Annotated in this window: 98 protein-coding genes, 2 pseudogenes and 2 riboswitches; of the genes and pseudogenes, 77 read left to right on the forward strand and 23 right to left on the reverse strand. The window is 40.6% G+C overall.

Translation table 11 applies throughout. The annotated features are described in order from the left end of the window. The 13 genes from D0466_RS20370 to spoIID form a co-directional block, all read left to right on the forward strand. On the forward strand, window positions 1-919 hold a 919-nt coding region (locus tag D0466_RS20370; RefSeq protein ID WP_117324349.1), incomplete at its 5' end, for an NADH-quinone oxidoreductase subunit C. Window positions 920-922: 3 nt separating this feature from the next. After that, complete coding sequence (locus tag D0466_RS20375; protein ID WP_117324350.1) at window positions 923-2023, forward strand: NADH-quinone oxidoreductase subunit D; 1101 nt, start codon at window positions 923-925, stop codon at window positions 2021-2023. Beyond that, window positions 2023-3030, forward strand: a complete 1008-nt coding sequence (gene nuoH, locus D0466_RS20380; RefSeq protein ID WP_117324351.1) for an NADH-quinone oxidoreductase subunit NuoH — start codon at window positions 2023-2025, stop codon at window positions 3028-3030. Before D0466_RS20375 ends, nuoH begins: the two co-directional genes overlap by 1 nt. A gap of 105 nt (window positions 3031-3135) precedes the next feature. Next, window positions 3136-3555 (forward strand): NADH-quinone oxidoreductase subunit NuoI, encoded by a 420-nt coding sequence (gene nuoI / locus D0466_RS20385; protein ID WP_117324352.1) that lies wholly within the window; start codon window positions 3136-3138, stop codon window positions 3553-3555. Further along, window positions 3552-4073, forward strand: coding sequence for an NADH-quinone oxidoreductase subunit J (locus D0466_RS20390; RefSeq protein ID WP_117324353.1), 522 nt, complete (start codon window positions 3552-3554; stop codon window positions 4071-4073). The genes nuoI and D0466_RS20390 overlap by 4 nt, the downstream gene beginning before the upstream one ends. Beyond that, a complete protein-coding gene (nuoK, locus tag D0466_RS20395; protein WP_117324354.1) occupies window positions 4070-4384 on the forward strand; it encodes an NADH-quinone oxidoreductase subunit NuoK in 315 nt (104 codons plus the stop codon). The genes D0466_RS20390 and nuoK overlap by 4 nt, the downstream gene beginning before the upstream one ends. A gap of 54 nt (window positions 4385-4438) precedes the next feature. Beyond that, window positions 4439-6310, forward strand: coding sequence for an NADH-quinone oxidoreductase subunit L (nuoL, locus tag D0466_RS20400; RefSeq protein ID WP_117324355.1), 1872 nt, complete (start codon window positions 4439-4441; stop codon window positions 6308-6310). Further along, window positions 6307-7827 carry an NADH-quinone oxidoreductase subunit M gene (locus D0466_RS20405; RefSeq protein WP_117324356.1) on the forward strand — a complete coding sequence of 507 codons (1521 nt, stop codon included), beginning with the start codon at window positions 6307-6309 and terminating at the stop codon, window positions 7825-7827. Before nuoL ends, D0466_RS20405 begins: the two co-directional genes overlap by 4 nt. 6 nt (window positions 7828-7833) lie before the next feature. Continuing rightward, window positions 7834-9357, forward strand: a complete 1524-nt coding sequence (gene nuoN, locus D0466_RS20410) for an NADH-quinone oxidoreductase subunit NuoN (RefSeq protein ID WP_117324357.1) — start codon at window positions 7834-7836, stop codon at window positions 9355-9357. A gap of 253 nt (window positions 9358-9610) precedes the next feature. Beyond that, window positions 9611-9853 carry a DUF1146 family protein gene (locus D0466_RS20420; protein ID WP_117324359.1) on the forward strand — a complete coding sequence of 81 codons (243 nt, stop codon included), beginning with the start codon at window positions 9611-9613 and terminating at the stop codon, window positions 9851-9853. A 188-nt stretch (window positions 9854-10041) separates the two neighbouring features. Continuing rightward, the gene (locus D0466_RS20425; protein WP_158555980.1) at window positions 10042-10791 is read left to right on the forward strand and encodes a YwmB family TATA-box binding protein; all 750 of its coding nucleotides are present in this window, start codon (window positions 10042-10044) and stop codon (window positions 10789-10791) included. A 32-nt stretch (window positions 10792-10823) separates the two neighbouring features. Then, the gene (gene murA, locus D0466_RS20430; protein WP_117324361.1) at window positions 10824-12131 is read left to right on the forward strand and encodes a UDP-N-acetylglucosamine 1-carboxyvinyltransferase; all 1308 of its coding nucleotides are present in this window, start codon (window positions 10824-10826) and stop codon (window positions 12129-12131) included. 313 nt (window positions 12132-12444) lie between these two features. Continuing rightward, window positions 12445-13479: a stage II sporulation protein D gene (gene spoIID / locus D0466_RS20435; RefSeq protein ID WP_233522768.1), complete on the forward strand. Its 1035-nt coding sequence runs from the start codon at window positions 12445-12447 to the stop codon at window positions 13477-13479. A 135-nt stretch (window positions 13480-13614) separates the two neighbouring features. Here spoIID and D0466_RS20440 read toward each other — a convergent pair whose 3' ends face one another. Next, on the reverse strand, window positions 13615-14034 hold the full coding sequence (locus D0466_RS20440; protein WP_117324363.1) for a VanZ family protein: 420 nt from the start codon (window positions 14032-14034) through the stop codon (window positions 13615-13617). Window positions 14035-14238: 204 nt separating this feature from the next. Between D0466_RS20440 and D0466_RS20445 the strand changes: the two genes are divergently transcribed. The 8 genes from D0466_RS20445 to D0466_RS20480 all read left to right on the forward strand — a co-directional run bounded on the left by D0466_RS20445 (window position 14239) and on the right by D0466_RS20480 (window position 21165). Next, complete coding sequence (locus tag D0466_RS20445; protein ID WP_117324439.1) at window positions 14239-15198, forward strand: M23 family metallopeptidase; 960 nt, start codon at window positions 14239-14241, stop codon at window positions 15196-15198. 498 nt (window positions 15199-15696) lie between these two features. Beyond that, on the forward strand, window positions 15697-15969 hold the full coding sequence (gene spoIIID, locus D0466_RS20450; RefSeq protein ID WP_117308857.1) for a sporulation transcriptional regulator SpoIIID: 273 nt from the start codon (window positions 15697-15699) through the stop codon (window positions 15967-15969). A gap of 401 nt (window positions 15970-16370) precedes the next feature. Next, entirely contained in the window at window positions 16371-17372 is a 1002-nt protein-coding gene (mreB, locus tag D0466_RS20455; protein ID WP_117324364.1) for a rod shape-determining protein, read from the forward strand. Between the two features lie 309 nt (window positions 17373-17681). Next, window positions 17682-18518, forward strand: a complete 837-nt coding sequence (locus D0466_RS20460; protein ID WP_117324365.1) for a flagellar hook-basal body protein — start codon at window positions 17682-17684, stop codon at window positions 18516-18518. Between the two features lie 32 nt (window positions 18519-18550). After that, window positions 18551-19396 carry a flagellar hook-basal body protein gene (locus D0466_RS20465; RefSeq protein ID WP_117324366.1) on the forward strand — a complete coding sequence of 282 codons (846 nt, stop codon included), beginning with the start codon at window positions 18551-18553 and terminating at the stop codon, window positions 19394-19396. A 119-nt stretch (window positions 19397-19515) separates the two neighbouring features. Next, window positions 19516-19776, forward strand: a complete 261-nt coding sequence (locus tag D0466_RS20470) for a DNA-directed RNA polymerase subunit beta (protein WP_117324367.1) — start codon at window positions 19516-19518, stop codon at window positions 19774-19776. Window positions 19777-19957: 181 nt separating this feature from the next. After that, window positions 19958-20383 carry a 3-hydroxyacyl-ACP dehydratase FabZ gene (gene fabZ / locus D0466_RS20475; RefSeq protein ID WP_117324368.1) on the forward strand — a complete coding sequence of 142 codons (426 nt, stop codon included), beginning with the start codon at window positions 19958-19960 and terminating at the stop codon, window positions 20381-20383. Between the two features lie 425 nt (window positions 20384-20808). Beyond that, the gene (locus D0466_RS20480) at window positions 20809-21165 is read left to right on the forward strand and encodes a hypothetical protein (RefSeq protein WP_117324369.1); all 357 of its coding nucleotides are present in this window, start codon (window positions 20809-20811) and stop codon (window positions 21163-21165) included. Window positions 21166-21370: 205 nt separating this feature from the next. On the opposite strand, the gene D0466_RS20485 is transcribed toward D0466_RS20480, so the two are convergent. Then, complete coding sequence (locus D0466_RS20485) at window positions 21371-21808, reverse strand: YwpF family protein (RefSeq protein WP_117324370.1); 438 nt, start codon at window positions 21806-21808, stop codon at window positions 21371-21373. Window positions 21809-22744: 936 nt separating this feature from the next. Here D0466_RS20485 and D0466_RS20490 point away from each other — a divergent pair. After that, window positions 22745-23215 (forward strand): Panacea domain-containing protein, encoded by a 471-nt coding sequence (locus D0466_RS20490; protein ID WP_117324371.1) that lies wholly within the window; start codon window positions 22745-22747, stop codon window positions 23213-23215. Between the two features lie 7 nt (window positions 23216-23222). Further along, window positions 23223-25193, forward strand: coding sequence for a hypothetical protein (locus tag D0466_RS20495; RefSeq protein WP_117324372.1), 1971 nt, complete (start codon window positions 23223-23225; stop codon window positions 25191-25193). Between the two features lie 288 nt (window positions 25194-25481). On the opposite strand, the gene D0466_RS23400 is transcribed toward D0466_RS20495, so the two are convergent. Further along, window positions 25482-25613 (reverse strand): hypothetical protein, encoded by a 132-nt coding sequence (locus D0466_RS23400; RefSeq protein ID WP_267897406.1) that lies wholly within the window; start codon window positions 25611-25613, stop codon window positions 25482-25484. Window positions 25614-25790: 177 nt separating this feature from the next. Here D0466_RS23400 and D0466_RS20500 point away from each other — a divergent pair, with 177 nt between their 5' ends. Beyond that, window positions 25791-29039 carry an Eco57I restriction-modification methylase domain-containing protein gene (locus D0466_RS20500; RefSeq protein ID WP_117324373.1) on the forward strand — a complete coding sequence of 1083 codons (3249 nt, stop codon included), beginning with the start codon at window positions 25791-25793 and terminating at the stop codon, window positions 29037-29039. 304 nt (window positions 29040-29343) lie between these two features. On the opposite strand, the pseudogene D0466_RS23405 reads toward D0466_RS20500, so the two are convergent. Continuing rightward, window positions 29344-30387 (reverse strand): annotated as a pseudogene (locus tag D0466_RS23405) (IS256 family transposase); the annotation flags it as partial. Window positions 30388-30454: 67 nt separating this feature from the next. Next, complete coding sequence (locus D0466_RS20510) at window positions 30455-30943, reverse strand: helix-turn-helix domain-containing protein (RefSeq protein ID WP_117324374.1); 489 nt, start codon at window positions 30941-30943, stop codon at window positions 30455-30457. Window positions 30944-31084: 141 nt separating this feature from the next. Here D0466_RS20510 and D0466_RS20515 point away from each other — a divergent pair, with 141 nt between their 5' ends. From D0466_RS20515 to nikC, 12 genes are all read left to right on the forward strand, one after another. Continuing rightward, window positions 31085-31834, forward strand: a complete 750-nt coding sequence (locus tag D0466_RS20515; protein WP_117324375.1) for a TnsA endonuclease N-terminal domain-containing protein — start codon at window positions 31085-31087, stop codon at window positions 31832-31834. Further along, on the forward strand, window positions 31824-33902 hold the full coding sequence (locus D0466_RS20520) for a Mu transposase C-terminal domain-containing protein (protein ID WP_117324376.1): 2079 nt from the start codon (window positions 31824-31826) through the stop codon (window positions 33900-33902). Before D0466_RS20515 ends, D0466_RS20520 begins: the two co-directional genes overlap by 11 nt. Then, the gene (locus tag D0466_RS20525; RefSeq protein ID WP_117324377.1) at window positions 33899-34768 is read left to right on the forward strand and encodes a TniB family NTP-binding protein; all 870 of its coding nucleotides are present in this window, start codon (window positions 33899-33901) and stop codon (window positions 34766-34768) included. Before D0466_RS20520 ends, D0466_RS20525 begins: the two co-directional genes overlap by 4 nt. Window positions 34769-34841: 73 nt before the next feature. Beyond that, complete coding sequence (locus tag D0466_RS20530; RefSeq protein ID WP_117324378.1) at window positions 34842-36155, forward strand: TniQ family protein; 1314 nt, start codon at window positions 34842-34844, stop codon at window positions 36153-36155. After that, on the forward strand, window positions 36152-38149 hold the full coding sequence (locus D0466_RS20535; RefSeq protein ID WP_117324379.1) for a TniQ family protein: 1998 nt from the start codon (window positions 36152-36154) through the stop codon (window positions 38147-38149). Before D0466_RS20530 ends, D0466_RS20535 begins: the two co-directional genes overlap by 4 nt. Window positions 38150-38259: 110 nt before the next feature. Beyond that, on the forward strand, window positions 38260-38616 hold the full coding sequence (gene ssb, locus D0466_RS20540) for a single-stranded DNA-binding protein (RefSeq protein ID WP_233522769.1): 357 nt from the start codon (window positions 38260-38262) through the stop codon (window positions 38614-38616). Window positions 38617-38646: 30 nt separating this feature from the next. Beyond that, window positions 38647-39012 carry a hypothetical protein gene (locus tag D0466_RS20545; RefSeq protein ID WP_117324381.1) on the forward strand — a complete coding sequence of 122 codons (366 nt, stop codon included), beginning with the start codon at window positions 38647-38649 and terminating at the stop codon, window positions 39010-39012. Between the two features lie 331 nt (window positions 39013-39343). Then, window positions 39344-40333, forward strand: coding sequence for an ABC transporter ATP-binding protein (locus D0466_RS20550; protein WP_117324382.1), 990 nt, complete (start codon window positions 39344-39346; stop codon window positions 40331-40333). Further along, window positions 40330-41298, forward strand: a complete 969-nt coding sequence (locus D0466_RS20555; protein ID WP_117324383.1) for an ABC transporter ATP-binding protein — start codon at window positions 40330-40332, stop codon at window positions 41296-41298. Before D0466_RS20550 ends, D0466_RS20555 begins: the two co-directional genes overlap by 4 nt. 58 nt (window positions 41299-41356) lie before the next feature. Then, entirely contained in the window at window positions 41357-42958 is a 1602-nt protein-coding gene (locus D0466_RS20560) for an ABC transporter substrate-binding protein (RefSeq protein ID WP_117324384.1), read from the forward strand. A gap of 87 nt (window positions 42959-43045) precedes the next feature. Next, complete coding sequence (locus tag D0466_RS20565; RefSeq protein WP_117324385.1) at window positions 43046-44050, forward strand: ABC transporter permease; 1005 nt, start codon at window positions 43046-43048, stop codon at window positions 44048-44050. 12 nt (window positions 44051-44062) lie between these two features. Continuing rightward, window positions 44063-44971: a nickel transporter permease gene (gene nikC, locus D0466_RS20570; RefSeq protein WP_117324386.1), complete on the forward strand. Its 909-nt coding sequence runs from the start codon at window positions 44063-44065 to the stop codon at window positions 44969-44971. Between the two features lie 314 nt (window positions 44972-45285). Here the strand turns inward: nikC and D0466_RS20575 are convergent, their stop codons facing one another. The 3 genes from D0466_RS20575 to D0466_RS20585 form a co-directional block, all read right to left on the reverse strand. Beyond that, entirely contained in the window at window positions 45286-48285 is a 3000-nt protein-coding gene (locus tag D0466_RS20575; protein ID WP_199484602.1) for a DEAD/DEAH box helicase, read from the reverse strand. Next, window positions 48278-49897, reverse strand: a complete 1620-nt coding sequence (locus tag D0466_RS20580; RefSeq protein ID WP_117324387.1) for an SWIM zinc finger family protein — start codon at window positions 49895-49897, stop codon at window positions 48278-48280. Before D0466_RS20580 ends, D0466_RS20575 begins: the two co-directional genes overlap by 8 nt. Window positions 49898-50233: 336 nt before the next feature. Then, a complete protein-coding gene (locus D0466_RS20585) occupies window positions 50234-51148 on the reverse strand; it encodes a helix-turn-helix domain-containing protein (RefSeq protein ID WP_117324388.1) in 915 nt (304 codons plus the stop codon). A 197-nt stretch (window positions 51149-51345) separates the two neighbouring features. Between D0466_RS20585 and D0466_RS23410 the strand changes: the two genes are divergently transcribed. From D0466_RS23410 to D0466_RS20610, 5 genes are all read left to right on the forward strand, one after another. Beyond that, window positions 51346-51474, forward strand: a complete 129-nt coding sequence (locus D0466_RS23410) for a hypothetical protein (RefSeq protein WP_267897407.1) — start codon at window positions 51346-51348, stop codon at window positions 51472-51474. A 239-nt stretch (window positions 51475-51713) separates the two neighbouring features. After that, window positions 51714-52061 carry a hypothetical protein gene (locus tag D0466_RS20595; protein ID WP_117324390.1) on the forward strand — a complete coding sequence of 116 codons (348 nt, stop codon included), beginning with the start codon at window positions 51714-51716 and terminating at the stop codon, window positions 52059-52061. A 991-nt stretch (window positions 52062-53052) separates the two neighbouring features. Next, complete coding sequence (locus tag D0466_RS20600; protein WP_117324391.1) at window positions 53053-54510, forward strand: magnesium transporter CorA family protein; 1458 nt, start codon at window positions 53053-53055, stop codon at window positions 54508-54510. A 404-nt stretch (window positions 54511-54914) separates the two neighbouring features. Then, complete coding sequence (locus tag D0466_RS20605; protein ID WP_158555981.1) at window positions 54915-55979, forward strand: DUF2157 domain-containing protein; 1065 nt, start codon at window positions 54915-54917, stop codon at window positions 55977-55979. After that, window positions 55963-56484: a GDYXXLXY domain-containing protein gene (locus D0466_RS20610; RefSeq protein ID WP_117324393.1), complete on the forward strand. Its 522-nt coding sequence runs from the start codon at window positions 55963-55965 to the stop codon at window positions 56482-56484. Before D0466_RS20605 ends, D0466_RS20610 begins: the two co-directional genes overlap by 17 nt. A 173-nt stretch (window positions 56485-56657) precedes the next feature. On the opposite strand, the gene D0466_RS20615 is transcribed toward D0466_RS20610, so the two are convergent. Further along, window positions 56658-57533: a metal-dependent hydrolase gene (locus D0466_RS20615; protein ID WP_117324394.1), complete on the reverse strand. Its 876-nt coding sequence runs from the start codon at window positions 57531-57533 to the stop codon at window positions 56658-56660. 159 nt (window positions 57534-57692) lie between these two features. On the opposite strand from D0466_RS20615, the gene lepB reads away from it, so the two are divergent. The 4 genes from lepB to D0466_RS20640 all read left to right on the forward strand — a co-directional run bounded on the left by lepB (window position 57693) and on the right by D0466_RS20640 (window position 60175). Then, window positions 57693-58247, forward strand: a complete 555-nt coding sequence (gene lepB, locus D0466_RS20620) for a signal peptidase I (protein ID WP_117324395.1) — start codon at window positions 57693-57695, stop codon at window positions 58245-58247. Window positions 58248-58497: 250 nt separating this feature from the next. Beyond that, the gene (locus tag D0466_RS20630; RefSeq protein ID WP_117324396.1) at window positions 58498-58782 is read left to right on the forward strand and encodes a DUF421 domain-containing protein; all 285 of its coding nucleotides are present in this window, start codon (window positions 58498-58500) and stop codon (window positions 58780-58782) included. Beyond that, window positions 58752-59072, forward strand: coding sequence for a DUF421 domain-containing protein (locus tag D0466_RS20635; protein WP_117324397.1), 321 nt, complete (start codon window positions 58752-58754; stop codon window positions 59070-59072). The genes D0466_RS20630 and D0466_RS20635 overlap by 31 nt, the downstream gene beginning before the upstream one ends. Before the next feature lie 278 nt (window positions 59073-59350). Next, the gene (locus D0466_RS20640; protein WP_117324398.1) at window positions 59351-60175 is read left to right on the forward strand and encodes an STAS domain-containing protein; all 825 of its coding nucleotides are present in this window, start codon (window positions 59351-59353) and stop codon (window positions 60173-60175) included. A gap of 155 nt (window positions 60176-60330) precedes the next feature. Here the strand turns inward: D0466_RS20640 and D0466_RS20645 are convergent, their stop codons facing one another. Next, a complete protein-coding gene (locus tag D0466_RS20645) occupies window positions 60331-60648 on the reverse strand; it encodes a phospholipase (RefSeq protein ID WP_117324399.1) in 318 nt (105 codons plus the stop codon). A 182-nt stretch (window positions 60649-60830) separates the two neighbouring features. On the opposite strand from D0466_RS20645, the gene D0466_RS20650 reads away from it, so the two are divergent. Both D0466_RS20650 and rpiA read left to right on the forward strand, forming a co-directional pair. Next, the gene (locus tag D0466_RS20650; RefSeq protein ID WP_117324400.1) at window positions 60831-63260 is read left to right on the forward strand and encodes a bifunctional diguanylate cyclase/phosphodiesterase; all 2430 of its coding nucleotides are present in this window, start codon (window positions 60831-60833) and stop codon (window positions 63258-63260) included. A gap of 188 nt (window positions 63261-63448) precedes the next feature. Continuing rightward, window positions 63449-64132 (forward strand): ribose-5-phosphate isomerase RpiA, encoded by a 684-nt coding sequence (gene rpiA, locus D0466_RS20655; protein WP_117324401.1) that lies wholly within the window; start codon window positions 63449-63451, stop codon window positions 64130-64132. A gap of 99 nt (window positions 64133-64231) precedes the next feature. Here rpiA and D0466_RS20660 read toward each other — a convergent pair whose 3' ends face one another. The 3 genes from D0466_RS20660 to D0466_RS20670 form a co-directional block, all read right to left on the reverse strand. Beyond that, window positions 64232-65401, reverse strand: coding sequence for an MFS transporter (locus D0466_RS20660; RefSeq protein ID WP_117324402.1), 1170 nt, complete (start codon window positions 65399-65401; stop codon window positions 64232-64234). A gap of 427 nt (window positions 65402-65828) precedes the next feature. Beyond that, window positions 65829-66266 carry a YndM family protein gene (locus D0466_RS20665; protein WP_117324403.1) on the reverse strand — a complete coding sequence of 146 codons (438 nt, stop codon included), beginning with the start codon at window positions 66264-66266 and terminating at the stop codon, window positions 65829-65831. 383 nt (window positions 66267-66649) lie between these two features. Next, the gene (locus tag D0466_RS20670) at window positions 66650-67951 is read right to left on the reverse strand and encodes an MFS transporter (protein WP_117324404.1); all 1302 of its coding nucleotides are present in this window, start codon (window positions 67949-67951) and stop codon (window positions 66650-66652) included. Between the two features lie 427 nt (window positions 67952-68378). Between D0466_RS20670 and D0466_RS21970 the strand changes: the two genes are divergently transcribed. From D0466_RS21970 to D0466_RS20710, 11 genes are all read left to right on the forward strand, one after another. Then, on the forward strand, window positions 68379-68561 hold the full coding sequence (locus D0466_RS21970; RefSeq protein ID WP_142919962.1) for a hypothetical protein: 183 nt from the start codon (window positions 68379-68381) through the stop codon (window positions 68559-68561). 404 nt (window positions 68562-68965) lie between these two features. Then, on the forward strand, window positions 68966-69133 hold the full coding sequence (locus D0466_RS22400) for a hypothetical protein (RefSeq protein ID WP_158555982.1): 168 nt from the start codon (window positions 68966-68968) through the stop codon (window positions 69131-69133). 840 nt (window positions 69134-69973) lie between these two features. Continuing rightward, window positions 69974-70747, forward strand: a complete 774-nt coding sequence (locus tag D0466_RS20680) for a TerC family protein (RefSeq protein WP_117324406.1) — start codon at window positions 69974-69976, stop codon at window positions 70745-70747. 478 nt (window positions 70748-71225) lie between these two features. Next, window positions 71226-71426, forward strand: a complete 201-nt coding sequence (locus D0466_RS20685; RefSeq protein WP_117324407.1) for a hypothetical protein — start codon at window positions 71226-71228, stop codon at window positions 71424-71426. A gap of 158 nt (window positions 71427-71584) precedes the next feature. Continuing rightward, window positions 71585-71761 (forward strand): hypothetical protein, encoded by a 177-nt coding sequence (locus D0466_RS22405; RefSeq protein WP_158555983.1) that lies wholly within the window; start codon window positions 71585-71587, stop codon window positions 71759-71761. A 374-nt stretch (window positions 71762-72135) separates the two neighbouring features. After that, a riboswitch (cyclic di-GMP riboswitch) is annotated at window positions 72136-72222 on the forward strand. Between the two features lie 28 nt (window positions 72223-72250). Next, a complete protein-coding gene (locus tag D0466_RS22645; protein ID WP_199484603.1) occupies window positions 72251-73198 on the forward strand; it encodes a hypothetical protein in 948 nt (315 codons plus the stop codon). A 159-nt stretch (window positions 73199-73357) separates the two neighbouring features. Continuing rightward, the gene (locus D0466_RS20695) at window positions 73358-74254 is read left to right on the forward strand and encodes an Ig-like domain-containing protein (protein WP_117324408.1); all 897 of its coding nucleotides are present in this window, start codon (window positions 73358-73360) and stop codon (window positions 74252-74254) included. A 204-nt stretch (window positions 74255-74458) separates the two neighbouring features. Then, window positions 74459-74692 carry a hypothetical protein gene (locus D0466_RS20700; protein ID WP_117324409.1) on the forward strand — a complete coding sequence of 78 codons (234 nt, stop codon included), beginning with the start codon at window positions 74459-74461 and terminating at the stop codon, window positions 74690-74692. Window positions 74693-74806: 114 nt separating this feature from the next. Further along, complete coding sequence (locus D0466_RS20705; protein WP_117324410.1) at window positions 74807-75496, forward strand: hypothetical protein; 690 nt, start codon at window positions 74807-74809, stop codon at window positions 75494-75496. A 235-nt stretch (window positions 75497-75731) separates the two neighbouring features. Continuing rightward, entirely contained in the window at window positions 75732-75905 is a 174-nt protein-coding gene (locus D0466_RS22410; RefSeq protein ID WP_158555984.1) for a hypothetical protein, read from the forward strand. Between the two features lie 360 nt (window positions 75906-76265). After that, window positions 76266-77231, forward strand: coding sequence for an MBL fold metallo-hydrolase (locus D0466_RS20710; RefSeq protein ID WP_117324441.1), 966 nt, complete (start codon window positions 76266-76268; stop codon window positions 77229-77231). Between the two features lie 208 nt (window positions 77232-77439). Here D0466_RS20710 and D0466_RS22415 read toward each other — a convergent pair whose 3' ends face one another. Beyond that, window positions 77440-77598, reverse strand: coding sequence for a hypothetical protein (locus tag D0466_RS22415; protein ID WP_158555985.1), 159 nt, complete (start codon window positions 77596-77598; stop codon window positions 77440-77442). 292 nt (window positions 77599-77890) lie between these two features. Between D0466_RS22415 and D0466_RS20720 the strand changes: the two genes are divergently transcribed. From D0466_RS20720 to D0466_RS20730, 3 genes are all read left to right on the forward strand, one after another. After that, window positions 77891-78364 (forward strand): cell division site-positioning protein MapZ family protein, encoded by a 474-nt coding sequence (locus D0466_RS20720; RefSeq protein ID WP_158555986.1) that lies wholly within the window; start codon window positions 77891-77893, stop codon window positions 78362-78364. 238 nt (window positions 78365-78602) lie between these two features. Then, a complete protein-coding gene (locus D0466_RS20725) occupies window positions 78603-79466 on the forward strand; it encodes a DUF6843 domain-containing protein (protein WP_117324413.1) in 864 nt (287 codons plus the stop codon). Between the two features lie 153 nt (window positions 79467-79619). Further along, a complete protein-coding gene (locus D0466_RS20730) occupies window positions 79620-80384 on the forward strand; it encodes a PAS domain S-box protein (protein WP_117324414.1) in 765 nt (254 codons plus the stop codon). A 218-nt stretch (window positions 80385-80602) separates the two neighbouring features. On the opposite strand, the gene D0466_RS20735 is transcribed toward D0466_RS20730, so the two are convergent. Next, on the reverse strand, window positions 80603-82084 hold the full coding sequence (locus D0466_RS20735) for a methyl-accepting chemotaxis protein (protein ID WP_158555987.1): 1482 nt from the start codon (window positions 82082-82084) through the stop codon (window positions 80603-80605). A 362-nt stretch (window positions 82085-82446) separates the two neighbouring features. After that, window positions 82447-82530, forward strand: a riboswitch (cyclic di-GMP riboswitch). Between the two features lie 128 nt (window positions 82531-82658). On the opposite strand from D0466_RS20735, the gene D0466_RS20740 reads away from it, so the two are divergent. The 10 genes from D0466_RS20740 to xerA all read left to right on the forward strand — a co-directional run bounded on the left by D0466_RS20740 (window position 82659) and on the right by xerA (window position 98561). After that, on the forward strand, window positions 82659-83483 hold the full coding sequence (locus D0466_RS20740; protein ID WP_117324416.1) for an NPCBM/NEW2 domain-containing protein: 825 nt from the start codon (window positions 82659-82661) through the stop codon (window positions 83481-83483). Between the two features lie 107 nt (window positions 83484-83590). Beyond that, entirely contained in the window at window positions 83591-84658 is a 1068-nt protein-coding gene (locus D0466_RS20745; protein WP_142919964.1) for a hypothetical protein, read from the forward strand. Between the two features lie 148 nt (window positions 84659-84806). Further along, window positions 84807-85604, forward strand: a complete 798-nt coding sequence (locus tag D0466_RS20750; protein WP_117324418.1) for an NPCBM/NEW2 domain-containing protein — start codon at window positions 84807-84809, stop codon at window positions 85602-85604. 235 nt (window positions 85605-85839) lie between these two features. Beyond that, window positions 85840-87849, forward strand: coding sequence for a penicillin-binding transpeptidase domain-containing protein (locus D0466_RS20755; protein WP_117324419.1), 2010 nt, complete (start codon window positions 85840-85842; stop codon window positions 87847-87849). Window positions 87850-88189: 340 nt separating this feature from the next. Further along, window positions 88190-89230 carry a PQQ-binding-like beta-propeller repeat protein gene (locus D0466_RS20760; RefSeq protein ID WP_142919965.1) on the forward strand — a complete coding sequence of 347 codons (1041 nt, stop codon included), beginning with the start codon at window positions 88190-88192 and terminating at the stop codon, window positions 89228-89230. A 689-nt stretch (window positions 89231-89919) separates the two neighbouring features. Beyond that, window positions 89920-93225, forward strand: a complete 3306-nt coding sequence (locus D0466_RS20765) for a hypothetical protein (protein WP_117324421.1) — start codon at window positions 89920-89922, stop codon at window positions 93223-93225. Between the two features lie 865 nt (window positions 93226-94090). Next, window positions 94091-94519, forward strand: coding sequence for a hypothetical protein (locus tag D0466_RS20770; RefSeq protein WP_117324422.1), 429 nt, complete (start codon window positions 94091-94093; stop codon window positions 94517-94519). A gap of 243 nt (window positions 94520-94762) precedes the next feature. Then, a complete protein-coding gene (locus D0466_RS20775) occupies window positions 94763-95587 on the forward strand; it encodes a nuclease-related domain-containing protein (protein WP_117324423.1) in 825 nt (274 codons plus the stop codon). Between the two features lie 1186 nt (window positions 95588-96773). Then, a complete protein-coding gene (locus D0466_RS20785) occupies window positions 96774-97667 on the forward strand; it encodes a tyrosine-type recombinase/integrase (RefSeq protein ID WP_117324425.1) in 894 nt (297 codons plus the stop codon). Between the two features lie 6 nt (window positions 97668-97673). Beyond that, window positions 97674-98561: a site-specific tyrosine recombinase/integron integrase gene (gene xerA / locus D0466_RS20790; protein ID WP_117324426.1), complete on the forward strand. Its 888-nt coding sequence runs from the start codon at window positions 97674-97676 to the stop codon at window positions 98559-98561. 7 nt (window positions 98562-98568) lie between these two features. Here xerA and D0466_RS20795 read toward each other — a convergent pair whose 3' ends face one another. Beyond that, window positions 98569-98793 carry a hypothetical protein gene (locus D0466_RS20795; protein WP_117324427.1) on the reverse strand — a complete coding sequence of 75 codons (225 nt, stop codon included), beginning with the start codon at window positions 98791-98793 and terminating at the stop codon, window positions 98569-98571. A gap of 182 nt (window positions 98794-98975) precedes the next feature. Between D0466_RS20795 and D0466_RS20800 the strand changes: the two genes are divergently transcribed. Then, window positions 98976-99305, forward strand: coding sequence for a hypothetical protein (locus D0466_RS20800; RefSeq protein ID WP_117324428.1), 330 nt, complete (start codon window positions 98976-98978; stop codon window positions 99303-99305). Between the two features lie 281 nt (window positions 99306-99586). On the opposite strand, the gene D0466_RS20805 is transcribed toward D0466_RS20800, so the two are convergent. Beyond that, complete coding sequence (locus D0466_RS20805; RefSeq protein ID WP_233522771.1) at window positions 99587-100000, reverse strand: hypothetical protein; 414 nt, start codon at window positions 99998-100000, stop codon at window positions 99587-99589. A gap of 274 nt (window positions 100001-100274) precedes the next feature. Between D0466_RS20805 and istB the strand changes: the two genes are divergently transcribed. Next, the gene (istB, locus tag D0466_RS20810) at window positions 100275-100961 is read left to right on the forward strand and encodes an IS21-like element helper ATPase IstB (RefSeq protein WP_407675659.1); all 687 of its coding nucleotides are present in this window, start codon (window positions 100275-100277) and stop codon (window positions 100959-100961) included. Window positions 100962-101692: 731 nt separating this feature from the next. On the opposite strand, the gene D0466_RS20815 is transcribed toward istB, so the two are convergent. The 4 genes from D0466_RS20815 to D0466_RS20835 all read right to left on the reverse strand — a co-directional run bounded on the left by D0466_RS20815 (window position 101693) and on the right by D0466_RS20835 (window position 105736). After that, the gene (locus D0466_RS20815; RefSeq protein ID WP_117324431.1) at window positions 101693-102517 is read right to left on the reverse strand and encodes an aldo/keto reductase; all 825 of its coding nucleotides are present in this window, start codon (window positions 102515-102517) and stop codon (window positions 101693-101695) included. A 59-nt stretch (window positions 102518-102576) separates the two neighbouring features. Next, on the reverse strand, window positions 102577-103788 hold the full coding sequence (locus D0466_RS20820; protein ID WP_101632887.1) for a multidrug effflux MFS transporter: 1212 nt from the start codon (window positions 103786-103788) through the stop codon (window positions 102577-102579). 145 nt (window positions 103789-103933) lie between these two features. Beyond that, complete coding sequence (locus D0466_RS20825) at window positions 103934-104965, reverse strand: NADH:flavin oxidoreductase/NADH oxidase (RefSeq protein WP_117324432.1); 1032 nt, start codon at window positions 104963-104965, stop codon at window positions 103934-103936. A gap of 336 nt (window positions 104966-105301) precedes the next feature. Continuing rightward, window positions 105302-105736: a MarR family winged helix-turn-helix transcriptional regulator gene (locus D0466_RS20835; protein ID WP_101632885.1), complete on the reverse strand. Its 435-nt coding sequence runs from the start codon at window positions 105734-105736 to the stop codon at window positions 105302-105304. 304 nt (window positions 105737-106040) lie between these two features. On the opposite strand from D0466_RS20835, the pseudogene D0466_RS20840 reads away from it, so the two are divergent. After that, window positions 106041-106385, forward strand: a pseudogene (locus D0466_RS20840) (type 1 glutamine amidotransferase domain-containing protein); the annotation flags it as partial. A 212-nt stretch (window positions 106386-106597) separates the two neighbouring features. Here the strand turns inward: D0466_RS20840 and D0466_RS20845 are convergent. Beyond that, window positions 106598-107143: a glutathione peroxidase gene (locus D0466_RS20845; RefSeq protein ID WP_117324434.1), complete on the reverse strand. Its 546-nt coding sequence runs from the start codon at window positions 107141-107143 to the stop codon at window positions 106598-106600. A 700-nt stretch (window positions 107144-107843) separates the two neighbouring features. Here D0466_RS20845 and D0466_RS20850 point away from each other — a divergent pair. Both D0466_RS20850 and D0466_RS20855 read left to right on the forward strand, forming a co-directional pair. Then, entirely contained in the window at window positions 107844-109118 is a 1275-nt protein-coding gene (locus tag D0466_RS20850) for a hypothetical protein (protein ID WP_117324435.1), read from the forward strand. Then, window positions 109112-109609 (forward strand): transposase, encoded by a 498-nt coding sequence (locus D0466_RS20855; RefSeq protein WP_117324436.1) that lies wholly within the window; start codon window positions 109112-109114, stop codon window positions 109607-109609. Before D0466_RS20850 ends, D0466_RS20855 begins: the two co-directional genes overlap by 7 nt. Window positions 109610-109818: 209 nt before the next feature. Here D0466_RS20855 and D0466_RS20860 read toward each other — a convergent pair whose 3' ends face one another. Further along, window positions 109819-110733: a hypothetical protein gene (locus tag D0466_RS20860; RefSeq protein WP_117324437.1), complete on the reverse strand. Its 915-nt coding sequence runs from the start codon at window positions 110731-110733 to the stop codon at window positions 109819-109821. Window positions 110734-110936: 203 nt separating this feature from the next. Between D0466_RS20860 and D0466_RS20865 the strand changes: the two genes are divergently transcribed. Beyond that, a complete protein-coding gene (locus tag D0466_RS20865; RefSeq protein ID WP_117324438.1) occupies window positions 110937-111803 on the forward strand; it encodes an Ig-like domain-containing protein in 867 nt (288 codons plus the stop codon). Window positions 111804-111817: the final 14 nt, after the last annotated feature.

Raw genomic sequence — 111817 nt, forward strand, 5'->3', positions numbered from 1 at the left:
GGCAAAGAAAAAGGCAGCGGCCGCCGCAGCAGCAAAAGCAGCCGCGCTGGCGAGGAAACAGGCGAAGGAGCAAAGCTCGGAAGCTGCATCAGCCCCAAGGGAAGAAGAGGATCTGGCAAAGAAAAAGGCAGCCGCCGCAGCAGCAAAAGCAGCCGCGTTGGCGAGAAAGCAAGCAAAAGTACAAAGTGTTGAAACTGCAGGCGGAGAAGACCTTGATAAGAAAAAAGCAATCGCAGCAGCAAAGGCTAAGGCTGCTGCAGCAGCAAAAGCGAAAGCTGCAGCCTTAGCGAAAGCTGAAGGGAATTCAGTAGAAGAAGATCCTGAAAAGGCAAAGGCGAAGGCCATTGCAGCCGCCAAAGCAAAAGCAGCCGCAGCCGCCCGGTCAAAAGCTGCTGCCTCATCGAAACCGGAAGAAGAACCCGCAGCAGAGGCTATCCCATCGCCTAACCAGCACTTCCTCGATAAATATGTGAAGGTCATTGAAAGCCATTTGGGCAAGGATGTCCTTGCAGATTCATATATTAATAACCTATCAAAAGATGTCCCCACCCTGGTTGCAAAGCAGGATACATATAGGAAAGTCGCAGAGTTTTTGAAATATAACGAGCAGCTCGGCTTTAATTACCTTTCGGAGCTGCATGGCAGTGATTTTGAAACGCATATGGAAATATACGTTCATTTATATTCTTTTAATAATCGGCAATCGGTTGCTTTAAAGGTGAAGATCGACAGGGCTGAACCTGAGATTCCGTCCCTCGTGCCACTGTGGGAAGGAGCGAATTGGCCTGAATGCGAGACGTATGACCTTCTCGGAATTAAATTCTTGGGCCATCCTGACTTGAAAAGGATATTGCTGGGCGAAGAATGGATCGGACATCCGCTCCGAAAAGATTATGAACCGTACGATGTGGAGGTGTAACCTATGATTCGAACGGAAGAAATGCTTTTGAATGTAGGTCCGCAGCACCCCAGCACCCATGGTGTGTTCCGCCTTGTCGTTAAAATTGATGGAGAGATCATCAAGGAGGCAACCCCGGTGATCGGCTATCTTCACAGGGGAACGGAAAAGCTGGCGGAAGACCTGCAATACACACAAATCATCCCATATACAGACAGACTGGACTACCTGGCAGCCATGACGAATAACTATGTCTTGTGCCATGCGGTAGAAACAATGATGGGGATTGAAATTCCTGAGCGGGCGGAATACCTGAGGGTCATCGTGATGGAGCTGGGGCGTGTTGCATCCCATCTCGTTTGGTGGGGAACCTATTTGCTCGACATCGGGGCAACGAGCCCATTCCTTTACGCTTTCAGGGAAAGGGAAATGATTATCAATATGCTAAATGAACTGTCCGGTGCCAGGCTGACTTTCAATTACATGAGAGTTGGCGGCGTAAAGTGGGACGCCCCGGAAGGCTGGATTGAAAAAGTCCGTGATTTTATCCCATACATGAGGGAGCAGCTGAAAGGGTACCACCAGCTAGTCACGGGAAATGAAATTTTCTTGAACCGGGTTAAAGGAATTGGCGCCTATACAAAGGAAGATGCGATTAATTTTTCATTAAGCGGCGCCAATTTGAGGTGTACAGGCGTTAAATGGGATTTGCGTAAAAACGAGCCTTACTCGATTTACGACCGTTTCGATTTCGATGTTCCAATCAGGAACGACGGCGATGCCTGGTCACGTTATCATTGCCGTATGGAAGAAATTGTAGAATCATTGAAGATCCTCGAACAGGCAGTGGAGCAATTTCCGCAGGAAGGACCTATCCTTGCTAGGGTTCCAAAAATAATTAAAGCTCCAAAAGGAGAGGCATTTGTAAGGATTGAATCGCCGCGAGGTGAAATAGGCTGTTATATCGCAAGCGATGGAAAGAAGGAACCGTACCGGTTGAAATTCAGGAGGCCATCCTTTTATAATTTGCAAATCCTCCCCAAGCTGTTAAAGGGTGAAAATATGGCCAACTTAATTGCCATTCTTGGGGCAATCGATATTGTACTTGGGGAGGTTGACGGCTGATGATAGAAGAATTGCTGCGCTCCTCGCCAGGCCTCTTGAATTTCGCGATTTTTTTCCTGCTTGCCGTTCTATTGCTTTTCGTCGTTCTTGGTTTTGTTACCTTTGGCATTCTTTCGGAACGGAAGGTCATGGGTTTCATGCAAATGAGAATCGGCCCTAATCAGGTTGGAGGCAGGTGGGGTCTTTTACAGACTGTGGCCGATGTACTAAAACTATTGATCAAGGAAGATACGATTCCTAAAGCGGCTGACCGTCCTCTGTATATTATTGCACCTGTGATCGCCTTTGCACCGTCATTCGTGGTGCTGGCAACAATGCCATTCACTGATAAGCTCCAATTCGCTGATATTGGTGTCGGCCTCCTCTATTATATTGCTGTGTCCGGTATTACAACCGTGGGAGTTGTAACAGCCGGATGGGCATCGAATAATAAATATGCCCTTCTTGGAGGGATGCGTGCAGCCGCTCAAATGATCTCGTATGAAATTCCGCTGGTCATGTCGGTGGTTGGGATCATACTTCTTACCGGCAGCTTGAATTTGAATGAGATTGTTGCCGCACAAGAGGATATTTGGTTTATCGTGCTTCAGCCGGTTGCTTTCATCGTCTTTATGATTGCCTCCGTGGCTGAGCTGAACAGGGTTCCTTTTGACCTTCCGGAGGCTGAATCAGAACTCGTCGCGGGTTACCATGTTGAGTACTCGGGCTTTCGCTGGGCGATGTTCATGCTTTCGGAATATGTATATATGTTTGCAATGGCAGCGTTAACTACCATATTATTTTTAGGAGGCTGGCATCCTCTGCCGTTTCTGGGCTTCATTCCGGCTGCAGTCTGGTTCGCCTTGAAGTTCAGCATTGTGATTTATTTTTTAATCTGGATACGTGTAACCCTTCCACGGCTTCGGGCTGACCAGCTAATGGAGTTCGGCTGGAAGGTCCTGCTGCCGGTGGCGCTCGCAAATATATTTGTGACTGCCTTGTTAAAAGAGATATTCAGCCTGCTTTAAATTTCTGCTGCAAGATTAGCAGGGGAATCGGGGGAAAAGTGATTTGGTAGGTCCAAAACCAAACCCGCATATGAGCGCGGCATCCAAAAAGCAAGGGGTGGGAACATGCTCGGTTTAATGAAAGGGCTAGGGTATACAATGAAAAACCTGACCCGGAAAAAAGTAACCTATGATTATCCAAATAAGCCGCTTCCGCTGCCGGACAGGTTTCGCGGCATTCAGAAGTTTTACCCTGAAAAATGCATCGTCTGTAATCAATGCGTGAATATTTGCCCTACGGACTGCATTCAGTTAACGGGGAAAAAGCATCCGGATCCGGCGAAGAAAGGCAAAATCATTGATACGTATGATATCAATTTTGAGATTTGTATATTGTGCGACCTATGTACTGAAGTTTGCCCTACCGAAGCAATCATCATGACCAATAACTTTGAATTGGCGGAATACAGCCGCGACGAGCTTTTCAAGAATCTTGAGTGGCTTGATGAAAATGACGATAATATTCGGAAGGAGAATAAAGCATGAGCCTGTCAGGCGAATTTATAGCATTCATTTCTCTTTCCCTCGTTGCCATTATCGGCGGTGTGCTGCTATTGAATCTCACAAAAGTGGTACACATGCTCGTTGCTTTAGTGTTTTCGTTTATCAGCATTGCCGGCATTTATGTGCTGCTTTCAGCAGAATTTGTGGCATTTGTCCAAATCCTCATTTATTCTGGTGCCGTTACCATCATCATGTTGTTCGGAATCATGCTTACAAGGCATGATGATAAACATGAGCCAAAGGGAAACTTTTGGAGGAAATTATTTTTGCTTCTCGGAATAGCAGGTTTCGGGTTGGCAGTTTATCTCGGAATTTATAATCTAGACATACCTGCGAAGCCGACGACCCTGCATGTTTCGAATACCGAGCAAATCGGCGTGGAACTATACTCAAAGCATATCATTCCATTCGAAATTACCTCTGTAATTTTGCTGGTTGCTCTTGTGGGAGCTATCATATTAGCAAAGAAGGATGATCAAGAAGAGGGTGACAGGCCATGACTTCTGTGCCTTTATCAGCCTATTTGGTGCTCGCGCTCGTCTTATTTTGCATAGGCCTATATGGAGCATTGACCAAGAGAAACACCGTCATCGTGTTAATTTCCATCGAGTTAATGCTAAATGCAGTGAATATCAATTTGGTCGCTTTCAGTAAATACGGGATTACTCCGTCGATAACGGGGCAGATTTTCTCGTTGTTTAGCATAACGGTAGCGGCAGCGGAAGCCGCGGTCGGCCTGGCCATATTGATATCGCTATACCGCAACCGCAAAACGGTTAACATTGATGAAATGGATACCATGAAACACTAGTTTTATAGAGAGAAAAGGGCGTATCGCACTTTTCTCAAGAAGGGAATTGATACGATGATGGAGAGTGCGTGGCTTATACCGCTTTTCCCGCTAGCCTCATTCTTGTTCCTTCTTCTATTCGGCAGCCGTCTAAAAGAAGCAGCCAGTGCATGGGTCGGGATGTTTTTCACATTTGCTTCTTTTGTCTGGTCCGTGTTTGTTCTCTTTGACCGATTACAATCACCGACCTATAAAGCCGAGGCCGGCTGGCTGGCTATAGGAGATGTACAATTGACAGCGGGAATCGAGATTAACCAGTTGAATGCTTTAATGTTAATGATCGTATCGCTTATCAGTTTTTTAGTACATATGTATTCGAAAGGGTATATGCATGGAGACGCCCGGCTTCCGGTATTTTATGCATACCTTGGATTCTTTACGTTCGCCATGCTTGGGCTGGTGATGGCCCCTAATTTGCTGCAGCTTTATTTTTTCTGGGAACTTGTCGGTTTGGGATCATTTTTATTGATAGGGTTTTATTTTTATAAAGACGAGGCCAAAAGAGCTGCAAAAAAGGCTTTCATTATGACGAGAATCGGGGATGTCGGTCTGTTGGTCGGAATGATTCTCTTATTTTGGCAGGTTGGCAGCTTTGAGTATGATGAAATTTTTCAAGCGGTTCAAGCAGGGGCGATTTCAGCAGAAATAATTACATTGACCGCGATCCTTATTTTCATCGGGGCCATTGGGAAATCGGGGCAATTCCCGCTTCATACCTGGCTTCCTGATGCGATGGAAGGGCCGACTCCTGTATCTGCGTTAATCCATGCCGCAACCATGGTAGCGGCGGGTGTTTACTTGGTAGCCGCAATGTTTCCGTTATTCACAGCAAGTGAAACAGCGCTAACCATCGTGGCGGTAACGGGAGGCTTTACGGCAATCTTTGCCGCAAGCATCGGTTTGGTCCAAAAGGATATTAAGCGGGTTCTCGCTTATTCCACAGTCAGCCAGCTTGGATATATGATGCTCGCATTAGGATCGGCAGGATACGCGGCAGGCATATTTCATCTTATGACCCATGCTTTTTTCAAGGCACTTCTGTTTTTGGCGGCGGGAAGTGTTATCCATGCAGTACATACACAAGATATTGAAGAAATGGGCGGCCTTTGGAAGAAAATGAAGATTACCGGTCCGCTGTTTTTAATTGGGACCTTGGCTATTTCGGGTGTTCCATTGTTTTCAGGATTTTTCAGCAAGGATGAAATACTGGTCGCGGCCTGGCAGCACGGAAACCAAGGGTTATTCTGGCTTGCCTTAATAGCTGCATTTTTCACCGCATTTTATATGTTCCGCCTATTTTTCATGGTGTTTACAGGAGATTCCAGAAAGACAGAGACGAATGTCCGGGAATCGCCGGCAACCATGACGCTTCCCATGATCGTCCTTGGCGTTCTCGCCATCATCAGCGGATATGCCAACACACACTGGTTTGGCACATTCCTGGGTGATTGGCTTGTAGAGGGAAATGAATACTTGGCTCATGTCCATTCTGAGGCTCCCGGCTGGATCATGCTAGCTGCGACAGCCGTTTCCGCTGCAGGAATCTTGCTTGCATATTTCATATATAGTAAACGGGCGATTTCGAGGAGTTGGATGGGCGGAGAAAATTCGACTGTTTACATAGCCTTGTATAACAAGTATTTTATCGACGAAACGTACCAGTTCTCGTTCGTGGCGCTTACACGATGGATTAGTCTTTTCCTGTCATATATAGATAGATTCATAGTCGGCGGGCTGGTGAATGCAGTAACGGGAACGGTCCAAAGCCTGGGCCGGGTTGGATCCCGGCTTCAAAACGGGCAGACACAGCTCTACGGCACTATCGCCTTTTTGGGGCTTGCGGTCCTTGTCGTGATATTTGCCTTAACCGGGAGGTACTTCGGATGAACTCAATGATATTGACACTCTTGGTATTCTCCCCTGTTTTGGGAATCCTGCTTATGGCCGTCATCCCGAACACGGAGGAAAGAAATCTGAAATTGCTTGGCTTTTTGGGGACCATCCCGGCTTTGCTGATATCTTTGTATCTGTATTTTCAGTACGCGATGGGTACTGATCTTTCAGCGTTTTCAGTGAAAACGGATTGGTTCAGGTTCGGGAATTTAGAGAAGTATGACCCAAATCTATTTGCAGTGGATTACGAGCTTAGCGTTGATGGGTTTTCGCTTATCATGGTCATTCTGACAGCTGTCCTCTCAACCTTGGCAGCCATTGCCTCCATCCATATCAAGAAGGAATGGAAAGGGTATTTCCTGTTGTTCCTTCTATTGGAAATCGGGATGCTCGGAGTGTTTACCGCACAAAACCTTATTCTATTTTTCGTTTTTTTTGAGATTACATTGATTCCAATGTTCTTCCTTATAGGGAAATGGGGGTATTTGGAGAAAGAGAAAGCGGCATATAGTTTCCTTCTATATAATGGATTGGGTTCAGCCATACTCCTGATTGCGATCATGGTTCTCTTTGCCCGTACAGGCACAACGAATATTGAAGCATTAAGGCATATCATGACAGTGGGCGGCGTTTCATTGTTTGCACCGCTATCGGATGGGATGAAATATGGTCTCCTGTTTGCCCTGTTGATTGCTTTTGGAATCAAGCTGCCCATCTTTCCTTTGCATACATGGATGCTGAGGGTGCACGTGCAGGCACCGCCTTCGATTGTCATGCTCCATGCAGGCGTGCTGTTAAAAATCGGCGCCTTTGGTTTCATCCGGTTTGGAATGGGGATTTTTCCCGAGCAGTTTAAGAATATTGCTTTTTTAGTAGCGGTTCTCGGTGTTATTAACCTGCTGTACGGTGCTTTTTTGGCACTAGTCCAGACAGATTTCAAAATGGTACTCGCCTACTCGTCGATTTCCCATATGGGGATTGTATTAATTGGCCTGGGGGCTTTGAATGAAGCAGGCATTCAGGGAGCCATCTTCCAGGTGGTATCCCACGGTTTGATTGCCGCATTGCTATTCTTCCTGGTTGGCGTAATGCACGAGCGGGTGAAAACAACGATGATCGGTGAACTCGGCGGGATGGCCAAATATATGCCGGTTACATCGGGCTTTTTGCTGGCTGGAGCGATGGCCTCGCTCGGACTACCGGGAATGTCCGGTTTCATAAGTGAATTCATGGCTTTCCTCGGATTATTTAAAGAAGAGCCGATTCTTGCCGCGATTGGTGCACTGGGAATCATTCTGACGGCTGTTTACCTTCTTAGGGCAGTGCTTGGCATGACCTTTGGCAAAGCAAAACGCACGGTGGCCGAAGGTGTATCCGAAATAAAAGGGGTTGAGTTTGCGCCCGTTTTGGTGCTGCTAGCTTTGATTATAACGATTGGCATTTATCCATCCATACTCAGTGGACCGCTGCAGGAAACATTGGATGCAATTATGTTAGGGATAGGGGGATGACGGGGGATGGATATGGAAACGATGCTTTCTTATGATTGGGGAGCGATGGCCCCCGAGTTTATCATCCTTGGTACAGCTATACTGTTGTCGATTCTGGATTTATTTGCTCCTAAGCAATTTAACCGCCGTTCACTCGCCTGGCTAGGCCTGACAGGGATTTTCCTTGCATTCATTACCCTGCTTGGACTAATGGGACAGGAAACAGTCAGTATTTTGCATGATACCTTTAAGCTGGACTCATTTGCGGTCGCTTTTAAGCTCATTTTACTGTTTGGCTCGGCTTTGGTCATAGTGATGGCGCACAGCTATGAGCCGCCGGAAGGCATGAATGAATACCGGGGAGAATTTTATTATTTATTCCTGGCCGCGTTGCTTGGTGCGATGGTCATGGCATCAAGCGGCGATTTAATCACTTTGTTTGTGGGCCTGGAGCTGCTGTCCATTTCATCTTACATATTAGCGGGTATGAGAAAAAAGAATCTCCAGTCTAACGAAGCGGCCATGAAATATGTAGTCAATGGCGGAATTTCAACGGCGATCACCCTATTTGGGATGAGCTATCTTTACGGCTTGTCCGGCACGACGAATTTAAAAGAAATGAGTGCCTGGATGGTCGGTGTATTTGACAGCCAGTTTCAATATTTATTCGGCCTGGCATTCTTTATGATCCTGGTCGGGCTTACCTTTAAGATTGCATCTGCCCCTTTTCATATGTGGGCGCCGGATGTGTACCAGGGAGCGCCAACACCGGTCACTGCCTTCCTGAGTGTCATTTCGAAAACAGCTGGTTTTGCCATGATATACCGTATTTTGATTGGCTTGTTCATTACCGCCCCAGGCGATAGCATGGGGGCCTTCACCTTTCTTGAAAAAAACCAGGTGTATCTGGCCTTCCTGGCAGGCATCACAATGATTATCGGAAACATACTCGCGCTCAGGCAGCGGAATATTAAACGACTATTTGCCTATTCCAGCATTGCACAGGCCGGTTACGTACTCGTAGCTGTGGCCACCCTTGGCGGAGGGACGTTTCTATTCGATACAGTCTGGTTTTACTTAATGGCTTATGTATTTATGAATTTGGGTGCGTTTTCCGTGATTCAGCTCGTGACTGAGAAGTCGGATACGGAGGATATTTCAGGTTTTGCCGGTCTTTATAAACGGTCACCCTGGTTAGCGGCTGTGCTGTCAATTTTCCTGCTTTCTCTTGCCGGGATACCAGGGACCGCCGGTTTTATAGGCAAGCTGAATATCATCCTTGGTTCAGTAACGGTGGAACCGGGCCATTACGTATTGGCTTCCATCATGATGGGTACGACAGTCATTTCTTATTTTTATTATTTTGGAATCATGACGCAAATGTTTTTCAGGCCGGTCCAGGGTGCGGGGAATATTAAAATACCAGCAGGGATATCGGTCGTTCTCATAGTCTGCGCAATAGGCACAATTCTATTTGGAATAATGCCCAGTCTTGCCTTTGACTTCCTTCATGTCAATTTTGGCGACTTCGCCGATTTCTTTGCACTTTAAGAGGCACGATGTTCAGTCCGCTTAGGGGTAAATTCAGGAAAAATTATAAGGGCAACTATCCACCAGTCTTCACCTTTTCAAGGCTGCCAAGCGGCGAGTTTTCTTTAAATGAAATAGGGGTTCAGTCCCCCCGGCGCTTTAATGCGATACAGCACCGGGGGAATGATCCCCTATTTTTTTTCCTTTTTAATCCCATTTTCCTATATGATATGTGATAGAATAGAGTTTGGGTTGTTTTTAGGGAGGTCGTTTTATGTATTCAGCCATTGGCCAGGGTGCTTTAACCGGGATCGTTGCGCATTTGTTCTTTATTGCCGTTACCTGGTGGGCGCTTCAAGCGTTGCATTTTGATAAATTGTTAAGGTCTCATTCAGTCGTAAAGGCCAGGGTTCTTTACATCCTGCTCACCATTGCGATTGGGTCGTCTGTAAGCAATTTCTTCCTGGATTACCTCTCATGGTCAGGACAGCTTCCTTACATGTTTAATCAACCATAGCACCTGATTTTTTACAAAATTGTTTGTGAAAATTTTAACGAAATAAAAACCAGGGCATAACAGCCATTATTCTTTTTTCTGCTTGCCAGACTTGTCGTTGATTTGAGGAATTTGTCGTTTACTGGCGATAAAGTTCGAGTATGCTTCTTCCTCCTCTGGAAAAAATAGAAGGTAGGGAGGAGATACAAATGATCAATAAATCAAAGAAATTATTGCCATACATATTTTTTATTGGTTTCATAGGGTTTATGTTTGGGAATAGTACGATTGTGGCTAAAAGCAAGGCTGATATAGTAATAATGACTGAGCTTTTACAGCATGATAAGAACGTAAATATACAAGATTGGTCTGTTTATGCAAGAGAAAAGATCACCACGATTAAGACTGAACATGCCTTTAACCAAGCAGTAGAGGAAATCAGGGGCGATATTCCGAAAGCCAAGTGGACAATCGAGGACAACAACAATGAGCGGAAGGCAATTGCCGTATTCAAGAATCCCGAAACCGGACTGACTGAATCGGTTCATCTTATGGCTTCCCTTGAAGAGATGGAATCAGTTTCATATCTCATATATGAAGTAAAGGGCCATTCATGGGATAATCGTAATTCAGCTTTCTTTGAAAAGACTTTCCAAAACAGGAAAAAGGACATATTTCGAGGGAATCCATCAATTTTTTCTTGTGTGAAAGGCGTTTTCAATGATAATATTGATACGGTTTTAAGCACTGAGACTGCAAGATTGTTAGATTTATTTAAGGCGCAGGAAATCGAGAGCGTAAAAGAAAACAATTTCATTTCCCTATCTGCGCGAACAGCCATGTTCAGCCAAACACTTACAAATAAACAATTGAACTTGCAACTTGCTTTAAGGACAGCAGGAATGGGCAGTAAGACTACCGTTGTAGTTGGCACACCCATCATCACGTTTGAATATTAATATAGAGAAATTGGACGCGGAGGGGAATTCTTTTGGAAAAAATCATCGTCCGCGGCGGAAGAAGGCTAAGCGGAACAGTTAAAGTCGAAGGCGCAAAAAACGCCGTTTTGCCGGTTATCGCTGCAACATTATTAGCAAGTGATGGAAAAAGCATCATTCATGACGTACCAACGCTCTCCGATGTATATACAATCAATGAAGTGTTGCGCAACCTGAATACCGAGGTTGCATTTCATGATAATACAGTTACTGTAGATGCATCAAAAGAGCTATTAGATGAAGCGCCTTTTGAGTATGTACGAAAAATGCGCGCTTCTGTACTCGTAATGGGATCGCTATTGGCAAGAAACGGCCGTGCCCGTGTAGCTTTGCCGGGAGGGTGCGCAATTGGCTCCCGTCCGATTGACCAGCACTTAAAGGGTTTTGAGGCCATGGGTGCAAAGGTGAAGGTCGGAAACGGCTTTATCGAAGCACAGGTTGATGGAAGGTTAAAGGGTGCCAGAGTATACCTTGACTTCCCAAGTGTCGGCGCCACCGAAAATATCATGATGGCAGCCACGCTTGCAGAAGGAACAACTATCCTGGAAAACGTAGCCAAAGAACCTGAAATTGTCGACCTTGCTAACTTCCTGAATAAGATGGGCGCAAAAGTAAAAGGTGCTGGCACAGGGACACTGAAAATTGAAGGTGTAAAGAAACTATACGGTGCAGAGCATGCTATTATTCCTGACCGTATCGAAGCAGGGACATTCATGACCGCTGCAGCGATCACAGGCGGAAATGTACTTGTCAGAGGTGCAGTCCCTGAGCATTTGACTTCATTAATCGCAAAGATGGAAGAAATGGGCATTTCCATTAAAGAAGAAGAAGATGGCTTACGAGTAATTGGTCCGGAAAGGTTGAAGGCAGTCGATATTAAAACGATGCCCCACCCTGGTTTCCCTACAGATATGCAATCACAAATGATGGCATTGCTGCTTCGGGCACAAGGAACCAGCATGATTACGGAAACAGTATTCGAAAACCGCTTCATGCATGTGGAGGAATTCCGCCGCATGAACGCAAACATCAAGATTGAAGGACGTTCGGTCATCATGAACGGACCGTCTGACTTGCAGGGAGCCGAAGTAGCGGCTACTGATTTGCGTGCTGCAGCAGCATTGGTCTTGACAGGATTGGTGGCAGACGGGATTACGCGTGTGACAGAGCTGAAACACCTGGATAGAGGATATGTCAATTTCCACGGAAAACTGGCAGCCCTTGGTGCAGATGTTGAACGGGTTAAAGAAGAAGACCATACAGAAGAAAACGAAACAATCGTTGCTGATTTAAATGCATAAAGAAACAGCTATATGGCTGGTACCCCGAGTTTAATCAAGGGGGCCGGCCTTTTTGTTTGCGGTCGCAACCCGAATCAATCTGGATGGCAATTAAGCGAACATTCACGGCTTTTCAGCGTTAACAAATAGTTTCCCTATTAAGGCTAAACACAAATTTACTTAGCGATTCCTTTTTTACAATCAGGATAAAAGGTCTTTCCTTATTAAACATGTGTCATAAATGCTTGTCCCCTCCCATACATTTTTATAGAGACTACCTGGTTCACACCATTCGACACCACGGTAGAAAAATGTAAAGGGAGGCCCAGGAATATTGAAAACGTTCCAACCGATGATCGCTCTATTTGTTGTCATAGCATTTGTCATTATCATGATTCCGGCTGTGCTTGTGCTTCCATTCTCCACAGACCAAGCAGATGGTAAATTGTTAGAAAAAATTGAGGAACCGGTGAGAAAGAAAAATAGCGTGAAAAATACACCTTCACCCGCTGTCCCGGTTTCTGTATTCCGGTCAGAAAGCAAGAAAGTTGAAACATTGCCGCTCGAATCGTACGTAATTGGAGTGGTTGCAGCCGAGATGCCCGCCGATTTTGAAATAGAGGCATTAAAGGCACAGGCCCTAACTGCGCGCACGTATATCGTGAATCAACTGCTGGCCAAAGACACACCAGGTTTGCCGAAAGGGGCCGTTGTCACGGACACCGTCCAGCATCAGGTCTATAAAAATAATGAAGAATTGAAGAAAATATATGGTTCTGACTACAAAAATAAAATCAAAAAAATTTCCAAGGCGGTAAAAGATACGAAAGGCCAAATCATTACATATGATGGAAAGCCGATCACAGCCAGTTTTTTTTCAACGAGCAACGGGTTTACAGAAAACTCTGAGGCGTTATGGGGAAGTCCGCGGCCGTACCTAAAAAGTGTATCAAGCCCTTGGGATAAGGAAATATCGGAGAAATTTTACAACACAATGGTTATTTCCGTTGCGGACTTTGAGAAAAGGTTGGGTGTCAAGGTTAGTGCCGGCAATCAGATTGGCACCATAACGTCCAGGACTCCAGGAAAGCGGGTCGGGATTGTCAATATTAACGGCAAAAAACTGACCGGAAAAGAAATACGTGAAGCTCTTGGATTGAGGTCTGCCGATTTTAGCTGGGAACGGAAAGGGCAAAATATCGTCATCACTACAAAAGGCTTCGGCCATGGAGTGGGCATGAGCCAATATGGTGCAAATGGGATGGCTTTAGAAGGGGGCACTGCCGAAGAAATCGTGAAGCATTATTACAAGGGGGTAGCGATTCAATCTTCCTACAATCTTTTGAATACAATGACCGCGAAGAAATAATCGGAAAGAGATGGGGCCACGAGAGGTTCCATCTCTTATTTTTTCACTTTAAAGGGTTTAACTGCTTTTTAAATGATTAAAGGATAAGAAAAGACATCGACCTTCGCATTAGGGCTATAAGTTGTGCTTTCCTAATCAACCGTTAAGCTGTTTCACCTTTGTTAAGAAGCCGCGATTATGCTTGAAATAATGATACCGGACATGGAAGTAAGCTGCCGCTACACCAATCCAGTCTTTTAACAGGTCAATCCAGCTGGCATTTCGGTAAGGCACGAATGCTTGATGGATTTCATCGGTTACGCCGTACAGTCCTGCAGCGACCGCTGCCAAAAGACTGGACAAAGGAGTTAATTTGCCAGAGGCAGCAAGAGCCGCAGCAAAAAGCATATAAAGAATCGCAAATTCCACGAGGTGCATCGCTTCTTTTATAAAGCGGTCTGTGGCCCGGTCAGGCAATTGCATAACAGCGTTATCCGGCATGCTGGACATGATCCAAATAGCAGCCATATAAAGAAAAGGCAAAACAATAATAAAAATCCGTGCGAGCTTTTTCATTTAATACATCTTCTTTCACCATGAGATAAGCTTATTTTAACAGGAAAAAGGAAAAAAGGAACGCGCCAGGGAGTTCGAATTATTTGTACAGAAAAATAAATGTATAGAAAAGAGGAAGGCTACAAAAGCTATATACAAAAAAAATTTTTATCCAAGGTATATAATTCAGGCAATCTGTTCAGAATGATTGCTGAGGTGATAATAATGAGAGAGGAAGAAAACAAAACTTCTCGAAAATCAAGATTCCAGCGCATTTTAAAGAAGCGTTGGGCATTACCAGCTATCTATATCGGAAGTGCAGCAATCATTTTGGCAGCAGCCATGTTAGTACAAAACAGCTTTGACGAGTCAGCCAGCCCTGCCAAAGAAACGGAAACAGGCAAGAATTTTAAAGAGCCTGCCATCGAGGTAAATAGCAAGCTCGAAAACATTAAAATGCCTGTAGCCGATGCTGAAGCAGCTGTGATCAAGAAGGAATTCTACGATGTCAATGGAACCAACGAAGAGCAAGAAGCGGCACTGGTATCTTATAATAATAGATACGAACCGAACAAGGGCATCGACATTGCAATGAAGGATGGCAAAACATTTGATGTAGTAGCTTCCTTGAGCGGAATTGTCAAGAATGTGAAAGATGACGCTTTGCTTGGCAATGAAATTGCAATCGAGCATGATAATGGAGTTGTCACTCATTATCAATCCGTAAAGGACATTGAAGTAGCGGTTGGCGATGAAGTGAAACAGGGACAAGTTCTTGCAAAGGCTGGACAAAGCCTGTTGAATGAAGAAGCCGGCGTACATGTTCATTTCGAGATCCGTAAAGACAATGTAGCCCTTAATCCTGTGGATTTGATTGACAAGCAGCTTTCTTCAATCGAATCATCAACTGAAGAAATTGAAAATTCCGGTGCAGCAACAGAGAATGAAGCAGAACCGCAAACCGGAACAGAGGAAGACTCTTCCGGCCAGCCTGAGGACAATGCCACAGAAGAGGATGCCGGCAATACGTCCGGAGACGAAAGCAGCCAGCCATCTGACGATAAGAATGCTGACGGCCAAACCGATGGACAATCAGATGAAAACACTGACGATAATGCTTCCGATTCAGACACAAACACAGATCCACAAAATGAAACTGACACCAATGAAACTAAAACGAATTAATTAATATACAAAACACAAAACACAAAACACAAAACACATGTAAAACTCCCATTAACAACAACTGAAAATTTGGTATAGAAAACCCGTCACTGCACGGGTTTTTTATTATGGGGGTCAGTCCCCCGCCACGGTAACGCATTAAAACACTGGGGATCAGTTCCCCGCCACGGTAAGGCATTAAAACACTGGGGATCAGTTCCTCATCACGGTGATGAGTTAAAACACTAGGGAACTCATCCTTGGATAAAAATAAGAATATTTTGAAAATTTTTGCGATGTCTTGTCCGTATTCGGTAATTTGTGCATATATTCTTAACCAAGCTAATAAACTGTACAAAACCATACTAAAGAGAGTGTTTGAGGTGAGTGATCGTTATTACAGTACATACAATAGCCGGATAATATATTATTCATTTCGTTTGGAGTAGCGGTATTTATAGAGCAGGGAGCGGATCTCATTTCACACTTCTCACATCCAATTTAGGGAGGGCGAGTGGTGTGCACGATTACATCAAAGAAAGAACTATCAAGATAGGAAAGTATATCGTGGAAACAAAGAAAACGGTTCGCGTTATCGCGAAGGAGTTTGGTGTCTCCAAAAGTACTGTCCATAAAGACCTGACGGAAAGACTGCCGGAAATAAATCCTGACCTAGCAAATGAAGTAAAAGATATTTTAGATTACCATAAATCAATCCGCCATTTGCGGGGCGGCGAAGCAACGAAATTGAAATATAAGCGTTCAGAAAGAGAAGAAGAGGTTGTGAAATAATCTTAGCCTCCAAGTAAAAAACAAATTTGAAAATCGGGCAAATTAGGTGAAAGTACGGGATCAGCGGCTGGTGAAAATCCACCTTAAAATACCCGGCAAACACTGGATCGCCCGATTTTTTTTGTTGTGTTTATATACTGGTGTCCAGCTGAGTCGTACATGGATGTGCCCGTTTCTAAGCTTGTCCGTAGTTCCCTTGGGCTACGTGCAAGTTTGCCACAGAGCAGGCTCCTAGGTCCTTTTCACAAGGTGTTTCCGTTTTTTTTATTTTCGACAAAAACATGTAATATTTTACTTTAATTTTTATTCGCCCTTACTTCTGGACTATTTCATATGGTAAAATTAACAATTAGGACAGAAGTAGGTTATATGTAAGGTTATTCAAGGAGGAAATTAAAAAAATGTTTGCAAGAGATATTGGGATCGATCTCGGAACAGCTAATGTTTTAATACATGTCAAAGGCAAAGGAATCGTGTTAAATGAGCCGTCCGTAGTAGCCATAGATAAGAATACGAATCGCGTGCTTGCAGTCGGTGAAGAAGCCAGGAGAATGGTAGGGCGTACTCCGGGAAATATCGTAGCCATCCGCCCTTTGAAGGATGGGGTGATCGCCGACTTTGATGTGACTGAATCCATGCTTAAGCATTTCATCAATAAGCTGAATGTGAAAGGATTTTTGTCGAAGCCGCGCATCCTGATTTGCTGCCCGACCAACATCACAAGCGTCGAGCAAAAAGCAATCAAGGAAGCTGCTGAAAAGAGCGGCGGAAAGAAGATTTATCTTGAAGAAGAGCCTAAGGTGGCGGCAATTGGAGCGGGAATGGATATTTTCCAGCCATATGGGAATATGGTTGTGGATATCGGCGGCGGTACGACCGATGTCGCGGTGCTTTCGATGGGGGACATTGTTACTTCCTCTTCGATCAAGATGGCCGGCGACAAGTTTGATAATGAAATATTGAATTACATTAAGCGGAAATATAAGCTGTTGATTGGGGAACGCACGTCAGAAGACATCAAGATTAAGGTGGGAACGGTATTCCCTGGATCCCGCAGCGAAGAAATAGAAATCCGCGGGCGCGATATGGTCTCCGGCCTCCCAAGAACGATAACAGTGAATTCCGAAGAGATAGAGGAATCATTGCACGAGTCCGTTATGGTGATTGTACATGCTGCGAAAAGCGTTTTGGAACGCACTCCGCCTGAGCTTTCTGCGGATATCATTGACCGCGGTGTAATTTTAACCGGCGGCGGGGCCTTGCTTCACGGAATCGACATGCTGCTTGCAGAAGAACTCAAAGTACCCGTACTGGTTGCAGAGCAGCCAATGGATTGTGTGGCGATTGGCACCGGAATCATGCTTGATAATATGGACAAGCTTCCAAGGCGGAAATTGGGCTAAGATACGCTGCTTTCCGGAGAGTTTTCAGCTTTCCCTATATGAATAGTTAAGTTTTTATAAGGGTCTAAAGTTCAAAAAGACATGCAGGCGCAAAAAGATCATGCCCGGAAAATGCCTGTTGAACAGTGGGCCCTTTTGCTTCTTTGACAATATTCCTGTGTTTTTGAAATGTCCCGGGCTATTGGTTCCTTTATTTAACAGTAAAACGTGACTGCTTCTGTCCGATAACATAGTTAGGTTTTTATTCCAGTTCGTTTTAAGCGGCGTTGATCTGAGAGCGCCAATGCTTTTCTATAGAGGTGAAGGGAAATGTTAAGAGGATTTTATACGGCGGCCTCCGGTATGCTGGCCCAGCAAAGGAGGACGGAGATGCTAAGCAATAATATGGCTAATGCCAATACACCAGGTTTTAAGGCAGACCAGTCAAGTGTCAGGGCGTTTCCGCAAATGCTGCTGGACCGCATCGATTCAAAGTCAATCCCAACTGAAAAAGGGCTGCATCTTCCAATCCATTCCCGTGTCGGGGAATTGGGAACAGGCGTATACATGCAGGAAGCAACACCGAAATTCCTTCAAGGGGACGTTCAGCAGACACAGCGGAATACCGATATTGCACTTGTTGATGGAAATATGCCGCTGAACGATGAAAATGGCTTGAAAGGGACCGTGTTTTTTACGGTAGCCAATGCCGACGGAGATCTCCGCTATACGAGAAACGGCAATTTTGCGCTGGATGGACAGGGATATTTAACAACCCCGCAAGGTTTTTATGTGCTTGATGACAACAATAACCGAATCCAGTTGAATAGTGAGAATTTCAGTGTAGGTGAAAACGGGATTGTCTTGGAAAACGATCAGCAGGTTGCACGGCTTGGAATTAGTTTTGCCGAAAACCCCTATGCCCTTATTAAAGAAGGGGATGGCTTGTTCCGAAATGAAGAAGGCGCGCTTGGAAATGCCTACGATGAGGATGGAGTAACCTTTACGATGCAGCAAGGGTTCATAGAAGGCTCCAATGTCGACGGGGCGCGGACCATGACCGATATGATGGCGACGTACCGCTCGTTTGAAGCGAACCAGAAAGTATTGCAGGCCTACGATCGGAGTCTGGAAAAGGCAGTGAATGAGATTGGCCGGCTCGGATAAAAAATAGTCCCGGCAAAAAGGGGGGAATATAAATGAACAGAACGATGATTACTGCTACGAATACACTCGGCCAGCTTCAGCATAAGATGGATATGATCGGCCATAATATATCCAACATTCAAACGACCGGATATAAACGTAAGGAATCATACTTCAATGATCTGCTCGTCCAGGAATTCAATAACCAAAAACAACGAAATGAAATCGGAAGGCTGACGCCGCTTGGGATCAGGCAAGGAACCGGGGCCAGAATAAGCCAGTCACAGCTTGTGCTCACCCAGGGCAGCATTAAAAACACAGAGCGCAGCCTAGATGTTGCACTTGAAAAAGAGGATTTGTTCTTCAAGGTTCGCGTAGCAGACGATCAAGGTGAAAACACACGGTATACGAGGGATGGCGCCTTTTATCTCAGCCCGGTTTCAAATAACCCTGAACAAATGATGCTTGTTACCGGAAAGGGATATCCAGTGCTTGATGAATTTAATAATCCCATTGTGATAAGTGGCAGCATTGAAAATTTAACCTTTTCCAAGGAAGGCCAGTTGAAAGCAGAAACGGATAACGGAGCTGTCCAAACCTTCAATCTGGGTATGATATCAATCAAAAAACCGCAGTTTTTGGAACAGATAGGGGAAAACCTTTTGGGTCTTCCGGCTAATTTTGATGATCTTGGAATAGATCAAGAAGACATCATGACGGCTTTAGAAGGCGGGTTAAGGCAGGACATTTCGATGCGTCAGGGTGCTTTGGAAAACTCAAACGTGGATTTATCCAAGGAAATGACGGACCTAATGAATGTACAAAGGCAATACCAATTCAACGCTAAATCAGTGACGATGGCAGACCAAATGCTTGGATTAATCAATGGAATCCGCTAAAATGAAGCCCGCTACTATAATACGTTACAGCGGTGGGGGGCATACCCCCATTACAGGGAAGCGTTAAATCAGCGGGGTACAGACCCCAAAAAAGAACAAAGGAGTATACGCACATTAGCATGGAAGAAAAACAATTAACCAGACAAGAATACAGGCAGCAGGAAAAAAAGGCAGAAAAAGCGCAGAATACGAAAGAACGCATCCGTATCAGGCTTTTGCCGATTTGGCTCAGACTGGTCATTGTATGTGTGCTTATTACCATTTGCGTATTGTCGGGTGCTGTTGTCGGATACAGCGTTATTGGGGGCGGGGAAGTTTCGGATGTTTTTAAAACATCAACCTGGACCCATATCGTGGATCTTGTGAATAAAGATTTATAATTTTACCGCTCAGATTCAAGCATCCTTGGGTTGCATGAACTCATTTGCCGTGGATTCTTCAGGGTCCGATCAGATGATCAGTCCCCATTCTGCATAAACAGCTTGAACAGATAGATGAGGTAGTATCCTTCATGCTTTTCATGGTATCATTGAAAAAAATTGAAAGATGGAGGACACAACTATGTTAGATGTAACCCAGATAAAAGAAATTATCAGACATCGATATCCATTTCTTCTTGTAGATAAAATTCTTGAGGTAGAAGACGGAAAAAGGGCTGTAGGGATTAAAAATGTATCGGCTAATGAACAATTTTTTAATGGGCATTTCCCTGATTACCCGGTAATGCCGGGCGTTTTAATCGTAGAGGCGCTTGCCCAGGTGGGGGCGGTGGCGATTCTGCGGCAGGAAGAATATAAAGGGCGGCTCGCTTTCTTTGCAGGAATTGATAATTGCCGTTTCAAAAGACAGGTGAAACCTGGAGACCAGCTTCGGCTTGAAGTCGAAATGACCCGTTTGCGGGGTTCCTTTGGAAAAGGAAAAGCGGTCGCAACGGTGGATGGGGAAATAGCTTGTGAAACGGAAATCATGTTTGGGTTTGGCGAGTAACACATAGATAAGTCTATTTCACTACGCAGGATAGGGAGAAATACATAAAACAGCGTGCAAGACATATGAACTTTTTCATGCATGCTTCCGTTTATATCAGGAAATCACTGGAAAGGCGTAATCGGGAAGCAGCATTTTTCACGAAACAGGTTTAAAATGTGTAACTTTCGTGTAATTATAATAGTGGAAGCTAAGCATGAACACATTTTATGATGTTCTTGCTTATGAAATTTACTTGGTTTGGTAAACCACATCTTTTTATTCTCCCTTCTGGAAGGCCGGGCATATATATGCCCGGCCGATTTTTTTATCCTCCCTCCCGGAACCCAAAAATTTTAATAATAATGCAATATTTTATGATTTCCGGGCAAAATACGTACAGGACATTTCAAAGTCCACTACATACGAAGGGAGGTTGACTGTCCATGAAAATGCGGTTGATGGCTTTGCTTGGCGGTTCTTTATTGTCTTTCATGTTAGTGGCTGGATGTAATAACGATGATGATAATAACAATCCTGCACCGCCTGATGATAACAATGTTGAAGAGCAAGATGACAATAACAATAACAATAACAATGACATGGTCCCTGGAGATAATGATGATAACGGAAATAATGATGCAGACTTGGATCCAGGCAAAAATGGTGAAGAAGGCATTGACAATGATGAAGATGGCGCAGGCGTAAACAATGACGGAAATGGGAACGATGGAAACATTATAGATGATGACGGCATCTTAAATGATGATGACAACAGGAACAGAAACGGCAAGGACCGTTAAAATCATCGCGGAAGATTCAAACAAAAGATTGGTTTTTGAAGGAGATTGACCTACAAAAAGGAAGGAAACCCGTTTCCTCTTTTGTGCGGATTAATCGCTTTCAAGACCGGTCTTTTTTTGATTCAAAAACGAGCCGGTCAAAATTAGTGGGCGGGACTGATCTTCTGCAAAAAAAAGGGCTCGCCAACCGGCCAGCCCGCAAAAATTATTGTTTGTTCATTGAGGCCAGCTTTGGCCGCGAATGCAATTTTTCCTTGAATTGTTCTATCAGGGCGTCGCCGACTATTCCCTGCTGGATTAAATCCTGAAGCAGAAGCTCTGCATATTTACTGCGGGTTTTCTGAAGATGGCCTTCTAAAAGGAGGATCACATGGCCATCCACTTTTTTGGTCTTATTCACAACTGTTTTGAAAGCTGCCGGGTCATTGTCTTTCTTTGTAATGACAGCCTGGACGTTAACCTTTTGGCCGGTCGGGACAAGATGTGCTACTGCGTCGAAATGGCCTTCCGTAACAAACGCTTCGATAATCCAGGTATTATGATCGTCTTCCTTATTAATGATAAGGCCATCTGCCAATTCTATGTCAATAAATGTCCGGTCGTCCGAGACAATTTGCAGCGATATTAATTTAAATGTCTTCATAATATCCCTCCATTCGGGTATTCATACAGTATCCAATAAATCTGTTACTATTCCTGCGACCTCTTGCTTATAGCATAACTGAAAAAGAACCGGCGTTCAAAGCAAAAAGAGTTAGGGGACTTTGTGTCTGAATGGTGAACGAATAAAAAATAAGTCGAAAAAAGAAGACGAATCTGGAAAACGATTTTTTTGAATGAATATTCTTTTGAAAATTGGAACTTCCAAAATAAGTATGAAGGTTTATAGCTAGGAAAATATGCGGCAACAAGAGATTTGCCGATTTTACCTAAAAAAACGAATCCGCTATGATGAGGTCACACGTTCAGAAAGGAGTTGGTTATTTGATCAATCAGGTAACACTGGTGGGAAGGCTCGTGAAAGATCCTGAGCTGCGTTATTGTGAGTTATAATTAACCTTGTCATAAGAAATAATTGATTTTGACACAACATTATAACTAAGGCTGTCACTTAAAAGGCTTAAATATGAGAATTTATTCTCGTACTTACGCCTTTTTGCATTTTTTGAAGACAGTTATCTAATTTGACGGAATATGACATTCCTAATTATATATTTAAAAAACCATTATAAGTACAGTTGTCGTTTTCGGTAATTGAAATGATTCGATTTGTGATAGTTTATTTGAACATTAGGACTAAATAAATTACTGATTATTCTAATCGATTGAATAGATGAAATTAGTGTGGATTTTATGCCCTAAAGTAATCTGAAAAGAATATATAATTCAAAACACATTTTGCGGATTAACATGAACAAAATTTAAAATCATCCTTTAAAAGTTTAATCTTATTGATGAAATTTGAATATAGTGTAATAATTATACTATTCGTTTTGTGTGTTTTTTTTAAAAATAAAGGGAAAATAAAGGTATCACCTTATTTTTTGTCGAATAAATAAAGCGAGAAAGGGGGATTCATATGGCGGTTGCAATTGAGGCAGCTAAATTTCTTTTGTTCTTAAAAGAACATGACCCTCGGAGATTAGAGCTATCTAATTTAAAACTTCAAAAATTGCTTTACTACTCACAAGGGTATCATTTAGCTATGACAAACGGTGAGCCATTATTTGATGAACCTATTGAAGCATGGAAATATGGACCAGTAGTAAAGGAAATATACCATAAATATAAAAAATATGGTGACTTAGATATACAAGGGATTTTCAACTGGCCTAATATAAAATTAAAAGAAAATCAAATGAAAATATTGGGAATTGTTTGGGCTAAATTCGGCGAATATAATGCAGGTACACTAGTTGATATGACACATAGTGAGACCCCCTGGTTAAATGCTTGGCATTTTAGTGAAGATAAAAAAATAAGTACTTCATCGATGACTAATTACTTTAAGAAAAATCTACCCGAGGAATTATTTGCTACAGTAAGGTGATCAAATAATGAATCCAAAACGGAGTATAAGGTTTTTATTTAAATGGGAGGCTATTTTCCCATTTTTCTCATGTGTATGCATTGTTTTTCTCTTACTTACAGATTTTTTATATTTTAGTGTTGATTTATCTATTTTCATTCCAAACCATCTAGTTCTTGACTATTTAATTAAATTCTTATTGTTTATAATTCCTGCTACTATTACTATATTTACATTTGTATACCGTGAAAAGAAAGATGCATCATATACAAATATAAAAACTTCAAATATTGTTTCTCAATTTATAAATACAATTATTATTGAATTTGGGGCTTTGATCTTTGCCATTAGAACTTCTATCAATTATCCCACAGAAACAGAAGCAAAAATAATTGGTTATCCTAATTATTATTATAATTTTTCGATAATTTTCGCAGGTCTAACAATTACAGCACTACTATTATTTTCCTATCTTTTATTTAAGCACATGGATATTCATGTTTCTTTAAAACAGACATACCAGAAAAACATTCGGTTACATAATCATTTAAAATATTTAATAAATAAAACGTACTGGAACCCAAGGAACGATTATTTATTTGATTCTTATAAGTATCTATTGGAATCAAATTATCAGCTAATAATATCAGCTATTTCAAAAAAAAACTTTTCAAATATTGAAGCCGAGTTAAAACAAACGTTTGCCTTGACAAAAGATTTTTATCAAACATTTATCGATACTTCAGATCTCCAGTACACGAGTGTATTTTCTATAGAAAAAGACCATAATTCTTTTTTGGTGAAAGGAAAAAATCTTTTTACTGATATTTTTCAAAATAGGTTCTTTCAAAAGGACGCAGTGCCACAAAATTACAATGAAAAATTTGTTGATATTTATAAAACAATTCTTCACAGCTACGAAATGCTGATAAGAGAAGCATCAAATAACCATGTTACGGAAATACAAAAATTAGCCTATTTGGAATTCGCAGCATTAAATCCCATTAAAGTTTATGAATTTGATTTAAATGTATTAACTGAAGAAGAGTTTATAGAAATAAATAATTTCTATCAAGAATTGGCTAGATGTTATAACTCCGCACTATTTCATACCATAAAAGAATTCTCAGATGAAAAAACGGTGGAGTATACATATTTGTTAAACTATATAACAAGCACGATGAAATTTTTCGAAGCAGTAAATTTATTTAGAGATAAACGTTCCGAAAAGGAACATACCTTTTATTCATCTTTCATTAATAAGGAAATCATTTTAGTGGAGTCTTTGGTTGTTCGAGCTGTTGAAAATGATAATGTAAAATTTTTAACTGAATCAACCAGGCTTTTATTGGATTTGTTCTATAGTACTGTTCAAAAACCTGAAGATGTTGCAAGAACAATTTCAACAAAACTTGGTGCCTCGGATGAAAGGTTTAAAAAGTATGTTAATTTACCAATAGATAAACCTGAAGGGATCAAATTTAAAGGGATTTATAAAAAAACTATAGCTCAAGAGATAATTAGAATCATTGTACATGCATTGTATAAAAGCATTGAATTAAACCATTACAGCTGTTCAGGTTATTTGATTAAAATAAGTGCTAGTCATATAACTCTGAAAAATTATCTGGAAGTTGTAAAAGTTTTTGCCCAGAAAATCATTGAACGACAAAACCTATTTTTTGATTTTGATTATTATCATTATTCATTCAATGGGTTTTCAAAAATACATTGCATACAAAAAATGATACTCTTATTAAGTTATCAGTTTATTTATAAGTTTGGACTTCCAGGGAAGACGGATCTTGAAGAATTATTAAAAATTATTTTTTTGAATAATAAAGAAGATATGGAATACATGGTTGAAAAAATTGAGGCTGCGGGAAAATCTTATGGAATGATTTCAATATGTGAAGATACAAGTAGCATTATAAAGTCTATTTTCATAACGGATCTAATAAAAAAGCTGGATCCTAATGAGTTTAAAATTTATATATAGTTGACGTGAAAACCTAGTTAGAAAGGTAACCGGGTGTTTTATACGGAGTCTTTACTTTTTCTGATCGAACTCGAATACTAATGTTAATAGATGATTATACGACCATAATCATAAGTATAAATCCCCCTCTTTTATAAGCTCTTATATATAGAGTGGAGACAAAATGTATTGGGAAAAAAAACGCTGAATTCTCAGCGTTTTTTTGTGCTTGTGAAATGAGGGGAAATTGCGTGAGTGTTTGCGTTCCTTCCTTGAGATTTTTTTAATTTCTATGCTTGTTGGATTCTTTTACAAGTTTTTGTAATTGTTCAGTGCTGTTACGTTGTTTATCAGTATTTCGTTATCCCTCTTTTTCTTTTCCATTCTTTTTGTTGTTTCCCTATATTCTGTTGGAGCTTTTGCCTTAAACCCGCCAAACATGTTTTCACTCCTTTAAAAAACCCCTCTTCTAACAACGTATTGAATTTGAAGAAAATAAGAACATTATATATTTGGTTTACTTTTTTAATGGCTTTTTTATGAAATTTTTTAAGGTGTTGGATAAAATCTAATCCTGTATAATAAATCTAAGACTATGTCGGAATGTAGAGGGGAAAAATGAGCCAACAATATATTTTTAATAGAAAATATCTTTCCGAACAAATACAAACTTTAGATATAAATGATATTCCTGATTTTGAAGAAAAGTGGGAAATCATAAAGAAGTGGAACTATAGCCTCACACATAGTAATTTAGCAAAAACAAAAGAAGAAACTATTCAAGGTGATTTCCTCAATAAAATTTTTACAACAGTTTTGGGGTACAAAGATCGCATTGGTCGACACCTATGGAACATTCAATCAGAACAAAAAACCACAATGGACGGGACTAAAGCTGATGGCGGTTTAGGTTTTTTTACGGAGACTATACAAGATGTACGGGTAGTTATTGAATTAAAAGATGCACGAACCGACCTTGATAAAAAACAAAAAAGGGAAAACAACCAGACACCCGTAGAACAAGCATTTAGTTATCAATATAAGATGAAAAATTGCAAATGGGTAATTGTCTCTAATTTTAAGGAAATCCGTCTTTACCATTCACAAACAATGACAGAGTATGAACTATTTCTAATGGAAGATCTTGCAACTGACCTAGACTCCTTTAAGAAATTTTATTACTTATTAAATATTAATTTTTTAATTGATCGTGATGGAATAGCTAAAATTGATGAATTATACATTCGGAATGAGGTTGAGGAAGAAAAGATTTCCGAAAAATTCTATGCCGATTATAAGAATGTGCGAAAACAGCTTTACTCACATTTAACCGAACATAATAAAGATATAGATGAAATCATATTATTTGAAAAAACACAAAAAACTTTAGATCGATTTATTTTCGTTTGTTTTTGTGAAGACTCACGTTTATTACCTGAAAATGTATTTCGTCAAGTTATCCAGGCTGCTAAAGCAAATTTTGGACTAAGCGAAACTAGGATATGGGATCAACTAAAAGCATTATTCTGGTCTATCGACAAAGGGAATCCACCAATGGATATAAATAGATTTAATGGTGGTTTATTTAAAGAAGATTCTGTACTGGACAATCTCATAATTAAAGACGATATTTTTCCTTTGTTTGAAAGAATAACAGAATATGATTTCCATTCAGAACTAGATGTTAACTTATTGGGACATATTTTTGAACAATCCATCTCCGATATTGAAGAATTTAAAAAAGAAATACGCGGTGAAGAATTTGATAAGAACAAAAGTAAACGGAAACGAAACGGAGTCTTCTATACACCACCTTTTGTAACACGTTTTATTGTAGAGCGGACGATCGGCGAGTGGCTGGATAAAAAAAGACAAGAACTTGGAGAAGAGAACCTCCCTGTATTAACAGACGATGACTTTGTTGAATACCAAAAGAAAAAGAGCAGTAAAAGGATTAAAAGAAAAACGAAAGTTGAAGATCATATTGAGTTTTACACGAAAGTTCAGCAAATTGTTCGTGATATTAAAATTTTAGATCCTGCCTGTGGATCAGGGGCATTTTTAAATGCAGCATTTGATTTTTTATATCAGAAGGGGACAGAAATCAATAACCATTTAGCCGAACTAGAAGGCGGTCAGATTAGTCTGTTTGACTTGGACAAGCATATTTTGAAACATAACTTGTATGGTGTTGACATTAATAAAGAAAGCGTTGAAATAACTAAGCTCTCTCTTTGGTTAAAAACTGCAAATAAACGAGATCCATTAACATCTTTGGATGAAAACATTTTGTGTGGAAATTCAGTTGTCGCTGATCCTAATTTTGATTCAAATCCGTTCTATTGGAACGAATCTTTTCCCGAAGTATTTAATGCAGGCGGATTTGATATTGTTATCGGAAACCCACCTTATGTGAGACAAGAATGGATTGTTTCAATTAAGCCGCATCTCCGAAAGAAATATAAAACATTTCACGGAAGAGCGGATTTATATGTGTATTTTTTTGAAAAAGCCTTTGAAGTGTTGAAACCTGGTGGGAAAATGGGTTATATTTGCTCGTCTAAATATACGACCACAACCTATGGTCATCCTTTACGTTCTTTCTTATTAAAGGAATCAAGATTGCGTTATTTTATGGATTTTGATGATTTAGATGTATTTAAAAATATTGTTGCTTATCCATCTATTATCATTCTTGATAAGGAAAAAGATGTTAGTGAACAAGAAATCCAGTATTGTTACTTTGAAGAATTAGATCAAGCCCTGGGAGCATATTTTGAGCGAAAGAAAAGGCCTTTCTATCAATCGAAAATGCGGGATGATGTTTGGAACTTTTTAGAGGATAATATTGGTGCGTTAAATCAAAAAATGTTGACTACTTATGACACTTTAGAAAAAGTATTAGGAAAGCCAAAAGCAGGAATCAAAACAGCTAAAAACCCAGCCTATATTTTATCAAAAGAACAAGCCCGGAAATTCATTAAACAAGATCCGAAAAATGAAGAAATCATCAAACCTTATTTAAATGGGAAAGATGTTAAACCTTATTATAGTTTTTCTAAATTTTCCATTATTTTTCCTTACAAGGAAAACCTTGAGAAACAAGAGCTGGAGCTTGTGAATATTGAAGATTATCCAGTTGTCAAAGCATATTTAGAACAGTTTAGGCCTGATTTAGAGGCAAGGGCCATTATTAAAGATGGGTTGGCCAACGGTTCGAAGGTTTGGTATGAATATCAGCAAATTAATAAGGCATTTTCTTTTGAAAAAACCTATATTACCTATCCTGATATTGCAAATCGAAGCAGTTTTGCTTTAACAAAGGGAAATGTTTTAGACATGACATTGTTCTGGATCGAAACACCAGACCCTTATCGTGAGTTGGCTATTTTGAATTCCTCCATTTTCAATTTTCTGTTTAACCTGATTTCAACGGATGCTCGAGGAGGATATAAGAGATTTAAAACTGTCTTTATGACAAAAATCCCTTATGTAAACGCAACAGGTGACAATGAGATTGCACAGCTAGTAAAATTGAGTATGCATATTTCGAATAATGTAACACACTTTGAAAATAAAGTGGTATTTTTCTTAGTGAAGAGATTTGGATTAAAGACGGTGAATCAAAAGGTTGAAGAATGGTATATTACACCAATCGAAGAATTGCTTGCTGAATTCAAGAAACAAAAAGTTAAGCTATCTCAAATAGATGAATTTAATCTATTTGAATTTATTGAAACCAAAAAAGTAGAACTGGAACGGCTCATGACTGAATGGGACTCCATCAGTAAAAAAATTGATGAGAAAGTTACCCATCTATATGGTATTACAGCTGAAGAAAAACAAATGATCCTAAATAATTTATAGGAGAAAAAGAAGGGCCATTTAAATGTGCCCTTTTATATTGGGAAAACATTGTTTTAAACAACCATCTTTAATCCAAGTTTCCAAATCAATTAGTTTTGTAAGGGAGTATAAATCTTTTTGTGTAAATGGGGTTTTCACCTTATTATATGAACGGCTTTATATGGAGTGGCGGGCATGATATGTTCTGAGCCGGGCGATGCCTTTGTTTTTGGAAGGTATCGCCTAATCGCCGGAAATCATGCCCATGAGAGGCTCCATATCAAGCCGGCACCACATTTCGGTCAAGCGGAAAGCTCAGTTCCAATCAATCCCCAAAATAAATGACCAGCTGCGATATACATTCTTTCCATCCCCTTACAGGCATAGTCCATTTCTTTGAGATTTCACTAGTAGCTAGATAAATAATCTTCCTGAGTGAATCCTCCGTGGGACAAGCTGTCTTGGTATTGGTGAATTTCCTGAGCTGATGGCGATAGCCTTCAATCGTATTTGCGGTATAAATCAGCCTTCTAATTTCGGCAGGGTAACTAAAGTAGGCGGTTAATAACAGCCAGTTTGCTTCCCATGATTTGATGATAATCGGATGCTTTTTGCTCCATTTCTACTTGAAGTTGGAGAACTGCATTTCCGCCTCTTCGAGGGTAAGGGCCTGGTAGATTTTCTTCAAGTCAGCCATCACGGCTTTTTGCTCCTTATACGAAACGTATTTCATGGAATTACGGATTTGGTGAATGATACATAACTGGATATCAGTCTATGGAAAGATCGTACTAATCGCCTCAGAGAAGCCGGAAAGTACAGACTCCCAACCAGAAACTTGCACTCTCGTTTATCTAATCCAAATCTCCAAAATCTCTTTGTGTCCGGACCATTTACCCCTAAAACACTGTAGGCAGCCTTGCTTACAACCTGATTTTGTTTCCTAACTTCGAAGTGGATGGCATTTAAAAAGACAATCGGATAACCCCAATTCAATGGACGTGTTTGCCATTTCACAATGAGGGGCATGATTTTATCGGTTACCATACTGACCATGGCAGGCGATACCTTTATCCCATAGAGATCCTGCATATGGTCTTCGATATCCCTAGTCGACAGCCTTTTACATATAAGCCAATGATTTAGTCTTCCAATCCATTCAAAGTGGTTTCATATTTTTTGATAATCTGTGGATCAAATTCGCTTTTCTGTCTCTCGGCAATTTTAACTCTGCATTTCCAAACTTGGTTTTCACTGTTTTTTGGCTATTTGTTGAATGGTCACCTTCGTAATCATGCTTCTGGTAGCCCAAGTGGTTGTCAATTTCCGCTTCAAATACAAGTTGAATGGTACCCTTTAACAAATCCTTATAATCTTAGGAGAATAAGTCAAGTCGTCCTTTATTTACAGTTTACTAAAATGGGATTTAAAGCCAATTAATTATTTTTTAAGCTAATTCTTAATTTATTTTTCTTGAAAAGAAAATCCTTTTCTAACCCTTCAATCTCAATAAACCGCTTTCTTCCAGTAAAACATTCTTCACACAAACTCACCATATTTTCCAAGTTCACTTCTTCACCATCATCCACTGGAACTATTAAATCAGTCATTAAAGTAACGGTAGGAGCTTTAGCTCCACATATCCTACATTTTAATTCATCCCTCACAAACATTTTATACCTCAATAAAGGGTCAATTATGTTAGTCTTCATTTCACCTGTGTCATAGCCCAATAATTGTAATGGAAATGCGACATTAATTTCTAAAGCGTTTGCAATTTTTATAAGATTTTCTTTAGACGGCTTGTGTTCTTCTCGTTCTATTTTTCCTAATTGAGAAAAGCTAATATCAGTGATCTCACTGAGCTTCCGTAAAGTTATATTTTTATCCTTACGGGCTGATCGTAAAAATTCTCCAATTTTCATAGCATCATCACCTTTAGAAATATAATACTAAAATTTTAGGGGTGGCTACAAATTCAATAATACATTTGCCAAACTGATTAAAATATTATAAAATTGTCTACAATACGACACAACGACACAAATTTCTCAGGAGGCAAAGTAATGGATATGAATAAATGGAAGAAACAAGATGTTGAATTTGCCCCAAAAAGAAAGGTGAACAATAAACTAAGTTGGAAGAATCCCCATTCAACTGGATACTTTTATAGCAATAAAATGGAAAGATCGTTTGAATATGAATCTATGGGCGAATGCCTTTTCTACTTTTTTTTGGAACTGGACCCTTTGACACTTAGGTATTATGTACAGCCATGTGAAATTGGAATCCCATACTACGATAAGGAAGGAGATAGGCAACATTGGATTCACATTCCAGACGTTTTGGTCTTTAGAAAACATGATCCACCCTGCCTTTTCGAAATTAAATCACAGAAACAGTACTCAAAGAGATTGCAATTAATCGATAAGTGGTCCAATGTTTATGCTCAAAAACAGGGCTGGAGTTATACGGTGATTTTCCCAAAAACTTTGCCTAAGGAAATTATTCACAATATAAACTTTTTAATTGGGTTTATAAGAAGAAGAAACATATACACCAAATGGGGACCTGAAGTGCTAGAAAAATTGAGTTATTTACAACCTTGTTCTATTGAGGTGATAGCGAGAAGTTTTACAACAAAAGTGGATCCTTTATTCATATTACCCGTCATTTATCACTTGATTGCAACTGGTTATGTTCATATAGATGTGAATGAAAAAGTTTCCCCGCACTCTATTATTAAGCTCAACGAGAAAGAAGATACATTATTTGGTAATTATTTAATTTCGGAGGTCTTTAACGATGAAACTTAATCAGTTGAAGGTGAACAGTAATCTCATTTTCCGGGGGAGAAAATATATCATTCTTGATATTGATCCTCCTAAAATCACAATGAAAAGATATGATACCGATGGAGCAGTGATTGATATTGATTTTGTTGACGTAGTTACAGATGCTTCGTTTTTGCCGAGTAAAAAAATGATTGAACACATAGAAGAGGATAAGAAGGTGTATGCCTCTCTGATTGATTCCTTATCAGAAAATGAACGAGAAAAGGTTTCAAAACGGCTGGAGATAATTCGACCACTTTTGGTTTTTGACAGGGTGAAAACTAACGAGTTTAATGCGTTCTATGAATTCAATGAATATCATAAGGAGCTACTTAAACACGAGGAAAATATACAAAATGTCACGAAAGAAACAATAATCGAACGAATTGCATCAAAGCATTCAATCAGTAGTCGTACCGTAAAACGATATTATTCTTCCTATAGCGGTGCTGCAATAAATAATGCAGTAGGAGAAGAGGGTTTGATATCAAAAGCTGGCGATGGATATCGTCATAGGAGTGATAATAAGATCCTTGATATATGTCATCCGAAGCATCCTGAAATGATTTTGCAAACACTCAACGTTAGAATACATGCCGAATATATTCCGATCATCAAAGAGGTAATTGAAAAAGAATACCTTACGATTAAAAAGTCTTCAAAAAAAGCGATTTATGATTTAATAGCAATAAAATGTGTTCAAAAAGACATAAAGCCCCCCTACGCTATTACCATTTATAAAATGCTTGATCGCATCTCTGATAAATTGATCGAACGGATGCGGTTGGGGAAAGTTTCTGCTCAAAAGTACGAAGATATTAGCAGAGGATATGCAAATACCGAAGCGTTGTACCCCCTTCATATAGTTGAAATCGATCATACCCAACTTGATATTGATGTTATTGATGAAGCGGCACCACTTGTAAAAGGCCGACCTTATATAACATTAGGAATTGATGTATACAGTAGAATGGTATGGTGTATGCATATTTCATTTGATCCACCCTCGGCCAACAAGGTAAGAAAGGCGATTGAACATGGAGTTCTATTAAAAAGAACGAAGGAGAGATTCAATACTACCAATGAATGGCCAGTTTTTGGTATTCCGGATACGTTTGTTTTCGATAATGGTAGTGAATTCAAAAACTACAAAATAAAACGGCTCATTGAAGAGGATTTGAAATCACACACGCGATTCCGACCCATTGCTACGCCACGCTATGGTGGTACAATTGAAAGGTTAATTGGGACACTAAATTCGTCTATCATTCACCGTATGAGGGGAACAAGAAAAAGTAACATAATGGATTTAGGCGAGTATAATCCCGAGGAAAACGCATTACTTACTTTGAGGGATTTGGAAGCTCTCCTGGTGACGTATATAACTGATATATATCATTACGAGGAACATCGAGGATTACCCCTGGACCAAAGTTCTCCAATTTCCCGTTTTATAGAAGGATTGAAAGTGAGGGGCTATCCAGACTTTATTGCTGAGGAAGACGAATCAAATTTTAAAATGAAATTGCTTCCAACAATGATGAAACCGTATACAAGGGACGGGATAAGGCATGAGAACAGATTATACAGATCCACAAATCTGAATAGTCTAATCGATAAAAGAGAAAAAAAATATCTTGTTAAATACGATATGGATGATATTAGTAAAGTTCACCTTAAACATCCAGAAACAAATGAGTATATAGAGGTTCCATGTCATAACCCTTCTGCGGACACAGTAGTTGGCATGAAGGCAAGTACATTCGAGCTGCTACGGAAGAAACTTAAGGAAGATGGAAAAATTTTAAGAAGTCAATTCGCTACAGACGAGCAAATCCAACAAGAAAAAGCTAATTATCAACGCAAACTTCAAGATAGTTATAAGAAGTCAAGGCGAGTAAGGATAGAAGCCGAAAGGAATGGTTTCCAAGTGAAACTAGAAAGACCATCCGAGAATCAAACATACAACAAAAATAAAAATATGACTTACGAGGAAATTCTCAACATGGCGTTGGAAGAAGAACGGCGAGCAAAGGGTGATTATGAATGATAAAAGATTGCGGAGACCTCGCATTTCGAGTGGATAACCTTTATGTAGAGCATGAAAAGATACTTGAAATTTATGAACACCTCGATGCACTCCCAACTCAACAAAGAAGTAGGCATTCTTTCATTCTTGGAGGTGGTGGGGTAGGCAAATCGCAAATGGCGAAAAATTATTTACAAAGAAATCCAGGGTATACTATCGTGGACGAAGATGATAACGAAGTTGACATTAAACCAGTAGTTTTGGTAGAAACACCACATCCATTTACTTGGAAAGAGTTGTATTATGCAATTTTCAAGGGATTGGGGACAACAAGAATTCCTGGTAATGTGGGCGAACTTAAGGATCGGATGATGCATCTATTAAAAAAACAGCAAGTTAAAATTCTTATCATGGATGAGATACACAATATTTTAACTTCGACGGCGGTAAGTAAGAAATCCGCAATGGAACATTTAAAAAGTATTTCGAATGTAACAAATGTTTCCCTAGTCTTGATTGGTACTCAGAACGCAAAGGAACTGCGGGATTTGGATGATCAATATAAATCAAGGTTCCGTGTTAAATACCTGCGAAGATTCGAAGAGTGTGATGAGGTGTTTTGTGACTTTTTGAACGCTGTTGAAAAGCAGCTTTCACTCCCATACTTTTTGGGTTTAGGGAACAGGAACTCCGTCCTGCCTACATTATTACATCGCCAAAGCAAAGGGAAGGTTGGATTTTTAATTCCAATTATCCAAGAAGCATTCAGATTAAGGGGAATTTATGAGGAAGACATTAATGATTTGAATGATTCGAAAATAACAATATCCGATTTAGATAGAGCTTACAAGATTGTTGTAGGTGACGAAGAAACGGAGGAAGACTAGGTGAAACATAATTAATAAACGTCCTATTTTGGGAGATACTATCACTATCTCCCATATTGAAGGGACGTATCATATGTTAGAACAACTTACAGTAAGATGCAGACCAAAAAATGGTGAATCCCTCCTAAGCTATCTGCTACGATTAGCAAATAGTAATGCAATTCCGATAAATACGTTTATTAATAGTTTTAAGTATAAAGGAAGGGAGTATTGGATACAAAAAGCGGAATATGATTTGTTATGCCTTTTCCCTAACCGCATATTTGACGTAGATAAGCTAATCATGTCCGTCAGGATATCAAAGGAAGATGTCGAAAAATGTTCATTCCATCACTTATTAAAACATTTTTCCCGAAAGGAAAATTTAGCTAATTTGCGTATCTTATCTGGTTTTATTCGAGATACACTACACTTTTGTCCGATGTGCTTAAAAGAAAACAAATATTATAAATTATTGTGGAAAGTAAAAGATGTGGATATATGTTTAGCTCATGAATGCAAGTTGACAAACTGTTGTCCACATTGTAATAATATCATTTTCTATAAACACCTTAAAAAAACCGCCCTTTGCCCATATTGTACGAAAACTTTGGAGGAGTCGATTACAGCTGTTCCGACTCTAGGGGAAACTCAATTTCAACATTGGTATCAGTCCCAGTGGATCTTTTTAATGGAAGAAAATAAACAATACATTCCACTAGATGAGCTAAGTCTCCGTATTTTATATACTTTAAATGGGGAACGGATAGATGAATTATCTAAAGATTTAATTAAGAATCTTTTGGATCTTCCAGGCGGGGCGGAAAAATTACTTCAACATGCCAGAGGGACATTGATCAATTCGGAGACATTGCATATATCCTTCTTATTGAAGATATTAAACGTATTAAATTCATCGTTCGAACAATTGTTTTCAGTAGATATACCAGAATCTTTTCATAAGGCCATTACCGAAAAAAATAAACCATCTAGACAGGTAGTAGCAGGAGAAACGGATATTCCAAAAACGGGAATAAAACGAAAAGAGGAAAAGATAAACCTGGTTAAAAAGGTACTAAAGGAATTTATAGCTAACAACGAACAAATCACATTAAAAAATGTAAAAGTAAAACTGGGAGTATCTTCTGGGACCATTCGATACTGGGGCTGTAATGACATAATTGCTCAGTATAAAAAATTGCAAAAAGAAATCCAACAAGAACAAAAAAATGCATTAATTCGTAGCCAGGTTGAAGAGCTTTTTTCAAGAGGAATAGAGAACCTGGATGCACAGTATGTATACTCTTGTTTAGGTATAAATCGAACTATATTGTGGAGAACCGCACCTGATATTACGGCTTATATTCACGACGAGCTTAAAAAATCTAAAAGGGGAGAACCCAAGTGAAATCCAGCGATACTATGTTACAAAGATTGGGCATAAGACCTGCCCCTAAGTTGGGGGAGTCATTGAGTAGTTTCGTTTTTCGATTATGTACCTTGAACAAAATAAATTTTAAAGAGCTAATAAAATTTGTCTATAAGGAAAAATATGTAAACAAGGATAAATTTTTAATTGATGTGTTTCCTGATGAAGTGATCAATTTACATGACTTATCCATTTTATGCGGCCACGATGTGGAAACACTTAAAAATCATTCATTCGGGGTCATCTTTAACAAAATATACAATCAAAATGATAATAGAAAACGGGCATTTAAGCTCGATATGAATGGTCTATTAATAAAAGATAAAAGAAGGTTTTGTATAAAATGTTTAGCAGAATCGGGAAATTTCAAACTGCTTTGGCAGGTTAAAGGTGTGAATTGCTGTGAAATTCACAAATTACCTCTCGTTGACACCTGCCAAGATTGTGGAGAAATTCAACCATATCTACATGAAGGTCTAATGGAAAAACATTGCTTTTACTGCTATTCAGAACTCCCTCATCAAGTTATAAGCCAAGTTACCATGTCAAAGGGGAATGATGAATCTAGAATTATTGACAATTGGACGTTCCTTTTAAATCCATCCTTACCTTTCACCAAAGTATCTTTCCCTTTTAATACAGAACAATCAATTGCCCTAACTCTTTTATACGCTCAATCAGTCATTTTTACAAAGAAAATTCTAGGCCGCATCAAAGAGGACCGATTAAAATCATCAATCAAAAATTTAAATAATTCGCGATCAGTTTTGGTGTCTGATGTACTTTATATGTCAAAAGAATATAAAATCAATGCCCAAGACTTACTAGGATTACAAATTGATGATCGCTTTGCCAAAGAATTTGCTTGTTTAAAAGATAAGCAGATTTCACCCATTAACTGTGCTACGCCATGGTGCTTACACAAGGGCAGTAATAATAAAATGCAAAAGGTGGTATCTTCTTATCATAGATTAAAAGATAAGTACTTATCTATGGTAGTTTGTACTTCTTGTAATATAAGGTATGGAGTGAATATCACAAATAACGAATGGGAAGATGTGGAGAATCAAATTACCTTGATTTCAGATGTAATAAAGATGTTAGAAAAAGGTGAAAGTATAAGGGGCATAACACGAATAGCCAAAAGTAAAACATATCAAATTTTAGGGTATATCTTGTTCCATGAGTTATTTTCAACTACTAATCTAGTGAAAATAAAAAAAGAAAACATGCCAACGGATGATGTGAGCTATTTTTATGAAATTTATGAAGGTTCCATGGCCTTTCCTAATTTGTATAAAAAAGCAAAGAGGTTGTTTGCGTGGAATATGTATGAGCTTGGTTATTACTTGGCTTCTCCAGTCGTACAGAACGAGTTGAATTTAACGGAAAATATTAAAAGGGTTCGGTATTTTCATTCAAAAACCATTGTGAAAGGAAAAGTAGAAAAAATTGTTAACGCTGCTGTTAAAAGCACTGAAAATATGTCCCTATTGCAAATTGCAGGAGCCTTAGAAAAAACACCATCAATTTTTAGGCATTATTCATTGAATGATGATTTGAAAACAGACATTAACAATCATAATAATAAACTCCGAAAGACCCGATTTAGACATCTTTATGAGTCGGTTGAAAGGTTTTTTACTTCGGATAACAACCAATGTAAATTCATCGTTATGAAAGATGTATATTCTTATCTAGGGATTAATCGTAGTTATGTTAGACGAAATAACTTAACGCTGGATCATTACATTTCAGAGAAAATAAACTGTCACAATGAGGAATATAGCAAAAGGAAAGTTAATGAGATGATTATGTCGGCAGTTAAAGTTATTGATGAATTTATGACATTAGGTGAACGTCCTACAATGAAACAGATATCAGCAGGAATTGGTATTTCGGTTGCTACCTTATATGAATATCAAGAGGTTCTACAGGCTATTTCAGATTATAAACGAAAAGGTCGACTATAGAGAAAAATCAATTGTTCAAAAAATGACAATATAAATTATAGAAATACACTAAAATGACATTAGCAATTATAAATAATGTCATTTTTTAATTATAATATCGGGCAAATATATTGTTTTTTGGGACAGCAGTAATTATAACTCACAGTTATACACCGGAGGGAAAGGCCGTCTCTAATATAACACTGGCGGTAAACAGGAACTTCCGGAATCATGGCGGGGGCTATGATGCGGATTTCGTCCAATGCACGTTATGGAAGAAAACGGCCGAAAATACTGTCCAATATTGCCGGAAAGGGTCGATCATCGGGATTACCGGCAGGATCCAAACACGCAGCTATGATAATCATGAGGGCAAAAAGGTATATGTTACTGAGGTCGTGGCTGAGGGTGTCAGGTTTGTCGGGCCGAAGCAGTCGAGCTTAACGCAAGAGGCTGCCAGCGAACCGGAAATGATAAAAACTCAATAAAGAAAAATAGTGCCGTTAGGAGGTGAACGTATGGGAGAAAAAGAGAAGCTTAGATTCTGTACCACTTGCCGCTGCCATCAAGGAATGCATGTTCATGGAACTGAATTTTCCAATTCTATACGAACTGCACCATACCAGCAAATAGATAGAATGGAGGAATTAATCGGTGATCTCATAGGCTTCATAGCCAAAACGAATGCAAAAACGGCACTGGGCGAGAATCAGCTTTTTGAGCTGGAAATCATAATTGCCCGTCTGGAATCACAATACAAAATCCTTCAGAAAAATAACGAATCACTCCTTAGCAGGATAGCCAGCCTGGAAAAACGGCTGGACAGTGAAACTTTAAGAAGGCAGGCTTTTTTGCTGGAGGGCGTGCAGAGGGTTCCTCAATAGCCTGCAATCACAAAAATCTTCACATAACTTCTTCATGTAAGAATCATCTATTGTTTTGCGCCTTATTAAGATTCAAAACTGCCCCATGAACAAATGCGAAGTACCTCGTTTTTCTATGCCCCGCAACAATTCCTCAACAGACAGAAAAGTTGTATTGTACCTTCACTTTCCTCCTTTGGCTGCCCTACTGCAGCCATTTTTTTTGCCTTAAATTCTAGAATATTCAATATATTGATATAATTTTAAAAAAATCTATTGTAAAGTTTACTGAAAAATGGGATAATTCAAGAAGGCCTCTAGAGAAGTTACCAGCAAGAAAGGAGTGTGGTCCATGAGCAGTCCAATAATTGAAGTGAAAGGATTACAGACAAGCTTCCTGACAGAGGATGGCCAGATACCGGTCGTAAATAATATAGACTTCGATATCAAGCCCGGTGAAGTTTTGGGTATCGTAGGAGAATCAGGATGCGGAAAAAGTGTCACATCACTGTCAATCATGGGGCTTATACCCACTGCAACAGGCAAAGTAGAAGGTGAAATCCTTTTTAAGGGGGAAAACCTTGCAAATGCGACTGAAGCAAGAATGAGGCAGATTCGCGGCAATGACATCGCAATGATTTTCCAGGAGCCGATGACAAGCTTGAATCCGGTTTTTACAATTGGGGAGCAGTTGATCGAATCCTTAAGAATACATAGAAAATGGAACAAAAAAACCGCAATGGCAAGGGCAGTGGAAATGCTGAAGCTTGTCGGGCTGCCGCGGGCCGAGGAATTGGTCAAGGAATACCCGCACCAGCTCTCGGGAGGAATGCGCCAGCGTGTTATGATCGCGATGGCCATGATCTGCGAGCCGAAGCTGTTAATCGCGGACGAACCGACCACGGCACTCGATGTAACGATACAGGCTCAGATCCTTGAGCTAATGAAGAAATTGAATCAAGAGACGGATACCGCTATCATGATGATCACGCACGACCTTGGCGTAGTAGCTGAAATGTGCGAGCGGGTGCTTGTCATGTACGCAGGGAAAGTGGTGGAGGAAGGCGATGTAAAGACCATTTTCCAAAACCCGAAGCATCCTTATACAATCGGCCTTATTCAATCTGTGCCGGACATGAGGACAAAGGTCGACCGCCTGTATTCGATACCGGGCAATGTTCCGAAGCCGGGGTCACTCAAGCTTGGCTGTCAGTTTGCCCCGCGCTGCGCGCATGCGATGGACCGCTGCATTAGCGAATCCCCCGGCCTTTCCAGCTTTGATAATGGACAGCAGGTAAGATGCTGGCTCTATGACGACTCGGAAAGGAGAAAACAAGCATGACAGAGCCCTTGGTCAAGGTTGAAAACCTGAAAAAGCATTTCCCGATTAGAGGCGGCCTGCTCGGCAAAACGGTAGGGGAAGTAAAAGCCGTGGATGGTGTTTCATTCTTTATCAATAAAGGGGAAACACTGGGGCTTGTCGGCGAGAGCGGCTGCGGTAAATCAACTACAGGCAGAATGCTGCTTAGGCTTTTGGAGCCAAGCGATGGCAAAATTTATTTCGAAGGAAAAGATATCACATCTCTTCCGGCCGATGAAATGAGAAAGATGCGCCGCGAGATGCAAATGGTCTTCCAGGATCCATTCGCGTCGCTCAATCCGCGGCATACGGTCGAGAAAATCCTCGAGGAGCCGCTGATCGTCCATGGCGTCAAGAACAAGGCAGAACGGAAAAGGCGTGTAAAGGAACTGCTTGATGTGGTTGGTTTAAGCAGCTGGCACGCCAAGAGATATCCTCACCAATTCAGCGGCGGGCAGCGCCAGCGGATCGGCATCGCCCGTGCCCTCGCCGTTAATCCGAAGCTGATTATTGCGGATGAGCCGGTGTCCGCGCTGGATGTATCCATACAGTCGCAGGTATTGAACCTCATGCAGGACCTGCAGAAAGAATACGGCCTTACATACCTATTCATCGCGCATGACCTTGGCGTCGTGCGACATATAAGCGATCGTGTCGGCGTCATGTATCTTGGGAATATCGTCGAACTGTCCGCCAGCGAACAGCTGTATGAAAACCCGAAGCATCCATATACACAGGCTCTCTTGTCAGCTGTACCAATACCGGATGTGGAACACCGTCCGGAACGGATTATTTTGCAGGGAGATGTGCCAAGCCCGGCAAACCCGCCAAAAGGATGCCCATTCCACACGAGGTGCCCGAAGGCAATGGATACTTGTGCGGCGGTACGGCCGCTTCTGAAGGAAATTGAACCAGGCCACTACGCAGCTTGTCATCTTTATGAGTGACAGGGCGTACAAATAAATATGGCATTAGATTTTTAAAAAATATTGGGGGTCACAAAACATGAAGAAGTCATTATGGCTATTATTAAGCAGTGTACTTGTGCTTTCTCTGTTCTTGGCCGGCTGCACGGGCTCTTCCGAAAAAGGAAGCAGCGGCGGAAGCGACAGCGGCGGCAAAAAAGGCGGAGGCGTACTGATTTACGGTAAAGGCGGAGACGCGGTATCGCTTGATCCGGCAACTGTAACAGACGGGGAATCATTAATTGTCACAGAACAAATCTATGAAACTCTTGTAAACTATGCAAAAGACAGCACGGAAATTGAACCAGGCCTAGCGAAAGAATGGGAAATTTCAAAGGATAACCTGAAATACACATTCACGCTTCAAGAAGGCATTAAATTCCATGACGGCACTGATTTTAATGCGGATGCAGTCGTGAAAAACTTCCAGCGCTGGGCACAAAGCAAGGATCCAAAGAAATTCGCGTACTATCCTTCCATGTTTGGCGGATTTGAAGGAGACGAAAGCCACGTAATTAAAGAAGTGAAAGCTTTGGATGAGAAAACAGTTGAATTCACGTTAAACCGTCCGCAGGCTCCATTCCTGAAAAACCTGGCCATGGGTCCATTTGCGATTGCAAGCCCTGAGAAATTTGACACAATCGGCAAGGAGCCGGTAGGTACAGGTCCATTTAAATTTGATGCCTGGAAAAAAGGCGACACGATTACAGTTGTCAAGAACGATGAATATTGGGTAAAAGACCTTCCGAAGCTTGAAGGTGTAACATTCAAGGTCATTAAAGACAATTCAGCCCGCTTAAATGCAGTGATCAAAGGCGAAATCGATTTGATGGATGGCATGAATCCTAGCGATAAAGGAAAAGTGGAAGGCGACGATAAGCTGCAATTATTCGAACGCCCATCCATGAACCTTGGCTATCTTGGTTTCAATGTAGAAAAAGAACCGTTTAATAAAAAAGAAGTTCGCCAGGCAATCAGCCATTTAATCAATAAAGAAGATATCATTGCAAACTTCTTTGAAGGAACGGCAGAACCAGCAAAAAATCCAATGCCTCCTTCAATCAGCGGTTACAACGACAGCATCGAAGATTATGAATACAGTGTAGAAAAAGCGAAGGAATTACTGAAAAAAGCAGGCTATGAAAAAGGATTCAAAATGGATTTATGGGCACTTCCGGTAGCGCGTCCATACATGCCGGACGGACAAAAAGTAGCAGAGGCCATGCAGGCGAGCTTTAAAGAAGTCGGCATTGATGCCAAAATCGTCACATACGATTGGGGTGCTTACCAGGAAAAGCTGCGCGCTGGTGAAGGTCCGGTCTACATGATGGGGTGGACAGGCGACAACGGGGATGCCGATAACTTCCTGTACACATTGCTAGATAAAGACTCTATCGATTCTAACAACTATTCACGCTATGCGAATGAAAAAGTCCATAAGCTATTAGTTGAAGCACAGTCAACTGCAGACGAAACTAAACGTAACGAATTATACAACAAGGCTCAAGAAATCATTCATGAAGACGCACCATGGGTTCCACTTGTACACTCGACGCCATTGCTTGCTGGTTCCAGCAAAATTAAAGGATTCGTTCCGCATTCAACTGGCTCACAGTCATTCCAGGATACGACTTTGGATTAATTACAGTACAAAAGGGGAGTATGGATCCATTCATGCTCCCCGTTTTTTTCGTAATAATAAAGCTTAACATAGGAAGCGGGTGACACTATGTTTTCATACACAATACGGCGTTTGGGAGCTTTGATTCCTGTTTTGCTTGGGATGGTGTTCATCGTCTTCATCATGATCCGTGCCATTCCGGGTGACCCGGCACAGTTAATTCTCGGGCAGCAGGCCACGAAAGAGTCCATCCAGGCGCTTACATCACAACTTGGTCTGGACAAGCCATGGTACACACAGTTTTTTGAATACTTGGGCGGCCTTTTTAAAGGAGATTTAGGAGTTTCCATAAAAACGGACGTGCCGATTTCAGAAGAGGTTTGGCCATACCTTACAGCTACAATCGAACTTTCACTGGTGGCCATGTTATTTGCGATCATAGTCGGTGTGAACGCAGGAATCATTTCTGCATGGTTCCAGAACTCATGGTTTGATTACATTGCCATGGTTGTTGCATTGATCGGGGTTTCAATGCCAGTTTTTTGGCTCGGGTTAATGGAGCAATATGTCGTGTCGATACAGTGGGATTTATTGCCGACGACAGGAAGAGACAATATACGTGACCCGGTAGAAGCGATTACCGGCCTTTACTTAATTGATACACTTATGGCAGGCAGGGTTGATCAATTCATTGAAGTCATTAAGCATTTGATACTGCCGGGGTTTGCACTGGGAACCATTCCGATGGCGATTATCGCCCGGATGACTCGTTCGTCCATGCTGGAAGTCATGCGTTCCGATTTTATCCGGACTGCCCGTGCTAAAGGTATGAAAATGTTCTGGGTCGTCTACAAGCATTCTCTTAAAAACGCCCTGATCCCTGTTGTAACCGTTATCGGGCTTCAAACAGGGCTATTGCTGGGCGGCGCTATACTGACAGAAACGATATTCGGCTGGCCGGGCATAGGTACGTATATTTACGAAGCTATTGGATCAAGGGATTACCCAGTCATTCAATCTGGCATTCTAGTGATCGCTACAATCTTTGTCTTGATCAATCTGGTCGTGGACTTGCTTTATGCGGCGATCGATCCGAGAATCAAGTATAAATAGGAGGGAAGAAGTATGGCAGAAGTTGCAAATAACACACCTCCCATAGTACCCGGGCAGATACAGGCGGCTGAGGAAAAAGCTGTGTCCCCTTGGAAAGAAGCATGGAAAAGCTTCAAAAAGAACAAGCTTGCCATTGTTGGATTTTCGATTGTGGTCTTTTTCATCCTGCTGGCTATATTTGCTCCGTTGCTGGCTCCCCATGATATCGCCAAGCAGGAGTTAGCAAATAAACACATTCCGCCTTCAGCGGAGCATTGGTTCGGCACCGATGAATTCGGCCGCGATATTCTGAGCCGGATCATCTATGGAGCCAGGATTTCTCTGTGGGTCGGTTTCCTCTCGGTAGCAGGCTCCGTAATCGTAGGTTCGTTTCTTGGCATTATCGCAGGGTATTATGGAAAATGGATTGATGCAATCATTTCACGGATTTTTGATATTATCCTTGCCTTCCCTAGCATTTTATTGGCGATTGCTGTTGTATCCGTTTTAGGGCCTTCTTTGCGCAATGCCCTAATCGCCATTGCGATCATAAACGTACCTACCTTTGGACGTCTGCTCCGCTCGCGCGTATTGAGCGTGAAAGAGGAGGAATACGTCACTGCGGCAAAGGCGATCGGCATGAAGGATTCGCGGATATTGATCCACCATATCCTGCCAAACAGCCTCGCGCCAATAATCGTCCAGGGCACCCTGGCCATAGCGACAGCCATCATCGAGTGCGCCGCGCTTGGATTCCTTGGAATGGGGGCACAGCCTCCCACACCGGAATGGGGAAAAATGCTTGCAGACTCCCGGGCCTTCATCATTGAAGCGCCATGGACCGTCTTATTCCCGGGCCTTGCGATCATGCTTACTGTGCTTGGCTTCAACCTAATGGGTGATGGACTTCGGGATGCGTTGGATCCACGTATGAAAAACTAAAGTTGGTATAATCGATACCAGCGTGAAGCTTAAAGACCCTGCCAATCCAATCAGTTGGCGGGGTTATTTTTTTTGTAGAACTTCGCAAAGATACAAAAAATAAAGTCTCAATTCTGGCAGTATTAAGGCAAAAAAAAGCGGGGGTCAGTCCCCCGCCGCTTCACCACACTACAGAAGTGGGAACAGCCCCCTCGGTGCTTTAACGCATGAAATGGCTGGGAGAAAGACCCCCAGCACTTTAACGCATTACATGGATGCCCCTCGGTGCTTTAACGAATTGCTTTGGTGGGGGTAACCCCTCTAATGTAGCCCCATTAATGCAGGGCGACGAGTTCTTTGATTTCGCTTGTGGATAGTTCGGTAATCCAGTTGTCGCTTGATATGATTTCGTCGTTCAGGGCTTGTTTTTTGTCGAGCATGGCGTCTATTTTTTCTTCGAGCGTGCCGGTACAGATCAGCTTGTGGACGTGGACGAAACGTTTTTGTCCAATCCGGTAGGCGCGGTCGGTTGCCTGGTTTTCAACTGCCGGGTTCCACCAGCGGTCAAAGTGGATGACATGGTTCGCAGCTGTTAAATTGAGCCCGGTTCCGCCAGCTTTCAGTGATAGAATGAAAATCGGGAAATCCCCGTTCTGGAAGCCTGCTATCATATCATCACGCTGTTTTTTTCCGGAACTTCCATTCAAAAATGGAACTTTAAAGCCATAACGTTTTTCAAGCAACTCCTTCATCATATTCCCCATGCCGATATACTGGGTAAAAATGAGGCAGCTTTCATCCTGTTCCCGAACGGCATCAACGAGTTCGGAGAGCTTCTCGAGCTTGCCGGAACGTTTCGGGGCTTCCATGATATCCGGCAAGCCTTCTTTAAGATAAAGGGCCGGATGATTGCAAAGCTGCTTTAATTTTCCGAGCATCTGCAGGATTATGCCTTTGCGTTCAAATGCAGACAGCTGTTCAATATCGGTAAAGGTGTCCTTTATGAGCTGCTCGTATAGGGAAGCCTGCTCCGCGGTTAATGGGACGAATTCCTTTTGTTCCTGTTTATCCGGCAAATTCAGGGCCACTTCCTTGTCCCGCTTCGTCCTTCTAAGCAGGAACGGCTGAATCAGGCTTTGCAATTCCTTGATTTTGCCCTTTTGTTCTTCCCGTTCAATACTTGCAACGTATTTCTCCTGGAATTGCCCGAGCGTTCCTAGATACCCTTTATTTATGAAGTCAAAAATCGCCCATAATTCGCTCAAACGATTCTCCATCGGCGTGCCGGACAGCGCCACGTGATGCCTGCCCGTAAGCTTTCTCACGGCACGCGACTGCTTTGTCTGGGCATTCTTTATATTCTGGGCTTCATCGAGAATGATACTGTTCCACCCGACGGAAGTCAGTTCATCAAAATCCTGATGCGTCAAACCATAGGAAGTAAGCACGACATCGCAGCCTGCAATTTTCTGAATGAATGTTTCCCCTTTGGCCCGGCTCGAGCCGTAATGGAGAAGAACCTTCAAATCCGGCGCAAAGCGCTCGAGCTCACGCTGCCAGTTCCCAAGCACAGAAGTCGGGCAAACAATGAGGGAGGACTGTACAGATGGCTGGTCAGGTTCGCCGCCGCCAGTGGATTCTCCACCGGTCTCCTCGTCGGCTGGAAGCTGTTCGGAACCGTCCTCTTCCTCTTCGACAATCACCGTATGGGCTAGTGGCGCATTTTGGTCTTCAGCACGGAAGATTCCATTGCTATCATGCTGTTGCTGCTCTTTTATATGCAAAAGATAAGCAATCATCTGAACGGTTTTGCCAAGTCCCATATCATCGGCCAGGCAGGCGCCAAAGCCATTTTCTCGCAAGAACAAAAGCCAGCTCATGCCAAGCGACTGATAAGGACGCAATTCCCCTTGAAGGGCTTCCGGCGTTTCAAGAATGGGAATATTCCTTGTTTCCCGAAGCCTGCCAATCATTTTCCGCAAATCCCGGTTCAGCTCAAACTGAATTTTCAACATCTCGGAACCTTCATCGTTCTCATCATCCTCACCGGTCTCGGAAAGGAATTCCTGATGAAGCAAATCGTTCAGCTGCAATCCTTTTTTATTCGCCTCTTCCATAAGCTCTTGAATCTGCCTGATAAAGGTTGGATCAAGCTTCACCCATTGGCCGCGAATGTAGACAAGCCTTCGTTTATCCTCTACGAGCTTTTGGAATTCCGCTTCGGACAAATCCTCGCCGTTGATGGAAAATCGCCAGTCAAAATCCATCAATGCCTGCATGCCAACAAAGGACGGGCCGCGGGTAGACTGGCTTTTCACCCTGGCCTTGAGTTTTAGAGACGACTCCCTAAGCGCCATCCACCACGAAGGCAGCAAAATTTCCGCTCCGAGAAACATCAGCTTTTCGCTTGCTTCGGTTAAAAATTCCCATGCCTCGAATTCCGAAAGCTCCTGTTTAAAGGAGCCGCGTTCTTCCAGCCATGGAATGACAGTCAGCCATCTCTGAACCATTTCGTTGACTTCACTGCTATATTTTTTCCATCCGCGCGGCAGTTTTTTTTCGGGAAGTGTCACAACTTCAGTTTCATCCTTCTTGGAACGAAGGATCACATTTAGGTTCCAAGGACCTTCCCCGTTAAGTGGTTCTTGAAGCTTGAGCCCGATCGTAAACGGCTTGGCATCTTCCAAAACCCCAAGCCATGCAAGCCAGCTGTCGCGGTCGAAAAACCTTTGAAGCTCATCAGGGGAAAGGCGTGTTTCTTTCAATGCCCCAAGAGCATCCTGCCATTTTTCTTTCATAGGCGAATAACTTTCAAGGAAAACATTGGCCGCTTGATTGTACCAGCTACTGATAAACTCTCTGACCTGTACTTCTTCTTCATCCTTTGCGGGACCGGTTTGCTCAATTCGTTCATCCCAAAAAGAAGGGGAAAATTCATCCTCAACCTCGTGAGGGATTTTCCAGGCTACTTGCCCGTGCTGAAGGCTTTCAAAATCGGGTACCGGCATGCCGTCCATAATCGTTTCATAAAGGATGGGTGCTGCCGATAAGCAAAGGGATGATAGTTCGGACCAATCCCATTCAATAAAGGAATTAAAGCCTTCTGTCGCAAACAGGTTTAACAGGCCCCAGGCATCTAGAATGAACACAGGGACGCCATCGACGGTGTCAATGTCAAGCCGTGTCCCGTAGTAGCTGGCTTTATCCCAGGTGAAAAGCTGCTTGTGGACAGATTGCGGGTGTAAGTATTGATTATGTTCATCTGCCACTGCGAGTGCGTAGGTTCCATCTTCGAGCGCAGCGGTATGGACCTTAAGATACCCTTTATTAATCATGGATCAGCTTACTCCTTTGCAATTCTTCTTGAAAAGCGCGCAATCGTTTTGTTGATTCTTTTATATACTCCACATATTCATTGAATGTTTCTTCGTCTTTCATTTTTTTATATAACGTCCGCATCCTTTTCAAATAGCGTACCGCCTGTTTGTATGCAGGGCGGTTTTTTTGGCTGATCGTATACTGGACAGCATGGTAGTAGAGAGGCAGCACCAAAGCCGGGTCGTGCGCAGCGACTTTTTTAAGATTCTCGGTGCCGATGACATCGATGCTGATATCTGAATAGATATGCATTTCCACCCATTTTTTGTAATGCTCCTGCTCGAAAAGGAAGTTGGCATAATTCCAGTAGCTGTATGGCAGGCATTCCCGGAAAAATTTTTCAAGCACATCCATCCGTTTCATCTTGTAGCAGTAGTTGCTCACCGGACCTGAGAAGGTTCTAACAAAGTCGGTGGCTTTATAATAATCGGACAATTCCTTCAGGAAGCTGCGGATATTGGCATTCAGGAATTCAATCAAGGGAGCTGCGCGTTGATCTGCCTCAAGATCAGACAGCCTTTTCAGCCAGTAATAAAGGTACGGGCAGGCGTTTTTATCCAGCCTGTTCAGGAGGGCGGCTGCCTCTTCATCACGTCCGGAAAGCATGAATAAATGGATAGCTGCAATCCTGTAAGACGTTTCTTCGATATGGTGCAGCGACCGCGCTGACAGTTTTTCCTGAACCCTTTCCAGCTCTGCCTTCCTCCAAGCTGAATTAGTCAAAAGAAAGCTCCAAATGGCTCGGTAAACATCTGTTTTTTCGTATTCAAATGCATCCATGCCGTCGAGAAGGCCGGCCACATCTTCCCGGATCCCTTCGAAAAAGGGATCAAAGGCAAAAGGGCGCGCTTGCCGGCTTACATGCTGTACGGATGCATGCAGGTCTTCGGCCAAATCGTCCGCAAGCGAATAAAATACGCGAATCACTGCTGTCTTTGCGATATTGTTTCGAATCAGTTCCACAGTAAGCAGTAAGGTTGTAAAGTCAGCCACAAAGGAATATAAATTTTTCCATTCCCGTTCCATTGGGGCTTTTGCTCTTACTTTTTGCAGATACGTCCGGATTTTTTCATCGAGGAGGTAGGAAGGGAGCTGAAGATTGCTTTCAATGACCTCCCTGAATGCGGAAGTGATAAACTCCTTCCAGGCCGGATAGCTTTTCTCAAGCACGCCATTTGTCTTTGTTTTCATGATGTCGCTGGCACGCTGGATTGGCAGGGGAGTCTTGGAATTGGCAGCGATGTTGCGTCCCCGAAAGCGCAGGACCCATTCGCTTACGCTCCCTAGTTCGGAGTAGGCGGAAAAAAATACGGCCATCCGGTGGCGGCAAAAGAAATCAGACCCGCAGCTGCAGGTGCTTAAGGAAGCCGAAAACTTATCCAGTTTGACCTCGACAGGAACAACGTCCTGAACTTTGGCAGTTATGAAATCGTCTGTTGCATGTTTGTCGGACACGAGCGTCTGGCGGTACAGAACCAGCCCCTTTTGAACAATGGAAAGATCCTCCGGAACTTTGGGATTTAATAAATCCTCGAGCTGGCCGGCAAAAAACATCAAATCCGTACTCATACTTGGAACCTCCTAAAAAAACCGGCAAAAACCGGAAGACATTAACATTTTACCCAGTTAACCAAAATGGGAGACCCACCAACCTGAGGCGTCAGTCCCCCAGTGCGGTGACGCGGTAATCCATCGGGGGTCAGTCCCCCGGTGCAGTGACGCGGTAAACCATCGGGGGTCAGTCCCCCGGTACTGTAGTACGTTAAACCAATGGGGGACTGACCCCCTAAGTTTTTTTTAACATCTTTTTATTATACTTCATTTTATAAGAAATTTTGAATGGTTCGGTTAGGGTTTGTTAAAAAGGCGTGTGGAGATGTTGTGGAATAGAAAAAACCATCCCGTTTAAGAGGGGATGGTTTCATCTGTTAAAAGTTTGTTTTCGGATGTCCACTTTTCCGTTTTTTTGTCAATGAACGCGATAAAGCGTTGGTCTTTCTGTAGTTCAAATATCAGCCTCGCCTTCACCATGTTTTCTTTGGCAGGTGAAAAATCTCCTAACAATTCGAAATTGTAGCCCATATGGTAATGCAGCTCGCCCAGTAAGAAGAGGCTGCCCTTTGAGATGGACCACTTGATGGCTTCTTCACAGCGCAGGTTTGATTTTTCATATCTTTTTAACCTTGTAAGCGTACGGGCCATATTATAGTAGGTATGTGTTTTCACCGTATGATCAGAAAGATAGGGAAGCAACGACAAATAATCATTGCATGTGCTGTATGTTTCGATGGCTTTGTCATAGGCTTCCTCCTCAAAATAAATGGAACCAACGCTAAGGAGGATTTCGATTTCCCTTTCAGAGTGGATCTTATCGCTCGGCTGGGTAAGGGCAATCGCTGATTCCAGTGTTTGGATCGCTTGCTGGGCGTTTTTATATACCATATATTGGTAAATTCCTTTATGCCAGAGCAATAGCTGATAATTGCGTTTATTTTGCTTGAAGAGGGGATTGTTTTCTTCTGCCTTGACGATTTGTTCGATTTCAGTGTAATTCATATTCTTCCGGGCGGCTTTAAGCAGGCTTTCTACCTCTTGGACATAATCCAGCCTTGGTGTCATCCCAATATCAAAGAAATAGTTCACATCCACACCAAGGCGCTGAGATATAAGGTAAAGAGTGGAAGCATAAGGATACACGTCCCCCTTTTCAATTTTGCTGATTTGTGCCTGGGTGCAAATCCCCTTCGCCAATTCGCCCTGGGAAAGGCCAATTTGCTTGCGGAGTTCTTTAATTTTTTGTCCGATTAAGCAAAAATCCATAAAAAACTCTCCTCGAAAATATTCCTACAATTATATTTTTGATAAAAAACAAGGAAAACCCGTCCCTGTATAACCGAAAACCAATGAAAACAGATGAGGGGGCAAATAAGCGTTCCGGAAAATTGTGGTTAAATATAACTATAGGATGATATTCTATCAATTCCAATATTTCATGTACAAAAAGGGAGGAATTACCCATGAAAAAGAAATTGTCTGGATTAGTGGTGGCTTTTCTTCTGGTTGCTGGATTTACACTAATTGGAACCAAAGAACTGCCAACCCAGTTCGGTACCGTTGGAACGTACGAATTACCAACTCAGTTCTAAGAACAGCAAACTTTTAAACCATATGCTGTTACACAATAGATGTACTTCCATGTGCGGAGGTGCATCTTTTTTTTATGAAAAAATTTCGTCATATTCCTATAATTATATTTTACGATGCTAGATGTGAAATCTCCTGCAAAAATTCCATATTTCAACTCATCCCAGCTTGTAAATAGGAATAACAACCCGTTTTCTTTCTGGTATAGTAGTAGTAATAAAATGGAGAGAGGTGCAATCTAATGGCTGAAGTGAATATGAAAATCCGACCATCTTTTCAAGAGGAAGAATGTGCAATTGTGTTTTCCTTCTCTTTCAATTCCGCGAGCGGGCAGGTTGGCGTGGCGGTCGTCTACACGTGTGAAGAAAAGAAGCCGATGGAATTAACATTTGGCGACAGCCTATGCAGGGAGAAAATCGCTTTTGTCAAAGAATTCGAGATCACGGAGGAATATAGGGATGCCTCAATGAAGAAAATGACGCATTTCTTGAACATTCTCGGGATTAAGAAGTGCATCCCTACTACCAGGTGTGTGAGTAAGTTTGTGGATGGAGCGGAGTATAGTTTTGAACCGTTCCCTGTAATATGAATCAGCACATCCGAAAAAAATTATGAGAATGAGCAGAGTTTTCTTTCTGTTGGGAGTTTTGAAGAGCATGGTGGAACTGCTGAACGGCCTGCTTATTTTGCTGTGGATCAATCTTGCCTTGAAATAGATTCCAACGCTAAAAAAACCCATATCAGCAGCTGCATGATATGAGTTCGTTAATGTGATTTATTTTTTTTTATCCTATCCATAAATTGTTTCATTTGCTTACGTTCCGTATTTTCTGTTGATTTTGTCCCCATCCAGGCTTTGCCATCATTTTTGGAAAGCTGGCGATCGAGCTTAAAACGTTCTAGCCTCAAAGCTGTCTCCCCTTTGCAGTAAACTTGTAAGTTGAATTCCTGACCTATATATACGTAAATACCCAGCAATGTAAAAAATGAAACCAGTTTGTAAAAAAATATTAAAAAGTTTTTTCAAAAAACAGCTGTGCATTTGAAAGTATTCCAATAGTTATATTTTTTTATGAAATAACCCCCCCAGCAAGAAAAATCGACCTGTAACCCAAACTTTTCAGGAATTACGGCGTTTTATCAGATTTTGTATGGAGCGGTCTTTATGATTAAATAAAACTAGCAGTAGGGTTATCCGGGTGGGAATTCAATCTTTCTCGGTAACCAAAGTAGTGTTTTGAGTCTTTTTGTTGGAGAGACGGGAAAGCAGTAACGCTGTGATTTTTCCCTACTCTTCTGAACACCCTCAATCTAGTACCCAATTTGTGCGGGCGCATGTAAGCCATGCGTTCGCCATGGCCCGCAGGCAATATGCTTGCGGGATTTTTTATCTTTTAGAAAGTTTAACTTCGTTAATAAGAAAAGAATTGCCATATCCTAAGATTCAAAACCTGTGCCCTGCTATTTTTGATGGTAAGAAGCACCGGCATGCAGCCGTTTGAATCACCTTCTGATTGGGTACCATTGATAAGAATGAACCTGATTCCGGGGAAATGCCCCAGCCGCGGAGGAATTAAGATATGGCGGATTTTCAAGAAAAGAACCCAAGCATGACGGAAGGGATGAAGGCGGACCGGTCACTGCTTCAGTTCATTTTTCCTTTTATGCTTGAGGATCGAAAAACAAAGGAATTTGTGGATCGACTGTTAAAGGATGATTTTACGTTTTTCATGCTGAAGGACATGGATCAGCAGGATAAATTCTATGGCGGGTTGAAAGTCAACCACCGGATGCTTGAAAAGTATTTTCTTCCGAATGTAGAGCAGATTTTATTTCCCGGCGACATGGAGGAAAGGGAGGGACTTCGCCGTTTTACGAGGAATGTGGAGCTGAAGTCCACATTTCGATCCCCACATTTACATACAGAATTTACAATTCATTCGTTAGATATTTTCCTGTGCCCTTTCCACATTGGCATCATGAATATTAGGGTATCTTTGCCGAAGGATCTCGACTATACCGATGTCCTGTATTTTGCCGATACTTTCAGGGTGATGGAACCGATTGTAGAGGACGAGGAAAAGACTAGAATCGATAGCGGAAAGGCCTCTTATAAGAAGGTAAAAGACTTTATCTTCAATGAACTTACGCCGGTGTTGAAGGAATTTATCGATCAGAATAAAGCGGATTCTTCCTATTTTGGGAGTTTGCCATTTTTCATTGATGAGCGGATGTATGTCATAAGTTATATATCCCTGCCTGAAGACTGCAAGGTTACAAAAGCCGATTTATACCGGGCGGGCCAGTTGAACGGATACGATCGTGGAGGACAGCCATTTGTCGGGGCCAAGAATCCTGATTATATAGACAGGTACTACAGAAAGAATATATACGACCGCTGGGCTGATGATACCTATTATGTTGCGGGTGAATATTGTTTTGCCTGTGTGACAAATGTGAAGGGCGAACTGGACGAACTGCTTGCCAGCCAGATGTACGGCCAACATTATTACGCTCTGCTTTTGTTCTTCTACTATAAAATCGTGCTGCTGAAGCTGACACATGAACACTCGAAGATTGATATCGAAAAGGACCAGGAACAGACGGAATTACTGATTGTTATGATCACCGAATTTTCTGCGAAGTATCAATTCCCTGAAATAAACAGCACCACGTCAGGAAAAGAAATATTCCATATCGTCAAGAATGTGTTCGATCTCGAGCGCCTGTATGAAGACGTGAAAAAGACACTCTCCAGCCTGTACCAGAACCAGGATCAAATGGCCGCGAACAGGAACAATTATTTGCTGCAGATTCTCACCATTTATACAGTGGTTTCCGGGATTTATGGTATGAACCTAGTGATTGAAGATTGGAAAGGAAAAGTGCGCTGGGCAAAAGTCGCGGACTACAGCTTCTTTGAATACATCACCTTGTTCGTAGCGCTCACTGGAATTGCCATATCATCCATCCTGGGCGTAATCTTCCTGAAAAAATGGATCAAGGAACAACGCAGCCGCAAGAACAAAATATTCTAAGTATGTCTTTGGGGGGCAGTCCCCGGGGGCTTCGCCGCGGTGAAGCACCCGGGGACTGACCCCGTTTTACGCCTGTAACGGATTCACTTATAGATTATTCTTACTATGATTAAAGCTAACAAGCGCCTTTAATAAATTGAATTTTAGGTTCCAGCACCTGAAGTACCAGGTGTATATTTTTCTTTATTCCAATATAAAATCTAGTATATTACTGGAATATTTTTCATATGATAGTAGAATATTAATAGACAAGAGATATTCCGGAAGGGGAATCGTAATGAAAGGCAGGGATAACAGGGGTCAGTACCCCGGTGAAATAAAGCGTTAAAGCAGCGGGGGACAGACCCCGATAGGGTAACTCGTTAAAGAGGTGGAGGACAGACCCGCCAAAGGGGGTGGAACAAGTGAAGAGGAAGGTTTCGAAAAAGGTGTTTGGGTTGTTGGAGGAGGAGTTTTCGTTTTTGGAGTCGAAGGGGATTTTGGATGCGGAACAGAGGGCGTTGGCGCTGTCTCATTATGAGGCAACGCACAAAGGGCCTACCTTTCTCCAGGGTATCATGATTGCCGGAGCGGTGCTGATTGGGGCGGGCATCCTTAGTTTTGTCGCGGGGAATTGGGATGAAATGGGCCGTACGATAAAATTGATACTGCTCTTGCTTGCATTTTTGTTAGCGTTTGCCGGAGGATATGCCACGGAAAACAGGTTTCCGAATACCTCCCGCAGTCTGTATTATGTGTTTGCAATCATTTTTGGCGCAGACCTGTTTTTAATCGGGCAAATGTTCCATATCGCCGGTGGAGGAACCGCATTCCTGTTATGGGGACTAGGTATTATCCCACTCGCATTTTACTTGAAAGATAAATGGGTGGTCCTTTATTCTCTTGCCCTGTTGCACTATTATTCTCTCACAAATCTGTTTGACGGAAATGATGGGATTTATGTTCTGATCGGCATTTTGTTCATAGCTTTATGGCTCCGGGGGCACCGGTCTTCTGCCGCCTTTATCCTTACTTTCCTATTGGGAATGGAATCCATCATGCATGTTTTCCATTTGATTCCCGGATTTGACAGCTATTGGCTTCCTTTTCTTCTCTATACAATGATCGGCATAGGCATCACGTATTTCCCGTTTAATCAGTATGAAAATAGTTCAAAGGTTGCCGGCAACATATTCTATGTGGTTTTCGGGTTAATCCTCACACATCCCCAAGCCTGGAATACTGGTTTCGCATGGTGGATAGTATGGACCGTTTGTTTCGTCCTGTACACCTTATATTGGCTGAATAGAGGTTCGATCTTCTCGATCTTGCTGCTTTGCGGCTTGATTCTCCGCTTCTATGTGGATTTGGCGTATGATTTCCTCGACAAGTCCTTGTTTTTCTTGATAGGCGGTATCTTATTGCTCCTATTTGGTTTTTGGTTTGAACGGCGGAGAAGGGTGGGAAATCATAATGCACCGAAATCGTAAATGGGTGTGGGCGGCGTTGGCGATCCCATTTCTTTGCATAGCCATTGTTGCGGCAAAACCAGTGACAACCCTTTTATACGGAGAAGAAATTATCTTGTCCACTGCGCCCGTGGATCCGACCGATTTGTTTTATGGGGACTACCTCATTCTCAGCTATGACATCTCGGAAGCAGCGCCAGAGCTGGTGGACCAGAAAGTCCGCACAGCGGATTATTCGGAAGCAGTTAAAAAACCTCTTTATTTATGGTTGAAAAAGAAAAACAACATCGGTTCTTTGACAAGGGTTTCGTTCGAAAAACCGCCCCATTCCCTTTACTTGAAAGCCGGATTCCACAATCTTTGGCTAAATGAGGAAACCAAGAAATACAATATCCCTCTGCAATGGGACCGGTATTACGTCCCGGAAAACCAAGGCCGGGAATGGGAAGAACGGGCAACGAAAGGCGACATCCTGGTTCATATGAAGGTAAGGAATGGATTTGCCGTTCCCATCTCAATTGAATGAAGCGCCTGAGAAATCCCAGTACAACCAACTGGTGATGCACTGTAAAGCTGGCTAACATACGGGCAGGCGGTGAGAGCCTCATTTCCCCTCTCCTCATCAAATAAAAAACGCCAGACTGCTTTTGCAGCTTGGACATTTCTGCTAAATTGAGGCACAGGGCTTGCCGCCATGTGCTATTTCTGCGTCTTCTCGATATATTCAAAAAGAAACGACTGGCCATTCCGATAAAATCGGGGATCATACACACCAAGCCTTTTATCATTATTAACAATCACCACAAAAGGGGACCATTCATACAATGTCCTGGCTTCCGGTTTATTGGCAAACAGTGTATCAAGGTTCGCGTTTTCATCTGACTTAAGCCGGTCTACAAATCTTGGTTCTGTGAGTAAAGAGTCGTTGATGATGTCAACAGTCTCCTCGTTTTTGCCAATCACCGTATAATGCCACGGCAGCATTCGCGCCGACAAGGCTACCTGTTCGTATGTCGGTTTGTACTGTTCGTACAAGATATAGCCTTGAACGGACTGTAGGATCACATGAAGCGCAATGATTATCCAGCTTAAGCGGAAAATGGAAAATTCCTTTGCGGCCGGGCGTATTTTGGAAACGATGAACGCCATCAAAAAAATAAACCAGATTACAAAATCCACGATAGAAATCGTCCCGAGCGTCAGCCTGGCGGATGAGAACGGTTCAAGGTATCCGGTTCCCCAAGCATTGAATACGTCACTCGTATCATGAATAAAAACAGCCAATAACGAAATAAGAAACGAGCGAAACCCTTTAATCCGAAAAATAAACCGGTTAATGAGATAAAAAAGAAAGGCCCAAACCGGGACTAGGAATACAGAATGCGTGATCCCCCTGTGCCACATTTGATACTGCCCGGCAGTATCCCACAGCTGGGAAATCACGTCAATGTCTGGAACCTGGCTCGCTCCAATGGTGGTGAAAAGAAGTGCATATTTCTCCTTTTTGCCCATTTCCTCTTTATTCACTGCTTTATAAATACCAAGCCCAAACAAGGTATGTGTAATCGAATCCAAACAGCCACCAACTTTCCACCCATAAAATCAGTTTTTTTTATTGTGACATAAATGTTGAAAAGCAAGCAATTTCAGTGCTCCTTGGGAAACGCTGAATTTCAATTCGCCCATAGTATGGTATAATTTTTTTGGCAATAAATAGATGAGGGGATATGCAGGGTGAACAAATCCGAAATCAATAAAGAGATTATATCTTGGCTGAAATCATTCTTATTTGCAGCAGGAATCGCTTTTATCTTCCATACGTTCATATTCACTCCGGTAAAAGTCCACGGGGAATCCATGATGCCGACCTTTACAGATGAAAATCGCCTGGTCGTGAGTAAACTAAGCAAAATCCAACATTTCGACATCGTTGTCTTTGATGCCCCGGATTCCGATGAAAAATACATTAAACGGGTGATTGGCATGCCCGGAGACACAATTAAAGTGAAAAATGACGTACTATATATCAACGGCAAGAAATTTGATGAACCCTACTTGAAAGCAAATAAAGAAAAAATTCCCGGCAACGCAACATTAACCGAAGATTTCACATTGAAAAATTACACCGGCGAATATAAAGTGCCAGCAGGAAAACTCTTCGTCATGGGGGATAATCGCCTGTACAGCAATGACAGCAGGATTTTTGGTTTTATCCCGATGGATTCAGTGATTGGGGAAGCGAAGTTTCAATTCTATCCCTTGAACCAGCTTGGGACGCACTTCAAATAATTTAGGTTTTCGCCATAACCCGCTTGATTCGCTAATATGAATCGGCGGGTTATTTTTTTAGAACTGGCACAGCAAGGTACGCATCCTCCACAGCATTAGGGAATTTGGCTTCAGGTGCAAGGCAGTAATCTACTTTCGGGAAAAATTTATGGAGTGCAGCGCCGGCTTACCGGGAATAGAAAAAGCAAGCAAAGAAGAGGGAGGAACCATGTTGTTATAGGGGACGATCGCATTAAAGCTAATCATCGGATTGGCCGCTTTAATCATTGTGATGCGGCTGCTCGGAAAAAAAGAAATGTCTGAAATCACACCGTTTAATTTTATATATACCATCTTGCTGGGAGGAATTCTGGAAGAAGCCCTTTACGAAGAAAAAGTATCCATTCTTCCTATTTTATTTGCAATAGCACTTTGGGCTGTCCTTATTTATCTTGTTGAAGTTCTGGTACAGAAAATCTACAAGCTAAAGAAACCTTTGAAAGGCGAGCCGTCCGAGTTGATTGTATGCTGCGTGAAAAGGGAATTTTCTCGCTGAAGGATGTACATTATGCCCTTTTGGAAACAAGCGGTTCAATCAGTGTCATCCAAACTGTAGAACCCTCTGCCGTCACCGCGGGAATGTTCGATATCAAGCCTGCACAGGCAGGGCCTACTGTAATGCTGATTGATGAGAGATCCATCATCGAAAAAGGGTTGAAGTCCATAGGCAAAACGAAAGACTGGGTGATGGCTGAACTTGCAAAAAGAAATCTGCAGCCGGATAAAATATTCTATACAGAGTGGTCTGAACAAAATGGATTGTATACAGAACCCTACGGCAGCTGAATGTACCCTTGGAGTAAATATGGTCTTTGCTTTGAAAAAACAATCGGGGGTCAGTCCCCCATCGCTTTAACGCATTACCGTATTGGGGGTCAGTCCCCCGCCGCTTTAATGCGCCGCCGCATCGGGGGACTGACCCCATCCCCATCAACACGAAATTCTAGTTATGATTCCCCTGTCAACACACCTTGAAACTGTTCTTTATTCCGCATAAAGATTAAAATAGAAAACATAGTATCAGGGCAATTTTTACAATATTGATACAAGGAGGGGGATTGGGGATGGAAACAGCAAAGTCTTTGGGCCGGAAAATGGTGGAAAACCAGCTGGATTTATCAAGGGAAATAAGCAGGAGATTAAATGAAAGATATCATCAATTCCTGCTGGAAAGCAAGTTAGAGGACACAGAAATCCTGCATTGGAGAGCAAAGCTGATTGGCTACATTGGAAAAGCGTTAATATCATCCCAGTCAGAAGACGTATGGGACGAAGTGACAGAATGGGCCAGGCAAACTGGTGAGGGAGCCGTCAGCTACGGGGTGACCATTGATCAGCTCTTAAATACCAACAAAGTTTACCGCAAGGTCATTTCGGACTTCATCAAAAGGGAAATGATCAATAAACCTGATACAAGTGCGGATTCGATTTTGCGAATAAATGAAATCATAAGCGCTTTATTGGACCAATCCGCCTATATCTTCAGTGTTTCCTTTGTCGACTACCATAAAAAAACGCTGGTTCTGGCCAAGGAAGAGATGCTCAGCATTTCTACACCGGTCGTTTCCATTTCTGATGAAATCGCTATCCTTCCTTTAGTTGGCGAACTAGATACATATCGGGCGAAAATCCTCATGGAAACCTCGTTAAAAAGCTGTGGGATGCTTGGGAATTCCGAGCTGATCATCGATTTATCGGGCGTGCCCATTGTGGATATAATGGTAGCCGCCGAGTTGTTCCAGGTCGCAGGTGCGCTTAGGCTAATCGGTGTAAGGCCAACATTTACCGGGCTTCGCCCTGAAACCGCCCAGGCAGTCGTGAATTTGGGAATCGACTTCAAAGATATCCGCATCAAGGGGAGTTTAAAACAGGCATTAGCATCAAGCTAGAAATTTGAATATTACCGAAAAATAAACTAAGTAAACCCTTCGACATGGAATCAGAAGGTTTTATTATTTTGCTGCCGGGCCGGCTGATTGGCAAATCAGGAATTTTAAAGGCCGATATCCACAGACCATTGATTTTATATACAGGGGTATGGCAGCTACCAGAACCTTCTTTTTTCGTTCTGGCTGGAGTTAGAACCACCGCAGGTACGCATTATTCTCATTTTCATGAACCCATACATTAGAGCAGCCTGCCTGCCCATCAGGGTATGCGGATCCATCTTTGAGCGGAGGCAATTGATAAAGTTGGTGTCACACTTACATGGCGAACCACCACGCTCAAGGCAGTGATCATGCTTGCGGCAGCAATTATCTACTGAATTTGTCGGTGCGCCAGGGCCGCTGCAATTAGGCCCGCAATACTTGTAGCCGGGAAAAATACAGCTTGGCAGGCCTCTTTCTTCGCTTGTTGCCATCGCGTAACTCTCCTATTACATCATTTTCTTTATTTATATGTAAATGGAACAAAGAGGGAAATGGACAAAGTCCTATCGCGGGGGTTGAAATATATAGATTTCTTTATTACATATCATTTTTAGGATCAAAAACCTTCGAAAAATTCCGATATAATCATCATATTCTCTTAAGGGGTTGTTATATGGAAACATATTCTGGTACATATCACCTTTCTCTAGTCCTGCTATCCATTATTATTGCCATAATTGCGTCCTATTCTGCGTTATCGTTAAGCATTCAAATAAACAAAGCCACAGGTTTTTTACGTTATTTATGGCTTTGGGTCGGGGCGTTCGCTATGGGCATGGGGATATGGTCCATGCATTTTATTGCAATGCTTGCGTTCCATTTATCTATACCAGTCTCCTATAATAGAACAATAGTCCTAATTTCCATATTTCCAGCCATCATATCATCCGGGTTGGCTTTCTTTATCATCAGCAGACCCACAATGGGGAAAATGCAAGTCATCCTTGGTGCGTTATTTATGACCACAGGAATTGTATCAATGCATTATACGGGAATGGCAGCAATGGAAATGGGAGCTATGATCGAGTATGATCCTTTATTTTGGGTTCTTTCGGCTATCATAGCTTTTATTGCTTCGTTAGTGGCTTTGTATCTTTTATTTTTTATTGGCAGAAATCAAAATATACCATATTTGCGGTTGAGAAAAGCAGGCAGTGCCCTGATTATGGGAATCGCTATTTCCGGGATGCATTATATGGGAATGTCGGCTGCAAAGTTTAAAGTGGGCCATCATTCCAATTCGTCCGTATCACTGATTGACAGCACTCTATTAGCATATTGCATCGGCATTGGCATGCTAATTATTTTCAGTTTAGTTTTTTTAAGTATATATGTGGAAAAGAAATTTGAATCTCAATCCATTAAGTTGGAGAGCAAGTTCCGATCGGTCATAGAATCAACCACAGATGCCATCATTTTAGCTGATAGCCAGGGTGACATCATTTCCTGGAATAAGGGTGCCGAAATTATGTTTGGATATGAAGAACAAGAAGTTTTAGGTAAGAATCTACAGCTGATTATCCCTGAAAATTTTAGGGAGACCCATGAAAAAGGCATGAAGCGGTACCTTTCTGCCCAGGAGGCCAGAGTCATTGGGAAAACGGTTGAATTGCAGGGTTTAAGAAAGGGGGGCTATGTCTTTCCCATTGAACTTTCCATTGCTACCTGGAAGGAAGAAGGGAAGATTTTTTTCAGCAGCATCATCCGGGACATTACAGAAAGAAAGCAATCAGAGGAAAAAATGAACCGTATGGTTTATCGTGACCCTTTGACAAATCTGCCGAATCGCCTCCTATTAATTGACCGTCTGAATACTGCATTGGACCAGGCAAATCAGAATAAACAATCCCTGGGTGTCATGTTTATTGACTTGGATCGTTTTAAGTACATAAATGACTCTTTAGGCCATGCTACAGGTGATGGATTATTGATTGAGGTGGCGAAACGGATTCAGGCCTGTGCCGGAAAATCAGATACGGTCAGCCGCCAAGGCGGGGATGAGTTTATTGTACTTATTTCACAATCCACTTCAGATACATTGACGAAAATTGCAAAAAGAATTGTTGAAAGAATTAGTCAGCCATTCGTCATAAACGGACATGAATTGTTTGTAACACCATCAATAGGGATCTCTGTATATCCAACCGACGGCAAATATGCTGAGACATTAATAAAAAATGCCGATACAGCCATGTACCGGGTTAAAGAACAGGGAAAAAACGATTTTGGGTTTTACGCACCAGAGATGGACGAAGAGATTTCCAAAAAGATGACGCTTGAAATTGGTCTCCGTAAAGCCTTGCAGAATAATGAATTTACCGTACTTTACCAGCCTCAGATTAATATAGATACGGGCAAATTGATTGGAGTCGAAGCTCTTACACGCTGGATTCATCCCGAGTGGGGAACGATATCCCCTGCCGAATTCATTCCATTGGCAGAAGAAACCGGGTTGATTTTACCTATAGGAGAGTGGGTGCTGTACGAGGCATGCGCCCAGAATAAGGCATGGCAAAATGAAGGGCATTCTCCTGTAAGAATGGCAGTCAATATATCATCACGTCAATTCCAGCAGCTGAATTTTGTGGATACGGTAAGGGACATCTTACAAAAGACGGGCCTTGCCCCGATGTATTTAGAACTGGAACTAACGGAAAGTATAATCCAGGATTCACTGCATGCCATTTCAACCATGCATACATTAAAGGAAATGGGGGTTCATCTATCCATAGATGACTTCGGAACGGGTTATTCTTCTTTAAGTTATTTAAAGACGTTTCCCATTGATACATTAAAAATTGATCAGGCATTTACCAGAAATATATTCATTGACCAAAAAGACGCTTCTCTCGTCAGTACCATTATAAATATGGCTCATAACCTAGAATTGAAAGTAATTGCAGAAGGTGTGGAGACATCGGAACAATTACATTTCCTCCAGCAAAAAAGGTGTAATGAAGCGCAAGGTTATTTTTTCAGCAGGCCAATACCGGCTGAAGAGATGAATTCATTTTTTCAACAACAAATGATTGCTAATCCATAAGAATTGAATATTTGTTATGTTGGCATAACTAGGTGGTAAAACCTAGTTTTTTCTTTTCTCTGTAATAAACATACACTGTCTCCGAATCCTCACTCCAATTTTGGGCTATAGATGATAGTATAAAAATAATTAAGGTACATTCCAAATAAATGGAATGGCTCGCTGCCATGAAGGTGTGATCGAAAATAATGAATGCAAAAAAACTTGCCGGAGAAAAGGCACTGGAATACGTAAAAGATGGAATGGTGCTTGGGTTGGGCACTGGTTCTACGGTGTATTGGACAATTTTAGGACTGGGCGAGTTAGTCATAAAGGGATTGAATATTAAGGGAGTAGCCACTTCAAAAGCCACAGAGGATCTCGCTTTGAAGGCTGGCATTCCTTTAGTCGATATTTCAGATGTCTATGAAATTGATGTAACAATTGACGGGGCGGATGAGGTCAACCCGGATCTCGATTTAATTAAGGGAGGCGGAGGAGCTTTATTGCGGGAAAAGATGGTCGCCTCCGTTTCCCGAAAGTTAGTCATTGTTGCGGATGAATCAAAGTATAGCGCACATTTAGGGAAATTCCCGCTTCCTGTTGAAGTTGTGCCATTCGGATGGCAGACTACAATGAAACAAATAAGTGCCAAGGGATGCGAACCGAAGCTACGGATGAAAAACGGTATCCCTATGCCAACGGACAACGGAAATTATATATTGGACTGCCCATTTGACAAAATAGAATACCCTGCAGCATTGGCCTTCAGCCTAAACATGATGCCGGGAGTCGTCGAAACCGGACTATTTGTAAAAATGGCCGATACCGTCATCTTAGCGGGAACGAGCGGGGAAATACAGGTGAAAGAGTCAGCCGCTTCAACACGTTAATACATTGGGGGACTGCCCCCCCATGCTTTAACGCGTTAAACACCGGGGGTTAGTCCCCCGGTGCGGTAATGCGGCAAAGCGCTGTGATCTTATTCCAGATTATGTGCGGTCATCCGGTATGTCTTTAATGAAGAAAGACATAATCAGGAGAACGGCCAGAAATATGATTGGAAGGTTAAATCCAATGGATGGTCCGAATTTTTCCGATACGGCACCAACAATCCATCCGGCAAAAGCACCGCCTATTCCTGAGGCAACGTATACAAGACCGAGTGCAGAGCCGCTTGTAGTTGAAAGCTTAGTTCCAATGGCAGTAGCTGTTGGAAACAGGACGGAAAAGAACAAACCGGCGGCTGCAAATAAATACACCCATTCATTTGCAAAATATTTGCTGACCGTCACGGTAACCAAGGCTAACAGCGAAAAGAGCAGAAGTGTCTTTTTTTCGCCAATCCTTTGGGCAATCCAACCTCCGCCCAAACGTCCCAGCGTAAAAAGAAGTGAAAAAGCCGAAAGGATCGTGGCGACCATTGTTGCCTTTTCGGCTGCACTCGCGCCTCCCAATTCCAAAGTTTTTAAATAGGTTGGGAAGAAGTTCAGGAAGGATACTTCTGATGCTACATAGAACACCAAAAACAGCATAATGAAGACAAACTGGGAATTTCCGATCATCTCCTTAAAGGCGGATAAACTTGCCCGTTCTGCTTTTCCAGCAGGAACCTCAGTAAATAAAATAAGCACGATGAACCCGATTAACAACAACGCGACCCCGATATAAAAAGCCCTCCATGAAATGCCGGAAGAAAACATCCACTTTAAAATGAGAGGCGTGGTAAACATGCCCACGCCATAAACGCCCATTGTTAAATTAAACATCATTCCCTGCTTCTTTGGAAAGACAGTAGGAACAATGGCGTTGGATGCAACAGTCATAGAACCAAGACCAAAACCGACAATCAAATAGAATCCGAGAAAAAACAGGACCGTTTGTGCAGAACCGGTTCCAAAAAGCCCTGCAGCCATGACGATCGAGCCCGCAATCGTCATGATTTTTAATCCCTTTTTATCAACAAGGTAACCAGCCACAACGCCAGCTATTGTGAAGCCCCATTGGAATATAAAAACTACAAGCCCGAATTCATTTAAATCAAGCCCTATATCCTTCTTCACCTCGTCCAATATAAGTCCTTTTGTACTAGACAGCCCCCCGAGTAAATACATTGTAAAGGCCGTGATCATTAAGGCTGATACAACTCTTTTGCTTTTCATCTATGTCACTTCCCAATTAGTTTTAATTTTTGCTAAGTTACTTGAATACTATATTCCCCAAATTTTTTCGTTTGAATCACTTAGCCTATTTTTACCCAGTAATTACTAGTTTCAATGCATTGGGAATAAACGTGAAATTGTAATAAATTTTATTGATATAAAAAAACTACATAAACTTTGGGACAGGCAATCTGAGGAATGATATTTTTACTCTGCCTGATTATAAGGAGAGGTAATATTTTTATAGATTCACAGAAGAAAAAACACATTGAGAGGCACTACTTTAACGCGTTAAAGTACCGGGGGTCAGTCCCCCGGTACGGTAGTCCGTTAAAGCAGTGGCAAAGCTGCATTGCGCTGATGTAAGAAGGAGCTTCTCATCTAAAGAGAAGCACTTTTAGGTAAATAGGGTTGCAGCTTACATGTTTCACTTCTTTTCCCGTGGCTCCTGTTCCTCGGCAAATTCAGTTCCGTATGCAAGGTTCCGGTTGAAATCGGATTGCTGCCGGCCGGTTGGAGCAGCGGCGGCTTCGCTCTGCAAGGAACGATGGACAAACACTTCTCCACCGGTGATAATAACCGCGGAAATAATGCTTCCCCATGCGATTTGTTCATAGCTATGAAGCAGGACATTGCCAAAAATCCAGACAATTGTGTATGTCAGGAAAAAATCCGCTATAAGTGCGTTTCGATTTCCAAGACGGGGCAGTATGATCCTGTCTGCTACTACATAAGTTACAATGGCGGCAACCACGCTAAACGATAGAATATCTGCAAAATCGGCATCAAAAAATAAATCAAGGCCAATTGCGAAAGCAACCACACATGAGATGAATTTCACAAGCAAAGCAGTCATATTCTTCATGTTGTACCCTCCTTTTCCCTCTTAGTTTGATGCAAAAAAAGGAAATTCATACATAGCGTGCAAAAGGTATTTACATTTAAAAAACTAAGGAAGTCCTTATGGAACGTGACAGTACATTAGAGGTTGGTCAAAATAATAAACGCGCGGTTGCGGACGAGGCGGATATCTATATATCAATAAAATAGCTTCTTAAGCACGCTGGACAATTGTCAGACAGTCTTCCATTTATGAATACATACGGGCGAGTTTGTTGATAGTAATGGGTTCAATTTTAAGACAGGCTACTGCTCAGTCAAAACTCATATAAATAAAGAAAGGAATGCCCGCCATACAGGGCATTCCTTCTTTAGTAATGATACTTCATGAATGGCTTTGCTGCTTCTTTAACGTTGCTCAGCTTCGATTTTTGACACCTTAGAAGACTCAGCCATGCGCCAGTATACGAAGAAGCTCACGGCAATACAGCCAGCCACATAGAAGTAGAAGAGCGACTCATGTCCAATGTTCTTCAGCCATAACGCGATGAATTCCGCAGTTCCACCGAATATCGCAACAGTGAGTGCGTATGGTAATCCTACCCCAAGCGCACGGATTTCGGTCGGGAAGAGCTCCGCTTTTACAATCGCATTGATGGAAGTGTATCCGGTTACAATGATAAGTCCTGCCATCATCAGCAAGAAAGCCACGAATGCGCTATCTGTCCGTTCCAGCATCATGAACAATGGCACTGTCAGCAGCGTTCCTAGAACACCGAATGTCATTAGAAGCGGGCGGCGTCCAATCCGGTCGGACAGCGCACCGGCTAGCGGTTGAAGGACAACGAATATCAAAAGAGCAATAAAGTTGATCCAGCTGACAATCTCTTTTTCAAGGCCAACAGTGTTTACCATGAACTTCTGCAAATACGTCGTGTAGGTATAGAAGGCAACAGTTCCGCCGAGCGTCAGCCCGACCACTGTCAACACTGCCTTTGGATGTTTCATAAGAGTGCGCACGGTTCCGGCACTTTCCCGATTTTTAGAACCCATTTTTTCGAACTGCTCAGATTCGTCCATCGTACGGCGAAGCCATAAAACAGCCAAAGCTCCTAATGCCCCGATGACAAACGGAATACGCCATCCCCAGGAATGCATGTCGGATTCACTGAGTATTTGCTGGAGGATGATCTGGACACCCAGGGCCACCATTTGCCCAGCAACGAGTGTGACATACTGGAAGCTCGAATAAAAACCGCGGCGTCCGCTGCTGGCCATCTCGGACAGGTATGTTGCCGAAGTTCCATACTCTCCGCCTAGCGACAACCCTTGCAGCAGGCGTGCAAGAATGAGAATAATCGGAGCCATGATACCGATGCTGTCATAACCTGGTGTGCAGGCAATGATCAGAGAACCACCAGCCATGATGGTGATGGAAAGCGTCAGTGCGGCACGGCGGCCATGGCGGTCGGCATAGCGGCCCATCAGCATACTCCCTAACGGACGCATCAGGAAGCCGACGGCGAAGATTGCTGCCGTGTTAAGCAGTTGACTGGTCGGGTCTCCCTGAGGAAAGAACTCAGCCGAGAAATACACGGCGAAAGCTGAATAAACGTACCAATCGTACCATTCGATCAGATTTCCAACCGAGCCTTTGAAGATGTTGGCTGTGATCCGCCGTGAATTAGCGCGGTCAGTTGATTGAGACATTGTGAAAACCTCCTTCTGTAAATTCCGGTGTCGGATTGTCCTAATTGGATAAGCCAACACTCACATGCAGAGATAATAAACAGTCAAAAATTGCATGATGTAAGAGTGCTCCGTTTTTTCTATTTATTATCCCCATATACTAAAATATAGGGAACTTTCAAAATAATCAATAACAACATACCTATGTAGAAATTGTTTCTACCAGATTTTTCGTCTGGGTTGTTTTGAAAAATAGTAAATTCTGTGCCTTTTGTGTTGTATTATCCATCCACACAATACGAGGAATTCGTAATGAGTCTATGCGATTAGCCGTTTCAGTATAGCTTTGTCACACGTAATATATAGAACCAAATCATAAAGGAAGGAGGAAGAAAGATGTGTTCTGATTGTTTTAGGCATAGGGATTGCCACCGCTTAAGAACACTAGATGATGATCGATTTAACCGGTTTATCGGAAGACAGGACTTTATTACATTTCATGAAGACCGCCAAATCAGGCTTGAAGCTGAGCGCCGGAAGAACGGTTTTAATAGGCGAAGACAGGGTTGCAGGAGTTGTAGGTCTGACAATTTTCTCACTAATCAATTTATGGAAATCGATGACTTTTTAACGCTGCATGAAAATCGCTTGAGAGGAGTCAGATTTCAGGATGAAATCATCCGGTGCGGCGGCTGCAGGCATTTTGTTAATCACATTCATAATGGAAACCAATCCGGCCTGTTGAAAAGAAATACTAGAATTTTATAAGATACCCGGATCTTGGATGATAAATAAGAAATTTTCCTTATTTCAAGGATTTCGCTGATCAATCAAGACTTCGCTGGTAATTATAATCGTGGCAGATAAATCAGGAAGTTGGCGTCGATTATAACTTCGGCGGCTTTTTTTAATCAAAAAGCATAGCTGATTTATCATTAAGCCCGATAAACATGTTTCATTTGCAATACGCTGGGTAAAAAGAAAATAGTTATATCTGAAATGTTGATGCAGAAAGTAAGGTAGGGAGATCGTATCATGCCAAAGGATAAAGAAATCGTCAAACAACTTACCAGGATTGCTGACGCGCAAGAGCGTTTAGCCGCTAGTTCTGAAACAGAAGAACAAGAAAAGAATGGCGAAATCCTTTCCGATGCAGAAAAAATGAAAAGGTTCATTCATTCAAATAAAGCCAAAACGGTATGAAAGCGGAAATATATGGAGAGGGCCAACATGATGGAATGTTGGCTTTTTAGCTTCAAAAGGGTATTATAAGAAAGATCTTGCAGAAATGGGCATTATTTTGCTAAACCAACTACTGCGTATGTTCACCAAATGGGAATTATCGTTACAATGAATGCTGACTCCGCCGGAACCGTAAGGACAAGCACTTCAGGTTAAAATGTGTTAATAAACGATTAGACGGCTGATTCAAGGGAACAGTCTTTTTTATTTGTCTAAGCTCCCTTATTGTAATATCCTGAAATTAACTATTGACACACGGAGAAAAGACAATACTAAAGTAAACGCGGATCATTCGTGTTAGAGCACCAAATTCAAAGCTCTACGATTTGGACACTGGATTAATAATCAGCATGCACGGTTCTGAACTTATTCATTCTCTCTTGTGAAGCACTGAACTTCGTTTTCATGAATGGCTAAAGGGTGCGTTATTTGAAAGACAAGGCTGCGATTGGACGGCTTTTTTCTTGGAATCCATGGCATATGCTGCAGGGTAGCTAACGCGGAGGATAATTGAAGAAGGCGTAATCAACTGGCAACCATATCATACGAGGGACATGTTACATGCCTGTTAGATCATGATTTTGCCCTTCATTAAAGTTTATCAACAACATGGAAAAGGTATTGATAGAGATGTATGGTACATTTCCCAAGAAAGTCCGATCCATGGGTTATTGTTTTTGCTGAACAATGGAGAGCAGCTGTCTAATATTCTCTGGCATTACGTGTGGCTTATAGGGAAATTATATTGTTAGCGAAACTTTCCACATCACATTTTACGGTATTTAGAAAGGAGACAGGTGGATGGAATCAATCTGGCTGGAGTATGCTTGGGCATTGTTAATTCTTATCGGATTAGAAGGCTTGTTATCGGCTGACAATGCCCTGGTACTGGCAGTTATAGCCAAGCATTTACCCGAAGATCAGAAAAAAAGAGCAATTAATTACGGCATTCTTATGGCCTTCGCTTTCCGATTTGGTGCACTTTTTGGAATATCATTTATCGCAAACGTCTGGCAGATACAAGCGATAGGAGCAGCTTATCTTCTTTACTTAGGATTAAAGCATGTCATTCAGGCCCGGTTTGGCAAAGAAAATGAAAAAATTCATAAGGACGATGAAAAGGAAGCCGCCGGAAAAGGTTTCTGGCCTACAGTTGGGAAGATTGCTTTAGCAGATCTTGCCTTTGCAATTGATTCTATTCTGGCTGCGGTTGCTCTTGCCCTCGGTCTTCCGGATTCACCGCTCGATAATTTCGGCGGCATGGATGGCGGACAATTTATTGTAGTGGTTCTTGGAGGGGTTGCTGGCCTTATCTTGATTAAATATGCAGCAACCTGGTTTGTGGCACTTCTTGAAAAACGTCCAGCATTGGAAACTACAGCATATGCAATAGTTGCCTGGGTTGGTGTCAAACTTGCTGTAATCACTCTTGCCCATGAGGATATTGGTGTCTTAGATCCTCACTTTCCCCACAGCACAGGTTGGACTGTGATCTTTTATGCTGTCTTAGTCGCTATTGCCCTGATCGGTTGGTTTGCCCCTGGGAAAAAATCATTAGTGAAAGATAGATCCTAAAAGGCAACAAAGAAGGAAAAGTAAGATAAGTGCCATAATGGTTTATAGCAACCACGCCTGCCTTTTGCACATAGTATTATCCCGTCACCTTGCGGATACAAATAAGAATCATGTTTATTTTGTCAGGTGCGTTGATCCAACCAGGATCGCGCACCTTTCTATTGGACGGTAGAACTAACGGCAGCAGGGTTAGTACTTGTATGGCCTGGTAAGCCACCTTATGAACACTAAACAAAATCCAACAAAAAAGAGATCGTTCCCTCAGCTAACTTTTTCCCGCAGAAGCCACCTCAGCCTTCTTTATTTTACTGAACGCCCTTCGTGCCACTTCATAAAAATGCGTGGTAAAGACCAGTTGTTTATAAAAAAACAGGACATAAACCCCGTTTCAGAGGGCATTCGCCCACACCTATGAACACCTGGATGATTATAAAGTAGAAGGGTAAAAGATTTTTAATATTATGAGGTGTTTTAAATCATGGTTGAAACTGTTTGGGAATACAAAACTTTGAAGGAATATGACCACTTGGAATTAGCGTGGGTAAGAGGGGAAGGCTACAATATATATAATAAAAATGCCATTGCTGCTCCACTGGCCGGATTTGGGGAAGATAAAGCTAAAGCGATTAAAGAGTTTGACAAAATGGTGTTACACTATCTAAAAAAACAAATCGGATAGATCCGCTTAAAATTATATTGGGTTTACAAAGTGCAGCTACATCGCCGGAACATAATGACCAGTTTTTCGTCATGCTTGTTTATTCAAATCCCAATTCTGTTTGATGATCATAAAAAATGTAATCAAGGTTACATTAACAAACGGGGAGGTGACAAAGCATGGAACGTGAAAAAAACAAGGTCCAAAAAGTAAGCGATGGCAATCCCGATGCAGCAGGTCTTGGAAACCCTGAGGTCGCCGCAAAGGTAGAGTTAACTTCAAATGAAAATAAGATCGGAAAAGATGATCCCCGATACGTACCAGGAGAAAGCTTTGGCGCTACGCCATCTGAATAATTTATATATCACCTCGAGAAGATATTGGCGTATCGCGAACTATTCATAGGTTGCTTCTTTCAAATGACTGAATCCATAAATAGTTTCCAGAAAAACGCAAACTCGTCACACCATTAAAACCAGCAGGCCGACAGTGAATCTGTTGGCTTTTTTTTACATTCCGAATGATTGTACTTGGAAATATTATGTAAAAGGCATGAATGAAATGCATCTGTGCCTTTTTAGATTGCTGCAGGAAAAAATTATCTAAAAAAATTACAATGCGGTGACAAGATTCGACATTTTGCTATAAATAGGTCTTTTTACCTGTTACTTTTTAATGGAAAACAATTATAGTAAATGTAATTGTTGGTAGTTATTCCTTATAAAGGTATAAAACGACAGGGCACCACTATGGAAACATAGTTGCGCAAAACTACAGGGGCTAAGGTACAGCGATGCTATGCCAGCCAGTTGCCGAACCTATATTTTTAGAAAAGGGGAATGAAAATGGGAAATTCAAAGAAGTATTTGATCGGCGGCCTTGCTTTAGGCTTGCTGCTATCACAGGGAGTATCCACAGCGGATGCGAAACACGATCACAAGAAAAAAAGCGAAAAGAAAAAATCCAAGCTGGTCGACTCTAATAAAAATAGTTTGGACGACAAGTGGGAAAGAAAATATAAGCTTAAAGGAAAATATATCTCCAAGCAGGATAACGATAAAGATGGCTTAAGCAACTTGATTGAATACAAGCTGGATTTAAACCCAAAATCAGCAGATACAGATAAGAACGGAACGAAGGATGGCCAAGAGGATTCTGATGTTGACGGTTTAAGCAATATTGCTGAATTGGAATTGGGATTGAATCCCGGCAATGCATACAGTAAAAAGCGTGATGTAAAAGACGGTGACCTTGAGGACAAAAATGGCGTTCACCTTTCTGATAAGATCCGTGAGTTAGAGATTTCCATTGAAACGGACGATCACGAAATCGAAGTTGAGTATGAATTGAAAAAGGGTAAGCCATATGTAAAAGTAAAAGATAAATCACGTACAATCAAGAAAGAAACCATTTTAAAATTAGTAAATGAACTACAAAGCGGACAAGAAGAAGCTGCTGAGAAGCCGGAAGGGACGCCAGTAGTTGAGGCTCCGCAACAGTCTCCAAATACACCAGCAGCGCAAACCGCTGTAAAAGCATCTTCAAATGCATCGGAAGAAGAAACAGTTGATACAGAAGTTTCAAAAGAAGATGAATTAGTCGCTAAAATTGAACAACTATTGGCCTTGGAAGGTTCATATAGTATCGAAATAGAGATTGAGTATGTTAGCGGCGAAGAATTCGAATTTGAAAAAGAGATCGAACTCGAAGATGACGTGGATGAAGATGACGACGATGAAGACGACGAAGATGAAGATGATGAAGACGAAGATGAAGACGACGATGACAAGTAAATAAGCGCTTGACGGCCAGCATTTTTTTGCTGGCCTTTTAGCATCCAGTTCTCGCTCATATAGTGGATTTTCCGACTTACTGTATATGGATTTACTGGTTTTTACTGTTTTGGTAGAATTTTAATATGGAAAAAAATCGACATGAGGAGACAAACGACGATGAAAAAGATTGCTAGACTTGCCATGGCTATCATGTTTATTATTTCTTTTGGATTAAGTCCCCAAATGAGCTATGCGGCTTTGTGGGAGGAACCAAAAGTTTCAACTGAAGATGAAAGTATTAAAGTTACTGTAGATGAAACAGGTTTAACCAAAGGGCCAGTGACAGTAACGATAGATTCATCAACATATAAAAATGGTACGAATGTTTCCTATTCCTGGGACCTTGAAAAACAAATCACTGGTTCCACAGCCCGATTTGCAATAACAAAAAATGGTGAATATCAATTTGCGGTGTCAGATATTACTAGTGATTATGATTACACGGGCGATACTCTCTGGGCAGAAAAATGGTGTACGGTTGTCATAACGAATATTGATAATGAAAAACCGACAGTTAAGTTGGGTGGTACCTTCATGGACCAATATGGTTATCGATACATCAGATATGATACTGATGATGATAAGGGAATTCGCCGGATTAAACATCCGGATGGCGAATACAGTGACTATACGGATTATTCAGCCGATCCGGGGATAGGGGCTGCAGGAAATTATCAAATAATAAAAAACGGTAAGTATACATTTGTGGCAGAAGATTATGCAGGCAACAAAACCACTCGTACCGTCATAATTTCCGATTACAAGGTAGTACCTCTCAAAGTCTATAAAGTTACGGGCAAGACAAAATATGTTACTGGTAAAACCCTGCCAAAGGCGAAAGTGTCTGCTGATAACACAAGAATTGTACTAGGAACAGCAAAAGCAGATAGCAAAGGGAATTTTAAGATGAAATTAAAATCAGCACAAAAAACAGGATCCGTTTTTTACGTTTCATCACTTGATGTTAATAAAAAATCTGTTACGAACACTGTGAAAGTGAAAGTTGTGAAATAAGCGGATGTATGACTGGCCAGTATGAATTTGCTGGCTTTTTTCCGTTGCATCCGACTATGCTTTGAAACTTCATATATACAAATGGTGGCGTTTTAGTATATATGCCGTTTTCACTTAATAAGATGCTGCTAAAAGAAATAACATCAAATAACCTACGGATTTTTCAGGAAGGAAACCCCATTCCGTTAGCTGTAGCTATATCAAATGACAGTTAAAGATCACGAAATGGTGGAAGTATGGAAAATCAGTGAGTATTTAGTAAAACAAGGGCAAAATGGAGGCTTTCAAAGAGATGATGGAAAAGAAGGATGGCATTTGGGTAAAAGAAGGGAAACCGCCAATGCTTTAGTGTGTAAAAAGGGGAATGTTACGACGAGTGTTTCATACAGACACTGTACAAGGTATTGCACAATCATATTCTTTGTAAATGAACGGTGAATTGGAATTATGAAAAGACACCTGGAACCTCATAACTGGCTCTACTCTGTATTTACATCTTTATACCAAGTATGTATAATTATGGGTATGTTGGTAAGTGGAGGAGACGGACAAATGAAAAGAATTACTCAATTGCTAGTGAGCTCATTTTTAACTATATTACTAGTTTTGCCGACAGTTACCCATGCCGACATAAAGGTAACTATACCTACTACAGGTGAATCCGCAAGGCCGCCTAAAGATGACCGAATAACGTCCTTCAAAGGTATAAAGGGAAATTATAGTTTAGAGTACTACCAAGATGTTCTACTAAGAAAAAGTGCAAGTTCCAAGAGTAAAGTTGTTGCAAAAGTAAAACAGAAAACATATATCCCCATTGTATCCGCTTCCAAGGATTGGTTTAAAGTGAAGATGAGCAAGGGGTACGCATATTTGCATCATAAAAATGCAACAGCTCACCCAATTGTTAAACTCAGAAAAACGTATAATAAAGAATACTCTCTGGAAGGTACTTATGGTATCGATAAAGGCTTAGAGTATGGTGCAGTAAAAATCCGTTTGAAAGGTAAGATAAAATACCTATATGGGTGGGATAATAAGGATAAAACATTCCTGGGTCATTTAGGTAAGGGGCCTTATTCTACAGCTGTCATTGAAACTCTAAAGGCGGGAAGGATCCCTTTGACGGAGGCACAAATAAAAAAGGGGTTATCACAAGTTTGGAAAACTCGCAGTGAATACAACATTAAAGGTGTGACATTTTTCTGTACTGGTACTGGGCAAACGGTCGTACAGTGGAAGTGACTGATTTTGGTTATGCTGGACGGGCGATGGACGTTTGAACTAACTAAACTTCAATCATCGCGTGAATAAAGGGTATGTCATAAATGGACATATCTTTTTATTTTGAAAAAAGGATTGTGTAAAAAGCATAAAATTTGGTCCGTTCAACAGTTCACAGTTTTGTCGAAAGTTGTATATACAATTTTCTCCAATTTAAGATATATTCTATAAGTACTATATTTATAGGGGAAATGTAATGTATACAAAACATGAGGCAATTAGTATGGCGGATAGATTTGCAATTATTAACCATACAAAGTATTTTGTAATCCATCAACCAGAAACCACTTATGAAATGTTAAATAATACAGGTTATATGATCGTCCATAATCCAAAACAAAATCATCAAGTTGTCTATGAGACAAGTTAAACCGAACAGTAAAGAAAGATGCGTACAAAGGTAACACTAAATTACGACAACGGAGACTATGAATATGAAGCATTTTGGCAAAAAAATGGCTTGTTAGGAATTAGTCTTTCTACGTCACCAATCAAAAGTCCAAAAAAATAAATCCGATTACAGATTTATTCTATGGCGGGTTAAGCTTTATTGAGACAGGTGTTACCAGCATCTGTCTTTTCATGTTGCGCCCGGAAATAAATTGTGCAGCAATTCTTCAACAAAATTGATCAAACGTATGTTAAGGGAAAATCCTTCTGGAAGGTTAATGAGGGGAACAAAAATGCAATTGGAATATCATACCATTATATTATTGGAGGAGAGGTAAATATGGTAAATAGAATTGAAGCTTTCAAGGGATCAAAGCATTTTTTGGTGAATCATGTGGCAGAGGGTGTATTTGCTGCAATCTCGGTTCCAGGTACTGGCTCTGTAGGGAATGCAGCAATTATTAATCTAGGTGATTCAACCCTTGTGGTCGATACTTTCACGACAATACAGGCTGCAGAGGATTTGCAGGCAGCAGCAAAGTACCTCACTGGAAATTCAGTTTCCTATGTAATTAACACACATTGGCATAGTGACCATACAACTGGGAATCAAGTGTTCACCCCCAAAGCACAATTAATTTCTACATTGACTACACGTGAAATCATGGCTACATACGGAAAAAACAGGGTAAGCGAGCAGATGTCTAACCCACAACCGATTTATCAGGCTATCGATGAACTCGAGAAAAAAATCCAACAAGAGACGGATGAAAAGGTAAAAAAGGAAATGCAATGGGGAAATGCCAGTGACCGTGAGTACATGAAAATGCTCCCCAATTTGTTATATACACTGCCCACAATCACTTTTGATCAACAATTGAGTATTCATGGCAGTGACCGCTCCGTGCAACTTATCACATATGGGGGCGGCCACACTGAAAGTGATGCTTTCGTATACCTGCCTGAAGAAAAAATTGCCGTAATGGGGGATTTGGTGCTCTCAAAGCATCATCCTGTAATGATTCATGCAAATCCCCAGGAATGGTTAAACATTTTAGAGCGAGTCGAACTGCTGGATATTGAAAAAATCATACCGGGGCATGGAGAAGTTTGCTCAATGAAAGAACTTCGTGAAGTGAAAGGCTACATAAACGATATACTCGCATTAGTGGCGAAAACCGTTCAAAGTAAGAAAAGCATTGATGATATATTGGTTCCAAACGCTTATGAAGATTGGGGTTTTACTACTTATTTCAAGATGAACCTGAAAAAGATTCATGATTTACTCACTATATCGGTGGAGTAAAAAGAGTCAACCGGGCTTATGCCTTATAAAAGCGATCATTGAAATCCTGGGTGTATTTTTTATTCGTTGGAAAGGCTCAATGAATCCTTAACTGAATAGCATACATCAGGTGGTGATTATATGGAATTTGAAAATCAATACTTTCATGTGCCGGTTAATCCGATAAATCAGCAGCATGATGTGCAGGCCGAAACGTCAGAAGATGCTCTTAACAGGCAGCTAGGACAACAATATCCAGGATATGGTGGATATCAACAAGGGTTTCGACAGGGATATCGACAAGGATATCGACAAGGGTATAGAGATGGATATCGGGCAGGACAGCAGGCAGGGTATCATCCAGGACCAGGCCAAGGGCCTTATCCAAGACAGCAGGCGTCTTGGCCTAGAGAAGTCGATATAAAAGTTTCTACACCTGACGGCCAAGAGTGGTCTGGCAAGATTGTGCTGCCAAACTATGGTCCGAATTTGGAGCCTTAACTAACTATCATATATAGAAGAAACCTGTAAAAATGATAAGAATCAGCAGGAAAACATGGAAGCCAACAGTATTCTGTTGGCTTTTTCAGGTCGCATTCAGAACACACTGTTCATTAATTATCATTTTCCTGTTAAACTAACGTGGCAAAGATTAAGATAGTATCTGTTTACTGACGCTATTGTTAGCATTCAATTCTACTGAAGCCCAAGCCTCAAGCTATGACAAGGCCTATGCAGCGAAAACTCTTTCAGTAAAATCTTCACCTGGCACATCTTATAAAACATTAGGGAAAATCAACGCTGGTGCTACAGTGAAAGTGTATGGCGGCGTTCCCATCGGCAAGGATCAGGGCGACTGGTATTCTTATCAGCAATATGGCTGGTCCAAAATCAAATACAAAAACAAATATGCCTATGTCAAAACACACGAGCTAAGCTTTGCTAATCCGTATAATTGGGCACCGGGCGTAAAATCAAAAATCATTAAAGAGATTGAGAAAGAATATGTTTCTAAAAAAGATAAAACCAAATTAGTCAAATCCGGTGTTACTGGCAATCAAGGCTATTACACAATGTACATAAGATTTGATGGGAAAGGCGACTGGCATCAGCTTGTCGTTATTAACTGCAAAACAGGCTGGTATCACGGTTGATTTTTTAATTTACTTAAAGATACAATACTTTGGTAACATGACAGGTACTATAGTTTAATATGAATTCTTCAAGTCCACAGTGTTCTGTGGGCTTTTTTGTTGTATCAGAAGATATTGTTTGCTGGAATTCTAAATTTTGTAAAATTAGAGGGAGGTTGGGGTAATTTTTCTGTATAGTGTTTTCATAGGTGAATATAATTCACATGCCCTACTTTGAAAAAAGAGAGGTAATGAAAAAATGGAAAGAATGATTTTTTCAAAATTTAAATCCGCCGTGGGTTCCAGCATCATTCTCGCAGTGCTCTATCTCCTGATGGAACTGTGGATAGGTTTCACTGGCTATGTTCTGTTCGTTTTGATATATGCCTTCATTGGAAATGTCATTTATGGGATACCTGTTTCCATATTATCTGACTTCGCAACAAAAAAAATGAAAAAGAGTCGATTTATTTTTGCTTGCTTGATTCATCTGTTGTTCGGTCTTTTATCCTCCGTATTTTTACAAGATCTTGGAATTTATGCGGTTAGCTGTTCTTTCCTCTTCTTCTTATTAGAAGAATGGCAGAGAAGGAGAAAATACAACAGGAGCTTTCAGATGAATAGCAGGGTGATGTTAACTAACACGCTTGCTGCGGTCACATTTTTTGCTTTAGCTATATGTGCACCTATCTATGTGTGGGATCCGTTACTGTTGAAAAAGACACATGAATACTATCTGATTCCTAAAGGGTATGAGGGTCAGGTCAGAGTGGTGTACAATGTGGAGCATGCGCCCAAGCCCGAAAAAAACGGAGACTATGATGTTTACCGCATTAATGAGAATGGGTACACGCTCAGCCCTCTTCCAGAAGGTGGAGGAGCAATCGAGAATCAATATTTTTATATCGATGAAGATGGGCAAAAGAAAAAAATTGATGATAGTTGTATTTATCATGGAGGTTCAGAAGGAATACAGACAGATGGCTACGAATATACAAGTTCCTATTTCACCATCACAAATACAACGTGCAGTCAGACCTATGTGGAAAATGGTGATCCTGTGTTGCCCACTGGACTCCCTTTGGAAGAGATCATACAAATGGAAGGCTTGGATAAGAAATAGCTGAACAGGCAGTTTAACAAATTAGCAAATATGCCAAATGGTTGAATATACTCTTCACTTTCTTGTTAAGCTAGCAGATAACGCAATTACTGTTCACTTATTGTATAATGTTCAGTGAGGAAAAAAGTGTATTATGAAGGGTGCTGGATTTTCATGAAAAACAATACAGATGAAGAAATGTATCGTCAAATCGTTGAATCTTCCGCAGAGGCAATTATTATTCAACAAGATGGAAAATTCATGTACATAAACCCGGCAGGAGTAACCTTTTTACGGGCCGCTTCCAGCGGGGAGGTTATAGGTAAATCTGTATCCGATATCATACCTGAGCAGTATGCAGAGCTTACAGCCAGTCATATAAAATCCATCCTTGAAGAAAATAAGCCAACTGGAGTTATCGAAAAAAAATTAAGACGGTTTGATGGTTCACTTGTTGACGTAAAAACAAATTGTACTCCCATTCAATATGAGGGTAAAAAGGCGGTTCTATCTGTCGTCAGAGATGTAACCCGGAGTAAAGAAATCGAAAGGGAACTTGAAAGAGTGTCGAAAGAAATTTACGCACTTTCAGTTCCAATCGTCCCTGTTCTAGAAGGGGTCGCTGTAATGCCTCTTGTGGGAACCATCGATTCTGACAGGGCGCAATATATTTTGGAAAATGTCCCTATAAAAGTACAGGAACAGAAGGTCCATACTTTAATCAGCGATTTTTCAGGCATCTATGAACTTGATCAAATGGTAATCGACTTTCTGTTTAGAACGAGCGCCGTTCTTGGTTTGCTTGGTGTCCGTTCTGTTGTATCGGGAGTGAGCCCTGCGGTGGCCCGAAGTGTGGTTCAGCTGGGGGCGGATCTATCTTTAATCCAAATATTTGGAACTGTACAGCAGGCAATAAAGGATTTGAGTGTTAAAGAGTAGTTTTCGTTAGGAATTACGAAATGATAAGGTCAACATTATTCTGTTGGCCTTTTTGTTGAGCATCCGGAACTATGCGCCAAAATCAAATATCGCAGTTAATCTTCCCAATGTTTCCATGAAAAACCGCTGATATAGCCAGACCCCCGTATTGCAAAAAAAGAATGCTCCCGGAGACCGGTAGCACCCTTCCTGCTGTAGTGACTAAAAATTTCATCCGCTCACTTCTCATCCGATCCCGATGTCCTTAAATCTGTCAGTTCATGCAATGAACCAACCTTCCCTTCCAATTCCTCAAAGTGCTCGGCAATCGCCTGGATGCGCTCGCGCTGGCTGTCCATTGCTGCCGTCATTTCTTCCAGTGCAGCGCTGGATTCTTCGGTTACGCTGGAGATATTCGATATTTCACCAGATGTGGCCAAAGAATTCTGTTCCACTTGCTGCAGCATATCCTCAATTTCTCCAGCCTTCTCCATAAGGGAGGCCATGTTGCCGGTAATCTCAGTAAACATGGCACCAGAGTCCTCTACATCCCGGCGGCTATATCCGATGGCTTCCTTTCCTTTTTCCAGCTGTTCAGAAACGGCTTGCGTCTTGTCGCCGATCTTTAGCAGGATTTCGCCGATGCTCTTGGCGGCACTTCCAGCATTTGCTGATAGCTTGCGGATTTCGCCGGCAACGACAGCAAAGCTTTTTCCATGCTCGCCGGCACGGGCCGCCTCAATCGATGCGTTAAGCGACAGCAGGTTTGTGTGATTGGCAATTTCCTCAATCGCAGCGACAATGGTACCGATATTAGCGGTATTTTCCTGCAATTCCTTCATGACATTCATGGTTTCTTCCTGAATGTGAGTGACACTGTTCATGGCAAGCTGCATGTTCTTCAGTTTTTCACTGCCCTGTTTAGTCAGGTCGACAGTAGCGGTTGAAAGTTCCTTCATATGTCCCGCGTTCTTTGTTACGGCCTGGACAGAATCGGTGGAGCCAAGCATTTTATCATTGATTTCTGCAATGGCACTAGCCTGGGACTCCACTCCGCGGGAAATTTCGAAATAGCCTGCGGAAATCTCCTGGGATATAGCGTTTGTATCGTTAATGTTTGCTGTGAGCCTTTTCCCGAATTCGTCGATCACGGTGACGGACTTGGAAACCTCCACAAGCACATTTTTCACTTTTTCTTCATTTTCGGTTACTTCTTTGAGCATCTCTTTTCCAACGATCGTTATACAATAACATACTATTCCAATCATCGTGAGGATGATATACGAGACGATATAGTCTACCGTATTTGTCATGTTGAAATAAGGGTTAAAGACCAGATGCAGGGTGTGGACCACAAGGGCATACCCCGTTGCAAGCATGACCACTATCGAATCGAGATAGACCAATGACACAACCAGGTAAAGAATGATAGCGGCCCAAATCTCATAAGTCGGAACAAAAAATACTAAAATAAAACAAGTTACGAATGAGGCTGCAGATATATAATATTTTCCTTGGCTTAATCGATAGGTATTACGGTAAACCAAATAAATCCCTGCGGCCAGAAACGGGACAACGGCACATAAAGTAAGGGCCTCCTTCATGGTGACTGTATGTATAAAGGCCATCACAAGGATAAGGGGGGCACAGGCAAGCAGCAATCCAATCAAGGCATACGCAAGAATCTTCGAACTGAGTTTTTCATATCCGGTAGCATGCATAAAAATTTCTCCTTTAAGTTTTGATAGTTCTTTAGCACTAATTGCGTGTTCCAATATTATCATGGAAAGGGTAAATTTTGAAGATATTTATCTTGAATTCAAGAAATTTAATAGGTAAGGATCTAAAAGTACCAGGGACCTCTGCTCTAAGTGAAAATCGGCTTACACGAGAAAGTAGAATGGAAATCCTCATCGAGCTAAATGTGTCCATTTTAGCCCTGCAACGTTTATCTTAAGGATACCTTTGCAAATGTCCGTTGAGGAAGCCGATAATCTTTACAAAGCGGAGTGGAAAATATATTGGATAATTATAGATATAATGGAAAAAATATATTATTATAGATAAGTAAAATGATAGGAATTTATACATAGGGCAAACTTTACCGAAAGGGAAGGACGCAAAGCCACGAGCCTAAAGTTTTTGCAATGGCAGTCGGGTTGCTTAATAAAACGCTGAGGACATTCATGTCTTCGATTTTTGTGCGCTTTTTGCCCTGTAAACAAACTTATAGGGCTTTTTGTATTTTTCCAAACTACTTTTTACACATCAAGAAAAGAAGAGGAGAGATTTTAGATGAAATTAACAAAACTGATTTTTTCTGCATCACTGGCATTCGGTCTTTTGGCAGGAGCCACTGTTCCTGGCACGGCATCTGCAGCGGGTAAAACAACTTCCCAACTGCAAAAAGAAGTAAATTCACTTAAATCGCAGCTAAAGAAGAAGGATGCCATCATTAAGCAGAAGGATGCATCAATCAAAAAAAGGGATACAACAATCAATAACTATAAGAAGAAATATATGTTAGATCCGGTGATGGCCCAGCTCAATTATCAAGGCTTGATGACCTCCACCACCTATACATATGGTACCAAGTCGGCACCGTCGATCCTTAGCTATGGCGGGTTGTTTTATGCGCCTGTTCAAATGATCAGTTCTACCATTGGGATGCCGTATTCCTATAATTCTTCCAATAAAACCGTTTACCTGGGTGACAAACCGGACGGCCAATATATGATGGATAATTCAAGATTAGTGCCGTTTTATGGTACAAGGACGGGACCCAATAGGGAAATTAATTCACCAATGAGCATTGGGAATCAAGTATACAATAAAGGATTACAATATTATTCAAGGGGAGATGAAAAGTTCTCCTTTAATCTGGGAGGGAAATATACAAAAATTCAAGGTTTGCTGGGACTTGACGATAGTGATAATAATTCTAGCCTGAAAGTAAAGTTTACAGATGAAAAAGGCAATGTAATATATGAGGGAGAACTTACTGAGGGTCAACTAGGGCTTGAATTAGAATTAGCAGTTTCGGGTGTTAAAACCCTTCATCTTGAAACGTATAGTAATTACGAAGTATTAGTGGATTTTGCAAATGTAACCATTCAATAATAGAAGATTAAAAATAAACATTCACGGTCAGGAAGTACAATGGTAAAAATGGAGCTGTTTCCTTAGGGATGGCTCCCTATTTGCAAACAAAAATCGGAGGGTTACAATTGAAGAAAAAGAGTATATTCATAACACTGCTCGCGTTGTTCTTTGCATTGCAAGTTTCATATATCGGCGGCAGCCCCCAAGTTCAGGCCGCCACGAAACCGACAACTGTCCAAGAGATTGAAAAAATGCTAAAAGGCTGGACACTCGCTGCTGTCAATTCTGAAACGTATAAAAGCAGAACTTCCATATCCTTTGAGAAAGTGGAACCGATCGGAAAGAAATGGGCCGCCAATCAATTGGGGATTTCAATGTGGATTGAAAAAGATGCTTCGTTTGAAAACGATGTAAAATCCTTTATCCAGCAAGCAAAACAATCTGAAGTTCCATTAAAAATTAAGAAGAATACATCGACTGTGTTCGAAGCTTCTAATTTTGATGGAGTAGAATATGTATATGACTATATTGTAAAGACGAAAACAGGCTACATTGTGTATGAATTAGGCCTTGGAAAAGTAAATGAAGGCTGGAGACATGGAGTTTTTGATAAGGAAATCCCGACTAAAGCAAGAGTCAGTGAAATTGAAAAACTGGCACCTCAACTGATACAAAAGTTCACGAAATATAAATTTGTGGATACGCAGAAAAATGAGCCGGTAATGAAAGCTATAGATCAACAAAAACAATGGAAGCTAACAGAAACAAGGATCACTGGCAATGTAAAAACGGAATATGCTCCGAATGGATGGACCCGTGAATTTGAAAAAGAAGGCAAATCCGGAAAATACAGCTTGGACATATACAAAACGCGGATTACGAAAGAAAGGCACACCGGATTGTTAAAGAGGTTTAAAGACATATCAACCTTAACCAATTCTTCAAAGTATGTGAAAGCATATAGAACGGAACAACCGATCAGCGTTATTGATGACTACCCTGGAGGCCGGTTAGGTGACAGCCGCATTGTGTTTGTTCAGAAAAAAGGAAGCAGTTCTGTCGAGTATTACAAAATATACGTTGGAGCGCCAACGGACTCCAATATTGAGAGATGGAATTCAACCGATAAGAAAGAGGCAGCCAATGCGATTAACACGGTAATCAATAGCCTGATTAAAGCAAATACGAAATAAAAGGTACTTGTTGGGAAAGCACTCATTGTTTTGAGTGCTTTTTAAGTTACCCAACTAACAATCATATGGTTATTGCCCCAATATCCAGAAATATAGTAATATAGAACCGGTACATATTTACTACAAGATTTTCAACGGAGGAAATAATGTGAGAAAAAGAATGGCATTGCTAGTTTTGACAGCGTTTCTAACACTTGGGTCAGCTACACCTTCATTAGCGAAAACGGAATCTGTTTCATCTTTAAAAAAACAGATTAGTAAACTCCAAAGTGAAAATAAGAAACTAAAATCAGAGGTATCCACATTAAAAAAGAAGGTGCCTACCGTAATCGCAGGTAACATTTATAAGGATGGAGTTTCAGCAGGTTCATCTCAGTTTGTTACAATGGCGGGTAAAGATTATGTGGAAATAGGAAGTATAGTTCCTTTGTTAACTGTATATGATGAGACGGATTTTGTGTTTAATAGATCATTAAAGAGTTTATATCTAGGTCTTACTCCCAGAAATGGCATGATTGATTTAACACGATTAAGTCCTTATGAGGAATATAACTATAGTGATTTGTATTATCTTGCATATGATATGGGCAGCCGCGGAATTCAAATTAACGGAAAACGTTATACTACAGGCATAACTGGAAGATATAGTAATTGGTTCGCTAGCTCTCAGTCAGGCTCTGTGGGGGTACAGTATAAATTGGATGGAAAATATACAGCTTTAAAGTTCAAGTATGGAATGGATGATAATTCGTCTGCTTCAGGCAGTCTGTCTGTATATGGAGATGGCAATCTTCTTTTTGACAGCGGCAATATTGAAAGATTGGAAGATGCTAAGGAAGCGCAGGTTGACATCCAGGGCGTTAAGTTTCTAGAGATTAGTATAAACATGTCTCCGAAAGCCCAGGAATCATACCCAGTTCTCGCTGAACCAGTTTTGCTTCCATAATAAGCAACTTGAAGCATCCATTGCATGGATGCTTTTTAGTTATGAAAGAAGTCAAACGGGACGTGTCTCTTGCAAGTTAAGATGGCTGTACGCCCCCGCAACAATCAACAAAGTTTTCATTTTTACGGGTGCTGTTTATAATGGAAAAGAGAGCCATTTGGCTGTCCGCCCTTAGCCCTATACGAAATTGCCAATTGAATTTGGTAAACTAATAGAAGAAAAGAGGAGGGGAAATATGAAAAAGCTGCTATTGCTTTTTAGTATTTTGCTGGCCGGACTGCTGGTGCTGGCCGGGTGCCAGAATGACCCGGTTCCTGAGGACCGCCTTGCCGCCTATACGAAGCTTTGGAACGAGCGGAAGTTTGACCAGATGTATGGCTATCTTTCTGCAGACGTGAAGAAAAAACTTAGTAAGAAAGAATTCACGGAGCGTTATGAGAAAATCTATAAAGATATCGAGGCCGAAAATCTAAAGGTTACCTATAAGAAACCGAAAGAACCGGAGGACCATGATGACAAGGAGAACGTGGCCTTGCCGTTCTCAGTCAAAATGGATACGATGGCCGGTCCCGTCAGCTTTGATCAGAAAGCCACCATGGTCAAAGAAGAACGTGATGACCAAACAAACTGGTATATTAAATGGAATCCGGGCCATATATTTGCCGGGATGCAGGAAAACGATAAAATCGGCATCACGACCGAGCCGGCAATCAGGGGAGAAATCGTCGACCGCAACGAGCGCGGCCTTGCGATGAACGGAATTGTTGCTGAAGTTTCCCTTGTGCCGGAACAAATGGCTGGAAAAGAAGCTTCCATCGTTTCACAGCTGGGAAGCTTGTTAAACATGAGCAGTGATGAAATAAACAAGCTGCTGAATCAGCCTTGGGTTCAGCCCAATATGAGTGTTCCGATCAAAAAGGTGGATCCAGCACAAACATCACTCATTCAAAAACTGCAAAGCATTCCGGGTGTGGCGATTAACGAAGTGGAAGAACGAGTATATCCTTATAAGGAAGTAACCGCCCATCTGGTTGGCTATATCGGGCCTGTTTCCGCTGAGGATCTGAAAAGGCTGAAAGGGAAAGGCTACAGCTCTAATGATGAAATTGGGAAACGCGGCCTTGAACAAATCCTGGAGGAGCGCCTGAAAGGACAGGGCGGTGCGAAGATTTTCATTAAAGGGGAAAACGGCCAGGATACGGTTGTCGCTGAAACACCGGCCAAAGAAGGCGAAACGATCACACTGACGATAGACGCCGAATTACAGAAAGAGATTTTTAACCAATATAAGAAGGATACCGGTTCGGCTGCGGCCATCCACCCGTTAACCGGTGAAACGCTGGCACTTGTCAGCAGCCCGTCATTCGACCCGAACAAATTCGTTTATGGCATTTCAAGCGAAGAACGGGAAGCACTTGAAAAAGATCCGCGAAAACCGCTGCTCAACCGTTTCAGCTCCGTGTATGCACCGGGTTCAGCGATGAAACCGCTGACCGCGGCTATTTCACTCGAAAACGGAATAGACCCGCAGAAAACGTTGAACATTTCGGGGAAGCAATGGAGCAAAAAGGGCTGGAAGGACCACTCCATCACAAGGGTAAGTGATCCGGGAAAGCCAATCGACATGCAAGGTGCCCTCATTTACTCTGACAATATTTATTTTGCGCAGAGGGCACTGGAGCTTGGGAACAAGAAATTCCCGAACGGGCTGAAGGCATTTGGCTATGAAGACGAGATGCCATTTGACTACCCGATCAAACCTTCCAAAATAGGAAAACTGGATAGTGAAGGCCGCCTGGCAGACAGCGGCTATGGCCAGGGTCAAACATTAATGAGCACCATACACGCTGCAGCTTCATACACTGCGTTTTTGAATGATGGAGATGTTTTGGCTCCTTCTTTAATAAGTGATGATAAAACGGAGACGAAGGTTTGGAAGGAAAACGCCATGTCTGCCGACCATGCGAAACAGGTTACAACAATGCTGAAAAAGGTCATCTCCGACCCGAAAGGCACACCACACTCTGCAAGCAAGCTGGGCATCCCTCTGGCAGGGAAAACAGGAACAGCGGAATTGAAAAGTGCAAAAGGACAGAATGGCAAGGAAAACGGGTGGTTTGTCACTTATAATACAAAAGATCCACGCCTCCTGATGGCCTGGATGATGGAAGACGTGAAAGGCAAGGGCGGATCCAAGTATGTGGTGGAGAAGATGAAGCCGGTGTTGAAGGATTATTTGAAGTAAAGAACATATACGCAAAACTATTTTTTTAAGTATCTAGAACTTGGGGGAGGCCCCCGGGTTCTTTTTTTTGCTAAAAAAGCATATGTTCCTTCCGGCTTAGGTCTTAATCAAACGTTTGATTAAATCACTCAGCTTAGACTTTTCAAAGATTTTTTTCGCTGCTTCTCTATGCAGCCTTTTATGCAATTTTAGAAATTGTTCTTAATCGGAATTTTATTGAAGTTGTGCAGTGATTTTGCTTAAAGATGGAAATATTGCTAATATATAGAATATTAATAGGGGAAAAGTTGTGTTTTTTTGCCATGTTAATATAGAAAAATATAAGAAAAGGGGAGAAAGCATGAAGAAGTTATTAGCATGTATCTTGTCTGCAATACTATTATTTACATTTACCTCAGGAACTTTGGCATCAAGCAAAATGACACTAAAGAAGATATGGTCTTATAAGAACGAGGCCTCATTGCCAGAAAAGTGGCTATACCATGTAGTCAAGGATGGCAATTCTATATATATGACAGGGAATGGACAAGGATATGCAAGGATGCTTGCCATCAGCCCTAAGGGAAAAAGAGTGTGGGAAAAGGAGCTTTCGGACGGTTTTGCGGTGGGGCTTGGCGAAACACCAGTGCTGTATGTAAGCAAGAATGGCACCATTACTAAATATAATCTCACTACAGGAGGGAAAATACATACGGTCAAAACACCATTTAAATCGGACTATATAGAGTTAGCGGGTGTTTCCCTATCCGATACGCTGTATGTAGTGAATGATGAAAATGAAGTTCTTGAGATAAGCGACGATGGGAAGGTCATCTCCAATAAAGGAAGGGTTAGTGCAACGGAAGACAATAACAATTTGAAGGTATATAAACCGAATGTCCAAAACTGGGATGACGAAACGCCAAAAAAGGTGGAGGACGCGCTAACTAAAAGTAAACCAGCTTTTGCAGCGGATAAAAAGAAATTTGAAGCCGCCTATGGCAAAGGGGCTAAATATGAATATATATACTCGATGTATAAGGCATTAGGTTCAGAGCTCTATGTCGCAGCAAACTATGACATATCTGGTACAAAAACAGGAAAAAAGGAAGTGACCCATTCCGTGCTTTACCGCTTCACGAAAGATGGAAAAAAGCTAGCTGCAAAGGATCTCGGTGATCTTCGAGCCTCTGATATAGCTGTTAATTCCAAAGGCGTCCAGTATGTTTCCTTGCACACACCATTCAGCAGCTCTAAATCTTCCTCTGTTGTCAGGGTTTTTGATAAAAAATATCAACAACTGACAGAGCTGAAGCTAACAGGCCAAACCGTATTTGAAGGAAAGCTGATAAACAATAAGCTGTACCTCGTAACAGACCGCTACTTCTATGTATATCAATAATCCGCTGAAGCAGTGAATAAAGTAGATCAATCGACGGAGTGAACCCAAAATGTGTCACACTTATGTATTTAGCCAGCTTAAAGGCATGGGCCTAGGTATTCACCTGGCTTATGCCTTTTAATTATGCCGTCATTTGTAAAACTGTAATAAGTTGTGCTGCTTTTGACACAAGTGTTAACATGTTTTTCCTTTAAAACAGCATAATCTTAACATATCTTTACATTTCAATCTGCTGCTTCCTTTGCAGACCTAACCAAATTATCCAAAAAACACCTTTAATTAGGTCGTATGGACTAGTAAAATAACATTGACATTTGTTGCAAGGTTGTTATAATCCTGTAATATTTTTTGAGCATAAAAGTAAAGATTGGTAATATATATGGTTGAGTGTGGAGGTGTTGGTAATTATTACTAGTATGTAAAGGTAAAAAAATGAATAAAAAGCTAGAAATTCCTAGAATATTGTATTATTATTGTTTTACAAGAACGAAATGGAAATTTACTAGAATTTGTTCTTGTGAGTCGTTAGTACCAGTTTGAACAAACATTTAGAGATAGACAGATAGAGTTCAAGAAATGCTGGTGCAAATGTCGTTAGTTCTGTAAGTCATTGGAAAATTTGATGTTGGCTTTTATACATACCTTTCCGATGCACTACTTTTTATATTTGAAGGGAGATTTTTTACCAAATGAGTAAAAAGAAAGCAATCAAAATCGCAACTGCATCTGCTATCGCGGCTTCCGCGTTCGCTGCTGTTGCACCTACACAATCCGAAGCGGCTACAAGCGTAAAGACTCTAGTAGACGATGCTGTTAAGGCAGCTAAGAAAGCAAGAGAAGCTTACACAACTTCTTCAACAGTAGTACCAGCTTCCAAGCTGACTCCACTAGTTGAAGCTGCAGAGAAAAAGATCAAGGCTGCAGAAGCTAAAGTTAACGGTTTAAAAGGTGGCGACACAAAAGACGGTTACCTTGCTAAGCTGAGCACTGCTAAGAAATACGTTTCTGACGTTAAGGCTTACATCGCTGCAGTAGAAGATGCAAAAGAACTTTCCGAAGCTGCAAGTGATCTTAAAGCTGCTGTAATCGAAGAAAACATCAGCTACATCAAGAAAAACGCTAAAGACATTGCGGCTCTTAAAGGCGCTGCTGATGAAGTTAAGAAACAAGTTGTCGGTGCAACTGCTGAAAAAGCAATCATCAACAAATACCTTAAATATGCGGCTGACATCGCTCAAGGTGCTAACGCAGTATACTACGCTGAAAAAGCTAACTACTACGTAGGTAAGAACGATGTTGAAACTGCTAAGGAAAGAATCGAAGTTGCAAAAGCTGAGCTTGAAGGAGTAAGCGAAACTTCAGCATTCGGTAAAGCAGCTCGTGAAGCTGTTAAAAAAGCCGAAGAGGCTATTGCTGCGAAAGAATACGAAGCAGTGAAAAAAGCGGTTGAAGAAAAAGTAGCTGCATTTGAAGCACTTGCAAACGGCGATCTTTCAACTCAAGAAAAAATCGATGCTGCTAATGCTGCTAAAGATGCAGTGAAGTATGATGGCTTGAATGATGCAGACAAAGCTGCATTTGAAGCTCGTGTTACTGAAGCAAACAAAAAAGTAGATGCTGCTATAGAAGCAATTAAAGCTCCTAAAGTTGAATCGGTAAGTGCGATTAACTCTAAATCAGTAACAGTAAAATTCAACAAAACTGTTGATGATACTAAAGCTGTATTTGGAGTAACTAAAGATTCTTTCAAAGTAAATGTTGCAGCAACTACTTGGAATGCTGATAAAACTGAGGCTACTTTAGAACTGACTAGCAAGCTAACTGCTGGAACTTACTCTGTTAGTGTAACAGGATTAACTGATTCAGCTCTAACTGGTTCAGTAGTTGCCCAAGATGAAAAAGTAGCAGGTATTGAAATTCTTTCCGAGAATGCTCCTTTAAATGACAAAGAAGCTTCAGTTGGTTACAAAGTGGTTAACCAATATGGAGAAGATTTAACAAAACTTGAAGATGTTGAAGTTAGCCTTTCAGGAGCTAAACTTGTTTCAGCTACTGCTGGTACATTAACATTCACATCTGCATCAGGTACAGATCTTAAAGCAGGAGATAAGGTTGTAGCAACAATTATTCACAAAGCATCAGCTACATCTACTACTAAGACGTTAACTGTTTCTGCTGCAGCTAAAGCTTCAGAAGTTTCTTTCGGAACTCTGTACAATAAAGATGGTAAAACTTTAAATGAGGATACTAATTTATCAACTGATAAATTCTACCTTCCTCTTGAAGTGAAAGACCAATATGGCAATGTCATCACAGATGCTAAAAAGATTGCAAAAGATGACTTGTTTATAACAAACACAAATCCATTAGCTGTAACTGCTGATTTAGCTAACCTTACTACTATCAAAATCGGCGACAAAGATACACTAGTGTTACCATTAAGTGTTCCTGCTGGTAAAACTACCGCTGTTGTTGGTGAAACAACAATTACTGTTATTGCAGCTGCTTCAGGTAAAAACACTCAATCTAAAGTAACAGTTGCTGAAACAACTCGTACTGATGAAGTGAAATTTGGTACAGCTACAGTATTTGCAGGTGAAGAAACACTTGTTCCTGTAACTGTTAAAGACAAGAACGGTAATGAAATTAAAGATCTAAAAGTACTTAAAGATGAAGTTAAAGGTATTAAAGTAACATCTAAAGTTGGAGTAATTGCAGATGAGTTAGTTGAAAAAGACGGTGCGTTGTACATTAAGGTTGCTCCTTTAGCAAACAAAAATGATGTTCACACTGTTGTAGTTCAATCTTCAACTAACAAAGTTGCTACAGTTACATTAACTGCTAAAGATGCAATTGCTCCAAAAGTTATTACTGGTTTAGATAGCAAAGTTAGCACAAGTGTTCGTGAGCTAGCTGAAGCAAAAGTAGAAATCGACAAAGAAGATATAGTTGTTGAAGATCAATACGGCCAAGCAATTGCTGCTGACAAATTACTTGCTAAACTAGGAGACGATTATAAAATCGTTGCTGAAACAGTAGAAGGAGCACCATTCACTGTATCAGGCGAAATTACTAAAGTCGGCGGAGTAATTACAGTTGCTTATAAAGCTGGTCAAGATAGAACATCTGCTAACGTAACATTCAAACTAGCTAAATATGACGAAATTGAGAAAGATTTCGTAAAAGTAGAAGCAAGTTCTTACGCTAAAGAGTTCTCTGTTGTAAAAGATAGCTCATTTGCTTCTTACAAAGTAAATGATATTGCTCCTATCTATGTAACAGGAGATAACGAAGCAGGTTATGCAATTCCAGCAGGATACGGAAAAGCAATTGTTGTCAAAGCTGTTACAGGTTCAGGTGGAGAAGTAACACTTGACGAAGGTGACGATTATACAGTTAAGTCTACTGTCCTAGATTCCGTTGCAGATAGCGATGTAACTGGTAACGATGCTGCAGCTGTAAACTTCGATAAAGATGCAACAACTGCAACTGCAAAAGTTACAATCACTATCAACGCTACAGGTGAAGAAATTGTTAAAGACGTAACATTCTCTAATGTTGCTCCTAAAGTTGAAAAAGTTGAAGTTGTCAAGAATGAAACTGTTGTTAATGGTGAAGGAGTAGCTCAGGCTATTGCTCCTACAGCTACATTAACACCTGCTTCTGCATCTGCCACTTATGCAAAAGAAGCTGCATTTGATATTGATGAAGTAGAAGGTTTGGTTGATTTCGTAGTAACAGATACTTATGGTGTCCGTGTTGCTCTTGATGAAAAAGCTGATACAGTTACTTTGGTAAGTGGAACAATCACACCGACACTTACATTTACTAAGGTGTCTGGAGATGTATCTTTCTCTGGAAACGGAACTGATACAGCTTCTGTAGTGGCTTTCTCTGAAAACTCAGTGTTTAATGTTAAATTAAATGCTGGTTCTGTTAGTGCAACTCCATTAAAAGTAACAGCAACTGAAGCTTTAACTGTAACTCCTAAATAAAAATAAACGAAACGTTACTTTATAAGCTAGTAATAGCGAAAAAAGTGGGAAAGCACCTCATGTTTGACTTCATGGTTAAAACCATGAGGTGTTTTTCTAACTATTGTTTCCATTTTGTGGGTGAAATTCCTACACTTGCTAAATAGTCTGGGCAAGTACCTAATCCTCCTGCATCCAATGAGGTTCTAACAAACCAAAGGGGTGAAGTCAGGTGAAGTCGTACTCATAAATTTGAGGCGGGGTTCCGTAAAAGGTGGCTATGGTTAGGCGACGAATCCATGCTTAGGCAGGGTGAGTTAGTGAACATTAAGAATCGCTAGGAGTTTAGTGTTCATCCTTAAATCCGAAATGGTTTAATGGAGATCAGAGAATTGACTATTAACCTGGTCTTTCTCATTCCTGAATAGTGGAGACCTAAGGTCATCAAAAAGAGGGATGGAAATAATGGAACGTTTGAAGTCTTGCTAGAAGAGGTGGGTTAGCATCAAAGAGGCTAGTAAGATGGCAGCGAGTTCATAGTAGTGAAGATGGTCTGCCGCTTGTACCATTATGGTAACATACTGGGAGGAGAAAACAGATCGGAGCGAAGGGACTCAGTCAGTAGCACATAGAACTATAATAATTTACTAAACAGCAAGATCATAATTGAGACCAATCTTAGTAGATTGGTCTCGATTATGGCAGTTGCATGGGTAATTATGATTAGTAAATATTACTTAGTGATACTTATGAAAATACTGCTGATAGCACGCCTTGTGCGCTGAAAGGCGCCCGCATGGTGTAGGCTCGTAACGAAAGTCACTCAATAGTGATATAAGTCGAGAATAGCGATGTTTTATTATATGAAGAATTACCTGAGGCTTTGTTGAAGGCGTACGATGATGCTAGTTTGCCGATTCGTCATAAAACTGCAGATGGATTAGGATTAACAGCAGATGTAAATCCAGAGACAAATACAATTACCTTAACAGGTACAACTACACTAGAAAAATTGCAAGCAACAGTTGCTGCTCAACCTGAGGATGATGGATACTTGCTGTATGCACTCAATACTCCAGAGGGAGCGAGAGATGACATCCAAAAAGTGCGAATTGATGGAAAAATTCACAATTTAACTGATTTTGAAGTAGATACATTAAATAAAGCATTATTAATCAATACTCAAATCTTTAAATTTGATGGCAGTGAATTCTTATCAGAAACTCACAAAGTTGAATGGTTAGATGTAAACAATTTCGTTGTAGGTACTACTTCCTACACTATCGATGCAACTGAGGTTATCTTAGCTCCATAATTATTTAAACTGGAGAGGGAAGAAGCCTATCATCCCCTCCCTCCCGAAAATGTCGATTGACATGAGGAAGGCTCTGTGGAGAGAAATCTCCACAGGGCTTTTTTAAAAAATTAAATGATATACACCTCATAATTGCTACGAGGTGCATTGCTCCCTTCATGCAGATGCATAATTATGGGGTGTAAAATAAAACAGAGAGTCTATGGCTCTCTGTTTTTCTATTTGTATAGAGGGATGGATTGAATGAAATTTATTACCAGTCTATTTAACAAGACAACTAAGCCGAAAGAAGTTATTGAACCCAAAGAAACTCAAATACTAAAGACAAAAGAAGATGTTGCAGTAAGAAAAGGAGTACTTGGTGAATACAAAATAGATATACAGCTATCCCAACTACCCAAGAACTATCGCTATATAAATGACATATTCATAAAAAATCCGAAATCAATAACAGGTTATTCCCAAATAGACCATGTATTACTGACACCTTATGCCATCTTCGTTATAGAAACAAAGAACTATCAGGGAACCATTTACGGCCACAAGGGACAAAAAAATTGGCTTATTAATGGCAAGTTCAAAATGTTAAGCCCATTGGTGCAGAATTTTGGCCATATAGAAAGCTTAAAGCGTATTATCCATAAAGAGTATCACGAATTATTTATATCTTTAGTGTCTTTTACCAAGAGGTGTACCCTTAAAATTGATACTGATTTAAGACATATATCTTCAAATGAATTAGTTATTTATGATATAGAACTATTCGATTATATTAATAGGAAAGTTGCAGTATTGAGGATACAGAACACTGAACCGTTACTGAATAATGGGGATATAGATTCTTTGTATCAAAGTTTATTAAAAGAAAATATAAAAGATGCTAATGCGCGTCAAAACCATAACAAAGCCCTTTCGCAAAACAAGAATACGACAAACCCTTCTGAAAACGAACCGGGTAAATGCTGTGTTTGCAACAAGTTGGTTTCTGAGAAGGTAAAAAAGTTCTGCTTTTCAAATCCCAAATTCAAAGGAAAAATCTATTGTTACGAGCATCAAAAGAAAATATAGAATTGCTTATCACGTTCTTAAAGGAGCATTGCTTCCTAATGCAGATGAATAATTATGAGGTGTAAAAAGGTGCCTGTCACTCCCCGAAAATTCTTGTTTCACAAATTGTTCCACAAATTAGGGTGCATAAAACTAATAATTCAGGTTGAGAATGGAATGCTGCGTGGAGAGCAAGGTTTCTCTGGGGCTTTTCTTTTTTCTGCTTGTAGTCAGAAGAGAGGGAAGGTGCCTGTCACTCCTCGAATAATCTTGCTTCACTAAATTGTTCCACGGAGGTTAACCCACCAATCCCTTATAGTGTTAAGGTAAAGCTTTGCTGGAGGGATTCTTTGCAAGGCTTCTGTTCACGTAAGATATGCTTCCGTTAAGAATCCTTTCTTATTCTCCGAACCATTTTCTCCAAAGATCTTGAAACACGAAATTATAATTGATCATTACAACGTAGGTAAAAGCTAATACACCTATTGAATTGGGTGTGATTGGCTGATTAGTGATTAGCTTTACTAAAAGAACATAGGTTGATGCAACTGGTAAACATATAACCACTATATTTATGTAGAGGATAAACTTATGTAAATCCAACGTCATCATCCTCAAAAAACATCTGGAGTATCGTGTTCAGGATTTATTTCGAGAGCATTTATAATTTTCAGCTTCATAAGTATTCTTCCTGTCGCATATAATTTCATGGATCAGGTGTACATTCGCAGTAATTGTTATTACAGATGTATAAATAAGAAATAAATTTTTTAGTATGATTGATTATTTTTTCTTTGATTGTCAATAATATGTCTAGGTAAATGTACTAGAATGTACTAGAATGTACTGGATTGTATTAGAAACCGCTTTATTACACTTGAAATTATCTCTATATCTCCAACATGAGAGAAAACGGATTTCAACATAATTCTGCATTAGTTGAAAGAATAAAGTGGAATGTTTAATTGAAATAATAAAATACAATCCCTTTATCTTAGGTTTAAAATCTCCTTAAATAATGGGTGATAGTAATCCATTCAGAAATAATACAGCAGAGAAAGCTAATAATGTACTCTAGGGTTATTGCGGTCAATTGCGGTAGCTCTTTTTCGCATGCTTACGTTTAAAAATAAAAAATTTGATAACAATGATACTATCACACCGATGCTGGACGTATCAGAAAGAATAAATAGAAAGGAGAGTAATAGTGAACACTTCGCAAAAATATTGGCAATCCACCAATGAAGCCATTCCTGTACAAACCAAAACTATTTTAAATGAGTACTTGTTGAGTTTAAAACTGGCCAACAAAGCAGAAGTAACTGTTACGAAATACAGGTCGATATTAGAGCGTTTCTTCAGCGAATGTACGATATCGATAGAGGAGCTAACATCAGATGATGTGCTAAAGTGGCTTAACAAATTTTCTCAGGGTAAAAAACCAAAGACAGTAGACCTGTTTCTATCAGTTCTCTCTTCCTTTTTTAAATTCTGCCTAGCTGAAGAATATAAGGAACATATGGTCATAAAAAAACGATGGAGACCAAATATTCCCCAATCGTTACCCAGATATCTGAATGAACAGGAATATGCTAGTGTGAAATTGGTGTCAGAAAGCCTCTCCCTTCGTGATCGGGCGATTGTTTTATTTCTTTTCTCCTCAGGGTGCCGTAGATCGGAATTGGCGAACTTATCTATTGAAGATATTGATTTAGACCGGCGAACAGCAAGAGTCATCGGAAAAGGGAAAAAAATTCGACATATCCATTTTTCCCTAGATTGCGCACTCCTGCTAAAAGAGTATATACAATCCAGGCAAGATGATGGAATAGAATCGTTATTTGTGGGACGGTTTGGGAAGCCTCTTAAAGGGCAAGGAATCTATCATATTATTAAAAAACTAGGAAAAAAAGCCGAGTTAAACCATTCTTTACACCCCCACTCCTGCCGTCATACGTTTGCAACCAACATGCTGGCAAGAGGGGCGGACCTGGAATTTATTGCCGATGAAATGGGGCATGCCAATTTAAATACAACCCGGGTTTATGCACGAATTCCCACGGAAGACATGATTATAGCTTATCAAAATAGAATGGGGTGAAGACTAGTGAGTGCCGAAGCGCATCAATCGTTTTTAAACGATAATCAGACTCGCTTTAGTCCGGATACGATTCGCAGCTATAGAATTTCTCTTACCCAGTTCTTTTCCTTTTGCAAAAAAGATTTTAGTGATGTAAAAGCGACCGATGTACGGGCATGGCTGTCATCATTGGAAGAACAGGGACTGAAACCCCGTACCATCCACTTGAAGCTGAGTGCACTGAAGTCATTTTTAGAAGAAAACCTTACGAAGAAAAACCCAACTTTAACCGTGAAAACCCCCAAAAAGGATGATTCCCTTCCTTACTACTTAAGCAGGCGTGAAATTACCCTTCTTCAGGAATTGACAAGAAATGACCTCAGAGATAGAGCACTGGTAGAAACGCTATATGCCACTGGAGTCAGGATTAGTGAATTAATCAATATCAAGTTGGAAGATATCAAATGGGAAAACAGGCAAATATGGATACGAAAAGGGAAAGGGAATAAAGAACGATTTGTGCTCTTTTCGCATGATTGTGCAGAGCGCCTGAAAGCTTATCTTGAAAATCGAAAAATTAACAGTGATTTCTTGTTTTCAAACAGTCGAGGAGGAAGGTGGAATCGTACCTTAATCGAAATCCGCTTCCAGAAATTTTCGGAAACATTAGGTTTTAAAGTAAGGCCGCACACCATGCGACATACGTTTGCTGCTCATCTGGCTGAAAAAAACATGCCTCAAAGCTACATTCAGGAACTTCTCGGGTATGTGAATATCAATACAACAAGAATCTATACCCGCTCTACTTCTGTGGGCGCAATGCAGGGGGTTAACCACTGTCACTCCCCGTATCTTGTCGAAAGAGTTAGGAATGTGCTAATAAATATGTATTTAGAGGTAATGATCAATTCATGATAATGAATCACATAAATTGTTGCTCCAAATTTATAATTGCATTTTTTATGGCATTAGCTTGATTTTCTAAATCAGTTCCCTTACCTACTATTTCAACGAAATCCGGATTTGAAAACTTTTTTGAAGCAAAGGCTGTAAACAAATCTCCTTCTCTAAACACTTCAACATAATATTCAATGCCACCAAGTACATAGTGTTCGAATATTTCAAGATCTAAATTATCAAGACTCATGTTATAGTCATTCCTCCCTTATAATTATTAGTTATAGCATGATTATAAACAAAATGGTGCCTGTCACTCCCCGAATATTGAGTTCGGTTTTTTGTGTGGAATATTATAATGGAGCAGCGGGATGGGATACCTGGCATGAAATATTGCAGACCCATTCTTTCTGAGGACGGAAAGAAAGGCTTTTGTCGGCTTTTCCACCCAATTATTTAAGCCAGGAGAAAGAATTTCTAGGGAAGCTTACTATTTGGGCTGGAAGCTCTAAAGGTCAAAGTGTAGTGAATATGGCCAGTTCAAGCAAGAAAAAGGCGCAAAAAGAATTGACTGTCTACTCTTACAGCAATAAAACAAATGTACAGACTTATTGGGGAAAGGGTGAAATCCCCAACCCACTCCGCCTTATCCAGAATGAAGATGCATACACGGTCGGTTACCCAATCACAGTTAATGCAGCCAAAAACCAGGGAGTTTTACTACGGATAAGTATTAAACAGCTTTTTTCTTATAAGCGGTAAAGCCTGAAAAAAACAAAAGGTATAGCTAAAAGCCCCTTCTGCAAAGAGTCGGGGCTGTTTTTCTGTCCTTTTATTGATCAAATAAAGAAAGCTTATAAGTGTTTGGAATGTAATAGATCGGCTTGAAATTTTTATCATATACAATAATCATTGTATAAATATTTTTTTTGACTCAATTCCTTCATCATTCCATAATTCGTATACAGGATTGTAGCCTGACCTATAATTAGCTTGATTTAATCCATAGCGATCAGTAAGTGCTTTTTGTACAGTGATTGGTTCTAAACTGGAATGATAGGTCCAATATGCAGCCTTTGATAATTTAGAAAAATCCGCGTATACGTATTTTTTCTTTTTATCATACTGAACATATTTTTATTAGACATTTTTTTAATGGATTTCGTATACTTCACTTCTAATTTTTTTACAGTCAATGTCTTGGATTGATGTCCAATTACTTTTTTATCCTTATCGAAAAAGAACATTACAGCATAGACTTTCTTTTCTTTTTCATCTTGGTCAAAATTAACCCACCATCTTGCTTTGCTCACAGGCGAAATCCTTTTTGGGTCATAACTAGTAATAGGTTCATCACCAATTAATGCAGACGTGTACTTTACATCTTTGTTTAATCCCTTTGTAAATGCCTCATTTTTTTTCTTATTCCTGAAGGAAATCATTGCCCCATTTAGCAAATAGTCCTCTCCCGTAGTGATTTCAATCCAATCGACCTTTTTCCCGAATTCATTTGCAGTCTCTGCAGAACTTTGAGATGGCAAGATAAATGACAGTAAAAGGGATAATACGATTAACAAATGCGTTGTTTTGTAACTGCTAGACTAAATTGAACAGTTTTTGCTAAATAAAAATGAACACTTTTAATCACAATGAATGCCAGCTGAGCTATTATAGTATTTTCGACATAGTTGTAGCTGGAGGATTTGAAAGTTGGAAAAACTGCAATTGTATATTGAGGTTCATCAATTAAAGAAGCAAGGATTTAAGGTAGCTGCTATCTCATATCTTGAATTTATTGAGGAAATCCTTTCTTTCGAACTAAAACGGCGTGAGGAGAAAAACCGGGAAAAGAGGCTGAAAAAGGCTAAATTCCCTTACTATAAAACACTGGATGAATTCAATATCTCAGAACAGCATTCACTTAGCACTCGGCAAATCGAACAGCTTAAAAAACTCAATTGGCTTGACCAGCAATACAACTTGATTCTTCTCGGGCCTCCGGGTGTTGGAAAGACACATATAGCGATTGGGCTTGGATTGGAAGCAGTTCATATTGGTTACAAAGTATCTTTCAATACCATGGGGGAATTGATTAATATCCTCAAAACCCAGGAGTACCTCCGTAAATCACAACTCCAGCTGAAGGCCATTAAGGAAGCAGATCTCGTGATTATAGATTATTTGATGTATATGGCGATGGATCAACGGGAAGCGAATTTATTCTTCCACCTGATCAACGACCTGTATGAACGAAGTTCAATCATCCTTACATCAAACAAAGGGCCTGAACAATGGGGAGAACTGATGGGGGATATGGGAATTACCACTGCCATTTTGGATAGGCTGCTTCACAGGGTTGAAGTCATTCATCTTAATGGAGAGAGTTATAGGATCAAAAATAGAAGCACTATTTTTTAAGCAAAAAGTGTTCAAACTTAATGAGCAAAAACTGTTCAAAACTACTTGACGGTGACAGTAGCACACTTGGGGCTGCTTTGGTTACTGTTATGCTGCTGTTCTTTATTGTTTTGAATGGCTACATTATGTGTTTCCCTTAGTTCAGGATCTGTTATGTTAGCCTTTTGGATTATCGCAAAGATGCTTTCAATTTCTTGTTCAGTAATGAGTGGAGTAATATTTTGTAATTTAACAACAGAAACCTTTCTGTGAAGGAAATCGGAATAACTCCACATCGTAAAGTAAACGTGTAAAGAGTACGCTTATTTCAAGGGCAAAGAACGGTGAATACAAAGGCTCAATCCCACCGCTTGGAGAGAGCGAATCTCAAGCAGGCTTTAGACTAGTGCAGCCATAATCATGATATAAAAATAATGCCAGAGGGACTTTTCAGTTCCTTTAATTAGGAATTAGAGATAGTCTCTCTTTTGTTATATATAAAATAGAAGAAACTAGGTAAATGAATTTAATAAATCTAGACCTCGCTAGAAGGTGAAACAAGGTTCAAAGGCGTATTACTAACTGCTAAGCTTTAATGGAGTTTTTTAATATGGTCCTTTTATTATAGATTCGTTCATTGATTTATAGCCGTATAAAAAAGAATATTCCCTTCAAAAAAACCCATTCCAGTTGAAAGCTAGAATGGGTTAGAGACAATAGTCTAATGGAAAATTAGAGGTTCCTTGTTATTTTTATCGAATATTCATATCATTTGGATGTGCACCTTTACGTCGATTACGATTAAGTTTATTTATTTCGTTCAATTCAGTTGAAGTTAGTTCGAAATCAAATACATTATAGTTCTCTTCGATTCTTGATGGTGTAATAGATTTTGGAATGACGATTGTGTTATTTTGTAAATGCCAGCGCAACACAACTTGAGCTGGCGTTTTGCTGTGTGACGTAGCAATCCTTTGAATTACTTCGTCTTGCAACACCTCTCCTCCTTGGTCAAGAGGGCTCCAAGCTTCTACAAAGATATTATGTTTTGCACAAAACTCTTTTAACTCATTTTGAGCAAGGTATGGATGACACTCAATCTGATTCAATACTGGTGCAACTTCACATTCTTTTAAAAGGCGCTCTAAGTGTTCAATTTCAAAGTTACAAACTCCAATTGCTTTCACTCGGCCATCATGATAAAGCTTTTCTAACGCTTTATAGGTTTCAATATACTGGTCAAATTGCGGAGTAGGCCAGTGAATCAAATATAAATCAACATAATCAAGACCTAATCTTTCCAAGCTCTCATCAAATGCATATAACGTATTTTCAAATCCTTGATCACTATTCCAAACTTTCGTTGTAATAAATAACTCTTCACGAGATACAGATGATTCAGCAATAGCCTTTCCAACGCCCTTTTCATTTTTATAGATCATTGCCGTATCAATAGATGTGTAACCAACTTCAATTGCTTTTGCAACTGCTAGTCTTGCTTGATCGTCTTCAACCTGCCAAACACCAAATCCCAGCTGCGGCATTTTTAATCCGTTATTTAGAGTAACAAAATTCATGGTACATTTCTCCTTTTATCCCTCGTTTTTTATTACCTTTGAGTTAAAAATAAATTGTATTATTTTGTATCCTGAACCCTTAAAGAAGCTCTTCCGACTAATCCATAATACGATAAGAAAGCCATTAAGCTTGCTAAAAAAATAACAACCCCCATTGGAATGGCTGTATACTCTCCGGCTATTCCTACGAGTGGAGCCGTTAATGATCCGAGTATAAAGGGTAGGAGTCCCAATAGTGCAGAGGCACTTCCTGCAATATGTCCTTGTGTCTCCATTGCTAATGAAAAAGAAGTTGCAGCAATGATTCCTATCGAAGATACAAAAAAGAAAATGGGAATGGCGACAGCGATAAGGGGAGCCTTTGATAGAAGAGCTACCAATAAAACAGCACCTGCTAAGTTAGAAATCAATAACCCAATCTTTAGGAAAGTCCTCTCTGATATGATATCTGTAAAGCGACCAACCACCTGACTTCCAATAATTAGAGCAACTCCATTCACTCCAAATAATAGACTGAACACTTGGGGAGTTACACCATAAATATTCTGATAGACAAAAGGAATACCTGAAACGTAAGCAAAGATTCCTGCAATGATGAAGCCTTGAGTAAGGGCATATCCAGTGAACTGACGATCTTTTAACAAAGAGCCAAAATTCTTCACTATTTGTGAAATATTACTTGGAACACGGTTTTCCTTTGGTAATGTTTCTTCGAGTTTCCATGAAACCATGAAAACCAATGCGAGACCTATACAAGCTAAAACAAGAAAAACTCCTGACCAATTAGTAAACGCTAGTATAATCCCTCCAGCAATCGGTGCTACAATTGGCCCAAGGTTCCCTACCAACATCAATAAAGCGAAGAACTTGGTGAGTTCCCTTCCACTGTACACATCGCGAACAATTGCTCTAGAAATCACAAGCCCACCTGCTGCTGCAAAACCTTGTAGGAAACGAGCCCCGATAAAGGTGTAAATATTGGGTGCAAATGCACATATTGCAGAAACGATTAAATACAGGAGGAGGAAAATCCTCAATGGCTTACGGCGGCCTTGAACATCACTCATTGGTCCTATAATCAATTGACCTAATCCCAATCCTAAAAGGCAAGACGTTAAACTAATTTGTACTAAGGAAGCTGTTGTATGGTATTCTTTCACAATAGTAGGGAATGAAGGTAAATACATATCGATTGTAAAAGGACCTAATAGTGCAAGTGACCCTAAGAGTAAAGCAAGTTGCAATCGTTTGGTACCTGTTAATTTATTCAACTATTTCTCGCCTTTCTATTTAACAATCATTTTCCATTAATCTAAAAAACTGTTTTATAAAAATTTACTTTACATATCTAGTGGAAAATCAAGAACAGGCACCACTAGGGCACTCGCCCTTGATTTTCCATGTAATTACTTTTTATTAATTTTTAGGAAAACCTAGATCGTATTGTCTTGGAATTCCTGTTTCTTTATGAAGAACAGTTGCAGCCTCCAGTGTCCAATAAGGATTTCTTAACATTCCTCTTCCGACAGCAACCAGATCCGCATCTTCATTTCCAATAACGGAGTTCGCTATTGATGGTTCATCCAATCTTCCAACGGCAATGACAGGGATATTAAGAGCTTGCTTAATGGCTCTTGCTAATGGCACTTGATAAGCTACATGTGTACCAGGTCTTCCATCTGCAGCAATAGGTCCTTCTCCCCCTGCACTCACATGAAACATATCAACCCCTGCTTTTTGATATTCCCTTGAAAATTCAATGCTTTCATTGATGCCATATCCACCGTCTACGTATTCTCTAGCAGATATTCGCATAATCAACGGCATATCCTCTGGCATTTCGCTCTTTGCAGCCTGAATGACATCTTTACCAAATTTCGTTAATTCCTTTCCATACTCATCTGTTCTTTGATTGGTGATATGGGATTGAAATTGGTGAATCAAGTAACCGTGTGCACCATGAAGCTCGATTACATCTACTCCAGCTTGAACGGCACGACGTACAGCCATACGGAATTTTTCAACCATTTCTTTTACTTCTTCTGTAGAGAGTGCTCTTGGCGTTTTTGAATTTGCATCAAAGGGAATCGCAGACGGTGCAACTGGAATCTCGGCATCTTCTGCTTTACGCCCAGCATGAGCAATTTGAATACCTACCTTTGCCCCATATTGATGACAAGCATCAACAATACGTTTAAGTTGCGGGATTTGCTCATCTGACCATAATCCTAAATCATAATCGGTGATACGGCCATCTGGATCAACATCTGTCATTTCGATAATGATTAAGCTCGCACCTCCAATGGCACGGCTAACATAATGCATAAAATGCCAGTCCGTTGCAATTCCATCCTTATTCGTTACCGAATATTGACACATAGGTGGCATAACCACGCGGTTTTTTAATTTTATTCCTTTGAGTTGAAAAGGGGTAAATAAATGATCCATGATATCAAACTCCTTCTTGGTGTATTAGCAAGAGTTACTTACCTCTATAGTGAAAAAAGCTTTACACCCATGCTCTATATAGGCGTATGTAGTAAATTTACGGTTTCCACATTCCTTTTTCACGAGGTTATTGTCTACTTTTTCGTTCAACCTAAGTCTTCCTATTTGTGATAGACGGATAACAAGCTATTAGTAATTATTTATTAAATGTATGCGCATGCATATAAAATAGCATGAAAAAAAACACTTCGTCAATTTAAATGATTTCAACCAAAAGATGGCATAACATGAACTCTCCCAAATTCGAAGAACTAGGGCATTTGTCTCATCATCCCATCATGGTTTTAATTGATCAAGTAATCGATATAGCTCTTCGCGAATCATATCTTGAGAAAAAGCCTTTTCAAGGGTGTCATGAAACGTAACAGTCGCCTTTTTAAGCTTTTCCTCTCCTTCAGGTGTTAAGGAAGTGAAGATGGCTCTACGATCGTCTACACAAATATAACGTTTTAATGTTCCACAGCCTTTTGCTTCAAATCGGCTGACCAGTCTTGACATGGCGCTCTGACTAAGTCCCACCATACTCTGTAATTGTTGTAACTTTAATTTTTTTTCGGGGGCTTCGGATAAAAATAAAAGAACATAGAATTCTTTTAATGATAATTGATGATTTTCTTGAAGTATACCTTCTAGTTCGTTCGTAATTTTCATTTGTATATGGGTTAAAGATAGCCAATTTGTTATCAATTGTTTGTTTTGATTTAATTCCATTCGTCCCACCTGTTCTAGGTTCAAGTTAGCTCTATACAAGCAATGCGTTAGCCCTACAAATTCATTGGTTTTCTTTTCTATAGTAACAAGTAAACATTTTAATAGTCAAATGGGACAATGTTCACTCGCGAGTGAACATTGAGAGCATACAGGACATCCTGCTTTTTGAAAAGCTCCATTGAAGGTTTTCTTACTTGTTTGGCTCTCTTGATGAAATGATTTTAAAAAATACGGAGATAATAAATTTTAGAATAGATGACTTATTTCCTCTTAAATGCACCCAAATTTCGGGAGGTAATACATAATGACCAATCAAAAGCGTATATTGTTTGTTGTTACCAATCGCACAACGATTACAGATGATCACAAAACGGACCTCTAGTTAGAAGAGTTTGCCGTGCCTTATCTGGTGTTTAAGGATAAAGGCTATGACATCAAGGTTACAAGCATTAACGGTAGAGAAGTACCACTAGACCCCAATATTATTGAAGAGAAACCTGAATGGAAGAAGGCAGAGGAAGAACTAAAGGATACTGCTAAGTTAAGTAATGAGGATGCAGTAGGCTTTGATGCTATTTTCCTGCCGGGGAGTCATGGTACGATGTTTGACTTTCCAGATAATGAAACGTTGCTTTATATCTTACGTAAATGTCAAGTAGTCCCGAAAACACAATTTTCATCGTGTATTTGGGGCTACTTGACATTTACCTCTATAGTTTTCTTAGAGATGATTTTTTCGCTGTATGGTTGGCTAACGGGGCAGGAAAATAAAAAAATCCTCTTTTTCACAAAAAGTAACATCTGTAAAAAGGGGGATTATAATTCATGGACAATTTCGAAAAAAATGAAACCAATCCAAGATTAGAGTAAGGTCTCGATATAGGGTTCCATTTCAAAAGGTTCAGTAGTAGATTCAAAACGATTTACAACATTACCTTCTCGGTTAATTAAGAACTTGGTAAAATTCCACTTAATAGAGTCACCAAGAAGGTAATGAGGATGACGCTCCTTAAGGATAGACATAAGTAACTTTGAAACAGGGTGATCCATATTGAAGCCTTCAAATGGCTTTTGACTAGTTAGGTATGTATATAAAGGATGTGCATTATCGTCACGAACATCAATCTTTTTAAATATAGGGAAGTTCACCCCATGATTTAAAGCACAGAACTCAGTTATCTCACCATCTTTTAATGGTTCTTGCTCTGCAAATTGATTCGAAGGGAAAGCAACAATTTGAAATCCTCTTTCTCCATATCGTTCTTGCAGTTTTTGTAAATCTGTTAATTGAGGAGTAAACCCACACTTAGTAGCAGTATTTACAATCAACAGAACATTGCCTTTATACTTCTCTAGACTCGTTGTCAAACCACTTGCCGTCTTCACTTTATAATCAAAAATACTCATTTTCGTAAACCTTCTTTCCTTAATTTTGCTTTTAATAAAATAGCTTATCAAATACCATGTAGAACGAATAACTATATTTTTATGTGATAATACTACCATTTTAGTTATGGTGTTCATAGTGATTTGCTCATTTATTATGATAAAATTAGTTCTTTAGACATGCTTCAACTAGGTTTGTCTTATAGCGAAAAAACACCGTGAGAGAGGTGCCTGTCACTCCCCGAATAATCTTGTTTCACAGAGTTGCATCAGGTTCAACAGTCAGCTACACAAACACAAAATTGACCAAAGGCAGGACATACTACTTCAAAGTAAGGGCGTACCGATCTGTAGGCGGTAAAAAATTGTACAGCGGATATTCCAGTTGCCTAACGTAAAACCCTCTAATTTCGAAAAGCGAAATTATTAACACATAGAACATGCATTATGCGCGCTAGTTTCCCATATAGGCACCTCCTATATGGGTTTTTTCTTGTTTAAATAAATCATTGAGGTATGCCACAAAAAGGATATGCCATTTTTGTCGACTTTATTAATGGCCGAATTGGATGTACCCCTTTTGTCTGTTAAAGTTCTTTACCGGTTGAAAATATATGAACCTTCCCAGTAATACCATTTACTAGTAACATTGTATAGATTTTGAATTTACTTATTAGTAAAATAGACTTATAACAGTTGTGGAACAAGGGAGATAAATGAATTGAATAAAAAATATTTACTAGCCTTAGTCATTCTCGCAGCAATTTTATGTGTTTCAATTACTCAGATGATCAATAAATCAGCCGTTAAAGAAGTATCGTCAAATGAAAACTTACACAATGAAAAAAACATAGAGGAGAAAAAGATTCAGAAGGAACAAAAACCAGCTAGTATCCCGATTGAAAAATATAATCCCAGAAACCTAAAAGAAGATGAAATAGGTATTTACCAAACCGACGATACAGTGAAAATCGTGACAGCACCTCTCGTAAAAAACGATCTTTTAAATGCTTCTATACAGCTACCCGGGGAATTCGAATTTTACGATAAAGAGACGGATTTCGAGAAGTTTGAAAGATCCAGAGAAAATGAGATAAATTACGGATATTCGATCAACTATAATGATTACGACAGATATTTTATTGCCACTGAAAGTAGAAGTTACGGTGTTGAAGTTGTAGGTGAGGTTGTTTATTTAGCGAATGGTGAAACAAATATCTCAATTCAAGATGTTACAAAATCTTCAATGGCTGCCTCCATTCGCGAAACGGATGAAATGAATCCGCCCGGACCCAGGGCAGTAGATGATGGACGCCCAAAAAATGATGGTTATGTATCTGAACTCATGATGAAATTGGGAGAAGGAAAAGCTGAAAGAATAGACAGAAGCCTCTATATACACCCTGTTTTAAAAAAAATGTCTGTGTTAGCTAAAGTGACAAATCAAAAAAATGGTCATACATTTTATGCGGGATTGCTAAAGAACGGACAGAAAATATACAATATCTCTATCCGTAGACACTCATTAAACGTAGGTGTTGATGATTTAGCTAATGAATGGGCTATCCTGGACACATTGCTTCCGCTTGATATGCAAGCGGAAGAAGGGACTCCGGACAATAGCAACACGGATTCTAATGATGTTATTAAGAATATTCAGGCTGAGTATAATCAAATCAATAGTCCTTCATCATCTTTTATTAAAGAAGTGAAAGCCAACAAGACGTTTTTTTATAATGATAATAAATCGTTACAAAAAGTTGTCGAGAAGTTAAATAGTCACACATATGAATATTACTTCACAAAAAATGGAGAATTATTTTTTGTTTACTGGATTGATCCCTCCAAAAATGAAAATCGCTTTTATTTTCATGAAGGGAAGATGATTCGCTGGATTCAGCCAGATAAAACAGTCATCGATCAAAAAGAAGGAATCTCAAATGCAGAATTTCGGGATTTTGAGTTTCAATGGTTAGTTGAGGCAAGACAATATTAAAAAGGGGGTGCCATGGTGCGCTTCAAATCCTCCAGCAGCTTCATGAAAAGATTCCGTTTGAAATTGCTTCCTATTGTTTAATGACCAACCATTTTCATCTGCAGATTCGTTCAGATGATGTCCCCATCTCTAAAATCATGTCACTGATCAATAAGAGATATGCCAATTATTATAACACCAAGTATCGTTTAACTGGACATGTCTTTGAAAAACGTTTTTTTGATAAAGTAATTGAAGACAAAGAAGGGATGCTCGAAGTCAGCCGCTATATACATCTGAATCCAGTAGAAGCACGGATGGTAAAGAAACCGGAGCATTACCCTTGGAGCAGTTATCAATTATTTTTGGAATCTGAATCAATACAACCAGCGTTTGTTAATACTGAGAGAATATTAGATTTTTATCTAGGGTCAGTGGAAGAAAAGAAAAAGAAATACTGTGAGTTCATAGAAGGCTCTCTATCCATCTCAGTAGGCTTAAACTATTTGTAATTCTATTAAGCGTGTATTATATACCTAAAAGGCCCTAACTCCTAGAAGGTGGTTAGGGCTCATTTAGATGCATCGCTACTTTCATTTCGTTGTCGCGAAAAAATCTATATAAGAATCTAACTGTACGGAGGATGAGAAATCTTCTGATCTATAACCTGTGAATATTGCGAAAAATCTCGGGGAGTGACAGGCACCGGTTGTTGTTTTCATTACTTTGTAATCGTAATATTCACTCCAACTCCATCACTATACCCGTTTGGTTCAATAGTCCATTTTGACACTCCTGGACTAACCGCTTGTAGTAATGATGAATTGTTTAGATGTTTAATCCTATCCCACCCAGCTGTAAACAACAGACGGTACCCGTAATATGAGCTGTCTTTTGGATTTTTACGGATAATACCTATTTTCTGACCTACTTTCATTTTGATATTACGATTTCCACTCAGTATGGTTTTATCACCCTTTTTCTCTAACATTAGGAAGTGTTTTGCTCCAATTGCTAGTTTCCTATCATCTGCTCCTGTGCCTTTTTGTTGGTGAAACCCTTTTTTGCTGTATGAGATCTTGTCAATTACAATCGTGTTATTTAACAAATACAAGGTGTTATTCGCAATGATCGCATTTCCACTGCTGTATCCACCATCAGGTCGCATTAGTGTTGTGACTCGCCCTTTATATTCACCAACCAACAAAGGCGATAAAAACATGCCGCTTCCACCATACGTGCCCAAAACAACCTGTTCTTTCCCTTTCTCCATAAAAGAACCCTTGGTAATGAAGTTATATGGTGAATCCTGCCCCGTTTCAGACTCTCGTCTAATAATTACCCATTTCTTTGTTTTAGTGTTGTATTGATGTACGTTATATATCGTATCATAGCTGTAAGTTTCATTATTAGGCCGTTCATATGTAGCAATAACTTCGGGAATACTTTTCCCGGTTAACTTGGCTGATACCACATCAACGGGAGTATAGCCGCCAGTTAATTTTTTATATTTCAATAACTTAATTTGGTTTGCTACTAGTTGTGAAGAAGAACTTGCAGCAGCATGGCTCGTTTGATTTGTAAATGAAAAAATAAACATTGTAAATACGAGTAAAAGCAATAAACGGTTTTTCATAAAAACTTCCCCCTATAATGATTGGAATTTTTATCCATAATTGTATCATACTTTTTACAGGAACCGTACAACAAGCTTTTTTTCATACTTTCTAAAAATGACAGGCATCCTGCTTGAACCAAACTTTTAGTTTCAATTATTCAAAGGAATTTCTCTACCGATAGTCGAATATACCTAACTATGCCATATAAGGAGTGTGTTTATTGAAGAAAAAAATAGTAAGTATAATTGGTGCTGGTTTGCTCACCTATTCCATTGCTGCCCCTCAAGCCTATGCAGAAAGTAATTCCCTCCAAACAGATCTCAACTACCAAAAGATCCGACAGCAAATTTCCCACCCTTGTAAGCCTGCTTTTGACCCTTTTAAGCGTGTACAGATACCTGGTTTTTCCAAAACCTCTGCAATCACCAAGAGTGATACAGACTATGATGTAGAGGACGAACCGAATGATTATGAGAATAATGCAAATCGAATTTCATTTAATAGGATGATGTTGGGGAACCTGCCTTATTATGATTTTGATGTATATGCATTGAAGGTTACTAAACCAGGCCTTGTTTTAGTTGGTGGCATGACGGAATCTCCCAATATTGATTTAATACATGCTTTATTTACAAAAGACATGGGGAATGATCCTTCAAAATTTAAGTATCTTGGTTTAGAAAGAGATGAATCTGCCGGTATCACCGTGATGGCGTATCGGGTATATAAGCCTGGAACGTATTTCATTTATGTAGCGGATGCAGACAATCAATACGGATATGACAATAATACTCCAGAGGACATTTATGGAATTATGGCATTCTGGGAAGATATCACCCCTCCTGCGGCACCGAAAGTAAAGAAGGTTGACGATAATGATAAATCAGTCAAAGGGACTGCGGAGGCTGGTTCTACAGTGACAGTGAAAGCTGGAAGCAAGACACTAGGTTCCTCTAAAGCAAACAGCAAAGGTGCTTTTTCCGTTACGATTAAGCCACAGAAATACAAGACCACATTGACGGTTACTGCGAAAGATAAAGCTGGAAACGTGAGCAAAAAGGCTACGGTTAGAGTGGCCAAACATTAAGCGATGGCTCTGCA

The organism is Peribacillus glennii, assembly GCF_003429105.1.
Lineage (GTDB): Bacteria > Bacillota > Bacilli > Bacillales > DSM-1321 > Peribacillus > Peribacillus glennii.

Excerpts from the sequence above, each read along its gene's own strand:
- D0466_RS20755 (WP_117324419.1), top strand. The coding sequence starts at position 85,840 with ATGAAAAAGCTGCTATTGCTTTTTAGTATTTTGCTGGCCGGACTGCTG.
- D0466_RS20530 (WP_117324378.1), top strand. The coding sequence starts at position 34,842 with ATGTTAGAACAACTTACAGTAAGATGCAGACCAAAAAATGGTGAATCC.
- D0466_RS21970 (WP_142919962.1), top strand. The coding sequence starts at position 68,379 with ATGATGATCGATTTAACCGGTTTATCGGAAGACAGGACTTTATTACAT.
- D0466_RS20460 (WP_117324365.1), top strand. The coding sequence starts at position 17,682 with ATGTTAAGAGGATTTTATACGGCGGCCTCCGGTATGCTGGCCCAGCAA.
- D0466_RS20670 (WP_117324404.1), bottom strand. The coding sequence starts at position 67,951 with ATGTCTCAATCAACTGACCGCGCTAATTCACGGCGGATCACAGCCAAC.
- D0466_RS20405 (WP_117324356.1), top strand. The coding sequence starts at position 6,307 with ATGAACTCAATGATATTGACACTCTTGGTATTCTCCCCTGTTTTGGGA.
- D0466_RS20470 (WP_117324367.1), top strand. The coding sequence starts at position 19,516 with ATGGAAGAAAAACAATTAACCAGACAAGAATACAGGCAGCAGGAAAAA.
- D0466_RS20760 (WP_142919965.1), top strand. The coding sequence starts at position 88,190 with ATGAAGAAGTTATTAGCATGTATCTTGTCTGCAATACTATTATTTACA.
- D0466_RS20725 (WP_117324413.1), top strand. The coding sequence starts at position 78,603 with ATGGAAAGAATGATTTTTTCAAAATTTAAATCCGCCGTGGGTTCCAGC.
- D0466_RS20795 (WP_117324427.1), bottom strand. The coding sequence starts at position 98,793 with ATGAGTCTTGATAATTTAGATCTTGAAATATTCGAACACTATGTACTT.
- D0466_RS22410 (WP_158555984.1), top strand. The coding sequence starts at position 75,732 with ATGTATACAAAACATGAGGCAATTAGTATGGCGGATAGATTTGCAATT.
- rpiA (WP_117324401.1), top strand. The coding sequence starts at position 63,449 with ATGAATGCAAAAAAACTTGCCGGAGAAAAGGCACTGGAATACGTAAAA.
- D0466_RS20555 (WP_117324383.1), top strand. The coding sequence starts at position 40,330 with ATGACAGAGCCCTTGGTCAAGGTTGAAAACCTGAAAAAGCATTTCCCG.
- D0466_RS20650 (WP_117324400.1), top strand. The coding sequence starts at position 60,831 with ATGGAAACATATTCTGGTACATATCACCTTTCTCTAGTCCTGCTATCC.
- D0466_RS22405 (WP_158555983.1), top strand. The coding sequence starts at position 71,585 with ATGGAACGTGAAAAAAACAAGGTCCAAAAAGTAAGCGATGGCAATCCC.
- D0466_RS20480 (WP_117324369.1), top strand. The coding sequence starts at position 20,809 with ATGAAAATGCGGTTGATGGCTTTGCTTGGCGGTTCTTTATTGTCTTTC.
- D0466_RS20860 (WP_117324437.1), bottom strand. The coding sequence starts at position 110,733 with ATGAAAAACCGTTTATTGCTTTTACTCGTATTTACAATGTTTATTTTT.
- D0466_RS20680 (WP_117324406.1), top strand. The coding sequence starts at position 69,974 with ATGGAATCAATCTGGCTGGAGTATGCTTGGGCATTGTTAATTCTTATC.
- D0466_RS20425 (WP_158555980.1), top strand. The coding sequence starts at position 10,042 with ATGATCAATAAATCAAAGAAATTATTGCCATACATATTTTTTATTGGT.
- D0466_RS20565 (WP_117324385.1), top strand. The coding sequence starts at position 43,046 with ATGTTTTCATACACAATACGGCGTTTGGGAGCTTTGATTCCTGTTTTG.
- nuoI (WP_117324352.1), top strand. The coding sequence starts at position 3,136 with ATGCTCGGTTTAATGAAAGGGCTAGGGTATACAATGAAAAACCTGACC.
- D0466_RS20825 (WP_117324432.1), bottom strand. The coding sequence starts at position 104,965 with ATGGATCATTTATTTACCCCTTTTCAACTCAAAGGAATAAAATTAAAA.
- D0466_RS20640 (WP_117324398.1), top strand. The coding sequence starts at position 59,351 with ATGGAAACAGCAAAGTCTTTGGGCCGGAAAATGGTGGAAAACCAGCTG.
- D0466_RS20585 (WP_117324388.1), bottom strand. The coding sequence starts at position 51,148 with ATGGATTTTTGCTTAATCGGACAAAAAATTAAAGAACTCCGCAAGCAA.
- D0466_RS23400 (WP_267897406.1), bottom strand. The coding sequence starts at position 25,613 with ATGTTTGGCGGGTTTAAGGCAAAAGCTCCAACAGAATATAGGGAAACA.
- D0466_RS20375 (WP_117324350.1), top strand. The coding sequence starts at position 923 with ATGATTCGAACGGAAGAAATGCTTTTGAATGTAGGTCCGCAGCACCCC.
- D0466_RS20485 (WP_117324370.1), bottom strand. The coding sequence starts at position 21,808 with ATGAAGACATTTAAATTAATATCGCTGCAAATTGTCTCGGACGACCGG.
- D0466_RS20490 (WP_117324371.1), top strand. The coding sequence starts at position 22,745 with ATGGCGGTTGCAATTGAGGCAGCTAAATTTCTTTTGTTCTTAAAAGAA.
- D0466_RS22400 (WP_158555982.1), top strand. The coding sequence starts at position 68,966 with ATGCCAAAGGATAAAGAAATCGTCAAACAACTTACCAGGATTGCTGAC.
- D0466_RS22645 (WP_199484603.1), top strand. The coding sequence starts at position 72,251 with ATGGGAAATTCAAAGAAGTATTTGATCGGCGGCCTTGCTTTAGGCTTG.
- D0466_RS20765 (WP_117324421.1), top strand. The coding sequence starts at position 89,920 with ATGAGTAAAAAGAAAGCAATCAAAATCGCAACTGCATCTGCTATCGCG.
- D0466_RS20510 (WP_117324374.1), bottom strand. The coding sequence starts at position 30,943 with ATGAAAATTGGAGAATTTTTACGATCAGCCCGTAAGGATAAAAATATA.
- D0466_RS23410 (WP_267897407.1), top strand. The coding sequence starts at position 51,346 with ATGAAAAAGAAATTGTCTGGATTAGTGGTGGCTTTTCTTCTGGTTGCT.
- D0466_RS20660 (WP_117324402.1), bottom strand. The coding sequence starts at position 65,401 with ATGAAAAGCAAAAGAGTTGTATCAGCCTTAATGATCACGGCCTTTACA.
- D0466_RS20710 (WP_117324441.1), top strand. The coding sequence starts at position 76,266 with ATGGTAAATAGAATTGAAGCTTTCAAGGGATCAAAGCATTTTTTGGTG.
- D0466_RS20575 (WP_199484602.1), bottom strand. The coding sequence starts at position 48,285 with ATGATTAATAAAGGGTATCTTAAGGTCCATACCGCTGCGCTCGAAGAT.
- D0466_RS20835 (WP_101632885.1), bottom strand. The coding sequence starts at position 105,736 with ATGGAATTAAATCAAAACAAACAATTGATAACAAATTGGCTATCTTTA.
- D0466_RS20730 (WP_117324414.1), top strand. The coding sequence starts at position 79,620 with ATGAAAAACAATACAGATGAAGAAATGTATCGTCAAATCGTTGAATCT.
- D0466_RS20610 (WP_117324393.1), top strand. The coding sequence starts at position 55,963 with ATGCACCGAAATCGTAAATGGGTGTGGGCGGCGTTGGCGATCCCATTT.
- nikC (WP_117324386.1), top strand. The coding sequence starts at position 44,063 with ATGGCAGAAGTTGCAAATAACACACCTCCCATAGTACCCGGGCAGATA.
- D0466_RS20705 (WP_117324410.1), top strand. The coding sequence starts at position 74,807 with ATGAAAAGAATTACTCAATTGCTAGTGAGCTCATTTTTAACTATATTA.
- D0466_RS20740 (WP_117324416.1), top strand. The coding sequence starts at position 82,659 with ATGAAATTAACAAAACTGATTTTTTCTGCATCACTGGCATTCGGTCTT.
- D0466_RS20775 (WP_117324423.1), top strand. The coding sequence starts at position 94,763 with ATGAAATTTATTACCAGTCTATTTAACAAGACAACTAAGCCGAAAGAA.
- D0466_RS20465 (WP_117324366.1), top strand. The coding sequence starts at position 18,551 with ATGAACAGAACGATGATTACTGCTACGAATACACTCGGCCAGCTTCAG.
- D0466_RS20700 (WP_117324409.1), top strand. The coding sequence starts at position 74,459 with ATGACAGTTAAAGATCACGAAATGGTGGAAGTATGGAAAATCAGTGAG.
- D0466_RS20845 (WP_117324434.1), bottom strand. The coding sequence starts at position 107,143 with ATGAGTATTTTTGATTATAAAGTGAAGACGGCAAGTGGTTTGACAACG.
- mreB (WP_117324364.1), top strand. The coding sequence starts at position 16,371 with ATGTTTGCAAGAGATATTGGGATCGATCTCGGAACAGCTAATGTTTTA.
- D0466_RS20515 (WP_117324375.1), top strand. The coding sequence starts at position 31,085 with ATGGATATGAATAAATGGAAGAAACAAGATGTTGAATTTGCCCCAAAA.
- D0466_RS20495 (WP_117324372.1), top strand. The coding sequence starts at position 23,223 with ATGAATCCAAAACGGAGTATAAGGTTTTTATTTAAATGGGAGGCTATT.
- D0466_RS20420 (WP_117324359.1), top strand. The coding sequence starts at position 9,611 with ATGTATTCAGCCATTGGCCAGGGTGCTTTAACCGGGATCGTTGCGCAT.
- D0466_RS20545 (WP_117324381.1), top strand. The coding sequence starts at position 38,647 with ATGGGAGAAAAAGAGAAGCTTAGATTCTGTACCACTTGCCGCTGCCAT.
- D0466_RS20445 (WP_117324439.1), top strand. The coding sequence starts at position 14,239 with ATGAGAGAGGAAGAAAACAAAACTTCTCGAAAATCAAGATTCCAGCGC.
- D0466_RS20695 (WP_117324408.1), top strand. The coding sequence starts at position 73,358 with ATGAAAAAGATTGCTAGACTTGCCATGGCTATCATGTTTATTATTTCT.
- nuoH (WP_117324351.1), top strand. The coding sequence starts at position 2,023 with ATGATAGAAGAATTGCTGCGCTCCTCGCCAGGCCTCTTGAATTTCGCG.
- fabZ (WP_117324368.1), top strand. The coding sequence starts at position 19,958 with ATGTTAGATGTAACCCAGATAAAAGAAATTATCAGACATCGATATCCA.
- D0466_RS20440 (WP_117324363.1), bottom strand. The coding sequence starts at position 14,034 with ATGAAAAAGCTCGCACGGATTTTTATTATTGTTTTGCCTTTTCTTTAT.
- D0466_RS20600 (WP_117324391.1), top strand. The coding sequence starts at position 53,053 with ATGGCGGATTTTCAAGAAAAGAACCCAAGCATGACGGAAGGGATGAAG.
- D0466_RS20500 (WP_117324373.1), top strand. The coding sequence starts at position 25,791 with ATGAGCCAACAATATATTTTTAATAGAAAATATCTTTCCGAACAAATA.
- nuoK (WP_117324354.1), top strand. The coding sequence starts at position 4,070 with ATGACTTCTGTGCCTTTATCAGCCTATTTGGTGCTCGCGCTCGTCTTA.
- D0466_RS20815 (WP_117324431.1), bottom strand. The coding sequence starts at position 102,517 with ATGAATTTTGTTACTCTAAATAACGGATTAAAAATGCCGCAGCTGGGA.
- D0466_RS20665 (WP_117324403.1), bottom strand. The coding sequence starts at position 66,266 with ATGAAGAATATGACTGCTTTGCTTGTGAAATTCATCTCATGTGTGGTT.
- D0466_RS20635 (WP_117324397.1), top strand. The coding sequence starts at position 58,752 with ATGCTGCGTGAAAAGGGAATTTTCTCGCTGAAGGATGTACATTATGCC.
- nuoN (WP_117324357.1), top strand. The coding sequence starts at position 7,834 with ATGGATATGGAAACGATGCTTTCTTATGATTGGGGAGCGATGGCCCCC.
- D0466_RS20520 (WP_117324376.1), top strand. The coding sequence starts at position 31,824 with ATGAAACTTAATCAGTTGAAGGTGAACAGTAATCTCATTTTCCGGGGG.
- nuoL (WP_117324355.1), top strand. The coding sequence starts at position 4,439 with ATGATGGAGAGTGCGTGGCTTATACCGCTTTTCCCGCTAGCCTCATTC.
- D0466_RS20560 (WP_117324384.1), top strand. The coding sequence starts at position 41,357 with ATGAAGAAGTCATTATGGCTATTATTAAGCAGTGTACTTGTGCTTTCT.
- D0466_RS20390 (WP_117324353.1), top strand. The coding sequence starts at position 3,552 with ATGAGCCTGTCAGGCGAATTTATAGCATTCATTTCTCTTTCCCTCGTT.
- D0466_RS20550 (WP_117324382.1), top strand. The coding sequence starts at position 39,344 with ATGAGCAGTCCAATAATTGAAGTGAAAGGATTACAGACAAGCTTCCTG.
- D0466_RS20685 (WP_117324407.1), top strand. The coding sequence starts at position 71,226 with ATGGTTGAAACTGTTTGGGAATACAAAACTTTGAAGGAATATGACCAC.
- D0466_RS20580 (WP_117324387.1), bottom strand. The coding sequence starts at position 49,897 with ATGAGTACGGATTTGATGTTTTTTGCCGGCCAGCTCGAGGATTTATTA.
- D0466_RS20645 (WP_117324399.1), bottom strand. The coding sequence starts at position 60,648 with ATGGCAACAAGCGAAGAAAGAGGCCTGCCAAGCTGTATTTTTCCCGGC.
- D0466_RS20735 (WP_158555987.1), bottom strand. The coding sequence starts at position 82,084 with ATGCATGCTACCGGATATGAAAAACTCAGTTCGAAGATTCTTGCGTAT.
- D0466_RS20595 (WP_117324390.1), top strand. The coding sequence starts at position 51,714 with ATGGCTGAAGTGAATATGAAAATCCGACCATCTTTTCAAGAGGAAGAA.
- D0466_RS20525 (WP_117324377.1), top strand. The coding sequence starts at position 33,899 with ATGATAAAAGATTGCGGAGACCTCGCATTTCGAGTGGATAACCTTTAT.